General features: G+C 73.3%; 100 protein-coding genes and 2 pseudogenes (2 of these 102 running past the window's edge). 63 read left to right on the top strand and 39 right to left on the bottom strand.

The window, feature by feature from the left end; genetic code table 11:
- Positions 1-435: the final stretch of a GGDEF domain-containing protein gene (locus tag RLT57_RS19245; RefSeq protein WP_311298629.1), read on the top strand. The gene continues 738 nt to the left of window position 1, outside the view; 435 of the gene's 1,173 nt are visible here — the last part of the coding sequence; its start codon lies off the left edge, out of view; its stop codon occupies positions 433-435.
- 159 nt (positions 436-594) lie between these two features.
- A complete protein-coding gene (gene hutH, locus RLT57_RS19250) occupies positions 595-2,163 on the top strand; it encodes a histidine ammonia-lyase (RefSeq protein WP_311298630.1) in 1,569 nt (522 codons plus the stop codon).
- 61 nt (positions 2,164-2,224) lie between these two features.
- Here the strand turns inward: hutH and RLT57_RS19255 are convergent, their stop codons facing one another.
- Positions 2,225-2,512 (bottom strand): hypothetical protein, encoded by a 288-nt coding sequence (locus RLT57_RS19255; protein WP_311298631.1) that lies wholly within the window; start codon positions 2,510-2,512, stop codon positions 2,225-2,227.
- Between the two features lie 303 nt (positions 2,513-2,815).
- On the opposite strand from RLT57_RS19255, the gene RLT57_RS19260 reads away from it, so the two are divergent.
- The gene (locus RLT57_RS19260; protein WP_311298632.1) at positions 2,816-4,234 is read left to right on the top strand and encodes a L,D-transpeptidase; all 1,419 of its coding nucleotides are present in this window, start codon (positions 2,816-2,818) and stop codon (positions 4,232-4,234) included.
- A 67-nt stretch (positions 4,235-4,301) separates the two neighbouring features.
- Here the strand turns inward: RLT57_RS19260 and RLT57_RS19265 are convergent, their stop codons facing one another.
- A complete protein-coding gene (locus RLT57_RS19265) occupies positions 4,302-5,426 on the bottom strand; it encodes an ROK family transcriptional regulator (protein ID WP_311300777.1) in 1,125 nt (374 codons plus the stop codon).
- A gap of 252 nt (positions 5,427-5,678) precedes the next feature.
- Positions 5,679-7,103, bottom strand: a complete 1,425-nt coding sequence (gene xylB / locus RLT57_RS19270; protein WP_311300778.1) for a xylulokinase — start codon at positions 7,101-7,103, stop codon at positions 5,679-5,681.
- A gap of 162 nt (positions 7,104-7,265) precedes the next feature.
- Between xylB and xylA the strand changes: the two genes are divergently transcribed.
- From xylA to RLT57_RS19290, 4 genes are all read left to right on the top strand, one after another.
- Positions 7,266-8,471, top strand: coding sequence for a xylose isomerase (gene xylA, locus RLT57_RS19275; RefSeq protein WP_311298633.1), 1,206 nt, complete (start codon positions 7,266-7,268; stop codon positions 8,469-8,471).
- Between the two features lie 175 nt (positions 8,472-8,646).
- On the top strand, positions 8,647-9,072 hold the full coding sequence (locus RLT57_RS19280; protein WP_311298634.1) for a helix-turn-helix transcriptional regulator: 426 nt from the start codon (positions 8,647-8,649) through the stop codon (positions 9,070-9,072).
- Positions 9,073-9,077: 5 nt separating this feature from the next.
- Entirely contained in the window at positions 9,078-9,494 is a 417-nt protein-coding gene (locus RLT57_RS19285) for a VOC family protein (RefSeq protein WP_311298635.1), read from the top strand.
- Between the two features lie 415 nt (positions 9,495-9,909).
- Positions 9,910-11,979 (top strand): glycosyl hydrolase family 28-related protein, encoded by a 2,070-nt coding sequence (locus RLT57_RS19290; protein ID WP_311298636.1) that lies wholly within the window; start codon positions 9,910-9,912, stop codon positions 11,977-11,979.
- Here the strand turns inward: RLT57_RS19290 and RLT57_RS19295 are convergent.
- The gene (locus RLT57_RS19295) at positions 11,924-12,838 is read right to left on the bottom strand and encodes an MFS transporter (protein ID WP_311298637.1); all 915 of its coding nucleotides are present in this window, start codon (positions 12,836-12,838) and stop codon (positions 11,924-11,926) included. The genes RLT57_RS19290 and RLT57_RS19295 overlap by 56 nt on opposite strands.
- A 159-nt stretch (positions 12,839-12,997) precedes the next feature.
- Here RLT57_RS19295 and RLT57_RS19300 point away from each other — a divergent pair, with 159 nt between their 5' ends.
- Positions 12,998-14,164, top strand: coding sequence for a cystathionine gamma-synthase (locus RLT57_RS19300; RefSeq protein WP_311298638.1), 1,167 nt, complete (start codon positions 12,998-13,000; stop codon positions 14,162-14,164).
- Between the two features lie 20 nt (positions 14,165-14,184).
- On the opposite strand, the gene RLT57_RS19305 is transcribed toward RLT57_RS19300, so the two are convergent.
- From RLT57_RS19305 to RLT57_RS19315, 3 genes and pseudogenes are all read right to left on the bottom strand, one after another.
- The gene (locus RLT57_RS19305; protein WP_311298639.1) at positions 14,185-14,451 is read right to left on the bottom strand and encodes a hypothetical protein; all 267 of its coding nucleotides are present in this window, start codon (positions 14,449-14,451) and stop codon (positions 14,185-14,187) included.
- Positions 14,448-14,978, bottom strand: coding sequence for a sigma factor-like helix-turn-helix DNA-binding protein (locus RLT57_RS19310; protein ID WP_311298640.1), 531 nt, complete (start codon positions 14,976-14,978; stop codon positions 14,448-14,450). The genes RLT57_RS19305 and RLT57_RS19310 overlap by 4 nt, the downstream gene beginning before the upstream one ends.
- Positions 14,979-15,169: 191 nt before the next feature.
- Positions 15,170-15,634: pseudogene (locus tag RLT57_RS19315) on the bottom strand (MarR family winged helix-turn-helix transcriptional regulator); the annotation flags it as partial.
- A gap of 260 nt (positions 15,635-15,894) precedes the next feature.
- On the opposite strand from RLT57_RS19315, the gene ilvA reads away from it, so the two are divergent.
- The 3 genes from ilvA to RLT57_RS19330 all read left to right on the top strand — a co-directional run bounded on the left by ilvA (position 15,895) and on the right by RLT57_RS19330 (position 19,310).
- Positions 15,895-17,115, top strand: coding sequence for a threonine ammonia-lyase (gene ilvA / locus RLT57_RS19320; RefSeq protein ID WP_311298641.1), 1,221 nt, complete (start codon positions 15,895-15,897; stop codon positions 17,113-17,115).
- A gap of 348 nt (positions 17,116-17,463) precedes the next feature.
- On the top strand, positions 17,464-18,459 hold the full coding sequence (locus RLT57_RS19325; protein ID WP_311298642.1) for an ATP-binding cassette domain-containing protein: 996 nt from the start codon (positions 17,464-17,466) through the stop codon (positions 18,457-18,459).
- Positions 18,456-19,310 carry an ABC transporter permease gene (locus RLT57_RS19330; protein WP_399128995.1) on the top strand — a complete coding sequence of 285 codons (855 nt, stop codon included), beginning with the start codon at positions 18,456-18,458 and terminating at the stop codon, positions 19,308-19,310. Before RLT57_RS19325 ends, RLT57_RS19330 begins: the two co-directional genes overlap by 4 nt.
- 111 nt (positions 19,311-19,421) lie before the next feature.
- Here the strand turns inward: RLT57_RS19330 and greA are convergent, their stop codons facing one another.
- Both greA and RLT57_RS19340 read right to left on the bottom strand, forming a co-directional pair.
- Positions 19,422-19,919 carry a transcription elongation factor GreA gene (gene greA, locus RLT57_RS19335; protein ID WP_311298643.1) on the bottom strand — a complete coding sequence of 166 codons (498 nt, stop codon included), beginning with the start codon at positions 19,917-19,919 and terminating at the stop codon, positions 19,422-19,424.
- Between the two features lie 225 nt (positions 19,920-20,144).
- Positions 20,145-20,615 carry a DUF4307 domain-containing protein gene (locus tag RLT57_RS19340; RefSeq protein ID WP_311298644.1) on the bottom strand — a complete coding sequence of 157 codons (471 nt, stop codon included), beginning with the start codon at positions 20,613-20,615 and terminating at the stop codon, positions 20,145-20,147.
- Positions 20,616-20,736: 121 nt separating this feature from the next.
- Between RLT57_RS19340 and mca the strand changes: the two genes are divergently transcribed.
- From mca to RLT57_RS19355, 3 genes are all read left to right on the top strand, one after another.
- Entirely contained in the window at positions 20,737-21,609 is an 873-nt protein-coding gene (gene mca, locus RLT57_RS19345; protein ID WP_311298646.1) for a mycothiol conjugate amidase Mca, read from the top strand.
- Positions 21,610-21,623: 14 nt separating this feature from the next.
- Entirely contained in the window at positions 21,624-21,887 is a 264-nt protein-coding gene (locus RLT57_RS19350) for a hypothetical protein (protein ID WP_311298647.1), read from the top strand.
- Positions 21,888-22,223: 336 nt separating this feature from the next.
- Positions 22,224-24,278: a thioredoxin domain-containing protein gene (locus RLT57_RS19355; protein WP_311298648.1), complete on the top strand. Its 2,055-nt coding sequence runs from the start codon at positions 22,224-22,226 to the stop codon at positions 24,276-24,278.
- 277 nt (positions 24,279-24,555) lie between these two features.
- Here RLT57_RS19355 and RLT57_RS19360 read toward each other — a convergent pair whose 3' ends face one another.
- Positions 24,556-24,933: a hypothetical protein gene (locus tag RLT57_RS19360; protein ID WP_399128998.1), complete on the bottom strand. Its 378-nt coding sequence runs from the start codon at positions 24,931-24,933 to the stop codon at positions 24,556-24,558.
- Between the two features lie 80 nt (positions 24,934-25,013).
- A complete protein-coding gene (gene trhA, locus RLT57_RS19365) occupies positions 25,014-25,712 on the bottom strand; it encodes a PAQR family membrane homeostasis protein TrhA (RefSeq protein WP_311298650.1) in 699 nt (232 codons plus the stop codon).
- Between the two features lie 238 nt (positions 25,713-25,950).
- Between trhA and RLT57_RS19370 the strand changes: the two genes are divergently transcribed.
- Complete coding sequence (locus RLT57_RS19370) at positions 25,951-27,792, top strand: phosphoenolpyruvate carboxykinase (GTP) (protein WP_311298651.1); 1,842 nt, start codon at positions 25,951-25,953, stop codon at positions 27,790-27,792.
- A gap of 362 nt (positions 27,793-28,154) precedes the next feature.
- Here RLT57_RS19370 and RLT57_RS19375 read toward each other — a convergent pair whose 3' ends face one another.
- From RLT57_RS19375 to RLT57_RS19385, 3 genes are all read right to left on the bottom strand, one after another.
- On the bottom strand, positions 28,155-29,366 hold the full coding sequence (locus tag RLT57_RS19375; RefSeq protein WP_311298652.1) for a pyridoxal phosphate-dependent aminotransferase: 1,212 nt from the start codon (positions 29,364-29,366) through the stop codon (positions 28,155-28,157).
- A gap of 90 nt (positions 29,367-29,456) precedes the next feature.
- Positions 29,457-31,058, bottom strand: a complete 1,602-nt coding sequence (locus RLT57_RS19380) for an N-acyl-D-amino-acid deacylase family protein (protein ID WP_311298653.1) — start codon at positions 31,056-31,058, stop codon at positions 29,457-29,459.
- Positions 31,059-31,111: 53 nt separating this feature from the next.
- Positions 31,112-32,407, bottom strand: coding sequence for an alanine racemase (locus tag RLT57_RS19385; RefSeq protein WP_311298654.1), 1,296 nt, complete (start codon positions 32,405-32,407; stop codon positions 31,112-31,114).
- A 137-nt stretch (positions 32,408-32,544) separates the two neighbouring features.
- Between RLT57_RS19385 and RLT57_RS19390 the strand changes: the two genes are divergently transcribed.
- The 3 genes from RLT57_RS19390 to RLT57_RS19400 are packed head-to-tail and all read left to right on the top strand — an operon-like array spanning position 32,545 to position 34,891.
- Positions 32,545-33,579, top strand: coding sequence for a sugar kinase (locus tag RLT57_RS19390; protein ID WP_311298655.1), 1,035 nt, complete (start codon positions 32,545-32,547; stop codon positions 33,577-33,579).
- A complete protein-coding gene (locus RLT57_RS19395) occupies positions 33,576-34,484 on the top strand; it encodes an IclR family transcriptional regulator (RefSeq protein WP_311298656.1) in 909 nt (302 codons plus the stop codon). The genes RLT57_RS19390 and RLT57_RS19395 overlap by 4 nt, the downstream gene beginning before the upstream one ends.
- Positions 34,481-34,891 (top strand): RidA family protein, encoded by a 411-nt coding sequence (locus RLT57_RS19400; protein WP_311298657.1) that lies wholly within the window; start codon positions 34,481-34,483, stop codon positions 34,889-34,891. The genes RLT57_RS19395 and RLT57_RS19400 overlap by 4 nt, the downstream gene beginning before the upstream one ends.
- A 139-nt stretch (positions 34,892-35,030) precedes the next feature.
- Here the strand turns inward: RLT57_RS19400 and RLT57_RS19405 are convergent, their stop codons facing one another.
- Complete coding sequence (locus RLT57_RS19405) at positions 35,031-36,614, bottom strand: chitinase (protein WP_399129002.1); 1,584 nt, start codon at positions 36,612-36,614, stop codon at positions 35,031-35,033.
- Positions 36,615-36,843: 229 nt separating this feature from the next.
- Here RLT57_RS19405 and RLT57_RS19410 point away from each other — a divergent pair, with 229 nt between their 5' ends.
- The 12 genes from RLT57_RS19410 to RLT57_RS19465 all read left to right on the top strand — a co-directional run bounded on the left by RLT57_RS19410 (position 36,844) and on the right by RLT57_RS19465 (position 46,894).
- Positions 36,844-37,698 (top strand): hypothetical protein, encoded by an 855-nt coding sequence (locus RLT57_RS19410; RefSeq protein WP_311298658.1) that lies wholly within the window; start codon positions 36,844-36,846, stop codon positions 37,696-37,698.
- Between the two features lie 12 nt (positions 37,699-37,710).
- On the top strand, positions 37,711-38,433 hold the full coding sequence (gene cpaB / locus RLT57_RS19415) for a Flp pilus assembly protein CpaB (RefSeq protein WP_311298659.1): 723 nt from the start codon (positions 37,711-37,713) through the stop codon (positions 38,431-38,433).
- Complete coding sequence (locus RLT57_RS19420) at positions 38,430-39,992, top strand: AAA family ATPase (RefSeq protein ID WP_311298660.1); 1,563 nt, start codon at positions 38,430-38,432, stop codon at positions 39,990-39,992. The genes cpaB and RLT57_RS19420 overlap by 4 nt, the downstream gene beginning before the upstream one ends.
- Positions 39,993-40,147: 155 nt before the next feature.
- Positions 40,148-40,468, top strand: a complete 321-nt coding sequence (locus tag RLT57_RS19425; protein ID WP_399129005.1) for a TadE/TadG family type IV pilus assembly protein — start codon at positions 40,148-40,150, stop codon at positions 40,466-40,468.
- Positions 40,465-41,799, top strand: a complete 1,335-nt coding sequence (locus RLT57_RS19430; RefSeq protein WP_311298661.1) for a CpaF family protein — start codon at positions 40,465-40,467, stop codon at positions 41,797-41,799. Before RLT57_RS19425 ends, RLT57_RS19430 begins: the two co-directional genes overlap by 4 nt.
- Positions 41,796-42,875 (top strand): type II secretion system F family protein, encoded by a 1,080-nt coding sequence (locus RLT57_RS19435; protein ID WP_311298662.1) that lies wholly within the window; start codon positions 41,796-41,798, stop codon positions 42,873-42,875. The genes RLT57_RS19430 and RLT57_RS19435 overlap by 4 nt, the downstream gene beginning before the upstream one ends.
- A gap of 10 nt (positions 42,876-42,885) precedes the next feature.
- Positions 42,886-43,785 carry a DUF5936 domain-containing protein gene (locus RLT57_RS19440; RefSeq protein ID WP_311298663.1) on the top strand — a complete coding sequence of 300 codons (900 nt, stop codon included), beginning with the start codon at positions 42,886-42,888 and terminating at the stop codon, positions 43,783-43,785.
- 274 nt (positions 43,786-44,059) lie between these two features.
- Positions 44,060-44,272, top strand: a complete 213-nt coding sequence (locus RLT57_RS19445; RefSeq protein ID WP_311298664.1) for a hypothetical protein — start codon at positions 44,060-44,062, stop codon at positions 44,270-44,272.
- Complete coding sequence (locus RLT57_RS19450; protein WP_399129891.1) at positions 44,269-44,868, top strand: pilus assembly protein TadG-related protein; 600 nt, start codon at positions 44,269-44,271, stop codon at positions 44,866-44,868. The genes RLT57_RS19445 and RLT57_RS19450 overlap by 4 nt, the downstream gene beginning before the upstream one ends.
- A gap of 31 nt (positions 44,869-44,899) precedes the next feature.
- Entirely contained in the window at positions 44,900-45,493 is a 594-nt protein-coding gene (locus RLT57_RS19455) for a hypothetical protein (RefSeq protein ID WP_311298665.1), read from the top strand.
- A 1-nt stretch (position 45,494) separates the two neighbouring features.
- Positions 45,495-46,166, top strand: a complete 672-nt coding sequence (locus tag RLT57_RS19460) for an OmpA family protein (protein WP_311298666.1) — start codon at positions 45,495-45,497, stop codon at positions 46,164-46,166.
- A 212-nt stretch (positions 46,167-46,378) separates the two neighbouring features.
- Positions 46,379-46,894 (top strand): hypothetical protein, encoded by a 516-nt coding sequence (locus RLT57_RS19465; RefSeq protein ID WP_311298668.1) that lies wholly within the window; start codon positions 46,379-46,381, stop codon positions 46,892-46,894.
- Here the strand turns inward: RLT57_RS19465 and RLT57_RS19470 are convergent.
- A complete protein-coding gene (locus RLT57_RS19470) occupies positions 46,872-47,240 on the bottom strand; it encodes a DUF192 domain-containing protein (RefSeq protein ID WP_399129009.1) in 369 nt (122 codons plus the stop codon). The two genes, RLT57_RS19465 and RLT57_RS19470, sit on opposite strands and share 23 nt — an antisense overlap.
- Before the next feature lie 235 nt (positions 47,241-47,475).
- Here RLT57_RS19470 and RLT57_RS19475 point away from each other — a divergent pair, with 235 nt between their 5' ends.
- Positions 47,476-48,198, top strand: a complete 723-nt coding sequence (locus RLT57_RS19475; protein ID WP_311298670.1) for an A24 family peptidase — start codon at positions 47,476-47,478, stop codon at positions 48,196-48,198.
- 125 nt (positions 48,199-48,323) lie between these two features.
- On the opposite strand, the gene mgrA is transcribed toward RLT57_RS19475, so the two are convergent.
- Positions 48,324-49,355, bottom strand: a complete 1,032-nt coding sequence (mgrA, locus tag RLT57_RS19480; protein WP_311298671.1) for an L-glyceraldehyde 3-phosphate reductase — start codon at positions 49,353-49,355, stop codon at positions 48,324-48,326.
- Positions 49,356-49,551: 196 nt separating this feature from the next.
- Here mgrA and RLT57_RS19485 point away from each other — a divergent pair, with 196 nt between their 5' ends.
- The 4 genes from RLT57_RS19485 to RLT57_RS19500 all read left to right on the top strand — a co-directional run bounded on the left by RLT57_RS19485 (position 49,552) and on the right by RLT57_RS19500 (position 54,658).
- A complete protein-coding gene (locus RLT57_RS19485; protein WP_311298672.1) occupies positions 49,552-50,313 on the top strand; it encodes an isoprenyl transferase in 762 nt (253 codons plus the stop codon).
- A 244-nt stretch (positions 50,314-50,557) separates the two neighbouring features.
- Positions 50,558-51,877, top strand: a complete 1,320-nt coding sequence (locus RLT57_RS19490; RefSeq protein WP_311298673.1) for a PhoH family protein — start codon at positions 50,558-50,560, stop codon at positions 51,875-51,877.
- Positions 51,878-52,301: 424 nt separating this feature from the next.
- Positions 52,302-52,970: a transglycosylase SLT domain-containing protein gene (locus RLT57_RS19495; RefSeq protein ID WP_311298674.1), complete on the top strand. Its 669-nt coding sequence runs from the start codon at positions 52,302-52,304 to the stop codon at positions 52,968-52,970.
- A 197-nt stretch (positions 52,971-53,167) separates the two neighbouring features.
- Entirely contained in the window at positions 53,168-54,658 is a 1,491-nt protein-coding gene (locus tag RLT57_RS19500; RefSeq protein WP_311298675.1) for an AI-2E family transporter, read from the top strand.
- A 189-nt stretch (positions 54,659-54,847) separates the two neighbouring features.
- On the opposite strand, the gene RLT57_RS19505 is transcribed toward RLT57_RS19500, so the two are convergent.
- The 9 genes from RLT57_RS19505 to RLT57_RS19545 all read right to left on the bottom strand — a co-directional run bounded on the left by RLT57_RS19505 (position 54,848) and on the right by RLT57_RS19545 (position 67,434).
- Positions 54,848-57,211: an FtsX-like permease family protein gene (locus RLT57_RS19505; RefSeq protein WP_399129893.1), complete on the bottom strand. Its 2,364-nt coding sequence runs from the start codon at positions 57,209-57,211 to the stop codon at positions 54,848-54,850.
- 113 nt (positions 57,212-57,324) lie between these two features.
- Positions 57,325-58,017, bottom strand: a complete 693-nt coding sequence (locus tag RLT57_RS19510; RefSeq protein ID WP_311298677.1) for an ABC transporter ATP-binding protein — start codon at positions 58,015-58,017, stop codon at positions 57,325-57,327.
- Positions 58,014-58,538: a PadR family transcriptional regulator gene (locus RLT57_RS19515; protein WP_311298678.1), complete on the bottom strand. Its 525-nt coding sequence runs from the start codon at positions 58,536-58,538 to the stop codon at positions 58,014-58,016. The genes RLT57_RS19510 and RLT57_RS19515 overlap by 4 nt, the downstream gene beginning before the upstream one ends.
- 176 nt (positions 58,539-58,714) lie before the next feature.
- Positions 58,715-60,172, bottom strand: coding sequence for a catalase (locus RLT57_RS19520; protein WP_311298679.1), 1,458 nt, complete (start codon positions 60,170-60,172; stop codon positions 58,715-58,717).
- Between the two features lie 168 nt (positions 60,173-60,340).
- Entirely contained in the window at positions 60,341-62,494 is a 2,154-nt protein-coding gene (locus tag RLT57_RS19525; protein ID WP_311298680.1) for an ATP-binding SpoIIE family protein phosphatase, read from the bottom strand.
- Between the two features lie 67 nt (positions 62,495-62,561).
- Positions 62,562-63,257 (bottom strand): class I SAM-dependent DNA methyltransferase, encoded by a 696-nt coding sequence (locus RLT57_RS19530; protein ID WP_311298681.1) that lies wholly within the window; start codon positions 63,255-63,257, stop codon positions 62,562-62,564.
- Positions 63,258-63,589: 332 nt separating this feature from the next.
- Positions 63,590-64,267 carry a cytidylyl-2-hydroxypropylphosphonate hydrolase gene (gene fomD, locus RLT57_RS19535; RefSeq protein WP_311298682.1) on the bottom strand — a complete coding sequence of 226 codons (678 nt, stop codon included), beginning with the start codon at positions 64,265-64,267 and terminating at the stop codon, positions 63,590-63,592.
- A 23-nt stretch (positions 64,268-64,290) separates the two neighbouring features.
- Positions 64,291-65,676 carry a class II fumarate hydratase gene (locus RLT57_RS19540; protein WP_311298683.1) on the bottom strand — a complete coding sequence of 462 codons (1,386 nt, stop codon included), beginning with the start codon at positions 65,674-65,676 and terminating at the stop codon, positions 64,291-64,293.
- 102 nt (positions 65,677-65,778) lie between these two features.
- The gene (locus tag RLT57_RS19545) at positions 65,779-67,434 is read right to left on the bottom strand and encodes a fumarate hydratase (RefSeq protein ID WP_311298684.1); all 1,656 of its coding nucleotides are present in this window, start codon (positions 67,432-67,434) and stop codon (positions 65,779-65,781) included.
- Between the two features lie 304 nt (positions 67,435-67,738).
- On the opposite strand from RLT57_RS19545, the gene RLT57_RS19550 reads away from it, so the two are divergent.
- Positions 67,739-68,470: a DUF1707 SHOCT-like domain-containing protein gene (locus tag RLT57_RS19550; RefSeq protein WP_399129016.1), complete on the top strand. Its 732-nt coding sequence runs from the start codon at positions 67,739-67,741 to the stop codon at positions 68,468-68,470.
- A 343-nt stretch (positions 68,471-68,813) separates the two neighbouring features.
- Positions 68,814-69,170, top strand: coding sequence for a WhiB family transcriptional regulator (locus RLT57_RS19555; RefSeq protein WP_311298685.1), 357 nt, complete (start codon positions 68,814-68,816; stop codon positions 69,168-69,170).
- Positions 69,171-69,372: 202 nt separating this feature from the next.
- On the opposite strand, the gene glpX is transcribed toward RLT57_RS19555, so the two are convergent.
- A complete protein-coding gene (gene glpX, locus RLT57_RS19560; protein WP_311298686.1) occupies positions 69,373-70,404 on the bottom strand; it encodes a class II fructose-bisphosphatase in 1,032 nt (343 codons plus the stop codon).
- Positions 70,405-70,581: 177 nt separating this feature from the next.
- On the opposite strand from glpX, the gene RLT57_RS19565 reads away from it, so the two are divergent.
- Positions 70,582-71,136 carry a DUF4245 domain-containing protein gene (locus RLT57_RS19565; protein ID WP_311298687.1) on the top strand — a complete coding sequence of 185 codons (555 nt, stop codon included), beginning with the start codon at positions 70,582-70,584 and terminating at the stop codon, positions 71,134-71,136.
- Positions 71,137-71,230: 94 nt separating this feature from the next.
- Here the strand turns inward: RLT57_RS19565 and RLT57_RS19570 are convergent, their stop codons facing one another.
- Together RLT57_RS19570 and xseA are read right to left on the bottom strand one after the other, a co-directional pair.
- Entirely contained in the window at positions 71,231-71,521 is a 291-nt protein-coding gene (locus tag RLT57_RS19570) for an exodeoxyribonuclease VII small subunit (protein WP_311298688.1), read from the bottom strand.
- 79 nt (positions 71,522-71,600) lie between these two features.
- Positions 71,601-72,812: an exodeoxyribonuclease VII large subunit gene (xseA, locus tag RLT57_RS19575; RefSeq protein ID WP_311298689.1), complete on the bottom strand. Its 1,212-nt coding sequence runs from the start codon at positions 72,810-72,812 to the stop codon at positions 71,601-71,603.
- Positions 72,813-72,881: 69 nt separating this feature from the next.
- On the opposite strand from xseA, the gene RLT57_RS19580 reads away from it, so the two are divergent.
- Positions 72,882-73,868 carry a 4-hydroxy-3-methylbut-2-enyl diphosphate reductase gene (locus RLT57_RS19580; protein WP_311298690.1) on the top strand — a complete coding sequence of 329 codons (987 nt, stop codon included), beginning with the start codon at positions 72,882-72,884 and terminating at the stop codon, positions 73,866-73,868.
- Positions 73,869-73,915: 47 nt separating this feature from the next.
- On the top strand, positions 73,916-74,653 hold the full coding sequence (ppgK, locus tag RLT57_RS19585) for a polyphosphate--glucose phosphotransferase (RefSeq protein ID WP_311298691.1): 738 nt from the start codon (positions 73,916-73,918) through the stop codon (positions 74,651-74,653).
- On the opposite strand, the gene RLT57_RS19590 is transcribed toward ppgK, so the two are convergent.
- The gene (locus RLT57_RS19590) at positions 74,574-75,113 is read right to left on the bottom strand and encodes a DUF6542 domain-containing protein (RefSeq protein ID WP_311298692.1); all 540 of its coding nucleotides are present in this window, start codon (positions 75,111-75,113) and stop codon (positions 74,574-74,576) included. The two genes, ppgK and RLT57_RS19590, sit on opposite strands and share 80 nt — an antisense overlap.
- 360 nt (positions 75,114-75,473) lie before the next feature.
- Here RLT57_RS19590 and ychF point away from each other — a divergent pair, with 360 nt between their 5' ends.
- The 4 genes from ychF to RLT57_RS19610 all read left to right on the top strand — a co-directional run bounded on the left by ychF (position 75,474) and on the right by RLT57_RS19610 (position 80,503).
- On the top strand, positions 75,474-76,562 hold the full coding sequence (gene ychF, locus RLT57_RS19595; RefSeq protein ID WP_311298693.1) for a redox-regulated ATPase YchF: 1,089 nt from the start codon (positions 75,474-75,476) through the stop codon (positions 76,560-76,562).
- Positions 76,563-76,828: 266 nt separating this feature from the next.
- Positions 76,829-79,009, top strand: coding sequence for a DEAD/DEAH box helicase (locus RLT57_RS19600; RefSeq protein WP_311298694.1), 2,181 nt, complete (start codon positions 76,829-76,831; stop codon positions 79,007-79,009).
- Positions 79,010-79,384: 375 nt separating this feature from the next.
- Positions 79,385-79,507: a hypothetical protein gene (locus RLT57_RS19605; RefSeq protein WP_311298695.1), complete on the top strand. Its 123-nt coding sequence runs from the start codon at positions 79,385-79,387 to the stop codon at positions 79,505-79,507.
- A gap of 579 nt (positions 79,508-80,086) precedes the next feature.
- Positions 80,087-80,503, top strand: a complete 417-nt coding sequence (locus RLT57_RS19610) for a hypothetical protein (protein WP_311298696.1) — start codon at positions 80,087-80,089, stop codon at positions 80,501-80,503.
- 290 nt (positions 80,504-80,793) lie between these two features.
- Here RLT57_RS19610 and RLT57_RS19615 read toward each other — a convergent pair.
- Positions 80,794-80,956 (bottom strand): annotated as a pseudogene (locus RLT57_RS19615) (Uma2 family endonuclease); the annotation flags it as partial.
- 280 nt (positions 80,957-81,236) lie between these two features.
- On the opposite strand from RLT57_RS19615, the gene RLT57_RS19620 reads away from it, so the two are divergent.
- The 4 genes from RLT57_RS19620 (at position 81,237) to dhaK (ending at position 84,925) form a co-directional block, all read left to right on the top strand.
- Entirely contained in the window at positions 81,237-82,157 is a 921-nt protein-coding gene (locus RLT57_RS19620; RefSeq protein ID WP_311298697.1) for a class II fructose-bisphosphate aldolase, read from the top strand.
- A gap of 4 nt (positions 82,158-82,161) precedes the next feature.
- Entirely contained in the window at positions 82,162-83,067 is a 906-nt protein-coding gene (locus RLT57_RS19625) for an HAD-IA family hydrolase (RefSeq protein ID WP_311298698.1), read from the top strand.
- 23 nt (positions 83,068-83,090) lie between these two features.
- The gene (gene dhaL / locus RLT57_RS19630) at positions 83,091-83,747 is read left to right on the top strand and encodes a dihydroxyacetone kinase subunit DhaL (protein ID WP_311298699.1); all 657 of its coding nucleotides are present in this window, start codon (positions 83,091-83,093) and stop codon (positions 83,745-83,747) included.
- A 182-nt stretch (positions 83,748-83,929) separates the two neighbouring features.
- Positions 83,930-84,925 (top strand): dihydroxyacetone kinase subunit DhaK, encoded by a 996-nt coding sequence (dhaK, locus tag RLT57_RS19635; RefSeq protein ID WP_311298700.1) that lies wholly within the window; start codon positions 83,930-83,932, stop codon positions 84,923-84,925.
- A 41-nt stretch (positions 84,926-84,966) separates the two neighbouring features.
- On the opposite strand, the gene RLT57_RS19640 is transcribed toward dhaK, so the two are convergent.
- A complete protein-coding gene (locus RLT57_RS19640) occupies positions 84,967-86,385 on the bottom strand; it encodes an MFS transporter (RefSeq protein ID WP_311298701.1) in 1,419 nt (472 codons plus the stop codon).
- A gap of 341 nt (positions 86,386-86,726) precedes the next feature.
- Positions 86,727-88,136, bottom strand: a complete 1,410-nt coding sequence (locus tag RLT57_RS19645; RefSeq protein ID WP_311298702.1) for a glycoside hydrolase family 18 protein — start codon at positions 88,134-88,136, stop codon at positions 86,727-86,729.
- A 270-nt stretch (positions 88,137-88,406) separates the two neighbouring features.
- Between RLT57_RS19645 and RLT57_RS19650 the strand changes: the two genes are divergently transcribed.
- The 7 genes from RLT57_RS19650 to RLT57_RS19680 all read left to right on the top strand — a co-directional run bounded on the left by RLT57_RS19650 (position 88,407) and on the right by RLT57_RS19680 (position 97,106).
- Positions 88,407-89,273, top strand: coding sequence for a DUF4190 domain-containing protein (locus RLT57_RS19650; RefSeq protein ID WP_311298703.1), 867 nt, complete (start codon positions 88,407-88,409; stop codon positions 89,271-89,273).
- Between the two features lie 324 nt (positions 89,274-89,597).
- Entirely contained in the window at positions 89,598-90,350 is a 753-nt protein-coding gene (locus RLT57_RS19655) for a GntR family transcriptional regulator (protein ID WP_311298704.1), read from the top strand.
- A 121-nt stretch (positions 90,351-90,471) separates the two neighbouring features.
- Entirely contained in the window at positions 90,472-90,924 is a 453-nt protein-coding gene (locus RLT57_RS19660) for an RpiB/LacA/LacB family sugar-phosphate isomerase (RefSeq protein ID WP_311298705.1), read from the top strand.
- Entirely contained in the window at positions 90,924-91,103 is a 180-nt protein-coding gene (locus RLT57_RS19665) for an SPOR domain-containing protein (protein ID WP_311298706.1), read from the top strand. The genes RLT57_RS19660 and RLT57_RS19665 overlap by 1 nt, the downstream gene beginning before the upstream one ends.
- The gene (locus RLT57_RS19670) at positions 91,100-91,486 is read left to right on the top strand and encodes a (deoxy)nucleoside triphosphate pyrophosphohydrolase (protein ID WP_311298707.1); all 387 of its coding nucleotides are present in this window, start codon (positions 91,100-91,102) and stop codon (positions 91,484-91,486) included. Before RLT57_RS19665 ends, RLT57_RS19670 begins: the two co-directional genes overlap by 4 nt.
- A 392-nt stretch (positions 91,487-91,878) precedes the next feature.
- A complete protein-coding gene (locus RLT57_RS19675) occupies positions 91,879-94,311 on the top strand; it encodes a SpoIIE family protein phosphatase (protein WP_311298708.1) in 2,433 nt (810 codons plus the stop codon).
- A gap of 239 nt (positions 94,312-94,550) precedes the next feature.
- Positions 94,551-97,106, top strand: coding sequence for a SpoIIE family protein phosphatase (locus tag RLT57_RS19680; RefSeq protein WP_311300784.1), 2,556 nt, complete (start codon positions 94,551-94,553; stop codon positions 97,104-97,106).
- A 182-nt stretch (positions 97,107-97,288) separates the two neighbouring features.
- Here RLT57_RS19680 and RLT57_RS19685 read toward each other — a convergent pair whose 3' ends face one another.
- Complete coding sequence (locus RLT57_RS19685; RefSeq protein ID WP_311298709.1) at positions 97,289-98,038, bottom strand: PspA/IM30 family protein; 750 nt, start codon at positions 98,036-98,038, stop codon at positions 97,289-97,291.
- A gap of 181 nt (positions 98,039-98,219) precedes the next feature.
- A complete protein-coding gene (locus tag RLT57_RS19690) occupies positions 98,220-100,412 on the bottom strand; it encodes a TPM domain-containing protein (protein WP_311298710.1) in 2,193 nt (730 codons plus the stop codon).
- Positions 100,413-100,737: 325 nt separating this feature from the next.
- Between RLT57_RS19690 and RLT57_RS19695 the strand changes: the two genes are divergently transcribed.
- From RLT57_RS19695 to RLT57_RS19730, 8 genes are all read left to right on the top strand, one after another.
- Entirely contained in the window at positions 100,738-102,561 is a 1,824-nt protein-coding gene (locus tag RLT57_RS19695; protein ID WP_311298711.1) for an ABC transporter family substrate-binding protein, read from the top strand.
- A 134-nt stretch (positions 102,562-102,695) separates the two neighbouring features.
- Positions 102,696-104,570: a translational GTPase TypA gene (gene typA, locus RLT57_RS19700; RefSeq protein WP_311298712.1), complete on the top strand. Its 1,875-nt coding sequence runs from the start codon at positions 102,696-102,698 to the stop codon at positions 104,568-104,570.
- Positions 104,567-104,704, top strand: a complete 138-nt coding sequence (locus RLT57_RS19705) for a hypothetical protein (protein WP_311298713.1) — start codon at positions 104,567-104,569, stop codon at positions 104,702-104,704. Before typA ends, RLT57_RS19705 begins: the two co-directional genes overlap by 4 nt.
- A gap of 226 nt (positions 104,705-104,930) precedes the next feature.
- Complete coding sequence (locus tag RLT57_RS19710; protein ID WP_311298714.1) at positions 104,931-106,574, top strand: peptide ABC transporter substrate-binding protein; 1,644 nt, start codon at positions 104,931-104,933, stop codon at positions 106,572-106,574.
- Between the two features lie 66 nt (positions 106,575-106,640).
- Complete coding sequence (locus RLT57_RS19715; RefSeq protein ID WP_311298715.1) at positions 106,641-107,564, top strand: ABC transporter permease; 924 nt, start codon at positions 106,641-106,643, stop codon at positions 107,562-107,564.
- The gene (locus tag RLT57_RS19720) at positions 107,557-108,543 is read left to right on the top strand and encodes an ABC transporter permease (protein ID WP_311298716.1); all 987 of its coding nucleotides are present in this window, start codon (positions 107,557-107,559) and stop codon (positions 108,541-108,543) included. Before RLT57_RS19715 ends, RLT57_RS19720 begins: the two co-directional genes overlap by 8 nt.
- A gap of 10 nt (positions 108,544-108,553) precedes the next feature.
- Positions 108,554-109,603 carry an ABC transporter ATP-binding protein gene (locus RLT57_RS19725; RefSeq protein WP_311298717.1) on the top strand — a complete coding sequence of 350 codons (1,050 nt, stop codon included), beginning with the start codon at positions 108,554-108,556 and terminating at the stop codon, positions 109,601-109,603.
- Positions 109,581-110,654, top strand: a complete 1,074-nt coding sequence (locus RLT57_RS19730; RefSeq protein WP_311300785.1) for an ABC transporter ATP-binding protein — start codon at positions 109,581-109,583, stop codon at positions 110,652-110,654. Before RLT57_RS19725 ends, RLT57_RS19730 begins: the two co-directional genes overlap by 23 nt.
- 189 nt (positions 110,655-110,843) lie before the next feature.
- On the opposite strand, the gene RLT57_RS19735 is transcribed toward RLT57_RS19730, so the two are convergent.
- From RLT57_RS19735 to RLT57_RS19750, 4 genes are all read right to left on the bottom strand, one after another.
- Positions 110,844-111,956: an ABC transporter ATP-binding protein gene (locus tag RLT57_RS19735; protein WP_311298718.1), complete on the bottom strand. Its 1,113-nt coding sequence runs from the start codon at positions 111,954-111,956 to the stop codon at positions 110,844-110,846.
- 21 nt (positions 111,957-111,977) lie between these two features.
- Positions 111,978-113,039, bottom strand: coding sequence for an ABC transporter ATP-binding protein (locus RLT57_RS19740; protein WP_311298719.1), 1,062 nt, complete (start codon positions 113,037-113,039; stop codon positions 111,978-111,980).
- 55 nt (positions 113,040-113,094) lie between these two features.
- Positions 113,095-114,078, bottom strand: a complete 984-nt coding sequence (locus tag RLT57_RS19745) for an ABC transporter permease (protein ID WP_311298720.1) — start codon at positions 114,076-114,078, stop codon at positions 113,095-113,097.
- Positions 114,079-114,179: 101 nt separating this feature from the next.
- Positions 114,180-115,343, bottom strand: the 3' portion of a protein-coding gene (locus RLT57_RS19750; RefSeq protein ID WP_311298721.1) for an ABC transporter substrate-binding protein. It continues 630 nt past the right edge of the window; 1,164 of the gene's 1,794 nt are visible here — the last part of the coding sequence; its start codon lies off the right edge, out of view; its stop codon occupies positions 114,180-114,182.

The raw sequence follows: 115,343 nt of genomic DNA on the forward strand, positions 1-115,343 counted from the left end.
GCGGTGGGGGACCGGCTGCTGGAACGATTCGGCTCCCTGCTGTCGCTGTGCGGGGCGACCCTGCCGGGGAGCCTGGCGGCGCGGCTGGGCGGTGACGAGTTCTGCATCGTCGCCGTGGGCCAGAGCCCGGCGGAGGTGGAGCGGGTCGCCGACGAGCTCTGCGGGCGCGCCGCCGAGTTGGACGTCGGCGACGGTGTCGCGGTCGGCGTCGCCTCCACGGGCGACGCCGTCGGTCCCGTCTCCTCCGCCCGCCGCCTCTTCCGCCTCGCGGACGCGGCCCAGTACCGCGCGAAGGCCCTGCGGGCGCCCCACCCCGTCATCGCCGGGCACGACTCCCCCGACGACCCCGTCCTCCACCTCGCCGACTCCCCGCCCCCGCCCCCCACCGTCCCCCCCACCCCCGACCGCCGCCGCCTCCGGCGGGGCAGGGGATGAGGGGCGGGGGGTGGGTGCCGTACGGCGTCAGGTGAACCAACCGGCGGACCGTACGGTGCCACGGGCAATCCCGGGAACTCGGCCCCCTTGGGGCACCCCCGCGCGACCTACGCCCCCCGAGGGTGACACCTCGCGATTCAGTGCTTAGGGTGCGTGAATATGGATATGCAGAGCGTGGTGGTGGGCGCCGCAGGGGTCGCGGCGGAGGACGTGGTGGCTGTGGCGCGGGGGGACGCGCGGGTCGTGGTCGGGGAGGCGGCGATCGAGGGGGTGGCGCGGGCGCGGGGCGTGGTGGACGCGCTCGCGGCGAAGGCGGAGCCGGTGTACGGGGTGAGCACCGGGTTCGGGGCGCTCGCCGTCCGGCACATCAGCCCCGATCTGCGGGCGCAGCTCCAGCGCAGCCTGGTCCGTTCGCACGCCGCGGGGATGGGGCCGCACGTGGAGCGCGAGGTGGTGCGCGCGCTGATGTTCCTGCGGCTGAAGACGCTCGCCTCGGGCCGTACCGGGGTGCGCCCAATCGTCGTGGAGACGATGGCCGCGCTGCTGAACGCCGGCATCACCCCGGTCGTGCACGAATACGGCTCGCTCGGCTGCTCCGGCGACCTCGCCCCCCTCGCGCACTGCGCCCAGGTGCTGATGGGCGAGGGCGAGGCGGCCGGGCCCGACGGCACGGTCCGGCCCGCCGCCGAACTGCTGGCCGAGCACCGGATCACCCCTGTGGTGCTGCGCGAGAAGGAGGGCCTGGCCCTCATCAACGGCACCGACGGCATGCTCGGCATGCTCGTCCTGGCCTGCGCCGATCTCACCCGGCTGTTCACCGCCGCCGACATCGGCGCCGCGCTCACCCTGGAGGCGCTGCTCGGTACGGACAAGGTGCTCGCCCCCGAACTGCACGCGATCCGCCCGCACCCCGGGCAGGCGGCCAGCGCCGAGAACATGCGCCGGGTGCTCGCCGGGTCCGGGCTGACCGGCCACCACCAGGACGACGCCCCGCGGGTGCAGGACGCGTACTCGGTCCGCTGCGCGCCGCAGGTGGCCGGTGCGGGCCGGGACACCCTCGCGCACGCGCGGCTGGTCGCCGACCGGGAGCTGGCCGCCGCCATCGACAACCCGGTGGTCCTGGTCGGGGAGGGTTCCGAGGAGGGGCGGGTGGAGTCCAACGGCAACTTCCACGGCGCCCCGGTCGCGTATGTGCTGGACTTCCTCGCCATCGCCGCCGCCGACCTCGGCTCCATCGCCGAGCGGCGCACCGACCGGCTGCTGGACCGGAACCGCTCGCACGGCCTGCCGCCCTTCCTCGCCGGCGACCCCGGTCTGGACTCCGGCCTGATGATCGCCCAGTACACCCAGGCCGCCCTGGTCAGCGACATGAAGCGGCTGGCCGTACCGGCGTCGGTCGACTCCATCCCGTCATCGGCGATGCAGGAGGACCACGTCTCCATGGGCTGGTCGGCGGCGCGCAAGCTGCGTACCGCGGTCGACAACCTGGCCCGGATCATCGCGATCGAGGTGTACGCGGCCACCCGGGCGCTGGAGATCAGGGCCGCGGCGGGCGCGCTGCGGCCGGCGCCGGCGTCACAGGCGGTGCTGGCGGCCGTACGCGCGGCCGGGGTGCGCGGCGCGGGTCCCGACCGCTTCCTGTCGCCGGACCTGGAGGCGGCCTACGTCTTCGTCCGGGACGGCTCGCTGGCCCGCGCCGCCGAGTCGGTGACCGGGCCGCTGGCGTAGGCCCGCCGTGCCGGTCCCCGCAGGTGGCGGAGCGGGCTCCGCCGGCCCGGCGGGCCCGGTGTCAGACCAGGGAGTCGCGCGAGCGGCGGCGGGCGTTCAGCACCAACCCCGCTCCCGCCGCCAGGAACGCGGCGCCCCCGATGACGTACGGCTCGGTGTCCACCGCGCCGGTGTCCGCCAGGCCGCCCAGGTCCTGGTCGGAGCCGTCGGCGGTGGTGGTGGTCTGCCGGCTGGCGGCGGAGTGCGCGGGGGCGGAGTGCACGGGTTCCGCGGTCGCGGACGGTACGAAGTACAGCGCGGCCAGTACGGAGGCGGCAGCCGCGGCGATATAAGGGCGGGGCGAGGTCAACGTATCCCCCAGGAGTGAGTGACGACTCGACCGTGGGGGCCGATCGTAGTGACTTCGTGCCACCTGTGTGAAGCCGTACCGGGACGATCACGGTCTGTGCGGAGTGAATAACGCAGATCGTATGCTTGGCGGCGGACGAAGGAACCGCGTGCTACGTGGGAAAGCCCACAATTGCGCGCAGAAAGGACTTCATCTCCGCGGCGGCCTGTTTCCATGGACTGATCGGAGCACGACAGCAGAAGGAAGCCGCCGAAAGCACCGGAACCCCGCAGGAAGCCAGCCGTCCAGCCATTGGAGAGCCGTGTGACGCCGTCCGACGCCGGAAAATCCCCCGAACAGCGCCCCGCGCGCCGGTCCCCGTTCACCCGCCGTCGCACCCTCGCGGCGATCGCGGTGCTGGCGGGCGGCACCATCGGGCTGACCGCTTGCGGCGGCCACGGCGGCGGCGACCACGCGGCGCGGGCCGCCGCGTCCAGCACCTCGGCCGCCGCCCCCGCCCCGTCGACGACGGCCCCTGCGACGACGGCGCCCTCGGCGACCACTCCCTCGGCGAGCAGCTCGGCCACCAGTACGCCCAGCGCCGGCACCCAGGCCCGCGAGGACGCGGCCGCCGCCGAGAACGCCTCCGACGCGAAGATCACCATCACTCCGCACGCCGGCAGCACCGGGGCCAGCATCACCCACGGCACCGAGGTCACCGTGAAGCACGGCACCCTGACCTCCGTCACCATGACGGCGAAGGCCGGCGGCCAGCGGGTGTCCGGCACGATGTCCGCCGACCGCACCAGCTGGACCCCGGACGGACGGCTCGCCCGCGGCACCCAGTACGAGATATCCGCCGCCGCCACCGACGCCAAGGGCCGGGCCGCCGCCGCGGACGCCACCTTCGCGACCGTCTCCACCAGCGGCAGCTTCATCGGCTACTTCACCCCCGAGGACGGCTCCACCGTCGGCGTGGGCATGCCGGTCTCGATCAACTTCGACAAGCCGATCTACAAGGCCGACCGCGCCGCCGTGCAGAAGGCCGTCACCGTGCGGTCCAGCAGCGGCCAGCAGGTCGTCGGCCACTGGTTCAGCCCGACCCGGCTGGACCTGCGCCCCCAGCACTACTGGGCGGCCGGCGCGCACGTCTCGCTGACCCTGAGGCTCGACGGGGTGGAGGGCGCGCCCAACGTCTTCGGCGTCCAGGACAAGACGGTCGGCTTCGACGTCGGCCGGTCCCAGATCTCCACCGTCGACACCAAGACCGACGAGATGACCGTGGTCCGCGACGGCAGGGTCGTCAACACCGTCCCGGTCTCGGCCGGCGCGCCCGAGCACAGTACGTACAACGGCCAGATGGTCATCTCGGAGAAGGACCCGACCACCCGGATGAACGGGGCGACGGTCGGCTTCACCGACGACGACGGCAAGGGGGAGTACGACATCCCCGACGTGCCGCACGCCATGCGGCTGAGCAGCTCCGGCACGTTCATCCACGGCAACTACTGGGGTGACAAGTCCGTCTTCGGCGCGGTCAACACCAGCCACGGCTGCGTCGGGCTGAGCGACACCAAGGGCGGCAAGGACCCGAACACGCCCGCCGCCTGGTTCTACGACAACTCGCTGATCGGCGACGTGGTGATCGTCAAGAACTCCCCGGACAAGACGATCCAGCCGGACAACGGGCTCAACGGCTGGAACATGAGCTGGGCGAAGTGGGTGGCCGGGTCGGCGCTGTGACCCGCGCGGCGGGCGGCGCCCGCCGCTGACGGCCGGTACGGCCCGGCCCGGCCGTCAGCGGCGGGCCTCACCCGGCCGGCGCGTTGATCCAGCCGGCCGGGTCGTCCAGCACGGTGCGCACCGAGCTGTAGGCGGCGCCGCGCAGCACGCCGTCACGGCCCAGCGTCGAGACGACGAGGTCCTCCGGGCGCCACTGGCGGTCGGTGACGCGGGCCGCCAGCTCGCGGCGGACGCCCGGCAGCAGCCAGGGCGCCAGGTCGGCGAGCGGGCCGCCGACCACGACCGCCTGCGGGTCCAGCAGGTTGACCGCGCCGCTCAGCGCGATGCCGAGGGCGGCGCCGGCCTCCGCCAGGGCGCGCAGCGCCGCCGGGGCGCCCGCCGCGGCGGCCCGCCGCAGCTGCGCCGGGCCGCCGCGGGCCGCCGCGACCCCGGCCGCCCGCAGCAGGGCCTCCTCACCGGCGTACGTCTCCAGGCAGCCGTTGGCGCCGCAGGAGCACCGGGGGCCGTCCGGCCGTACCGGCACGTGGCCGAGCTCGCCCGCGAAGCCGCGGGCGCCGCGGAAGAGCCGGCCCTCCACCACCAGCGCGGCGCCGATGCCGATCTCGGCGGAGACGTGCACGAAGTCGGCGAGCCGCTCATGGCCGCCGAGCCACAACTCGGCGAGGGCGCCGAGGTTGGCCTCGTTCTCCACGACGGTGCGCTCGCCGAGGGCGGCGGCGACCTGGACGTCCTCCCAGCCGAGGTTGGGGGCGCGCAGGACGGTGCCGCGGTCGTGCCCGACCAGGCCGGGGACGGCCACGGTGGTGGCGACCGGGCGCAGGCCCGCGTTCCCGGCCTCCTTGGCGACGCGGGCGGTCAGCTCGGCCAGTTCCGCCAGGACGGCGGGGGCCGGCCGGTCCCGGTTGGCCGCCGGGGCCTCGGCGCGGCTTCGGACGGTGCCGCGCAGGTCGACCACGCAGGCGGCGAGGTGGTCCACGCCGATCTCGGCGCCGATCCCCGCGGGGCCCTTCGCGGACAGCGCGAGGGCGGTGCCGGGGCGGCCGACGGTGCCGGGGCGCTGCGCGCCCCGCTCCTCCAGCAGGCCGGCCGCGAGGAGCTCGTCCACCAGGGTCGACACGGTGGCCCGGGTCAGGCCGACCTCGGCGGCCACGGCGGCGCGGGTCACTTTCTCCCCCGCCGCCAGGGCCTTCATCACCAGCGACATGTTGCGGCGCCGCAGACCCGCCTGGGCGCCGTTCCGTGCGCCGGTGCTCGTCCCCACGTGGCTCTCCCTTCCCGTCCGCCCTCAGTATGCGCGGGGCGCCGCGCGGGGCTGTTCCGCCCGTCCGTCGCCCTGCCTGCCTGCCTGCCTGCCTGCCCGCCCGGCTGCCTGTCGCCCTGCGCGCCTGCCCGCCGCCGCGCGCGCCCGTCCGCGCCGCCCGCCCGCCGCCGTACGAAAGGGGGGTCACGCCGCGGGGCCCGCCAGGGGCAGTGCGGCGGCCAGCCGGGACAGCGCCTCTTCGTCGCGGGGCAGCGGGTCGTACCGGGGTCCCTCGGCGGTCGCCCAGCGCCGGGCGATGGCCGTGGGGGCCTCGCCGGTGAGGAGGGCCGCCGCCTGGACCGCCGCCCCGAGCGCCACCAGCTCCTCGGCGGCGGGCACCACCACCGGCCGCCCGGACAGCCGGCGTACCGTCTCCCGCCAGGCGGTCCCGCGCGCGCCGCCGCCGATGAGCAGTAGCGGCTCGTCGGGGCCGGCGCCCGCCTCGCCGTCCACCGCCAGCACCTCGTCCAGCGCCCGCAGCAGCGCCCAGACCGCGCCGTCGTAGGCCCCCTGGAGCAGCTGCCCGGCGGTCGTCTCGTGCCGCAGCCCGGTGAGCAGCCCGGAGGCGTACGGCAGGTTCGGTGTGCGTTCGCCGTCGAGGAAGGGCAGGAAGGCGACCGATCCGCCGGCCTCCACCTCCTCCCGTCCGCGGCCCAGCAGCGCCGCGACCTTGTCGACCGCCAGCGTGCAGTTGAGCGTGCAGGCCAGCGGCAGCCACCCGCCGTCGGCCGCCGCGAAGCCCGCGACCGTGCCGGTGGGGTCGGCCGGCCGCTGCCGGGAGACCGCGTACACCGTGCCGGAGGTGCCGAGGCTGAGCACCGCCCGGCCCGGGGTGAGTCCGAGGCCCAGCGCCGCCGCCGCGTTGTCGCCGGTGCCGGCCGCGACCAGCGCCCCGGCCCGCAGCGGCAGCCGCTCCCGTACCGTGCCGGCCTGCCCGCCGGGGCCCAGCACCGAGGGCAGCAGCTCGGGGTCCAGGCCGACCTCGTCCAGCAGCGCCTCGTCGTACGCGCCGGTCCGCCCCGACCACCACCCGGTGCCGGAGGCGTCCCCGCGGTCGGTGACGGCGGCCCCGCTCAGCCGCTCGGTCAAAAAGTCGTGCGGCAGCCGGACGCCCGCCGCCCGCGCCGCGGCCCGCGGGTCGTGCGCCCGCAGCCACTGCCACTTGGCCACCGTGAAGCTCGCCCCCGGCACCGACCCGAAGCGCCGCGCCCACCAGTCGGCCCCGTACCGCTCGACCAGCGCGGCGGCCTGCGGCGCGGACCGCACGTCGTTCCACAGCAGCGCCGGCCGCAGCGCCCGGCCGGCCGCGTCCAGCACCACCAGCCCGTGCTGCTGGCCGCCGACCGAGACCGCCGCTGCGCGCTCGGCGTACCCGCCGAGCTGCCCGAGCGCGTCGAGCAGCGCCCGCCACCACTCCTCCGGGTCGCTCTCCCGCCCGGCGCCGGTGGTGACGGTGTGCGGGGCCTGGCCGCGGGCCAGCACCTCGCCGCTGTCCGCATCGACCGCCAGCACCTTCGTGGACTGCGTGGAACTGTCCACGCCCAGGACGACCTGCCCCTGCGACGCCATGTGATCCCGGTCCCTTCCCTCGTCCGGCTCGTCCGGCTCGTACCGCTGGTACGGCCCGCCCGGCGCGGTGCCCTCCACGGGCCCGATCCGAATGCCCCACTTCCCATCATCGGCCTCGCATACTAATTTGTTCAACAGTCTGACGAATAGGAGCCGACCACCATGACTTCCGCCACGCCCGCGCCCACCGGTTCCGGGGACCCGTACACCCCGGCCCCCGAGCACAAGTTCACCTTCGGCCTGTGGACGGTCGGCTGGCTGGGCCGCGACCCGTTCGGCGACGCCACCCGCGCCCCGCTCGACCCGGTCGAGTCCGTCACCCGCCTCGCCGAACTCGGCGCCTACGGGGTGACCTTCCACGACGACGACCTGATCCCGTTCGGCGCGGGCGACGCCGAGCGCGACACCCACGTGAAGCGCTTCCGGCAGGCCCTGGACAGCACCGGCCTGACCGTCCCGATGGCCACCACCAACCTTTTCACCCACCCGGTCTTCAAGGACGGCGCCTTCACCGCCAACGACCGCGACGTCCGCCGCTTCGCGCTGCGCAAGACCATCCGCAACATCGACCTCGCCGTGGAGCTGGGCGCCAAGGTGTACGTCGCCTGGGGCGGCCGGGAGGGCGCTGAGTCCGGCGCGGCCAAGGACGTCAGGGCCGCCCTCGACCGGATGAAGGAGGCGTTCGACCTGCTCGGCGACTACGTCACGGAGCAGGGCTACGACCTGCGGTTCGCCATCGAGCCCAAGCCGAACGAGCCGCGCGGCGACATCCTGCTGCCGACCGTCGGCCACGCGCTGGCCTTCATCAACTCCCTGGAGCGGCCCGACATCGTCGGCGTCAACCCCGAGGTCGGCCACGAGCAGATGGCCGGGCTGAACTTCCCGCACGGCATCGCCCAGGCGCTGTGGCACGGCAAGCTCTTCCACCTCGACCTCAACGGCCAGACCGGCATCAAGTACGACCAGGACCTCCGCTTCGGCGCCGGCGACCTGCGGTCGGCGTTCTGGCTGGTGGACCTGCTGGAGTCGGCGGGCTACGAGGGCATGCGGCACTTCGACTTCAAGCCGCCGCGTACCGAGGACTACGAGGGCGTGTGGGCGTCGGCGGCCGGCTGCATGCGCAACTACCTCATCCTCAAGGAGCGGTCCGCCGCCTTCCGCGCCGACCCCGAGGTCCAGGACGCGCTGCGCGCCTCCCGCCTGCACGAACTGGCGCAGCCGACCCTGGACGACGGCGAGACCGTCACGGACCTGCTCGCCGACCGCGGCGCCTACGAGGACTTCGACCCGGAGGCCGCCGCGGCCCGCGGCATGGCGTTCGAGCGGCTCGACCAGCTGGCGATGGACCACCTGCTGGGCGCCCGCTGACCCTGCGACCCCACCGCTCCACCACCGCTCCGTCGCCGCTCCACCGGGCCCGTCCGGTACGGCCGCGTCCCGTACGGGCCCGGCCCGCGTCCGGCGGGGGCGGGCGCGGGCCGGCGGGGGCGGCCTTCCCGGCCATCCCGGCCGGACCGCGGGCACACTGTGCGAAGCTGGCGGGGTGACGCTGGAGGACCTCGTCCGGTTGCGCCGGGCCCGCGACCTGGTGGACCGCGAGTACGCGAAGCCGCTGGACGTGCCCGCGCTGGCGCGTGCCGCCTTCATGTCGCCCGGTCACTTCTCCCGCAGCTTCCGCGCCGCCTTCGGGGAGACCCCGTACAGCTATCTCATGACCCGCCGGATCGAGCGGGCCAAGGCGCTGCTGCGCCGCGGTGACCTGACCGTGACGGAGGTCTGCTGCGCGGTCGGCTGCACGTCGCTGGGGTCGTTCAGCTCGCGGTTCACCGAGCTGGTCGGCGAGAGCCCCGGCTCGTACCGGGCCCGCCGGCACGACGAGGGCGCCGCCATCCCCGCCTGCGTCGCCAAGATCCACACGCGACCGGTCAGGAACGGAGAAGCGAAACCCGCCCGGCCGCCCGTAGCGTGAAACGCATGGACATCGAACTCGCACAGTGCTTCATCGCCGTCGACGACCACGACAAGGCGCTCGCCTTCTACCGGGACGTCCTCGGTCTGGAGGTGCGCAACGACGTCGGCTTCGAGGGGATGCGCTGGGTGACCGTCGGCTCGCCCGCGCAGCCCGGCGTGGACATCGTGCTCGAACCGCCGCTGGCCAACCCGAACGCCTCGCCCGCCGACAAGGAGGCCATGGCGGAGCTGCTGGCGAAGGGCATGCTGCGCGGCGTCATCTTCAGGACCGACGACTGCGACGCCACCTTCGAGCGGATCCGCGCCGCGGGAGGCGAGGTGCTGCAGGAGCCGATCGACCAGCCGTACGGCGTCCGCGACTGCGCCTTCCGCGACCCCTCCGGCAACCTGCTGCGCTTCAACCAGCCCCGCCGGCCGTGAGCCCGGCGCCCGGGAACCGGGCGCCACCCTGCCGGTGGACCCGGGCGGCTCCGACGCGTCCCCGCTGCCTGCGGACGCCCGCCGAGGACTGACCCCGCCCATCGACCCACCCCCGCCTGGACGCGCGCCCCCGCCCGGACCCGGACGGCGGCTCGGCCTTCGCGCCCTTGGCGGTGTGTCCCCGGCCCCGGCGGTCCGCGTCCCGGCGGTTCCGGGCGGGCGGTCTGCGGCGGAGGGTGTTGACGGGGAGGGTGAGGCGCAATGAATCGTCGTAGAAACGCAAGAAGTCAACTTGTGGGCGTAGTTTGGGTCCAAAGTTGCGAAATCATTTCGCAGTGACCTTGTGGAGCGGGACTGACGGGTCCTAGTGTCACCTCACCTTGATGGCGTCAGACCCGAGAGAAACGAGCTTTCGATGTCACGGAGCATCACCGGTGCTGCGACGAGACAATCCGGTGGCCCACGGCGAAGAGCCGCTGTGGTGGTCGCCTCGCTGACCGCGGCCGCCGCGGGCTTCAGCATGCTGGCCGGCGGCACCGCCGTGGCCGGCACCGGTCACGGCGCCGCCGCCACCGCCCAGCCCGCCGTCACGCGCGCCGCCCTCGACCCCTCGCTGGTCGCCGGCCGGGGCGCGAACGTCGGATTCGCGGAGCAGGAGGCGGAGCACGCCGCCACCAACGGCACCGTCATCGGACCGGGCCGCGACGCGTACACCCTGCCCGCCGAGGCGTCCGGCCGCAGCGCCGTCACCCTCAAGCCGGGCCAGTACGTCGAGTTCACCCTGCCCGCCACCACCAACGCGATCAACGTCCGCTACAGCATCCCGGACGCGCCGAACGGCGGCGGCATCACCTCGCCGCTCAACGTCACGGTCAACGGCGGTGCCAAGCGGGCGATCACGCTCACCTCGCAGTACGCCTGGCTCTACAACCTGTACCCGTTCTCGAACGACCCCAACGGCGACATCCTGCACCCCGACTACTGGGTCACCGAGTGCGGCTGCGTGCCCCAGGACACCACTCCCGCCCCGGTGTTCGCCAAGCCCTTCCGCCCCAACCACTTCTACGACGAGCAGCGCCTGCTGCTCGGCCGCACCTACAGGGCGGGCGACAAGGTCCGGCTGACCGTGCCGGCCGGCGCCGCGACCACCACCATCGACCTGCTCGACTCCCAGCGGGTCGCCCCGCCGAAGATCGACCTGATCGCCGCCAACGTGCTCGCCTTCGGCGCCGACCCGACCGGCCGCCGCGACTCGGCCGACGCCATCGACCGGGCCATCGCCTTCGCCAGGCTGACCCACCTCAAGGTGTACATCCCGCCGGGCACGTACCAGGTCAACCGCCACATCATCGTCGACAACGTGACGATCGAGGGCGCCGGCAGCTGGTACACGGTCATCAAGGGCCACCAGGTCTCCCTCAGCACCCCGGCCGCCGACGGCTCGGTGCACACCGGCGTCGGCTTCTACGGCAAGGACGCGTCGGCGGGCGGCAGTTCCAACGTCCACCTGTCCGGCTTCACCATCCAGGGCGACGTGCGCGAGCGCATCGACACCGACCAGGTGAACGGCATCGGCGGCGCGCTCAGCAACTCCACCGTCGACGGCCTGTACATCCAGCACACCAAGGTCGGCATCTGGCTGGACGGCCCGCTGGACAACCTGAAGATCACCGGCAACGAGATCGTCGACCAGATCGCCGACGGCATCAACTTCCACACCGGTGTGACGAACTCGGCCATCTCCGGCAACTTCATCCGCAACACCGGTGACGACGGCCTCGCCCTGTGGTCGGAGAAGACCGAGGACGCGAACAACACCATCGACCACAACACCGTGCAGACCCCGGTCCTCGCCAACGGCATCGCGGTCTACGGCGGCACCGACAACACCGTCTCCAACAACCTGGTGGCGGACCCGATCCGCGAGGGCAGCGCCATCCAGGTCGGCTCCCGCTTCGGCTCCGAGGCGTTCACCGGCCACCTCTGGATCACCGGCAACACCACCGCCAGGGCCGGGACCTACGAGCTCAACTGGAACATCGGGCTCGGCGCGATCTGGTTCTACGCGCTGGAGAAGAACATCGACGCGGACATTCAGGTGACCGGGGACACCTTCCTCGACTCCACCTACAACGCGATCATGCTCGTCTCCGACTTCCCGGTGAAGGACCTCTACTCCATCACCAACGTCCACTTCACGGACATCAAGGTCGACGGCACCGGTACCTCGGTGCTCAGCGCCCGGGTGGCCGGCGGCGCCACCTTCCAGAACGTGGACGCCCGCAACGTCGGCGCGGTCGGCGTCAACAACTGCGGTTCGTTCGACTTCACCCCGGCCGGCTCCGAGTTCACCGTCACCGACCTCGGCGGCAACGACGGCGGCGGCACCACCGGCGACTGGCTCGCGCCGTGGGAACTGCCCAACACCATCACCTGCGACGACCGCCCGCCGGTCGTGGTCCCGCCGGCTCCCACCCAGTGGTGAACCGGTAGCGCCCACCACCCGCGCCACAGCGCGCGGGTGAAGCGGCAAGCAGCGGTGACCAGCGGTGACCAGCGGTGACCAGCGGTACGTGAAGGCGCGTCCCGTCGGCCGCCCGGGTGCCAGCACCCGGGCGGCCGACGGTGTTCGGCGCTCCCCGGCGGACCGCCGGCGCACCGCCCGCGTCAGAAGTGCCCGACGACCAGGTGCCCGTCGGTGTCGAAGTACGACCAGCGGGTCGCGCTGCGGACCGCGCCGGACATCCCGATGCCGCCGGACACCTGCGGGTTCCCGCTGCTCGCGTCGTTGGAGCAGGCCGGGTTGCAGCCCTCGGAGTAGGCCAGGTGGAACCCGCCGCCGCCACCGCGAGGAAGGAGGCCCCGTTGATGCCGAAGACGACGTCGGGCCCGGTGGCGGCGGCGATCAGGCCGGCCACCGCGGGGCCGACCGCCCGCGCCAGGTTCACGTTGAGGCTGCCGAGCGCGACGGCGGCCGGGATCTGCTCGCGCGGCACCAGCTCCGGCTGGACGGCCTGCCGCCCCGGGCCCGTCAGCGCCTGTCCGCGGCCGGCGAGGAAGGTCAGCGCGATCAGTACGGCCGGTGTCGTCAGTCCGGCGGCCGTCATCGCGCGCAGCGCCCCGCACAGCGCCGCCATGGCGCCCGCGAGGGTGATCAGCAGGATCCGCCGGTCGAGCACGTCGGCGAGCACGCCCGCGGGCAGCGGCAGGAACAGCACCGGCAAAAGGGAGGCAGCCTGCACCGCGGACGTCGGCGTGGTCGCGTGGGGCTGGTGGACCAGCGTCCACTGGGCGCCGACGGTCTGCATCCAGGTGCCCACGTTGGACTGAGCTGCGCGATCCACAGCATGCGAAAGCCCGTGGCCCGCAGCGGCGCTTACGCCGAGGGCCCGCTTCCGGCCGCTACGGTGCCCGCCATGGGCGCAGCGCAGGGCAGAGCGGTCGGGCGCGCACGTGCGGACGCGCAGCGGCACCGACCCCCCGGGTGCGGCTACCCTCCCCTTATGACCGATCAGCACAACGAGCATCACCCGAGCGAGCACTTCGAGACTCTCGCGATCCACGCCGGGCAGCCCGCCGACGCGGGTACCGGCGCGGTGGTGACGCCGATCTACCAGGTGTCGACGTACAAGCAGGACGGTGTCGGCGGCCTGCGCGGCGGCTACGAGTACAGCCGCTCCGCCAACCCGACCCGCTCCGCGCTGGAGCGGAACCTCGCCGCGCTGGAGGGCGGCCGGCGCGGGCTGGCCTTCGCCTCCGGCCTCGCCGCCGAGGACTGTCTGCTGCGTACGCTGCTGGTGCCCGGTGATCACGTGGTGATCCCCAACGACGCCTACGGCGGCACCTTCCGGCTGTTCGCCCGGGTGCTGGAGCGCTGGGGGGTCACCTGGACGGTCGCCGACACCTCCGACCCGGGGTCGGTACGGGACGCGGTGCAGCCGCGGACCAAGGCGATCTGGGTGGAGACCCCGTCCAACCCGCTGCTCGCCATCTCCGACATCACCGCGCTGGCCGAGGTCGCCCAGCAGGCCGGTGCCAAGCTGGTCGTCGACAACACCTTCGCCAGCCCCTACCTTCAGCAGCCGCTGGCGCTCGGCGCGGACGTCGTCGTGCACTCGACGACGAAGTACATGGGCGGCCACTCCGACGTGATCGGCGGCGCGCTGGTGGCCGCGGACACGGCGTTCGGTGAGGAACTCGCCTACCACCAGAACGCGATGGGCGCGGTGGCCGGGCCGTTCGACGCGTGGCTGGTCTCCCGCGGCATCAAGACGCTCGCGGTGCGGATGGACCGGCACTGCGCGAACGCCGAGCGGATCGCGGCGATGCTCGTCGCGCACCCGAAGGTGGCCGAGGTCTACTACCCGGGACTGCCGGAGCACGCCGGGCACGAGCTGGCCGCCAAGCAGATGAAGGCGTTCGGCGGCATGGTGTCGTTCCGGGTCAAGGGCGGCGAGGACGCGGCGCTCGCGGTGTGCGACCGGGCGCGGCTGTTCACCCTCGGCGAGTCGCTCGGCGGCGTCGAGTCGCTGATCGAGCACCCGAGCCGGATGACGCACGCCTCGGCGGCGGGCTCGCCTCTTGAGGTGCCGGCGGATCTGGTACGTCTTTCGGTCGGCATCGAGGCCGTCGACGACCTGCTGACCGACCTCAGGGAAGCGCTGGCCTGAGCGGGCGGCCGTCGCGGGCCCTAACCGCCCATCGGCGACCACCATGTGCCGTCGGCCGGCGTTCCGGCCGGCGGGCGGTCCGGCCAGAGCAGGACGGCCAGCACGATCCCGGCGGCCACCGCCGCGGCCAGCAGCAGCCACAGCACGGCGTGCACGGCCCGGCGGCGCCGTACGATCCGGCGCCCGCGCAGCACGGCGCGGGCGCCGAGGTCCGTGGGCACCATGGGGTGCGGCGTGTCCAACAGCCGCCGCACCTCGTCCTCCCGCCGGTTCGGCGGCCCGCTCACCGCGCCGCCCCTTGCCGGCGGGGGCCCCGGGCGGCCTCCTGCGCCGCCGGGCCGGCCGGATCCGCGGCGCGCGTGCGGCGGCCCCCCTGGAGGCCGCCCGGATCGACCCGGCGGCTGCGCAGCGTGGCGGTGGCCCGCGCGCCGATCATCCTCACCCGTTCGGCGGGCAGCCCCAGCTGCGCCGCCGTCTGCTCCTCGGCCACGCCCTCGAAGAACCGCATGGTCACCACGAGGCGCTCCTGAGCGGTCAGCCGGTCGAGCGTGCCGCCGCGCGGGCGCCGCCACCAGGGCCGGTAGGCGAACCGCCGCACCAGTTCGCTCCGCGCCTGCTCGTACGGGTCCTCCGCGCGCATCCGGAACCAGTCGGCGTAGACCCGGGCGAGTGTGCCGACGAGCAGCCGTTCGGCATCCCCGCGGTCGCCGGTGAGCAGGACGGCGGCGTGCAGCAGCCGTCCGCCCGCGCCCGCGGTGAACGCCGCGAACTCGGCGTCCCGTCGCAGTCCCGCTGCCGCCCGGCGCTTGCTCACGCGGCCATGGGACGGCAACCGGACGGGCCGGGTCAAGCCCCTTGCGCGTCCCCCCGCGACCCGGTGCCCACGCCCGTGCCGGGCGCCCCACCGGCCTCGGCGGCGGTTCCGGTGACGGTCCCGGCATCCGCTCCGGCCCCCGCTCCGGCCCCCGTGGCGGGCCCGGCGGCGGCCGGTTCGTCCCGCCGGCCGAGCCCCGCGTGCCACGCCGACAGGGAGATGTTGAACCGGGCGAGCAGATCCGTGAAGATCTCCCGCTCCTGGACCGTCCACGCCTCGGTGACCTCGGCCATCAGCCGGCGGCGCGACTCGCGCACCTCGTCCAGCCGGCCCCGGCCGCGCGGCGACAGGGCGAGGACGACCGCCCGCCCGTCCTCGGGGTGGGAGGTGCGCTTCACCAGACCGGTGTCGACCAGCGGCGCGACCTGGCGGGTCACCGTGGAGGAGTCGATGCCCATGGCCTCGGCGAGCGCTTTGACGCCCGTCGGACCCGCCTGGTCGAGCCGGTTGAGCAGCAGATAAGCAGCGCGGTCCATGGAATTGCGGGCCTTGCCGACGCCGCCGAGCCGGGTTTGTTCGGCGCGGCGGGCGAAGAGGGCAACCTGGTGCTGGAGCCGCTCAAGGAGTTCGGCCGAGATCTCCGGAGGGTTGGACATGACCTGGAAGCTCGCGTTCTGTCGGTCCTGTTAAGGGGGGCGGGCTGCGGGAAGTTGGCAGAAGAGTACGCGGAGCGGGTGGTCCCGGGGCCGTTCCCGCCAAACCGCAATCAGTCCGCTCACGGGCTGCCGGTCCGCGTGTCAGGAATGCCTCCGTCCGGCCCGTCCCGCCCGGACCGCCCTGCCGCCGCCCCCGGCGGGCGTACCCGCTGGTGAGGGGCTCGCGGTCGCCCGCGCGGGAGAACTGCGAGACTGGCTGCATGGAATCAGGCCCGTCCCGGACGATCACTCTCGACGATGTGCGCGGCGCGCACAAAATGCTCTCCGGGGTCGCCCGGGTGACCGGCATGGAGAGCTCCCGGTACCTGTCGTCGCTGGTCGGGGCACCTGTGCACCTCAAGTGCGAGAACCTCCAGCGCACCGGCTCCTTCAAGATCCGCGGCGCGTACGTACGCATCGCCGGGCTGGGCCCGCAGGAGCGGGCGGCGGGCGTGGTGGCGGCGAGTGCCGGCAACCACGCGCAGGGCGTGGCGCTGGCCGCCTCCCTGCTCGGGGTGCGCTCGACGGTGTTCATGCCGGTGGGCGCGCCCCTGCCCAAGGTCGCCGCGACCGGCGAGTACGGCGCCGAGGTGCGGCTGCACGGCGCGGTGGTGGACGAGACGCTGCGCGCGGCGATCGCGTACGCGCGGGAGACCGGCGCGGTCTTCATCCACCCGTTCGACCACCCCGACATCATCGCCGGACAGGGCACGTTGGGCCTGGAGATCCTCGAACAGTGCCCGCAGGTCCGCACGATCGTGGTCGGCGTCGGCGGCGGCGGGCTCGCGGCGGGTGTCGCGGTCGCGGTGAAGGCGCTGCGGCCGGACGTGCGGATCGTCGGGGTGCAGGCGGCGGGCGCGGCGGCGTACCCGCCCTCGCTGGCGGCCGGCCGGCCGGTGCCGCTGGAGTCGGTGGCGACGATGGCCGACGGGATCATGGTCGGGCGGCCCGGCGACGTGCCGTTCGCGATCGTCCGGGACCTGGTGGACGAGGTGGTGACGGTGACCGAGGACCAGCTGTCCTCGGCGCTGCTGCTGTGCCTGGAGCGGGCCAAGCTGGTGGTGGAGCCGGCCGGGGCGAGCCCGGTGGCGGCGCTGCTGGCCGCGCCGCGGGCGTACCGGGGGCCGGTGGTGGCGGTGCTGTCCGGGGGGAACGTGGACCCGTTGCTGTTGCAGCGGACGCTACGGCACGGGATGTCGGCGGCCGGACGCTATCTGTCGCTGCGGCTGCGGCTCACCGACCGCCCCGGGGCGCTGGCGACGCTGCTCGGGGTGCTGGGCGCGGTCGACGCCAACGTGCTGGACGTGAGCCATGTGCGGACGCATCCGCGGCTGGGGATCACGGAGGCGGAGGTGGAGCTGCATCTGGAGACCAAGGGGCCCGAGCACTGTGACGCCGTCGGCCGGGCGCTTGAGGACGCGGGGTATGTGGTCATGGGGTGAGGGCGGGCGTCCTCGTGCGGGCGCCCCGGCGGTGGGGGGCGCCTCGCCGTGGGTGCGCCGTGCCGTGGCCGCGTCCGCCGTGGCCGACCGGCCGACCGGCGCGGTGGCGCTCGCGCAGCTCCGCGCACCCCTTCCGAGAGCGTCCCGCCGCGGTTGTCGGTAGCTCTTTGGGATGAACGTGCGGGGCGGGCGGCGTGACGCGACGGTTCGCGGGGTACTCGCTTGACGCGATATATCGCGTCTGGCATGGTCGCGTCGTAGCGGGCCGCGGGGGCAGCCATGAGTTCTGGCCGTTCGGGCGGTCGTACTCAGCGGAGCGTGACAAGGCGACGGAACGGGAGACACGACATGGCGGGCGCCATCTACGCCGAGGGCCTGGTGAAGACCTTCGGCGATGTCAGGGCACTGGGGGGAGTGGATCTCGACGTACCGGAAGGCACGGTGCTCGGTCTGCTCGGCCCGAACGGCGCGGGGAAGACCACCGCCGTGCGCGTCCTGACCACCCTACTGCGCCCCGACAGCGGCACGGCCGTCGTCGCGGGCATCGACGTACTGAAACACCCCAACGAGGTACGCCGCCACATCGGGCTGTCCGGGCAGTTCGCCGCGGTGGACGAGTACCTGACCGGCCGGGAGAACCTCCAGATGGTCGCCCGGCTCTACCAGCTGAGCGGCAAGGCGGCCAAAGCGCGGGCCACCGAGCTGCTGGAGCGGTTCAACCTCGCCGACGCGGCCGACCGCACCGCCAGGACGTACTCGGGCGGCATGCGGCGCCGGCTGGACCTGGCCGCGGCGCTGGTGGTCCGGCCGCCGGTGATGTTCATGGACGAGCCCACCACCGGACTCGACCCGCGCAACCGGCAGCAGCTGTGGGAGGTCATCCAGGAACTCGTGGCCGGCGGCACCACGCTGCTGCTCACCACCCAGTACCTGGAGGAGGCCGACCACCTCGCCCACGACATCTGCGTCATCGACCGCGGCCTGGTGATCGCCCGCGGCACCTCCGACCAGCTCAAGGCGCAGATCGGCGGCGAGCGCGTCGAGGTCGTGGTGCACGAGCGCGACCGGATCGAGGAGGCGTCCCGGGTGCTCGCCCGGTACGGCAGGGGCGAGACCAGCGTCGAACAGCACACCCGCATGATCACCGTCCCGGTCACCGGCGGCGCCAAGCTGCTCGCCGAGGTGATCCGCGACCTGGACGCGGACGGCATCGAGATCGACGACATCGGTCTGCGCCGCCCCACCCTCGACGACGTGTTCATCTCACTGACCGGCCACGCCGCCGAAGAGGCCGCCGGCACCGACGACAGCGCCGACCCGGCCGGCAAGGAGACCGCGAAGTGAGCGCCGCCACCGACACCCCCGGCAACACCCTCGCGCCGACCGCGCGCGGCGGACTGCTCGGTTCCGCCCACGACTCCCTGGTGGTCGCCCGGCGGAACCTGATCCGCATGACCAGGATCCCCGAAGTGGTCCTCTTCGGACTGATCCAGCCGATCATGTTCGTCGTCCTGTTCAGCTACGTGTTCGGCGGCTCGCTGGACGTGGGCGGCACCACCAGCGCCAGCGTCTACCGCAACTTCCTGATGGCGGGCATCTTCGCCCAGACCGTCACCTTCGCCACCGCGGGCGCGGGCGCCGGGATCGCCGACGACATGCACAAGGGGCTCGTCGACCGGTTCCGCTCGCTGCCCATGGCGCGCGGGGCGGTCCTGACCGGCCGGACGCTCGCCGACCTCGTCCAGACCGCGCTGACCGTCGTCGTCCTCGCGATCGTCGCGGTGATCGTCGGCTGGCGCATCCACAACGGCGTTCCCAGGATGTTCGGCGCGTTCGGACTCCTCCTCCTGCTCGGCTACGCCTTCTCCTGGATCGGAGCGCTCATCGGGCTGTCGGTGCGCACCCCGGAGGCGGCCACCTCCGGCGGGCTGATCTGGCTCTTCCCGGTGACGTTCATCTCCAACGCCTTCGTGGACTCCTCCAACATGCCGGGCTGGCTCCAGCCGGTCGCGGACTGGAACCCGTTCAGCGCGACCGTCCAGGCGTGCCGGGTGCTGTTCGGCAATCCGGGCGTCTCGCACTCCGGCGCCTGGCCGATGGAGCACCCGGTGTGGGCCTCGCTGGCCTGGTCGGTGGTGATCATCGCGCTCTTCCGCACGCTGGCGGTCCGCAAGTACCGCTCGGCGACCGGGTGAGGCGGCGCGGGCCCGGGTAGGGCCGGGCCCGCGCGGGTCCGGGGAACCCGCGCGGAACGACGGAGCCCCGGTCGCCGGAGACAGTCCGGCGGCCGGGGCTCCCCGGTGCGCTCAGCCCTGGTACGGCCTGACGTCGAGGATTTTCACCGACGCGGTCTTGCCGTTCGGCAGTTCGTACGTGGCGTCGTCACCGGTCCGCTTGCCCGTCACCCCGGTACCGAGCGGAGACTGCGGCGAGTACGTCTCCAGGTCGTCGGCCACGCCCTCGCGCGAGCCCAGCAGGAAGGTCACCGTGTCGTCGGGGTCCCCGTCGAACGCGATGGTGACGACCATGCCGGGCGCGACCACTCCGTCGTCCGCCGGCGCCTCGCCGACCTTGGCGGACTCCAGGATCTGGTTCAGCTGGCGGATGCGCAGCTCCAGCTTCCCCTGGTCCTCACGCGCCGCGTGGTAACCGGCGTTCTCCTTGAGATCGCCTTCCTGGCGGGCTTCCTCGATCTTGGCGACGATCTCGGCGCGCGCCGGACCAGACAGATGCTCCAGCTCGGCCTTGAGCTGGTCGTACGCCGCCTGGGTCAGCCAGGTGACGTTGTCGCTGGTCTGGGTCACAGGTGCTCCTCGTCGGTACTGTTCTTGCCGTGTGCCTGTCCGGCGGACTCCCCGCGGACCATGTGCGCCGCCGCGTACCCGGTGAACAAGTGCATTGCCACCGGCTGCCGGGACGAAACCACGAGCCTAACAATTACCGGCGGTGGACGGGAGCGACCGACGCGGCCGGCGCCGTCGGCCGTCCGCGGTGACGCCCGTGCCGGGCGATCGTTCCGGTGCCCCGCGCTACGCCGCGGCCGACGCCTTGCCCGAGGCGGCCTGGCAGCTCACCAGCTCACCGGTCTCACCGCGCGCGGTGGTCCGTACCGTCACCACCGTGTCCACCTGCTTGCCGCGCTCGGCGATCCGCACGTCCTTGCGGCCCACCTCGTTGTGGTCGGCGTCCTGCGAGCGCAGCGTGCACACCGCGACGGAGTCCGCCCCCTTGTGCACCTCGAGATGGACCTCCACCGCCTGGTCCGAGACCACCTCGAAGGCGACCACCTGCGCGCTGACCTCGGTGCCCGTCACGTAGTGCCAGCCGTACAGCGCGAGGACGACGGCGCCCAGCGTGCCCAGTACGATGGCCGCGATCCGCAGTGTGCGGTCGGCACGGGCGTCCGCGGCGGGACCGTGGAGACGGCCGGCGGGACCGTAGCGGCCCTCCGGCGGGGTGCTCGACGGAGAGTCCGGCGGACCTGACCGCAAGGCCGTCATGAGCGCTCCTCCCGACGGGGGACCACGAAATGAACAGCCCCTTTCGTCGGTCACTATAGGAGGCGCCCGCGCGGCCGACGCGAGGGGGCCGGTGGAACGGAGACCTGATGAGGACCCAGCCTTGACTGAGCAGTTGCGACTGATGGCCGTGCACGCCCACCCCGACGACGAGTCGAGCAAGGGCGCGGCCACCATGGCCAAGTACGTGTCCGAGGGGGTGGACGTACTGGTGGCGACCTGCACCGGCGGCGAGCGCGGCTCGGTGCTCAACCCCCGGCTCCAGGGCGACCCCTACATCGAGGAGCACATCCACGAGGTCCGCGCCAAGGAGATGGAGGAGGCGCGGCAGATCCTCGGCGTCAAGCAGGCGTGGCTCGGCTTCGTCGACTCGGGCCTGCCCGAGGGCGACCCGCTGCCGCCGCTGCCCGAGGGCTGCTTCGGGCTCCAGGACCCCGAGGTGGCGGCCGGCGCCCTGGTGAAGCTGATCCGCGCGTTCAGGCCGCAGGTCATCACCACGTACGACGAGATCGGCGGCTACCCGCACCCCGACCACATCATGACCCACAAGATCTCGGTGGTGGCGTTCGACGCCGCGGGCGACCCGGAGCGCTTCCCCGGGGCGGGCGAGCCGTGGACACCGTCGAAGCTCTACTACAACCAGGGCTTCAACCGGGCCCGCACCCTCGCCATGCACGAGGCGCTGCTGGCCCGCGGCCTGGAGTCCCCGTACGAGGAGTGGCTCCAGCGGTGGGAGGAGATGGACCGGCCCGAGCGGAACATCTCCACCCGCGTGCCGTGCGGCGAGTTCTTCGAGGTCCGGGACAAGGCGCTGCTCGCGCACGCCACCCAGATCGACCCGGACGGCGGCTGGTTCCGGGTCCCGCTGGACGTCCAGCGGGAGATCTGGCCCACCGAGGACTACGAGCTCGCCAAGTCCCGGGTGGACGTCTCGCTCCCCGAGGACGACCTCTTTGCGGGCGTCCGACAGGTCTGAGCGACAATGGTGCCGTGAACCAGACCCACGCTCTTCATCAGCTGGTGCCGCTTGCCGCCGAGCTGGACGAGAAAAAGGTGACGCCGGGACTCCTCGGCTTCGTGGTCTTCGCCGTCATCGCCCTCGGGCTGTGGGCGCTCATGAAGAACATGGGCAAGCAGATGAAGAAGATCGACTTCGAGGAGCAGCCGGAGGAGGTGCCCGCCGCGCGCCGGGCCCCCGACGACGCGGCCGGGCCGACGGCGGCCGGTGCGGCCTCCAAGGCGCCGGGGGCGTGACGCGGGCGGCTGCCCTGTCCTGACCGGTTCCGGCGCGGGCCGGGCGGGGGCCGCGGATGTGGCCGCCGGCCCTTGGCCGGCCTACGGGTACTCCGCCCGGCCGGTCCGCCGACCGGGCGCGGCGGATCCGCGGTCCGAGGCAGCCGAGGACCACGCGGACCAGGGCGTGCTGCGGGACGCAGCCCCCGGCGCGGGAGTCGCCGCCGGCCACGGCGGTCCCGGCGCGGGGGACGTTCCTCGTCGGCCACGTGACGGCGCACGGAGCGGACCGGCCCGGCGGACGCGGGTGCGCGGGGTCCAGGCTCGGGGCCGCGGCGGTGTGAGAGGCTAGGCCGCGTGAACCGGTTGGCTGGTGTGACCTCGCCGTATCTGCTGCAGCATGCGGACAATCCGGTGGACTGGTGGCCCTGGGGGGAGGACGCCTTCGGGGAGGCCCGCAAGCGCGGGGTACCGGTGCTGCTGAGTGTGGGGTACAGCAGTTGCCACTGGTGCCATGTGATGGCACGCGAGTCGTTCGAGGACGAGGTGACCGCCGGGTACCTCAACGAGCACTTCGTCGCGGTGAAGGTGGACCGCGAGGAACGGCCGGACGTGGACGCGGTGTACATGGAGGCGGTGCAGGCGGCCACCGGGCAGGGCGGGTGGCCGATGACGGTGTTCCTGACGCCGGAGGCCGAGCCGTTCTACTTCGGCACCTACTTCCCGCCCCGCCAGCAGCACGGCCTGCCCGGGTTCATGGACGTCCTCCAGGGCGTGGCGGCCGCGTGGCGGGACCGGCGCGACGAGGTCGGCGAGGTGGCCGGCCGCATCACCCGCGAACTCGCCGAGCGGACCAGCGCGTACGGCGGCCCGGCCGGCCCGGTGGGGGAAAGGGAGCTGGCCGCCGCGCTGCTCGGTCTGACCCGCGGTTACGACGAGCGGCACGGCGGGTTCGGTGGGGCGCCGAAGTTCCCGCCGTCCATGGCGCTGGAGTTCCTGCTGCGGCACCACGCCCGCACCGGCGCCGAGGGCGCGTTGCAGATGGCCCGCGACACCTGCGAGGCGATGGCCCGCGGCGGCATCTACGACCAACTCGCCGGCGGCTTCGCCCGGTACAGCGTCGACCGCACCTGGACCGTGCCGCACTTCGAGAAGATGCTGTATGACAACGCGCTGCTCACCCGGGTCTACGCCCACCTGTGGCGGTCCACCGGCTCCGACCTGGCCCGCCGGGTGGCCCTGGAGACCGCGGACTTCATGATCACCGAACTCGGCACCCTGGAGGGCGGGTTCGCCTCCGCGCTGGACGCCGACAGCGACGACGGCGACGGCAACCACGCAGAAGGCGCGTACTACGTCTGGACCCCGGCCCAACTCGCCGCCGAACTCGGCGAGAGCGACGGGCAGTTCGCCGCCGGATACTTCGGGGTGACGCCGGAGGGCACCTTCGACAAGGGCGCCTCGGTCCTGCAACTCCCGCAGGGCAACGGCGTGGTGGACGCCGACCGGGTGGCCTCGGTACGCGACCGGCTGCTGACCGCCCGCGCCCGCCGCCCCCGCCCCGGCCGGGACGACAAGGTGGTGGCCGCCTGGAACGGCCTGGCGATCGCCGCGCTCGCCGAGACCGGCGCGTACTTCGACCGGCCCGACCTCGTACAGGCCGCGGTGGACGCCGCGGACCTGCTGGTCCGGGTGCACCTGGACGGGCGCGGCCGGCTCTTCCGCACCTCCCGGGACGGTGCCGCGGGCGTCAACGCGGGCGTCCTGGAGGACTACGCGGACGTCGCCGAGGGCTTCCTCGCGCTCGCCTCCGCCACCGGTGAGGGCGTCTGGCTGGACTTCGCCGGACTGCTGCTGGACTCCGTCCTGCGTCACTTCACCGCCGGCGACGGCACGCTCTACGACACCGCCGACGACGCGGAGGCGCTGATCCGCCGCCCGCAGGACCCGACCGACAACGCAACGCCGTCCGGCTGGACGGCGGCGGCCGGCGCGCTGCTGTCGTACGCCGCGCACACCGGCTCCGAGGCGCACCGCGACGCGGCGGAACGCGCGCTGGCCGTGGTGAGCGCGCTCTCGGCGAAGGCGCCGCGGTTCGTCGGCTGGGGGCTCGCGGTCGCCGAGGCCGCGCTCGACGGGCCGCGCGAGGTCGCGGTGGTCGGCGCGACCGGCGACCCGCTCACCGCCGAGCTGCACCGCACCGCGCTGCTCGGGGCGGCGCCGGGGATAGTGGTCGCCGTCGGCGAGGAGGGGTCCACCGAGTTCCCGCTGCTGGTGGACCGCCCCACCCGCGCGGGCCGCGCGGCGGCGTACGTCTGCCGCCGCTTCGTCTGCGACGCGCCGACCTCGGACCCCCGCATCCTGGGCTCCCAGCTCCGCACCGAACCCTGGCCGGGCCCGCACCTCTCCTGACCACCCCGCCGACCCTGCCCGCCCGGAGTTCCCCGTGCCCGGGGGCGGGCGGCTTCCCGCGCCCGGCGGTACCGGGGTCCCGTGCCAGGGGAGGTCCTTCGGCATTCCGACACTCACCGCGGTCAGCTCGGCCACTGCGTCACCTCTTCCCGGCGCGCGGACCCGACGGTGCGGCGGGGGCGGCCGGCAGACGCCGCCGTGCGCCGCGTATCAACCGTAGGGTCGCCGCCCGGCGGGGGCACAGCGGAGCGGGAGGAGGGGGGTTGCCGCCGCGGGGTCAGAGGGCCAGGCCGTGGTGGAGCATGGACAGCGTCTCGTCGAGGAGGAGCAGCAGGTCGTCGGCGTCGCGGCCGGATTCGGCCCAGTACTGGGTCGTCTCGTGGAGGACGCCGAAGACCGCGGCGGTGAAGATCCGGATGTGCAGGTCGTCGGGGGCGCGGCCGGTACGTTCGGCGATCACCGCGCCGAGAAGGCGGCCGGTGGCCGACATGCTCTCGTGGGCCCGCGCCCTGATCGCCGGAACGTCCCGGACCAGCTCCTCGCGCTGCACCATCTCCGCCCTGTCCGCCGGGTCGGCCAGCAGCCGGCCCAGCGTCTCGTGCATCATCTCCCGGACGGCCCGGTACGGAACCCGGACCCCGCCCCCGTCCGGCACGACAAAAGACCCGCACCCCCGGCAGGGGGTACGGGTTCGGGTGTCGCGGTGGGCTGGCGCGGACCGCCGGGCCGCCGGGCCTACGCGTGCTGGTAGGCGACCAGCGAGATCCCCACGTAGTGGACCGCGAAGGCGGCCAGGGTGAAGGAGTGGAACACCTCGTGGAAGCCGAACCAGCGCGGTGACGGGTTCGGCCGCTTGAAGCCGTAGATCGCGGCCCCGGCGCTGTACAGCAGGCCGCCCACGACCACGCACACCATCACCGCGACCCCGCCCGTGCGCAGGAAGTCCGGCAGGAAGAAGACCGCTACCCAGCCGAGCGCGACGTAGCACGGCGTGTAGAGCCAGCGCGGCGCGCCCACCCAGAAGACCCGGAAGGCGATGCCGGCCAGTGCGCCCGCCCACACCAGCCACAGCAGCAGCTCGGAGGTCGCGCCCGGCAGCAGCAGGATGGTCAGCGGCGTGTAGGTGCCCGCGATGATCAGAAAGATGTTCGCATGGTCAAGTCGTCGCAAAATTCCTGCGGCCCGGGTACCCCAGTTTCCGCGGTGGTACAGCGCGCTCACCCCGAACAGTGCGCACGCGGTCAGGGTGAAGACCGCACAGGCGAGCCGGCCCCGGGGGCTTTGCGCGAAGGCGGTGAGGATGACGCCCGAGACCAGTACGGCCGGGAACATCCCGGCGTGCAACCACCCTCTGAGCTTGGGTTTCACCGGCGTCAGCAGGTCGGCCTCGTCGATGGCGGGGGAGACGTCGCCAGTTTGTTCCACAGCGCTCATGGCGTCAATCTTACCTACGGTCACATAAGTTACCTGTTAGTAGGAATGTCGGATCAGTAGTGGTGGGGGTCACCGTGGACGCTCTGGACAGAATCATTTGACGAGGATCACACTCATATGAGTGCGGTCGGCACCGGATGAGCACCCTCGCAGCGTCCGGGTCGCAGCCCCCACGGGGCCGGAACCAACCCTCAACGTGTGACGCCGGTCTGTGCGGACCCGGCGGGACGGAGCGATCGTGGCATACGGCTTTACGGCTCCCACCAGGCACCAGGAACTGCTCGACTGGGTCGGCGGGATCGCCGAACTCACCCGGCCCGACAAGGTGGTGTGGTGCGACGGCTCGGAGGAGGAGTACCACCGCCTCGCCGAGGAACTCGTCGCCAAGGGCACCTTCACCAGGCTCGACCCGACCCTGCGGCCCAACTCGTACTACGCGGCCTCCGACCCGTCGGACGTGGCGCGGGTCGAGGACCGGACCTTCATCTGCTCGCAGCGGGAGGCGGACGCGGGCCCGACGAACCACTGGAAGGACCCCGCCGAGATGCGGGCCGTCTTCACCGGGGACGCGTCCGGCGCCCGCGGCCGGGAGGGTGACGGCGGCCTCTTCCGGGGCGCGATGCGCGGCCGGACCATGTACGTGGTCCCGTTCTGCATGGGCCCGCTCGGCTCGTCGCTGTCCGCGATGGGCGTGGAGATCACCGACTCCGCGTACGTCGCGGTCTCGATGCGCACCATGACCCGGATGGGCAGCGCGGTGCTCGACGAACTCGGCTCCGACGGCGCCTTCGTGAAGGCCGTGCACACCCTCGGGGCCCCGCTCGCCGAAGGCGAGGCCGACGTGCCCTGGCCGTGCAACAGCACCAAGTACATCTCGCACTTCCCGGAGACAAGGGAGATCTGGTCCTACGGCTCCGGCTACGGCGGCAACGCGCTGCTCGGCAAGAAGTGCTACGCCCTGCGGATCGCCTCGGTGATGGCCCGCGACGAGGGCTGGCTGGCCGAGCACATGCTGATCCTCAAGCTGACGCCGCCCCGCGGCGAGAGCCGGTACGTGGCCGCCGCGTTCCCCTCGGCGTGCGGCAAGACCAACCTCGCGATGCTGGAGCCCACCATTCCCGGCTGGTCGGTGCAGACCGTCGGCGACGACATCGCCTGGATGCGGTTCGGTGAGGACGGCCGGCTCTACGCGATCAACCCCGAGGCCGGCTTCTTCGGCGTCGCCCCCGGCACCGGCGAGGCCACCAACGCCAACGCGATGCGGACCCTGTACGCCAACTCCGTCTTCACCAACGTCGCCCTCACCGACGACGGCGACGTGTGGTGGGAGGGCATGACCGACCGGCCCCCGGCCCACCTGACCGACTGGAGGGGCCAGGACTGGACGCCGGACAGCGGCACCCCGGCCGCCCACCCCAACGCCCGCTTCACCGTGCCGGCCGACCAGTGCCCGATCATCGCCCCCGAATGGGAGGACCCGCGGGGGGTGCCGATCTCCGCGATCCTCTTCGGCGGCCGGCGCGCGTCGGCGGTCCCGCTGGTCACCGAGTCGTTCGACTGGCAGCACGGCGTCTTCCTCGGCGCGAACGTCGCCAGCGAGAAGACGGCCGCCGCCGAGGGCACGGTGGGCGAGCTGCGCCGCGACCCGTTCGCCATGCTGCCGTTCTGCGGCTACAACATGGGCGACTACTTCGGCCACTGGGTCGGCCTCGGCAAGGACCACGACCCGGAGAAGCTGCCGAGGATCTACTACGTCAACTGGTTCCGCAAGGACGCCGGCGGCCGGTTCGTGTGGCCGGGCTTCGGCGAGAACAGCCGGGTGCTGAAGTGGATCGTGGAGCGGTTGAACGGCGAGGCCGACGGCGTGAAGACCCCCATCGGCGTCCTGCCGGCCGAGGGCGCCCTCGACACCGACGGCCTCGGCCTGTCCCGGGCCGACCTCGACCTGCTGCTCACCGTCGACCCCGCCGTCTGGCGCGAGGAGGCCGCGCTGATCCCCGCCCATCTCCGCACCTTCGGCGACCACACGCCGCCCGAACTCTGGGCCGAATACCGCTCCCTCCTCACCCGCCTGGGCTAACGCGCCCCTGGGAGCGCGGGGACCTGCGTGCTCAGCGGACCACCGTTCGGTGGTGGGGAGCCGTCCTCAGGGGACCGCCTTCTGGGGCTTGCGGGAAGCTGTGTGCCCAGCGGACCACCGCCCGGTGGTGGGCGGCTGTCCGTGAGGGTCCGCCACTTGAGGGGCGCGGGGAACTGCGCGGTCAGCACGGCACCGCCCGGTGGTCCGGGGGATCGACCGCGGCGCGCCGGGCTTGCGGGCCCGGCGCGCCGCTGCGCCGGCCGGTCGCGCCGTTCCCCGCGCCCTACCGGCCCGCCCCGCCGCCGGGGCACCCCGCAGGGCACCCCGCGCGGCAGCGCACCCCGCCGACGCCAGCGCGAGCGCTACGGCTGGCTGTAGCCGTCCAGGAAGCGCCCGATGCGGGTGACCGCCTCCGTGAGGTCCTCCTTGGCGGGGAGGGTGACGAGGCGGAAGTGGTCCGGTTCGGGCCAGTTGAAGCCGGTGCCCTGGACCACCAGGATCCGCTCGGCCCGCAGCAGGTCGAGCACCATCTGCTGGTCGTCCTTGATCTTGTAGACCTTCGGGTCCAGCCGCGGGAACGCGTACAGCGCGCCGCGCGGTTTCACACAGGTGACACCCGGAATCGCGGTCAGCGCCGCGTAAGCGGCGTCGCGCTGCTCGGTGAGCCGCCCGCCGGGCAGCACCAGGTCCTTGATGGACTGCCGGCCGCCCAGCGCGGTGGCGATCGCGTGCTGGGCCGGGACGTTGGCGCAAAGCCGCATGTTCGACAGGATCGTCAGACCCTCGATGTAGCTGGTCGCGTGCTCCTTGGGTCCGCACACCGCGAGCCAGCCGCTGCGGTAGCCGGCCACCCGGTACGCCTTCGACAGACCGTTGAACGTCAAGGTCAGCAGGTCGGGCGCGATGGCGGCGAACGGCGTGTGCGTCGCGTCGTCGTACAGGATCTTGTCGTAGATCTCGTCGGCGCAGACGATCAGCTGGTGCCGGCGGGCGATGTCGGCGAAGCCGCGCAGCAGTTCGTCGTCGTATACGGCGCCGGTCGGGTTGTTCGGGTTGATCAGCACGATCGCCTTGGTGCGGTCGGTGATCCCGCGCTCGACGTCGGCCAGGTCCGGGAACCAGTCGGCCTGCTCGTCGCACCGGTAGTGCACCGCGGTGCCGCCCGACAGCGACACCGCCGCCGTCCACAGCGGGTAGTCCGGCGCGGGCACCAGCACCTCGTCGCCGTCGTCCAGCAGGGCCTGCATGGACATCTGGATCAGCTCGGACACGCCGTTGCCGAGGTAGACGTCCTCGACGTCGAGATCGATGCCCTTGGTCTGGTAGTGCTGTACGACCGCCCGGCGCGCCGGCACGATGCCCTTGGAGTTCACGTAGCCGTGGGCGGCGCCCAGCGACCTGAGCATGTCCTCAAGGATCTCCGGCGGGCACTCGAAGCCGAAGGGCGCGGGATTGCCGGTGTTCAGCTCCAGGATGCGGTGGCCCGCCGCCTGGAGCCGCATGGCCTCTTCGAGTACCGGGCCGCGGATGTCGTAGCAGACGTTGGCGAGCTTCGTGGACTGGATCACCTGCATGCCGGTCACCTTACGGCCACGTAACGCGGGCCGCGCGGTGTTTTCCGCCACCCGGCGGCGCCCGGGGCCCGCGCCGGACAAGCCGCCGGTTCATCGGGCGGGCCGGTCCGCGGCCGGTCCGCGGCGGGCGGGCCGCCGCCGGACCGCGCGCCCGGCCAGCACGGCGGTCCGCCGGCCGTCCTCGACGACGAACCGGCCGTCGATCAGCACGTGCGGGATGCCGGTCGGCAGGGCGCGCGGCCGGTCGTAGGTGGCGCCCGCGGCGACCGTCGCGGGGTCGAAGAGGACCAGGTCGGCGCGGTAGCCCTCGCGGACCAGGCCGCGGTCGGGCAGCCGCAGCCGGGCCGCGGGGCGGCCGGTGAGGTGGGCGACGCACTCCTCCAGCCCGAGCACGCCCGCCTCCCTGACGTAGTGGCCGAGATAGCGCGGGAAGGTGCCGTACGCCCGCGGGTGCGGCTTCGCGCCGTGCAGGATGCCGTCGGAGCCGCCGGTGTGGACGCGGTGCCGCATGATCGTGACGACGTTCGCCTCGTCGCCGACGTGCTGCAGGATCGTGGTGCCCAGCCGGTCGGCCAGCAGCAGGCGGCGGGCGGTGGGCCAGCCGTCCAGCCGGGTGCCGACGTGGCCGCGCAGGCCGGGGTCGCCCACCCCGGAGACCTCGACGGCGGACCAGTCCATGGGCACCCCGTGGCTGCCGTCGGACCCCTCGACCTCCAGCGCGTACCGGATCCGCTCGGCCGTCGCGTCGTCCCGCAGCCGCTCCAGCGTCGCCCCGGGGCCGCCGGCCGCCGCCCAGCTCGGCAGCAGCGCGGCCAGCGTCGTACAGCCCGGCGTGTACGGGTACGTGTCCAGGCTGACGTCCGCGCCGCCGTCCAGCGCCCGGTCCAGCAGCTCCAGCAGTTCGGGCGCGCGGCCCGCGTTGACCTCGAAGTTCATCGTGGCGTGCGCCAGGTGCAGCGCGCAGCCCGCCTCCCGGGCGAGCGCGAGCATCTCCCGGTAGGCCGTCAGCGCGCCCGCGCCGTAGGACCGGTGGTGCGGGCAGTAGTAGCCGTCGTACGCGGCCACCACCCGGCACAGTTCGGTCAGTTCCGCGTCCGAGGCGTACATCCCCGGTGTGTACGTCAGCCCCGAGGACATCCCGACCGCGCCCTCGGAGAGCCCGCGGGCCACCCACTCCTTCATGGCGCGCAGCTCCCCGACGGTCGCCGGCCGGTCCTCGAAGCCCATGACCAGCGCCCGTACGCTCCCCTGCGGCACCAGGTACGCGGCGTTGACGGCGATCCCGCGGTCCAGCCGGTCCAGGTACTCCCCGACGCTCCGCCAGTCGATGTCCACGTCCCGGCCGTCGCCGTTCCACCCGGCGATCTGCGTCCGCAGGTCCGCCAGTGTCCTGTCGTCGACCGGCGCGTACGACAGCCCGTCCTGCCCGAGCACCTCCAGCGTCACCCCCTGGGCGGCCTTCGCCTCGTGCGCGGGGTCGCGCAGCAGCGCCAGATCGCTGTGCGCGTGCATGTCGATGAACCCGGGCGCCAGCACCAGCCCGTCGGCGTCCACCGTCCGCCGCCCGCTCAGCCGCGGTCCGCCCGGCCGCCGGATCTCGGCGATCCGCCCGCCCTCGATCCCCACGTCGGCGGTGTACGCGCTGCCGCCGGTCCCGTCCACCACGCGGGCGCCCCGCATCACCAGGTCCATGAACAGCCCTTTTCCCCGATCCCGGGCGGGCCGTGGCGCGGCGGCCCGCCCGCTCAGAAGAACGTGTGGACGAAGGAGGTGACCGTGCCGTCCGCGGTGGTCACCGGGATGAGCGGCCACTTGTCGAAGGTGGTGCAGGGGTGGGACAGGCCGAGGGCCAGCCAGTCGCCGACGTCGAGCGGGTCGTCGGCCGGGACGGTGAGCCAGGTGTGCTGGTCGGACAGGCCGGTGACGGCCAGGCCGGCGGGGGCCGGGCGCCGGGCGCCGGTCCGCAGCGAGCGGACACTGACCGGGTGCGGGAGGCCGAGGTCGTACGGGGCGTCGCGCTTGCCCGCGTTGAGGAACGCCTCGGTGGGGGAGGGGCGGGAGATCACCTGGGCCCACAGCCGCAGGGCGGGCTCCGGACGGCCCTCCGCGGGGACCCGGTTGAAGGGGGTCAGCCGGCGGTAGTGGCCGTCGTCGTGGGTGACGTAGGCGCCGGAGCGCAGCAGCTTCAGCGCAGGGGCGGACAGCCCGGGGAGCTCGGCGAAGGCGTCGGCCACCGCGTCGAACCAGGCGGAGCCGCCCGCGCTGACCACGATCTCGTCGGCGCCGGCGAACCGGCCCGCGGCGTCCAGGTCCACCGCGAGCGCGACCAGCCGCCGCAGCCAGGCGGCCACCCGCGGCGGGTCGGCGTCGGGCACCTCGCCCTCGTAGCCCGCGACGCCCACCAGCCGCAGCGCCGTGGTGGCCGCCGCCGCCTCCGCGACCGCCATGGCCGCCGCCTCGGTGCGCACCCCGGTCCGCGCCCCCTCGCCCGCGCCGAGTTCGATCACGACGTCGAGCGGGCGGCGGGTGCCGGCCGCCTCCAGCGCCGCGGCCATCAGCTCGACGCCGCGCACCGAGTCCACGTAGCAGAGGAAGGTGACGTCCGGGTCGGCGTCCAACTCCGCGCCGATCCAGGCCAGCGCGGCCGGGTCGACCACCTCGTTGGCCAGGAAAATCCGCTGTATCCCGAACGCGCGGGCCACCCGGGCCTGGTGCGGGACGGCCAGGGTGATGCCCCAGGCGCCGCGGGCCAGTTGGCGGGCGAAGAGCTGCGGGGCCATGGTGGTCTTGCCGTGCGGGGCGAAGGCGAGGCCGTGCCCGGCGGTGTAGCGCTCCAGCAGGCCGAGGTTGTGCTCCAGGGCCTCCTCGGACAGCACCAGCGCCGGGGTGGTGAAGCCGCCGTCGAACAGGCCGCGGCGCTGGGCGGCGAGTTCGCCGAAGGTCAGGTCCCGGGCGTCCGGCGGCACCGCCTTGTAGCGGTGGCCGATCCGCTCCCGGTCCAGCGCGGCCACCCGTTCGTCGAGGCCGCCGGCGTCACCCATGTCCCGCACCTTCCCGTACCACCGGGGCGTTGCGTCATGCGCAACAGCCATTGCGTATCGTGTTGCGAGCTGTCTAACATCCACGCCTGCGCCGGGTCAACGCCTCCCGGTCCCGCCCGAGGGAAGCGAGAGCCCACGTGTCCGCCGCCGCCCGCGCGTCCGCCGGCCCTGAGCCCGGGTACGACGTGGTGTGCCTCGGCGAGTCCATGGTCACCTTCGTGCCCGCGCGCCCCGGCCGGCTCGCCGACGTACCCGACTTCCACCGGGCGATCGGCGGCGCCGAGTCCAACGTCGCCTGCACCCTCGCCCGCGCCGGGCACCGGGCGCGCTGGATCAGCCGGGTCGGCGCCGACGGCTTCGGCGACCACCTGGTCGGGGCGATCGCCGCCTGCGGCGTGGACGTGGGCGCCGTCCAGCGCGACCCGCGCCGCCCCACCGGGGTCTACTTCCGCACCGCGGCAGAGCGCGCCACCGCCGCCGCGCAGCCGGGCCGGGCCGAGGTCGTCTACTACCGCAAGGGCTCGGCCGCCGCCGCCCTGTCGCCCGCGCTGGTCCGCCGGCACGACGCCTGGTCGGGCCGGGTGCTGCACCTGACCGGCATCACCGCCGCACTCTCGGCGACCTGCCACGCGCTGATGCGGCGCCTCACCCACCGCGAACCCGGCCGCCCGCTGGTCTCCTACGACGTCAACCACCGGCCCGCGCTGTGGCACGACGCCGACCCCTGGCGGCTGGCGGAACTCGCCCGCGGCTGCGACCTGGTGTTCGTCGGCGAGGACGAGGCCGAGGCGGCGTGGGGCCTGCCGGACGCCGACGCGATCCGGGCCGCGCTGCCCGAACCGCCGGTGCTGGTCGTCAAGCAGGGCGCGGCCGGCGCCACCGTCTTCACCGCCGGACAGCGGCTGCGGGTGCCCGCGCCGGCCGTGGACGTGGTCGCGCACGTGGGCGCGGGCGACGCCTTCGCGGCCGGCTTCCTGTCCGCCTCGCTGCGGGAGCTGCCGCTGCGGGACCGGCTGCGGCACGGCCACCTGTTCGCCGCCGCCGCGCTGACCGTCCACGACGACCTGGCCGTACCGCCGTCCCGGGCGCTGACCGACGCGCTGGCCGCGCTGGACGACACGGCCTGGGGCCGGCTGCGGCTCGGCCCGGGGTGGACGCGGGAGGAGCGGTGAGCCAGAGCGTCGACCGGGCGCTGAGCATCCTCCCGCTGCTCGCCGAAGGCCCCGCGGGACTGGAACAGGTCGCCGACCGGCTGGAGGTGCACAAGTCGACCGCGCTGCGGCTGCTGCGCACCCTGCGCGAACACGGCCTGGTCTACCGGCAGTCCGACCAGCGCTACCGGCTGGGCACCCGGCTGTTCGCGCTCGCCCAGCAGGCGATGGAGGCGCTCGACATCCGCGGCATCGCCCACCCGCACCTGGCCGCGCTCAACGAAAGCACCGGCCACACCGTGCACCTGGCGGTGTACGAGCAGGGCGAGGTGGTCTACATCGACAAGGTGGAGAGCCGCTACCCGGTCCGGATGTACTCGCGGATCGGCCGCCCGGTCGCCATCACGGTCGCGGCCGTCGCCAAACTGCTGCTCGCCGACCTGCCCGAGCCGGAGCGGCGGGCGGTCGCCGAGCGCCTGGAGTACCCCCGCTACACCGCCCGGTCCACCCCGGACGCCGCGGCGTTCCTCGCCGAGCTGGCACGGGTGCGGGAGCAGGGCTGGGCGAGCGATCTGGGCGGCCACGAGGAGTCCATCAACTGCCTCGGCGCCCCGCTGCGCGGCCCGGACGGCCGGGTCTGCGCGGCCATGTCCGTCTCCGCGCCCAACGTCGTCGTGACGGCGGAGGAGCTGCTGCGGCTGCGGCCGCTGGTGCTGCGGACCGCCGAGGCGGTCAGCGCGCAGCTGTCCGGGACCGTGCCCGCCGTGCCCGCCGTGCCCGCCGCGGGCGTACCCGCCGGCCCGGTGTCCGGCCCGGTGGCCGGTCCGGCGCCTGGCGCGCGGTCCGGCGCGGCGTCCGGCGCGGCGTCCGATCGAGTGTCCGACCCACCTGTCACCGCCCCCGAGCACGAGGACCACCCCGCATGAGCGAGCCGGCCAAGACCGCGATCACCCCGTCCACCCATTCCGCGCCGCCCGCGCGGTTCTCGCACGGCGTCCGGAAGGGGAACATCCTCCAGGTGGCCGGCCAGGTCGGCTTCCTCCCGGCCGTCGAGGGCGAGCCCCCGACGCCGGCCGGGCCGACCCTGCGCGAGCAGACCCTGCAGACCCTCGCCAACGTCCAGGCCGTCCTGGAGGCGGGCGGCGCGAGCTGGGAGGACGTGGTCATGATCCGCGTCTACCTCACCGACACCGGCCACTTCGCCGAGTTCAACGAGCTCTACAACGCCTTCTTCGCCGGACTGGAGGAGGCCGCCGCGGCCCGTACCACCGTCTACGTCGGGCTCCCGGCCGGCCTGCTGGTCGAGATCGACGCCCTCGCCGTCCTGGGCTGAGCGGCCGGGACCGCGGCCCCCGGGGGTCCGCCGAACGGCGGACGGCCCCCCGCGGCCGGTCCGGGGACCGGCCGCGGGGGGCCCGTGTGCGCGGCGCCCCGGGTACGGGGAGCCGTCGTGCGTACGGCCGCGCCGACGGTTACGGCATCGCGTGGACGTGCGCGCCGACGCCGTTGGACCAGGCGTTGCCGGCGCTGGCGTCCCAGTTGGTGGACCAGGTCATCGCGCCGCGGATCGTCGGCCAGGTGGTGCTGGGCTTGAAGGTGCCGCAACCGGTGCCCTTGGCGAGGCAGTCGAGCGCGTTGTTGACGACGGTCGGGCTGACGTAGCCGGAGCCGGCCGCGCTGGTGGAGGCCGGCGTGCCGATGCCGATCTGCGCCGGGGACAGGCCCGCCTGGATCGCGGTGCAGGCCAGCGTGGTGATGAAGTCCACCGTGCCCTGGCTGTAGACCCCACCGTCGCAGCCGTTCATCGAACCGCTGTTGTAGTACTGGGTGTTGACGATGGTCAGGATGTCCTTGACCTTCAGCGCGGTGGCCAGGTAGTCGCTGCCCGCCGAGAGCATGTCGATGGTCTGCGGGGCCATCGTGATGATCAGCGAGGAGCCGGCCTTGGCGCTCAGCGCCCGCAGTGCCTGCGGCATGTACGTGGAGTCGATGCCGTTCTCCAGGTCGATGTCGACCCCGTTGAAGCCGTAGGTCTGCATCAGCGAGTAGACGCTGTTGGCGAAGTTGGTCGCCGAGGCGGAGTCCCGGATCGAGATGGTGCCGTTCTGGCCGCCGACGGAGACGATGACCTTCTTGCCGGCCGCCTGCTTGGCCGCGATGTCCGCCTTGAACTGCGCCACGCTGTAGTTGAGCGAGGGGTCCAAAGTGAAGGACACCGCGCCGGGTGTGGTGGTCGCGTCCGCGAACGCGACCGCGATGATGTCGTACTGGCTCTGCACCTGGGCGATGGTCTGGACGGTCGCGCCGTTGTTGAAGTTCTGCCAGTAGCCGGTCACCACGTGCTTGGGCAGGTCGCCGGTCGGCGGGGTCACCGGGGTGGTCGGCGGGGTCGTCGGCGGCGTGGTGGGAGGCGTCGTCGGCGGGGTGGTCGGCGGGGTCGTCGGCTGGGTGGTCGGCGGAGTGGTGGTCGGGCTGGTGGTCGGCGGGGTGGTCGCGGTGCCGCCCGGCCCGGTGAGCGAGATGTCGTCGGCGTAGTACGTGGGCTGGCCGTACCAGCCGTGCGTGTAGACCGTCACCGAGCTGGTGTTCGCACCCGTGGTGAAGTTGACGCTCAGCTGCTGGTACCCGGAGGTGCCCGGGGTCCAGGTGGACGGGTCGGTGCCGCCGGTGCCGGTCGCGCCGATGTAGACGTAGGAGCCCTGCACCCACGCGCTCAGCGTGTACTGCGAGTTGGGCTGGACGCTGACGGTCTGGGTGCACTGGGCGTTGTCGCTGTTGGAGGGGACGCCCTTGAGGGCGGCGGACCCGGCGTGCACCGGGCTGCCGACCGCCGAACCGCTGCCGGCCGTGCAGCTCCAGTTGGAAAGGCCGCTCTCGAAGCCGGGGTTGGCGATCAGGTTGGTGGCCGCGGCGCTGGCCGAGCCCATGTCGACCAGGGCGGCGCCGGTGCCGATCACCGCGGCGGCGCTCAGGCCGGCGATGGTCCGCTGCAGGACGGTCGATCTGGGCTTGGCGCGGCTCGCTCGGTTCCGGGCCGCGTGTGATGCACGTTCCACGACTGCCTCCTATGGGCAAGGAGTTGGGGGGTGGTGGGAGCGCGGGTGACAGAGAACACAGGGGACATGCAGTTAGGAGAAAACTGGTCCAGACCAATCTGGTTGTCAAGACCCGGTCGCCACCTGTCGTTCATCCATCCCGATCCGCGACTTTCCGCACCCGGGCCGCTACACGCCGATAAGCTGACGACCGCGAATCGCCAGGTGGGACGGAGAAGGGGAGGTGCGGATGCCGACGGTCATCACGGTCACCACGGACGACCTCGCACTCTCGCTCGAAGACCAGGTGATACGCACCGCGGCGGCCCTGGACGCGTACGGCCACGTGGTGGTGCTCGCCCCCGCGGACCCCGCCGACCCGGTGCGCCGCCGGCTGCACACCGTGCGGTCGGCCCTGGAGGCGGACCGGATGGCCATCGTGCCGCTCACCCTGCCGCCACTGGCCCGCACCCTGCTCGGCGAGCAGCTGCGGCAACTGGCCGGCACCGACCTCGGCCCCGGCGTGCTCGCCGGCGCCGCCCGGCTGCTCGCCTACTACCTGCACTCCGGCGCGCTGCTCGGCTCGGTCGCCAAGCTCGACCGGGTGCCGGTCGGCGTCGGCAGCCACGTCAGGTCCCTCGTCCCGGGGCGGCACTTCGCCGTCCTCGCGCACCCCGAGCCGTATCTCGCCGAGGCCGACGCCGACCATCTGCCGCCGGGCCCCGGCTACCAGACCCAGCTGGCGCTGGCCGGCACGGGCGTCGACGCCGGCTGGATCACCGGACCGCTCGCCGACGCCTGGCACTCCCAGCACCTGCGGGAGGTGCCGCTGCCACCGGACTCGGCCCGCTGGTGGGGCACTTCGCGGCTGGTCGAGTTCACCGCCTACATCGCGGACGTCGGCATGCTCTACCAACTGGTCACCTCGGTACGGCGCGACACCTGCACCTGGTGCGGGCTCGAAGTCATCGGCGACCAGTGCCTGTTCTGCGCCACCCGACTCGGCGAGCGGGCCACCCCGGCGAAGCACGCCGCCGTCCCCGCCGGCCGGGAGCGCGCGGTCGAGACCCCGCGCCGCCCCCAACTCGAACCCCACAAGCGATAGGTCCGCCCGCACATGAACTCACGTCAGCGCCGTGGCGTCGTCCTCCTGGTGGTCTCCGTGCTGTGCGCGGTCGCCGCTTTCGCCGGGGTGGTCGCGGTCGTCAGCAACGCGCGCTCGCAGGTCGGCTCCAAGGTCACCGCGTACGAACTGACCGCGGACGTACCGGCGTACTCCGCCCTCAGCGGCGCCAAGGTGCGCCGCATATCGGTGCCGAAACGCTGGCTGCCCGACACCGCGGTCCGTGATCTCGGCGAACTCCAGGGGAAGATCGCCGCGGTGCCGCTGAAGAAGGGCACCCTGCTGCAGTCCGACATGGTCGCCGACCGCCCCCGACTCCAGCCGGGCCAGATGGAGATCGCCATCATGATCGACGCGGAGACCGGCGTGGCCGGCAAGATCACCCCCGGCGCGCGGGTCAACATCTTCGCCACCTTCAAGGCCCGCCGCGAGACCGACCCGGACCTCTCCAAGCTCATGGTGGCCGACGCGCAGGTCATCGACGTCGGCCAGATCAAGGCGTTCGACAAGACCACCGACGCGCAGCGGCTGTCCGACCAGGGCGTGCCGATCACCTTCGCGCTCGACGTGAAGGACGCCCAACGGATCGCCTTCTCCGAGTCGTTCGCCGTCCACGTGCGCCTCGCGCTGGTTGCGCCGGGCGAGACCGGGACGCCGTCGCCGGGCGATCGCACGTACACGCTGAACGGCGACAAGGACACCGGGAGCGCGCGGTGAGCGTACGCATCCTCGCCGCCACCGGCGACCCCGACGCGGCACGGGCCCTGCTGAGCCTGCTCGGGCAGCTGCCCGACCTCGAACCCGCCTCCGTCGCGGGCGACTCCACCGCGCTGCTCGACACCCTCGCCCGCGCCGCCGAGGCCGGGCTCGACGAACTGCCCGAAGTCGTCGTCCTGCACGACGTGATCGCCCCGATGCCGGCACTCGACCTGGTCCGCGACGTCGCGCTGCGCTTCCCCTCGGTCGGCGTGGTACTGCTCACCGCCGACCCCGGCCCCGCCATGCTGGCCGCCGCGATGAACGTCGGCGCCCGCGGCGTCCTCGCGCTGCCGCTGTCCTACGACGAGCTGGGAGCCCGGGTGGAGGCCGCCGCCGCCTGGGCCACCGGGGTGCGGCGCCACCTCGGCCCCGGCCGCGCGGTGGTGCCCGCGGTGGCCGGCGGCCTCCTGGTCGCGGTGGCCGGCGCCAAGGGCGGCGTCGGCACGACCGTGACCGCCGTCCAACTCGCCCTGGCCGCCCAGGCGTCGGGCCGCTCCACCGCGCTGGTCGACCTCGACCTGCAGGGCGGCGACATCGCCTCGTACCTCGATGTGCAGTTCCGCCGCTCGGTGGCCGACCTCGCCGACATCGCCGACGTCTCCTCGCGGGTCCTCAACGACGCGATGTACGTCCACGAGTCCGGCCCCGCCCTGCTGCTCGCCCCCGCCGACGGCGAACGCGGTGAGGACGTCACCGACCGCGCCGCCCGGCTGGTGCTGGCCGCCCTGCGGCAGCGCTACGAGGTCGTGGTGGTGGACTGCGGCACCCAGGTCACCAGCGCCAACGCGGTGGCCGTGGAGACCGCCGACACCGCCCTGCTCGTCACCACCCCCGACGTCATCGCGGTACGGGCCGCCAAGCGGATGGTGCGGATGTGGGACCGCCTGCAGATCCGCAAGCCGCAGGACACCACGGCGGTCGTCAACCGGTACGCCCGCGGCAGCGAGATCCAGCCGTCGCTGATCGGGCGGATCACCGGGACGAAGGTCGCCGCGTCCGTGGTCCCGGCCGGCTTCAAGGAGCTGCAGGCGGTCATCGACGCCGGCCGGCTCCAGGACCTGGACAACCGCTCCACCGTCAAGGCCGGGATCTGGGCGCTGGCGGGGGAGGTGGGGCTGGTCGCGGGCGCGCCGGCGCCGCCGGCCCGCGGCAGGAAGCAGCGGCGCGGCGACCGGGGCCAGGTCACCCTGGAGACCCTCGGGATGCTCCCGGTCATCCTGGTCACGCTGGTCCTGGTCTGGCAGGCGGTCCTGGCCGGCTACACCTTCACCCTCGCCGGCGACGCGGCCGACCGGGGCGCCCGCGCCGAGGCGGTCGGCCGGGACGGCGTGGCGGCGGCCAGGAGCACGGTGCCGGGCGCCTGGGACATCACCGACGCCTCCGCCGCCCGGGACGGCGACGGCCAGGTCCACGCCACGATCGGCCTCCACGTCCCGGTCCTCTTCCCGGGGCTGATCGACTTCCCCGTCACCGTCCACGGCCACGCCCGCACCACGGACGAGGAGCCCGACCGATGAGGGGCGCCCCGCGGGCGGGCCGCCCCGTGCCCCGCGCCCTGCCGGCGGTGCGCCGCGCACCGGCCGGCACCGCGGCCGCGAGGCCGCGGGCGGGTGGGCCGGGTCCGCGGGCGGGGTGGCGGGATCGCGGGGTCGCCTCACTCGAATACCTGGGGATGCTGCCGTTCCTGCTGCTCGTCGCGCTCGCCGGGATCCAGCTCGGCATCGTCGCCTACTGCGCGGAGCAGGCCGCCACCGCGGCCAGGACCGCGGCGCGTACCGCCGCGCAGGAGGACGCCAGGACCGATCCGTACACCGCGGGCCGCGAGGCCGTCAGCGGCTGGGTGGACCCGGACATCAGCTTCCCCGGCGGCACCGGCGGCCCAGCCGTCCGCGCCAGGGCGACCGTGCGGATCCCCTCCGTGCTCCCCGGGCTCAGCCTGTTCGGGCCCGTCTCCCGTTCCGCGACGATGCCGAAGGAGGACGACACACCGTGAGCCTCCGTGCCCGCCTCACCGTCGAAGAGGCCACCCCGCAGACCCAGGAAAGCCACCTGGTGGCCGTCTACCGGGCCAAGCTGCTCCAGGAGATCGACCTCGCCGAGATGTCCGCGCTGGCCGCCGCCGAGCGCCGCGCGCGGCTCGAGCGCGTCCTCGGACACATCATCAGCCGCGAGGGCCCGGTGCTGTCGACCGCGGAACGGGCGGCGCTGATCCGCCGGGTGGTGGACGAGGCACTCGGCCTCGGCATCCTGGAACCGCTGCTGGAGGACCCGTCGATCACCGAGATCATGGTCAACGGCCCGGACCGGATCTACGTCGAACGCGGCGGCCGGGTCGAGCAGGTCGCCGCCCGCTTCTCCTCCGCCGACCAGCTGCTCCAGACCATCGAGCGCATCGTCTCCACCGTCAACCGCCGGGTGGACGAGTCCAATCCGATGGTCGACGCCCGGCTGCCCTCCGGCGAACGCGTCAACGTGATCATCCCGCCGCTGTCGCTGACCGGCCCCACCCTCACCATCCGCCGCTTCCCGCGCCCGTACACCCTGAGCGAACTCATCGGCCTGGGCACGCTGGACGAGCACATGCTGCTGCTGCTCTCCTCCTTCGTCCGGGCCAAGTGCAACATCATCGTCAGCGGCGGCACCGGCTCGGGCAAGACCACCCTGCTCAACGCGCTGTCCGGGCTGATCCCGGACGGCGAGCGGATCATCACCGTCGAGGACGCCGCCGAACTCCAGCTCCAGCAGGAGCACGTGATCCGGCTGGAGTCCCGGCCGCCCAACGTCGAGGGCGAGGGCCGGGTCACCATCCGCGACCTGGTGCGCAACTCGCTGCGCATGCGGCCGGACCGGATCATCGTCGGCGAGGTCCGCGGCGGCGAGACGCTCGACATGCTCCAGGCGATGTCCACCGGGCACGACGGCTCGCTGGCCACCGTGCACGCCAACTCCGCGGAGGACGCGGTGCTCAGACTCCAGACGCTGGCCTCGATGAGCGAGGTGAAGATCCCCTTCGAGGCGCTGCGGGACCAGATCAACTCCGCGGTGGACGTGATCGTGCAGCTGCACCGGCACATCGACGGCACCCGGCGGATCGCCGAGATCGCGGTGCTGTCCTCGCGCGGCCGGGACTCCTTCCAGCTCAGCTCCGCCAGCCGGTTCCGCGCCGAACCGCTCGGCGTGGACCGGATCGTCCGCGGCTGGTACGAACACCGGCCGGTGCCGCGGGAGATCGGCGAGCGGCTCTACCTGGCGGGCGAGCACGTGCCCGCCGCGTTCGGCATCGGCGCCAGCGAACTGGAACTCGACAGCCGGGAGGCGAAATGACGCGGCTTGCGGGGCCCGCCGCCCACGCCGTGCCGTGGGCCGGGACGGGCCACCTGCTCCCGGGCGGCTTCCCGGGCGGCGGCCTGCCGGCCGCGGCCCCGGTGCCGCGCGCCGGGACGGTGTCGGCCGCGCCCGCCTTCGCCGCCGGCCCGTACCCGCTGCTGGTGCTGGTCGTCACCACCGTGGCGCTGGTGCTCGGCGTATGGGGCCTGCACGCCTGGCGGGGCGGCCGGGCGGACCGCGCCGCGCTGGTCGACCGGCTCGCCGGGGACTTCGAACCGGCCGCGCACCGGGCCTCCTTCGCCGCGCTCGACCGCCGGGTGCGCGGCTACGCCTGGGGCCGCACGCTGGAGAGCCGGCTGGCGGCCACCGGCAGCGACCTGACGCCCGGTCAGTTCACCGCCGGCTTCGCGGGAGTGGTGCTCGCGGCCTGGCTGCTGGCCGCGATCGTCCTGGCGCCGTTCTTCGGGCCGATCGCGGCGGTGCTGGCCGGCTGGACCGCGTACTCCTTCCTGTCCTGGCGGCGCCGGGTGCGCACCGAGCGCTTCATCGCCCAACTCCCCGACCTCGCACGGGTGCTGGCCAACGCCACCCAGGCCGGGCTGGCGCTGCGCACCGCGGTCTCCATGGCCGCGGACGAGCTGGAGGCGCCGGCCGGCGAGGAGTTGAAGCAGGTCGCGGACGCGATGGCGCTCGGCCACTCGGTCGAGGACGCCCTGGCCGAACTGCAACAACGGCTGCCCAGCCGGGAGCTGGTGGTGCTGGTGTCGACCCTGGTGCTGTCCAGCCGGGCCGGCGGCTCGGTCGTGGAGTCGCTGCGGAACCTCACGGTGACCCTGGAGGAGCGCAAGGAGACCCGGCGGGAGGTCCGCACCCAGATGTCCCAGGTCACGTTGACCGCCTACTCGGTACCGGTGATCGGCATCGGCTCGCTGCTGCTGCTGGACCGCATCATGCCCGGCTCCCTGAGCGCCATGACCGGCTCCAACCTGGGCCGGATCTGCGTCCTGATCGCGCTGGGCCTGTACGTGGTCGGGTTCGCGCTGATCCGCCGGATGTCCCGGATCGACGTGTGAGGGGGCGGCGATGACACTGATCGGTCTCGGACTCGCCCTGGTGGCCGCCTGCTGCGCGGTGGGCGTCGTCCACGCGGTCGGCCTGCTGCGGGCCGACGCCAAGCTCCCCGACGACCTCGCGCTTGCCCTGGAGGTGGGCCGCACCCGCACCACCCGGGCGGGCAACGCCATCGACCGGCTCGGCATCCGCTGGGTCCCGATGGTGCTGCGGATGATGGGCCCGGCCCGGATCGCCAGGACCCGGGCCAGGATCGACCACGCCGGGCACCCGCACGGCCTCACCCTTGAGCGCTACGCGGCCCGCCGCGCGGTCTACGGCGGCCTCGGCGGCCTCGGCGGGCTGGTCCTGCTGACCCGGGGCAGCTGGCTGCTGGCGCTGCTGGTGCTGGCCTACGGCTGGTGGTGGGCCGATCTCGGCATCTGGCTGGCGGTCCGCCGCCGCCGCGACGACATCGAGCGCACCCTGCCGGACTTCCTGGACGTGCTGGCCGTGGTGGTCAGCGCGGGACTCGGCTTCCGCCAGGCGCTGGAGCGCGTCAACGCCGTCTACCAGGGCCCGTGGTCGGACGAGATCCGGGTGGCCCTGCGGCAGATGGACGTCGGCGTCAGCCGCCGGGACGCCTTCGACCAGCTGCGCAGGCGCAACCGCAGCGAGCAGGTGGCCCAGTTCGTCTCCGCCCTCCAGCAGGGCGAGGAACTCGGCGCGCCCATCGCCCGCACCCTCCTGCAGATCGCCCAGGACATGCGCCGCACCGAGGCCCAGAACGCCCGCCGCCGCGCGGCCCGCATGGTGCCGCGGGCGACCGGGGTGATCACCATGCTGCTGGTCCCGGCCACCATGATCCTGCTGATCTCCGGCACCATCATCGGCTCCCAGATCCACTTCGGCGATCTCTTCGGAAATGGGTGATTCCGGTGTCACGGAGGGGAGTTGGACGGCATGCTTGCGGGGTCCGCGGTTTCCGCGCGACCCGCGGGATTTCGGCCGCGTACGGCACTACCGGGTGCGGATGCCGAGGACTCGGGTGTACCTTTGCATTCGCAACCATATTTGCACCTGCAACCTGCACTGCGAACCCGCACCACGACCAGCGAGAGGCGGTGCACCGTGTCCACCTCACCCGACAGGCCGCACACGGCCGCCGAACTCGACAGCCAGGTGACAAAGGATGGGGCGAACAATCATGAACAGGTGGCTAGTCCGACGCTTCGTCAGAATCCGCGGTCGGCTGACCGGCCCCGGATCCGACGGGGGCCAGACGTCGTTCGAGTATCTGGGCATCGCGGTGGTGATCGCGGTGATCATCGGGGTGCTCGCCGGTACGACGGACATCGGCGACACGGTGATGGGCGCGATCATCGACAAGATCAACGCCATCGCGAACGCCGGCGGCTGAGCCGGGCGCGGTACGGGGACGAGGGCCAGACCGTCGGCATCTACATCGTCGCGATCGCCGCCCTCTTCTTCCTGTCGTTCGCCTATCTCGCGGTGGGACAGGCGTCCGTGGCCCGCAACGGCGCGCAGACCGCCGCCGACGCAGCGGCGTTGGCGGCGGCCCGCGAGGAGCGGGACCTGCTGGGGAACCAGTTCCTGGCCGCGCTGCTGGCCGGCGACCAGGCCGCGCTGCGCCAACTGCTCACCTACGCGGCGGGCGAGGCCGGCTGCGGCGGCGCGCCGGGAGCGGCGGCGGCCGACTACGCGGCCGACAACCAGGCCGAACTGACCGACTGCGCACCGGTCTTCGGCCCGCCCGGCTTCCGGGTGGCGGTCCGGACACTGGGCACGGTCGGCCCGTCCGTGGTTCCCGGCACTGAGGACATCAAGGCCGTCGCGCACGCCACCGCCGTGCTGGAACCGCGCTGCACGCTCGGCGGACTGTCCCTGCCCGTCGTGGACTTCGACTGCGACAACGGCCCCCTGGACATCGACCCGACGGATGCCGGGTTCATCCTGGACCTGTCGGACTTCTACACCGTCCATCTGAGCGACTGACGTCGGCCGAACAGTGAGGAGTTCCCAACCAATGGGCAAGTGGCACGGGCGCAGAACAGCCGGCGCGGCGGTGGCCGCCGGCCTCGTACTCCTGCTCGCGGGCTGCGGCGGCGGGGGCGGCGGCGGTGACAAGGCCGGCGGCGACCCGGCCGCCCCGGCCGCCACGACCCCGGCCGCCGGCTCCGCCGACGCGGGCGGCGGCCAGTCGGCGTCGGACACCCCGAGCCCGGTCCTCGCGCAGATCAAGGGCGGGGACGACGTGCTGGTCACCATCAACTCCGCGGTCCGCGACAAGGACGGCTACGTCACCGTCCAGGGCACCGTGACCAACAACGGCACCGCCCCCTTCAACGCGGTGGACTGGCGGGGCCAGGAGACGGCGCTGGTGAAGTCCGGGGCATCGGTGGCGGGCGCGGTCCTGGTGGACGAGGCCGGCAAGAAGCGCTACTACGTGCTGCGCGACACCGACGGCCGCTGCCTGTGCACGACGGGCCTGATCGACGTCAAGCCCCAGGCGACGGTGCCGATCTTCGCCCAGTTCCCGGCGCCCCCCGCGGCCACCACCGAGGTCGAGTTCGACCTGCCCACCATGCCGCCCGCCAAGATCACACTCTCCGAGGGGTGAGATGCCAGTGAAGCCCGCCGCTTCCACCACCGCCGCCTCGGCGGCGGCCGGCGCGCTGCTCGCCGTGCTGCTGGCGGCCGGCGCGGTCAACGGGACGGCCGCCGTGGCGGCCCCGAACCCGCCGCCGAACGCCGGGGAGGCCGCCGCGACCCCGCCGGTGCCGATCAACCCGGACTCGCCGGGCCTCCGACTGACCGCCGGGGCCACGCTGGCCCCCTCCAAGGTGCTGGACATCGTCTCGGTGACCGACGAGAGCTCGGTGGCCGCGAGCCAGCCGGAGCAGCGCCAGGAGACGTCCAACACGACGGTGACCTACGCGCTCCAGGCCGAGGTGCTGTTCGGCAAGGACAGCGCGCGCCTGGCCCCCGCCGCGACCGGGCGGATCCGGGCCATCGCGGGCGACATCAACGCGCGGCACGTCTCGTCACCCATCCGTGTCTTCGGGTTCACCGACGATCTGGGCAGCAGCGAGCACGGCGACGTGCTGTCCAAGGCGCGGGCCGACGCGGTCTACAACGTGCTGGCGACGGAGCTCGACGCACTGGGTGACGCATCCCACACTTTCCAGGTGCGCGGGTACGGCGAGGACTACCCGATCGCCGACAATTCCACCGAAAGCGGGCGGCAGCAAAACCGGAGGGTCGAGATCACTTTTACGCCTCCTGCCGCGTAACGGCCTAAGCGGGGGCTCAGACGCGGTACGGTGTAACTCCCCCCTCGGGCCGGTTCGCTCTCCCCCCCTGCGAACCGGCCCGTTTTTCTTTGCCCGCGCGGTTCCGCGTACGCCGCCGGCCCGCTGCGCCCCCGCGGGGCCGTGTACGCGGCCCGCCTCGCCCGCGTGCCGGCATCGGCCGGGCCGGCGCCGCGGCGCCGTAGATTGCCCCCATGGGGAAGAAGCGTGGCACAAGGGTGCGCACCGGGGCGTTGCTGATCCTCGGCCCGGTGGCCGCGGCCGGCTGCTCGGTCGGCCGGGGCGCGCCGGACGGGTGGCGCTATCTGCGGGCGGGCGAGGTGGCCGTCGCGCATCCCAAGAGCTGGCGGGAGACGGGCGGCGGCGGAGCCGTACTGCGCGGCGCGGGCGGCCGTACCGACGCCGCCCTCAGCGTCGTCCCCGCCGGACAGGGGGCTCCCGGCGCCGCCCCCGCCCCCGCCGCGCCGACCGCGCCGCCCGACGCCCGCAAGGACACCCTGGTCCTCGACGGGCGCCGCGCCAGGGTCTACAACTACGCCCGCCCCGCGCCCGACGGGCGCCCCGCCGCCTACGTCCAGGTCCACGTCCGGGGGCGCGACGGCCGCCCACTGGTGGTGCGCGCCTGGGCGGTCGACGGCGCCGCCCACGCCTCGGCGCTGCTCCCGGAGATCGTCAACAGCATCGAGTTCAGCCCGGCGCGGCTGCCGTGAGCACCGCCTCCAGCGCCACGCCCCGCCGGATCCCCCACACCGCCATCGCGCCCGCCTCCGCCTCCAGGACGTGCCGCGCCCGCAGCCGCGGCCGGCCGACCCGGCCCGGCGGCATCGTGACCACCGCGAGCACCCGCAGCCGCCGGTCGAGATAGGCGACGTCGATCGCGAACCGCATCCGTACGGTGTGCACACTCGACGCCGGGGTCAGCAGCAGCGCCCCCGCGATCCCGGCCGCCCCCAGCAGCCCCCGGGTCCTGGCCCGGTACGACGCCGCCACCCGCAACGGCACCTCCGCCCCGGGTGCCCGCAGCGTGCCTTCGCCGTCCCGCCACCGTCGCCCCACCAAAGCCTCCTCCGCCGTACCCGGATCCTGCCTGCCCGCCGGGGTCCCCGCCGGTCGTACCGGCCCCGGTCCCGCCTGTCGGCCCTGCTCCCGGCGCCCCGCCCCCGATGCCGGGCCGCGCGCCGCCCCTGCGCGGCGCGCTCCCGCCCCGGAGGCCGCCCCGCAGCCGGACGGCTGCCCGGCCCCCGACCGCCGTGGCCCGCCGGGCTTTTGGCGCCCCGTGTACGGTCGCCCGGTGCCTGTCTATCTGATCCTGGCCGCCGCCGTCTGGGGAACTGCCGCCGGGGCGCTGCTGCCGCGGGCGGCGTACCGGCTGGCGGTGCCGGCCGAGCGGCCCTGGGCGGACCTCTGCCCCTCGGGCCACCCGCTCGGCGGCTGGTTCGGCCCGGCCCGCTGCGCCGTACCCGGCTGCCCGACCCCCCGGTACGGACCCGGGTACGGCGCGGGCTCGGCGTGCGCGCTCGGGTGCGTGGCGGTGGCGCTGGCGGCCGGGGCGCACCCCGAGACCGCGGTGTGGCTGCTGCTGGTTCCGGCCGGGCTGCTGCTGGCCCGGGTCGACCTGCTGGTCTTCCGGCTGCCCGACATACTGACGCTGCCCGCGCTCGGCGGCACCGCCGCGCTCCTCGGGCTGGCCGCGCTGCTGCCGTCCCACCAGGGCTCCTGGCCGCGGGCGCTGACCGCGGCGGCGGCACTGGGCGCGCTGTACTTCGCGCTCTTCTTCGCCAACCCGGCCGGCATGGGCTTCGGCGACGTGAAGCTCGCGCCCACCCTCGGCCTGGCCCTCGGCTGGTACGGCTGGCCGGCCGTCGTCGCCGGCACGTTCGCCGGCTTCCTGCTGGCGGCGGTCACCGGTCTGGCCCTGGTCGCCGCCCGCCGCGCCACCCGCAGGACCCCGATCCCCTTCGGCCCCTTCATGCTCCTGGGCGCCCTGGCGGGCCTTCTCTTCGCCTCCGGCTAGAAGGTCAGAAGGTCAGAAGGTCAGAAGGCCGGAAGGCCGGAAGGCGGCCGGGCCGGGCGGGGGCCCCGGGCCGCCGGACCGGTAAGGCCCGGCGGCGACCGGCGTGACCGGCCGGCCCCGGCCGGTCACGCCGACCAGAGGTTCACGCCCTCCGGCTCCACCGCGTGGCGGTCGATCTCCGCCAGCTCCTCCGCCGAGAGCGGCGCCGCGCCGACCGCCGCGACGTTCGCCTCCAGCTGGGCCACCGAGGACGCGCCGATGAGCGCGGAGGTGACCCGGGGGTCGCGCAGCACCCAGCTCAGGGCGAGCTGGGCCAGCGACTGGCCGCGGCCGGCGGCGACCTCGTCGAGGGCGCGCAGCCGGGCGACCGTCTCGTCGTTGACCAGCGCGGGGTTCAGCGACTTGCCCTGCGCCGCCCGGGAGTCCTCAGGGATGCCGCCGAGGTAGCGGTCGGTCAGCAGGCCCTGGGCGAGCGGCACGAAGCCGATGCAGCCCATGCCCTCCTCCTCCAGCACGTCCAGCAGGCCCTCGTTCTCGATCCAGCGGTTGATCATCGAGTACGACGGCTGGTGGATCAGCGCCGGCACCCCCAGCCCGCGCAGGATCCGGGCGGCCTCCCGGGTGCTGTCCGGGCCGTAGGAGGAGATGCCGACGTACAGCGCCTTGCCCTGCCGGACCGCGGACGCCAGCGCGCCCATCGTCTCCTCCAGCGGGGTGTCCGGGTCGAAGCGGTGCGAGTAGAAGACGTCGACGTAGTCCAGGCCGGTCCGGGCCAGCGACTGGTCCAGCGACGCCAGCAGGTACTTGCGCGAGCCCCACTCGCCGTACGGGCCGGGCCACATGTCGTAGCCCGCCTTGGTGGAGATCACCAGCTCGTCGCGGTAGGGCCGGAAGTCCTGGGCGAACAGGGTGCCGAAGTTGGCCTCGGCGCCCCCGTACGGCGGGCCGTAGTTGTTCGCCAGGTCGAAGTGCGTGACGCCGAGGTCGAAGGCGCGGCGCAGGATGGCCCGCTGCGAGTCCAGCGTGCGGTCGTCGCCGAAGTTGTGCCAGAGGCCGAGCGAGACGGCCGGGAGCTTGAGGCCGCTGCGGCCGGTGCGGCGGTACTCCATCGAGTCGTAGCGCTCGTCGGAGGCGCGGTAGAGGTTGCGGATATTCACGGGCCCTGCTTATCACGCGTGGTTGAACCGCTTACTGCCCGGCGGCGCCCGGCCCGCGGGTCGCGCCGCCCGCCGTCGCCACCGCCACCCGCCCCGCCCCTCGCGCACCTCCCGCCACCGCTCGGTTCGTCCGGACGGCACTTCGCGCAGTACTGTGGCCGCCGGGCGTCCGGAGTGCAGGAGGGGCTGGTACGCGATGAAACTGCGCGACCTGGTGTACGGGCTGTACTCCCGCCGAGTGGAACGCCGGCTCGATGTGACGCAGGCTCCCAAGCACATCGGCGTGATCCTCGACGGCAACCGCCGCTGGGCCAAGGCGGCCGGCGGCACCACCGAGCAGGGCCACCGGGCCGGGGCGGACAAGATCGCCGAGATGCTGGGCTGGTGCGAGGAGACCGGTGTCGAGGTGGTCACCCTGTGGCTGCTGTCCACCGACAACCTGGACCGGCCCGCCGAGGAGCTCGTCCCGCTGCTCGGCATCATCGAGGACGCCGTCACCGAACTGGCCGCCGGCGACCGCTGGCGGGTGCACCACGTCGGCACCATGGACCTGCTGCCCGCGCACACCCAGTCGGTGCTCAAGGAGGCCGAGCAGGCCACCCACGGCCGTACCGGCATCCTGGTGAACGTCGCGGTGGGCTACGGCGGCCGGCAGGAGATCGCCGACGCCGTACGGTCGCTGCTGCACGAGCACGCCGGACGCGGCACCACGATCGAGAACCTCGCCGAGATCCTGGACGTCGAGCACATCGCCGAGCACCTGTACACCCGCGGCCAGCCTGATCCCGATCTGGTGATCCGCACCTCGGGCGAGCAGCGGCTGTCCGGATTCATGCTCTGGCAGAGCGCGCATTCCGAGTACTACTTCTGCGAGGTCTTCTGGCCCGCCTTCCGCAAGGTGGACTTCCTGCGGGCGCTGCGCGACTACGCCGCCCGGCACCGGCGTTACGGATCGTAACCAGTCGCGGCCTGTCAGCAAGCGGACAAAAAGGGCTGGTAGGCGGTCGGCCAGCGGAGTTACGGTGGCTGCGAAGCTCCCCGGAATACGGATGAGCGGTCGGTGACGGGTCGATGACCAATAGACGACTGTCATATGCGTCCGCATGGCGGCGAGCTTTCCAGGGCATATCACTGGCAGACCGGCATCCGGACCTTGGCTGTCGGACCGCAGACTCACCTCTCCCGAGGGGGTTCGTCCACACGTGGTGACCAGCAAGAATCGCCGTGAGCACGACCGGCGCACGTATGTACTCGACACCAGCGTGCTGCTTGCAGACCCCAACGCCCTGACCCGCTTCGACGAGCACGAGGTCGTGCTCCCCGTCGTCGTGGTCACGGAGCTGGAGGCCAAGCGCCACCACCCGGAACTCGGCTACTTCGCCCGGCAGGCCCTCAGGCTGCTGGACGAGTACCGCATCCGGTTCGGCCGGCTCGACGCACCGATCCCGATCGGTGACGTCGGCGGTACGCTCCGCGTCGAGCTCAACCACTCGGACCCCGGGGTGCTGCCCGCGGGATACCGGCTCGGTGACAACGACTCGCGCATCCTCGCCGTCGCCCGCAACCTCCAGGCCGAGGGGTACGACGTCACCGTCGTCTCCAAGGACCTGCCGCTGCGGGTGAAGGCGTCCTCGGTCGGCCTGCTGGCCGAGGAGTACCGCGCCGAGCTCGCGATCACCTCGGGCTGGACCGGAATGGAGGAGTTGCTGGTCTCGGCGGAGGACGTGGACGCGCTCTTCGCCCAGGAGGTCATCACGCTGCCCGAGGCGGCGGACCTCCCGGTGCACACCGGCCTGGTGCTGCAGTCCGAGCGGGGCAAGGCGCTGGGGCGGGTCACCGCCGACGGCCAGGTCCGGCTGGTGCGCGGCGACCGGGAGGCGTTCGGCATCCACGGCCGCAGCGCGGAGCAGCGCGTGGCGCTGGACCTGCTGCTGGACCCGGAGGTCGGCATCGTCTCGATGGGCGGCCGGGCCGGCACCGGCAAGTCGGCGCTGGCGCTGTGCGCGGGTCTGGAGGCGGTCCTGGAGCGCCGCCAGCACCGCAAGGTGATGGTCTTCCGGCCGCTCTACGCGGTCGGCGGCCAGGAGTTGGGGTATCTGCCCGGCAGCGAGGCCGAGAAGATGAGCCCGTGGGCGCAGGCGGTGTTCGACACGCTGTCCGCGGTCACCACCAAGGAGGTCATCGAGGAGGTCGTGGCCCGCGGCATGCTCGAAGTGCTGCCGCTGACCCACATCAGGGGGCGCTCGCTGCACGACGCCTTCGTGATCGTGGACGAGGCGCAGTCGCTGGAGCGCAACGTGCTGCTGACCGTGCTGTCCCGGATCGGGGCCGGCTCGCGGGTGGTGCTCACCCACGACGTGGCCCAGCGCGACAACCTCCGGGTCGGCCGGTACGACGGTGTCGTGGCGGTGGTGGAGAAGCTCAAGGGGCACCCGCTGTTCGCCCATGTGACGCTGAACCGTTCCGAGCGGTCCGCCATCGCGGCACTCGTCACCGAGATGCTGGAGGACGGCGGGGCGTAGTCCGTTCGGGGTGCCCGACGGGACCGCCAAGAGCGTGATGGAAGGCTGCTGCGTCCTCTCCGGAGGGCGCAGCAGCTTAGCGTGCGGGGGCGGCGGGCGCTCGGAATTACCCTCGTTCGCGGCGTGTGAAGTTTGCCACTCAACGGGAAATTGCCGCGCGGCGTCCGTATACGGCAGGGTGTGTCGCTGTCAGGCCCCGCTTATGGCACGCCTACACCCTCCGGGGGAAGGCACGGCAGCACACAAATCCACAACGAACGCCATGAGCCGCCCGAGCACCACGCGGACCCCGCAGGGGACTTCGCACCGGGCCAGTACCCCCGTGACCGGCCGGCCCGTACGGCGGACCGGAACCAGGGGACAGCGCCAGGGGCACGATCGCGTCCGTGCGGTCACCGCGCGGACGATTCCGGAAGGAAACCGTGTGAGCCGGATCTCGGTCCGGGGGCTCGCGGTGGCGTCCGCCACCGCCGTCACCACTGTGGGCGCCGTCGTCGGCGTCGCGTCGGGCGCCGACCAGGGCAGCAGCACCGAGCCCGTCGAGGCGGCCGGTACGACGACCCTCCTCGCCGACCTCCCCGCTGGACAGCAGGTGCAGCAGGCTTCGTTGACCGAGCAGGTCCAGGCCCAGTCCGACGCCGCTGACGCGACAGCGAGGCAGTACGCCGAGCAGGCGGCCCGCGTGCAGGCGGCCAAGGACGCCGCGGCCAAGAAGAAGGCCGCGGACAAGGCGGCGGCGGAGAAGCTGGCGAAGGAAAGCGCCGGCGACGCGGACGCCTCCTTCCCGATCAAGGCCTCGTACACGGTCGCCCAGGTCCAGGAGATGGCCCGGCAGATCGTGGGCAGCGGGCAGTACGCCTGCTTCTCCAACATCGTCTCCCACGAGAGCGGTTGGAACTACACGGCGACCAACCCCTCCTCCGGCGCCTACGGCCTGGTGCAGTCCAACCCGGGCTCGAAGATGGCGTCCGTCGCCTCGGACTGGCGGACCAATCCGGCCACCCAGATAAAATGGGGCCTGAACTACATGAACAGCCGCTACGGCAGCCCGTGCGGCGCCTGGGAGTACTGGCAGGCGCACAGCTCCTACTAGTCGGGCCCGGCCCGGTACCGGTACCGCCCGGTACCGGCCCGCTCCCGCCGCCGGGAAGCCTCCCGGCGGGCCCCGCCGTCCACCACCTCCCCCCTGCCCTGAGCAACCCCGAGCCCGGGTAACGTCGTCCTTCACAGCGGGGTCACAGTCGGTCGGCCGCGTCCAGCGACCGCCGAGGGTTCAGGGGGAGTCGCAGCATGCCGGAGAAGCACCACTGGGGCTCCGCGCTCGCCGCCGGGCTGGCCGGACTCGCCAGTCGGATCGAGGCCCGGTACGACACCGTCACCGCGCGTGACGCGGCGCCCGGCACCCTCCCCGACGACGACAGCGCCCCGGCCGGCCCCGAAGAGGATCCCGCCGGGGCGGGCGGCGTTCCGGAGCAGGCCGGCGCCGGCGCGAAACCGGCCAGGGCGCCCGGGATTCCGCAGCGGCCCGGTTACGCCCGGCCGGCCGCCACCGGCCCGGTCCGGCGCTCCGCCGGCCGGCCGCCCCTGGACCCGGTGTCCGTGGTGCCGTGGAGCATGCGGGTCGCCGCCGAGGTCGGCTGGCGGCTGCTGGTGCTGGCCGGCACCGTCTGGGTGCTGATGCGGGTGATCGGCGCGGTCCGGCTGGTCGTCCTCGCCTTCGTCGCCGCGCTGCTGATCACCGCGCTGCTCCAGCCGTTCGTGGCCCGGCTCAAGCGGACCGGGATGCCGGCGGGACTGGCCACCGCGATCGTGTTCATCGGCGGCTTCGTCGTGATGGGCCTGGTCGGCTGGTTCGTGGTCTGGCAGGTCATGGACAACATCGACAACCTGTCCGGCAGCCTTCAGGACGGTATCGCCGAGGGCAAGAAGCGGCTGCTCAACAGCCCCTTCCATGTCACCGACGACCAGATCAACCAGGTCGCCAAGAACCTCAGCGACGCCATCGGCCACAACACCCAGGCGCTCACCGACGCCGGCCTGCAGGGCGTCACCGTCATCGTCGAGCTGCTGACCGGCATGCTGCTGGCGATGTTCAGCACGCTGTTCCTGCTCTACGACGGCCCCAACATCTGGAAGTGGGTGCTGCGGCTCTTCCCCGAGCCCGCCCGCGACGGACTGGCCGGCGCGGGCCCGCGGGCCTGGCACACCCTCACCCTGTACGTGCGGGGCACGGTGATGGTCGCCGGGATAGACGCGATCTTCATCGGCATCGGCATCTTCTTCCTCGGTGTGCCGATGGCGGTGCCGCTGGCCGTGGTGATCTTCCTGGCGTCCTTCGTGCCGCTGGTCGGCGCGGTGGCCTCCGGCGCCGTCGCGGTGGTGGTCGCGCTCGTCACCGAGGGGCCGTTCACCGCGCTGATGGTGCTGGTGGTGGTGCTGGCGGTGCAGCAGATCGAGGGGCACGTCCTGCAGCCGTTCATCCTCGGCCGCGCGGTACGGGTCCACCCGCTCGCGGTGGTGCTGTCGGTGGCGGCGGGCTCGCTGGTGGCGGGCATCGGCGGCGCGGTCTCCGCGGTGCCGCTGGTCGCGGTGGGCAACACGGTCGTCACCTACCTGCGCGCCCACTCCCGGGAGATCGCCGCCGAGCGGCTCGCCGCGGAAGAGGCCGAGGCCGCGGAGGCCGCCGAAGCCGCGGCGGCGACCCGTGCCGCCGCCCCCGAAGGCCCCGCGCCCGCGGCGCCGTCCGCGCCGACACCAGAACCGGCCGAGATCCAGACCTGAGGCCGGGCCCGGAACCGGATCCGCACGCGTCCGGGGCGGCGGGCGTCAGCCGCGACCCGTACCGCACGGTCGCCTCCCTGCGCGTGCGGGCGGCGGGCGCGGGGGTGCCGTACCCCCGCGCCCGCCGCCGCGACCCGCCGCCGCGCCCGCCGCCGCGACCCGCCGCCGCGACCCGCCGCCGCGCCGCGGCTACTCCGTGCGGAGGCCGTCCGGCCGCATCAGCCGCCACAGCGGCGGCATGCTCAGCAGGGTCACCGCCAGGACGACCGCGGCGCCGATCGCCGACATCGAGCCGACGCCCGCCCAGTCGGCTCGGAAGGGGCGGCCGACCATCGCCAGCAGCGCCGCGCCCAGGCCGATGCCGCCGAGGCAGGCCAGCAGCAGGCCGAGCACCATCGGGATGGCGGTCTGCCACAAGACCGACCAGGCCAGCGCGGTCCGCCGGGTGCCGAAGGCCACCAGGACCGCCAGCAGCTTCCTGCGTTCCCGCAGCTGCTCCAGCATGGTCACCAGCAGACTCGCGCCGATCAGCGCCATCGTGAGGGCGGCACCGGCGAACAGCCCGCGCCGCAGCTGGGCGAAGCTCGACGTCTCCGTGGTGCTGGTGATGTCCGAGACGTAGGTGTTCAGGCCGATCCCCGCCACGGTGTTGCGCAGGTACTCGATCGCGTCCGGCTGCCCGTGGTCCAGGCTGACCGTGATCTGCGAGCTGGGCGACAGCAGCTTGCCGACGTCCACCGTCTGCGGGGTGACGAGCAGCCCCCAGTCGAGGTCGCCCGCCGGGTCGGTCCGCGCGGCGACCTTCCGCGCGTCGGCGGGAACCGTCCACAGCTCCGGCTTGCCGGTGTGCTGGTCGCTGTCGGGCACGCTGAGGTCGAGGCGGCTGCCCGGCCGGGCGTATCGGTCCATCGCGCCGCCGAGGTCCGAGTCCTTGCCGGGCGCGACGATGAAGGCGCTGCCGGGCCGGCAGGAGGAGCCGACGTCCGCCATCTGCGCCAGCGTCGGGCAGTCGCCGACCAGCAGCGGCAGGTACACGGCGTTGTCCGGCGTCGCGTCGGGCTGGGTGGCCTGCGAGTCCACGTATCCGTAGACCTGCCGGACGCCCTTGGTGGCGGCGATGCGCTCGATGTACCGCTCGGTCTGGCTGCCGTCGGTGACCGGCGCGGAGACCCGTGCCTGGGCCCGGGTCGGGTCCGCGCCGGTGGCGGTGACGAAGTCGCCGTCGACGCCGGTGAACAGCATCTGCAGGGCGATCGCGCCGGCCACCGCGACGGTGACGCCGCTGACCATACGGGCCGACGCGCTGCTGTCCAGCTGGAGCCTGCGGGTGGCGAGCTGCCAGGCGACCGGCCCGCCGGTCAGCCGCCCGACGACCGCCTCCACCACCCACGGCAGCACCGCGGTGACGCCGATGAGCAGCAGGACGGTGCCCAGCGCCACCTGGTACTCGTTGATGTGCGCGTCGTTCTTGACCGCGCCGAACAGCGGGGCCAGCAGCAGCAGGCCGATCGCCGGGACGACCAGCCGCCACCACAGCCTGCGCCGCCTGCCGAGGCTTTGCCGGAACACGCCCAGCGGCTCGATCACGGTGCGGCGCAGGCTGAGCATGGTGACCGCGACCGCCGCCACCGGGACGGCCAGCGCGATCAGCGCGGTCAGCGCGGTGCTCGGCGCGATGTCCTCGGGGAACGCGGAGATTCCGTGGACGGTCACCCCGGAGGCGAGCTGCCGGCCCAGCAGGAAGAACACCGCGCCGGCCAGCAGCCCGAACACCCCCCCGGACAGCGCCTCCCCGGCGGCGATCCGGTGGGTCATCCGGATGTCGGCGCCCACCAGCCGCAGCGCCGCCAGCCGCCGGTCCCGGCGTTCGCCGCCGAGCCGCACCGCGGTGCCGACGAAGACCGCGACCGGCAGCAGCAGCACCACCAGCACGATGACCAGCAGCAGGTCCAGTACCGAGTCGGCTCCCTCCGGGACGCCGACGCGCCCGAAACCCGCCGTCCGGTCGGCGTTGCCGTGCTCGTAGTGGGCGTCCCGCGCGATGAGCTTGTCGCTGCCGGCGTAGTAGAGGAGTTCGTCCGGGCCCGTCAGCCCGGCGTGCCCGATCGTGCCGTCGACGGTGTACGGGATGCGTTCGCGCAGCAGCGGGGACGCGGCCAGCAGTCTTCCGAGCGGGGCGGAGACCACCATGTGCCCGGGAGGCGGCAGTGCGCGGACCCCCGGCGGACGCTGCGCCTTCGGGCCCTCCGGGTGCAGCAGGATCCCGAAGACGTCCTTGCCGTGGTACGTCGTGTCGGCGCCGTCGATCAGCAGCGTGCTCGCGGACGGCTCGGCGATGTAGGTGGCCGACAGGGGGTCGCGCGCCTCCCGCTTGTGGTCGCGGGTGGCCAGCATCGCCGGGACGGCCGCGGCCAGCAGCAGCAGTGCCACGCCGAGTCCGACGCCGACGCCGGTCAGCACCGTGCGGGTCCAGCCCTCGCGCCCGCCGTCCACGGCGAAGCGGACGCCCAGGGCCAGGTCGCGTATCCAGACCCGGGCGGAGGCGGGCGGCACCGGCTGCCCGTCGCCCGGCCCCTGCGGGCCGAGCGGGTGGGAGCCGGCCGGCGGGCCGAGCGGGTAGGGGCCGGCCGGCGGGCCCTGCGCCCCGGTGGGCCGGGGGGCGCCGCTCACGAGGCCCGCTCCATGTCGCGCGACTTCCCGTCCCGCACGACGACCTCCCGGCCGGAGTACGCGGCGACGCGCGCCTCGTGGGTGACGAGCACGACCGCGGCGCCGGTGTCCTGCGCGGCCTCGGTCAGCAGCCGCATCACCCGTTCGCCGTTCAGGGAGTCCAGCGCGCCGGTCGGCTCGTCGGCGAACACCACCCGCGGCGTTCCGACCAGCGCGCGGGCCACCGCGACCCGCTGCCCCTGGCCGCCGGAGACCTCGCCCGGGCGCTTGCCGGCGGTGTCGGCGACCTCCAGCCGCTCCAGCCAGCCGGTGGCCCTGGCCTCGGCCGCGCGCCGCCTGACGCCGTTGAGCCGCAGCGGCATGGCCACGTTCTCCAGGCAGGTCAGTTCGGGCACCAGCTGGCCGAACTGGAAGACGAAGCCGAAGTCGGAGCGGCGCAGCGCGCTGCGTTCGCCGTCGGACATCGCGGTCAGCTCCCGCCCGAGGTAGCGGACGCTGCCGGAGTCGGCCCGTACGATGCCGGCCAGGCAGTGCAGCAGCGTCGACTTGCCGGACCCGGACGGGCCCATCACCGCTACCACCTCGCCGGAGCGGATGGTGAAGTCCGCGCCGTCCAGTGCCGGGGTGGGTCCGTACGCCTTGCGCAGGGCGGTGGCGACGAGCAGCGGCCCGTTGTCGGTGGTCGTCATGCGGCCACCGCCGTGGCGAGCTGGTCGAGTCGGGCCGCGGTCAGCTCCAGCCACCGCAGGTCGGCCTCCAGGTGGAACAGCGCGTGGTCGCAGATCAGCTGGTCGGCCAGGTCCCCGGCCGACTTGCGCCGGGTCAGTTCGCGCATCAGCCGCAGGTGTTCGGCGCGCTGGGTGTCCAGCAGGTCCGCCGCCGGGCGCCCGGTCATCAGGGCGAGCACGACCTTGGTGTAGAGGGTCGTCTGCAGGTAGGGCTCGGGCTTCTCCGGCTGCGCCAGCCAGACCGACACGTCGGTTATGCCGGCGTCGGTGATGGCGTAGCGCTTGCGTTCCGGGCCGCCGCCGGGCTCGATCCCGTCGACCTCGACCAGGCCGTGCTTCAGCAGCCTGGCCATCGTCGAGTAGACCTGCCCGTACGCGAGGGGGCGGTCGTGTCCGAAGCGTTCGTCGAAGGCGCGCTTGAGGTCGTAACCGTGGCGCGGCCCGGACTCCAGGAGTCCGAGCAGGGTGTGGCCGATTGACATGCCGAGCAGACTACACCATGGGTATACATGCGGTGTATACCCATGGTGAACACCGCACGGGCCGCAGGGGCCGGGCGGTTCCGGCGGGTCCGCGAGGTGGGGCGGACGCGATGCAGCCCCGGAGCACGGCGGGTGACCACGTGCTCCGGGGCTGCGCTCCTGAGGCGCCGCGCCGGTCAGGCGGGCTTGACGGACTGCGCGATCCGGTCGCCGACGTGCTGGTCGATACTGCGCCAGTACGCCAGCGCGCGCTCCAGTACCGGCGCGCTCACACCGTCGCCGAGGTGCCAGGCGACATTGGACACCAACCGGTCGCGGGCCGCGTCGTCCAGCACCTCGCGCACCATCGTGCCGGCCTGCCCGAAGTCGTCGTCCTGCGCGTGCGGGCTGTACGCCTCGCGGACCATGTCGCCGGCCGCCTGCCAGCCGGCGATGTCCCCGTACACCTGCGGGGACGCGTGCGGGCCGCCGTAGGAGTTGGGCGCGTAGGGCGCCCCCACCCGGTTCGGCTCGAAGCGCATCGCGCCGTCCTTGGCGTAGGAGTGCACCGGCACGTGCGGGCGGTTCGGCGGCAGCTGGGCGTAGTTCGGGCCGATCCGGTACCGGTGGGTGTCCGGGTAGGAGAAGAGCCGGCCGAGCAGCATCTTGTCCGGCGAGGGAGCGATGCCCGGCACCATGCTGGACGGCTCGAACGCGGCCTGCTCGATGTGGACGAAGTAGTCCTCCGGGTTGGCGTCCAGCGTCATCCGGCCGACCTCGATCAGCGGGTAGTCGCCGTGCGGCCACACCTTGGTCAGGTCGAACGGGTTGAACCGGTAGCCGGCGGCGTCCTCGAACGGCATGACCTGGACCTTCAGCGTCCACGAGGGGTGGTCGCCGCGGTCGATCGCCTCCCACAGGTCCTGCCGGTGGAAGTCCGCGTTCTGCCCGGCCAGCTCGTCGGCCCGCTCCTGGGTGAGGAAGTCGACGCCCTGGTCGGTCTTGAAGTGGTACTTGATCCAGAACTTCTCGCCCGAGCCGTTGATCCACATGTAGGTGTGCGAGCCGTAGCCGTTCATGTGGCGGTACGAGCGCGGGATGCCGCGGTCGCCCATCAGCCAGGTGACCTGGTGCGCGGACTCCGGGGAGAGCGTCCAGAAGTCCCACTGCATGTCGTTGTCCCGCAGCCCGTTGTCCGGGCGGCGCTTCTGGCTGCGGATGAAGTCCTGGAACTTGATGGTGTCGCGGACGAAGAACACCGGGGTGTTGTTGCCGACCAGGTCGTAGTTGCCGTGGTCGGTGTAGAACTTCAGCGCGAAGCCGCGCGGGTCGCGCCAGGTGTCCGGGCTGCCCTGCTCACCGGCGACGGTGGAGAAGCGGGCCAGCATCTTCGTGGTGCGGCCCGGCTGGAACAGGTCGGCCTTGGTGAACCGGCTGACGTCGTTGGTCACCTCGAAGCGGCCGTACGCCCCGCTGCCCTTGGCGTGCACCACCCGTTCGGGGACCCGCTCCCGGTTGAACTGGGCCATCTTCTCGATCAGGTAGTGGTCCTGGAGCAGGATCGGCCCGTCGCGGCCGACGGTCAGGGAGTGCTCGTCGCTCTCCACCGGGATACCGGCGTTGTTGGTCGTGTACTGGAAGTTCGATGTGGTCATCGGGGAGTTCCTCCCGCCCGGTGCCGGTCTGCGGACACCGCGGATCGCGTCGCGTCAGGTGGCTGCTACCCACCCTCGCACCGAACGTGCCCGTTGGCACGCTGGGTGGTGATTCGACCACTGCGCGTGTCGGAATCCGCGGCGCCGAGGAGGTCCCGACGACAGGCCCTAGCCGAGCGGCAGCTCGAACCACACCACCTTCCCCGCGCCCAGCCGGGTGGCGCCCCAGCGCTGGGCCATCCGGTTCACCAGGTACAGGCCGCGCCCGCCCTCCTCCTCGGGGGCCGCGTGCCGCATCCGGGGCAGCAGCGGCGCGTCGTCGCCGACCTCGCAGCGCAGCACGTCGGTGCGCAGCAGCCGCAGCGTGATCGGGCGCTCGGCGTACCGCACGGCGTTGGTGACGATCTCGCTGACCAGCAGTTCGGCGGCGTCCAGCTGCTCGTCCAGGCTCCAGCGGCGCAGCGCCTGCCGGACCAGCCGGCGGGCCCGGCCGGCGGTCTGGGCCTGCGGCTCCAGGAACCAGTACGCGACGTCGCTGGGTGCGATCCCGTCGAAGCGGGCGGCCAGCAGCGCGATGTCGTCGTCCCGGTCGCCGGGGCCGAGGATCTCCAGCACCTCGTCGCACAACGGCTCCAGCGGCGGCGGCGACACCACGCTGGCGGCATCCCGCAGCCGCTCCCTGAGCAGTTCGATACCGCCCCACACGTCCCGGCTGCGGGACTCGACCAGGCCGTCGGTGTAGAGCAGCAGCGTCGCCCCGGCGGGCGCCGGCAGCTCGACCGCCTCGAACGGCACCCCGCCGACGCCGATCGGCGCGCCCGGCGGCACCCGCAGCACCTCCGCGTGGCCGTCGGCGTGCAGCAGCACCGGCGGCGGATGGCCCGCGTTGGCCACCACCAGCCGGTGCGCGATCGGGTCGTAGACCGCGTACACGCAGGTCGCCATCCGGTCCTGGCCGAGCCGCTGGGCCTGCTCGTCCAGGTGGTAGAGCACCTCCTGCGGCGCCAGGTCGAGTCCGGCCAGTGTCTGGACGGTGGTCCGCAGCTGGCCCATGATCGCCGCCGACGTCATCGAGTGGCCCATCACGTCGCCGACCACCAGCGCCACCCGGCTGCCGGGCAGCGGGATCGCGTCGTACCAGTCGCCGCCGACCCGGGCGGACTCCGCCGCCGGAAGGTACCTGCTGGCCAGCTGGACACCGGTGGGCTGCGGCAGCGAGTCGGGCAGCATCTCGCGCTGGAGGGCGTCGGCGATGTACGCCTCGCGCCCGTACAGCACCGCCTTGTCCACCCCGAGCGCCGTGTGGGTGGCGAGCTGCGCGGCCACCAGCAGGTCGTCGGCCTCGAACGGCGGCCGGTCGACCCGGCGCAGCAGCACCGCGGCGCCGATCACCCGGCGGCGCCCCCGCAGCGGCGCCACCAGCGCGCGGCGGCCGGTCGGCAGTGGGCTGTCCGGGTTGCCGAGCAGTTCCGCGAGCGCGTCCGCGGCCCGCAGTGACTCGGTGAACACCGGGCGCACCCCGCGCAGCACCTCCGCCAGCGGCCCGTCCAGCAGCACCCCGACCGGCTCCGAGCCGTACGACGGCTCCAGCGCGGGCAGCACCGGCACCGCGCCCACCGGCGCGTCCTCCTCGGACGGCCCGTCCAGCCCGCCGTCGGCCCGGCGCAGCCGCAGCCGCAGCGGCCCCGACGGCTGCTCGTCGCCGACCGGCAGCGGATCGCGCAGATAGACCAGGATCGCGTCGGCGAAGGCCGGCACCGCCGAGCGGCACAGGCCGAGCAGGATCTCGTCCAGATCCAGCCCGCGGGCGATCCGCCGGGTCGCGGCCCCGACGTAGCGCAGCCGGTCCGCCTCGGGGCCGGTCTGCACGGGCATCGGGATGCGCATGCCCACCGAGTCCTCGTCCCCGGGGTGGCCGGCCGCCTCCAGCGGACCACCGCGCGGCGGTCTGCTCAGGTACGCGCCCAACGTCTCACTCCCGTCCGTCGTCCCCGGTACCCATCCACTGCCGTGCGCCGGGATCGGCGGCAGCGGCGGCAGGTCGGCGTGCGGCCCCTCGTACGGTACGGGGTCGCCCTCGTCCTTCTTACCCTCGGGGTCGCCGTCCTCCGCGGGGCCGGCGTCCTCGTGCGCGGCGGGCCGGTACGGGTCGCCGCCCTGGCCGAGGGCGTGCGTGTACCACCCGTCCGCGGAGTCCAGGGAGTGCGGCGGGTGGGCCGGCGCCGGGGGAAGCGGTGCAGCCCCCAGCGGGGGGCCATAGGGGTGTGCGGGGGCTCCCGGGAGGGGGTCCGCGGTGGGCGGGTGGGGCGGGTCCGTGGTCACGCGAGTCGTTCCATCCGTCGGTGCGCCGCCGCGGGCCGGCGTGCGGCGGGGCTCGGGCCTGTGCAGGTCAGGCGCGTCGGCAGTAGAGGAAGATCTGCTCCTCCGGCGGCACGTCGATGGTCGCCGGTGCGTAGGCGTACGAATCCTCCTTGATCACGTCGAAGCCTGCCTCTGTCACGATCTGGCGCAGTTCATCCCGTAGGTAACCCGATACCCGGATCGTGTTACCGATGAACGGAATGGCCACATCGTCCACGTCCGCCTCGACCATGGACAGCGCCAGCAGCCCGTCGGGCTCCAGCAGTTCGTGGATGGCCCGCAGCGTGGGCGGGATCTCCGCCTTGGGCAGCATCAGCAGCGCGAAGAACGCGGCCACCCCGGCGAAGGCCCCGGTCGCCAGCGGACCGCCGTCCCGTTCGCCGATGTCCGCCATGTCCGCCAGGATGTAGTTGGCCTCCGGTACGTTCCGCTGCGCTATGGCCAGCATTCCGGCCGACAGGTCCAGACCGGTCACCCGCAGCTCCGCGTCGGCGAGCTGCCGTGCGGTCGGCAGCCCCGTACCGCAGGCGAGGTCCAGTACCCGGGCGCCGGGCGGCAGCGTGGCGGCCAGCCAGGCGCCGGCCGAGATCTGACCCTCCTTGTGCGGGAACGCCTCGTCGTACCGGTCGCCGATCGCGTCGAACGCCTCGGCCTGTCCGGCGCGGTCCCGGCCCAGCGCCACGGCCTCGGCGTCGGGCAGCTGCTCATGATTGCCGGTTCCCACTGCTCAGGGCCTCCCTGACTGTCCGCGCGAGCTGGCTGGTGTGGTGGTGGGGCGTGGGGCGTACTGCCGGGTGCGATGTGGCTGAGGCATATGCCACGGGGGAGCGCGAACCGCACTCCCGTGACGTGGCGTCAAACTCTAGGCCGAGGATGGCAATTGTGCAGTCTTCCGGAGGACGATCCTACGGTCGCGGGTCCGGTGTGCAACAAGGGGCTCGGGCGGATCGGCCGCCCGGCGGCCCGCTCGCCCGGCGGGCCCGGCGCGCGGACCCGTTCGGCCGATGGTCCGGCGCGCCGTCCGGCGGAGCCGTTCCGGCGCGCCGCCCGGCCGGCTCATTCCGCGGGCCGGTCCCAGTCGGCCGGCAGCCCCGGCACCGGCCAGGACGGATCGGGCCGCCAGTCCTGCCAGCCCTCGCCGAACGGCGGCCCCCAGGCCCGGATCGCCGCCACCGCCCGCTGCCCGGCCTGCCGGACCCGGGCCGCCAGCTCGCCGGACATCAAACCGTCGACCTGCGCCTGCGCGAACTCGTCCTCGTCCCGCCAGCGCCAGCTGCGGTCGGGGTGCACCGAGATGTCCAGGAAGTGGTCCTCCGAGTCCACCCCGCCCGACCAGCGGCGCAGCGGTTCCTCCAGGTTCACGTACCAGCTGCGGAACCGCCAGCCCTCGTCCCAGAACAGCCACACCGACCAGGGCTCGCCCGGCCGGGCCAGCTTGAGTACCCCCGTACCCCACCACTGCTCCCGGGACGCCACCCGCGGCTTGCGGTACCGGGTCGCCAGCGGCTCCCGGAACACCGGCGTCCCGTCGGCCAGCACCGGCTTCACACACGGCGTGCCGGGCGCCAGCCACACCGCCAGCAGCTCCGCGTCGTCGCGCACCACGGTCACCGGCCGGCAGATGTGCACGTCGTCGGTCCCGTTGCCGCGATAGCGCCACAGCACCTGATCGCCGGGGGCCCAGAAATGCCGCTGCGGTCCGTTCCTGAATGCGGTGTCGACGTCGGCTGTCATGAACAGAGCTTACGGAGCGGGTGTTACGGGCGCGTCATACGCAGCACGTCGAGTGCCTCGTCGAGTTGCCTTTCGGTCAGCTGCCCGCGCTCCACATAACCGCCCTCGATGACCACCTCGCGGATCGTCCTGCGCTCGGCCAGCGACCTTTTGACGACCTTCGCCGCCTCCTCGTAGCCGATGTAGCGGTTGAGCGGGGTCACCACGGACGGCGAGGACTCCGCGTACTCCCGGGCCCGCTCGACGTGGGCGGTGATGCCGCCGACCGTGCGCTCGGCGAGCAGCCGGGTGACGTTCGCCAGCAGCCGCACCGACTCCAGCACGTTGCGGGCGATCACCGGCAACATCACGTTCAACTCGAAATTGCCTGCCGCACCTGCCGTCGCAATGGCCGCGTCGTTGCCGGTCACCTGGGCGGCCACCATCAGCACCGCCTCCGGAATCACCGGGTTCACCTTCCCCGGCATGATGCTCGACCCCGGCTGCAGATCGGGCAGGCTGATCTCGCCCAGACCGGTCCGCGGGCCCGACGCCATCCAGCGCAGGTCGTTGGCGATCTTCGTCAGGCCGACCGCGATGGTCCGCAGCTGGCCGGAGGTCTCCACGATGCCGTCCCGGGCGCCCTGGGCCTCGAAATGGTTGCGCGCCTCCGTCAGCGGCAGCCCGGTCGCCGCCGCCACCTCGGCGATCACCGCGGCCGAGAACCCGGCGGGCGTGTTGATCCCGGTCCCCACCGCCGTCCCGCCCAGCGGCAGCTCGGCCAGCCGCGGCAGCGACGCCCCCAGCCGCTCGATCCCGTACCGCACCTGCGCCGCGTACCCGCCGAACTCCTGGCCCAGCGTCACGGGCGTGGCGTCCATCAGATGCGTCCGGCCGGCCTTGACCACGGTCGCGAACTCGGCGGCCTTCGCCTCCAGCGCCTCGGCGAGCCCGCGCAGCGCGGGGATCAGGTCCCGGGTCACCGCCGCCGTCGCGGCGATGTGGATCGAGGAGGGGAACACGTCGTTCGACGACTGCGAGGCGTTCACGTGGTCGTTCGGGTGCACGGGCCGGCCCAGCCGCTCGGTGGCGAGCGTCGCGATCACCTCGTTCGCGTTCATGTTCGACGAGGTGCCCGAGCCGGTCTGGAACACGTCGACCGGGAACTGCGCGTCCCACCTGCCCTCGGCCACCTCCCCGGCCGCCTGCTCGATGGCCTCCGCGACCTCCTTGTCCACCACCCCCAGCCGTGCGTTGACCCTCGCCGCGGCGGCCTTGATCCGGGCCAGCGCCTCGATGTGCGCCCGCTCGATCCGCTGCCCGGAGATCGGGAAGTTCTCCACCGCCCGCTGCGTCTGCGCCCGCCACTTCGCCTCGCGGGGCACCCGCACCTCGCCCATCGAGTCGTGCTCGATCCGGTAGTCGTCCATGCCTTGTACAGTGCCCCGCCGCGAGCCGTTTGTTCCCGACGCCGCCAGGACCCGCCCGGCCGCGTCGGGACCGGGCCGGGGGGCGCGCGGCCGGGCGGCCGGTCAGGCGCCGGGGCGGACCGGGATGCTGGTGAAGGTGGGTGAGGGCGTCGGGTCCTGGAAGAAGTCGTTGCCCTTGTCGTCCACGACGACGAAGGCGGGGAAGTCCTCGACCTCGATTTTCCAGACCGCTTCCATGCCGAGCTCGGCGTACTCCAGGACGTCGACCTTCTTGATGCAGTCCTGGGCGAGGCGGGCCGCCGGGCCGCCGATGGAGCCGAGGTAGAAGCCGCCGTGGCTCGCGCACGCGTCGGTGACCTGCTGGGAGCGGTTGCCCTTGGCGAGCATGACCAAGGAGCCGCCCGCGGCCTGGAACTGCTCGACATAGGCGTCCATGCGGCCGGCCGTGGTCGGGCCGAAGGAGCCGGACGCGTAGCCCTCGGGGGTCTTGGCCGGGCCGGCGTAGTAGACCGCGTGGTCGCGCAGGTACTGCGGCATGCCCTCGCCGGCGTCGAGGCGCTCCTTGATCTTGGCGTGGGCGATGTCGCGGGCGACGACGAGCGGGCCGGACAGCGACAGCCGGGTCCTGACCGGGTACCTGGTCAGCTCGGCGCGGATCTCGGCCATCGGCCGGTTCAGGTCGATCCGGACCACGTCCTCGTCGAGGTGCTCCTCGGTGGTCTCCGGCAGGAAGCGCGCCGGGTCGGTCTCCAGCTGCTCCAGGAAGACGCCCTCGGCGGTGATCTTGGCCAGTGCCTGGCGGTCGGCCGAGCAGGAGACGGCGATCGCCACCGGGCAGGAGGCGCCGTGCCGGGGCAGCCGCACCACCCGGACGTCGTGGCAGAAGTACTTGCCGCCGAACTGTGCGCCGATCCCGATCCGCTGGGTCAGCTCGAAGACCTGCTGCTCCAGCTCCTTGTCGCGGAAGCCGTGCCCGGCCGGGGAGCCCTCGGCGGGCAGCTCGTCCAGGTAGTGCGCGGACGCGTACTTCGCGGTCTTGAGGGCGAACTCCGCGCTGGTGCCGCCGACCACGATCGCCAGGTGGTAGGGCGGGCACGCGGCCGTGCCCAGCGAGCGGATCCTCTCCTCCAGGAAGCGCATCATGGACGCCTCGTTGAGGACCGCCTTGGTCTCCTGGTACAGGAACGACTTGTTGGCGCTGCCGCCGCCCTTGGCCATGAACAGGAACTTGTAGGCGCCGCCGTCGGTCGCGTACAGCTCGATCTGCGCGGGGAGGTTGGAGCCGGTGTTCCGCTCCTCCCACATGGTCAGCGGGGCCATCTGCGAGTAGCGCAGGTTGAGCCTGGTGTACGCGTCGAAGATGCCGTGTGAGAGGGCCTCCTCGTCGCCGCCCGCGGTGAGCACCTGCTGGCCGCGCTTGCCCATCACGATGGCGGTACCGGTGTCCTGGCACATCGGCAGGACACCGGCCGCGGCGATGTTGGCGTTCTTCAGCAGGTCCAGCGCGACGAAGCGGTCGTTGGGGCTGGCCTGCGGGTCGTCGAGGATCCGGCGCAGCTGGGCGAGGTGGGTGGGCCGCAGGTAGTGCGAGATGTCGTGCATGGCCTCGGCGGCGAGCAGCCGCAGGGCCGCCGGCTCGACCTGCAGGAAGGTGCGGCCGCCCGCCTCGAACGTGCTGACGCCTTCGGTGGTGAGCAGGCGGTACGGGGTCGGGTCTTCGCCGAGGGGGAGCAGGTCCGTATAGGTGAACTCAGGCATGGGGGACAATCCTCACTCGGCTGCGACGACGCTGAAGCGGAGTCAATCGTAGGACCCCCGGGGCCGGCTCCGCCGGTGAGGTCCCCCTCACCGGCGCCCCCGCCGCCCTCTGCGGCCGCCGTGCCGGGGGGCTGCCCCGGGCGGGGGCGCCGGGGAACCGCGCGGTGGGCCGCGACGGGACGGGCGCCGGGAACGCCGCACGGGGGCGGGCGGGCGTCCGGTAGGCCGTCAAGGGTTCCCTGGGGGGCGATTCCGGGGCCGTTCGGGGTAGTCGCGATCTATCGCGTTTGTGTACGGTGGAGCCGTGGATGAATCGCAGCTCGACAAGGGCCCGCAGCAGCCGCAGCCGACTCCGCCGGGCACCGGTGAAGAGGCAGCCGCCCCGACCCGCACCGGTGAAATCGCCACCGCACCGGTCGCCGAAACCGAACTGCGCGCCTCGGACGCCGACCGGGACCGTATCGCCGACATCCTGCGCGACGCGCTCGCCGAGGGCCGGCTGGACGCAACCGAGCACTCCGAGCGGCTCGACCGGGTCTACGCGGCCAAGACGGTCGGCCAACTGGAGCCGCTGGTACGGGACCTGCCGGCCGGACAGCAGGCGGGAAGCGCCCCGGCGCCCGCCGCCCGCGGCCACGACGCGGGCCCGGGCGGTGAGAACCCCAAGCTGGTCGGCATCCTCGGCGGCGCCGAGCGCAGGGGCCGCTGGCGCGTCGGCAGCCGGATCACCGCGGTCGCGGTCCTCGGCGGCGTCGAGATCGACCTGACCGAGGCGACCTTCACCGCGCCGGAGTTGGTCATCCGCTGCACCGCGGTGATGGGCGGCGTCAGCATCCGGCTGCCGGAGAACGTGACACTGCGCGGCGGCGGCGTGGTCGGCATCATGGGCGGCTCCGACATCCACGCCTTCGAGGCGCCCGACCCCGGCGCCCCCGTCGTCCGGGTCAGCGGGTTCGCCTTCTGGGGCGGCGTGGAGGCCAAGGCCAAGCGCGGCAAGAAGGTCAAGGACTGGACGAAGAAGACCCTCGAAGGCTGAAGCTCCGGGGCTCGGCGCTCCCGGGCCCGGCGCTCTGGGGCCGAGGCCCGCAGGGCGGCCCGGTCCGGCCGCCCGGCCGTCCAGGGGCCGGGCGCGCGGATGCCCGGTACGCGCCCGCTCCGCCGTATTGCGGGTGTGCGCCCCTATTGCCGCGGGGCCGCGCGGCGCGCAGGTCGCGGAGGGTGGTGAGAAATCCTCCGGCGATGAACACGGTGCGCATGAAGTCGCGCACAGCGGGTAGGGGATGGAGCACGCCGTCGCCCGGCTGCTCAAGCATCCCCTGCCCGCGGACCGGTCGGCGACGCCAGCGTGGCAAACGCCGAGCCGTCGTCAGGAGTTACCCGTGCTTCAACCGATCGAGCCCGTCACGGACCCCGCTCAGCCACCAGGCCATCCGCGGGACGACGCCGGCGGCCCCTGGCACTCCGACGCGGCCTGCCGCAGCGACGAGGCGGGGCTGTTCTTCGCACCCTCCAAGGAGCCGACCGCGGCGCGCCTTTCCCGGGAGGAAGCGGCCAAGAGAGTCTGCGCCCGCTGCCCGGTCATGCTGGAATGCCGCGAACACGCCCTGCTGCAGCCCGAACCGTACGGCGTGTGGGGCGGTATGACCGCCGCCGAGCGCCGCGTGGTGCTGGCCCGCAGGCGCCGCCGCGAGGTCGAACTCCAGCGCCCCGCGGCGTCCATCGCGGCGGCCGGCTGACCGCACCGCGTCTTCCGACCGCCCACCGTGCCCGGGGAATACGGGGCCCCGGCGCGGCGGGCGGTCGGGAGACGCGGGCCGCGGACGGCCCGGACCACACCCCGGGCCGCAGCCGGACCGCTCCGGACGGCAGACCCGGAGACCGCACCGGAGGGCCGCACCGCCTCCGGAACGCCCCGCGCGCGCTGCCGCCCGCCGCCTGTCAGCGGGCCCGGTCGAAGTCGATCGCGCTGTACGCCCGCAGCTTCGACAGCCGGTGTACCGAGTCGATCTGCCGGATGGTGCCCGACTTGGAGCGCATGACCAGCGACGACGTGGTCGCGGTCTCGGCGCGGTAGCGCACCCCGCGCAGCAACTCCCCGTCGGTGACGCCGGTCGCGACGAAGAAGACGTTCTCCCCGCTGACCAGGTCCCCGGTGTGCAGCACCCGGTCCAGGTCGTGCCCAGCGTCCAGCGCCCGCCGCCGCTCCTCCTCGTCCTTGGGCCACAGCCGGCCCTGGATGGTGCCGCCCAGGCAGGTGATCGCGCAGGCCGCGATGATGCCCTCCGGCGTACCGCCGATGCCGAGCAGCAGGTCGACGCCGGTACCCTCGCGTACCGCCATGATCGCGCCGGCCACGTCGCCGTCCTGGATGAACTTGATCCGCGCGCCGCACTCGCGCAGCTCCCTGACGACGCCGTCGTGCCGGGGCCGGTCCAGCACCACCACCGTGACGTCCTCCGGCGCGCCGCCCTTGGCCTTGGCCACCCGGCGGACGTTCACCGACGGCGGCGCGGTGATGTCCACGAACTCGGCCGCCTCCGGGCCCGCCACCAGCTTGTCCATGTAGAAGACCGCCGACGGGTCGAACATCGTGCCGCGGTCGGCGACCGCCAGCACCGCCACGGCGTTCGGCATGCCCTTGGCGGTCAGCGTGGTGCCGTCCACCGGGTCCACGGCCACGTCGCACTCCGGGCCGGTGCCGTCGCCGATCCGCTCCCCGTTGAAGAGCATCGGCGCCTCGTCCTTCTCGCCTTCGCCGATCACGACGACGCCGTTCATCGAGACGGTGTGCACGAGCGTGCGCATCGCCTTCACCGCGGCGCCGTCGGCCCCGTTCTTGTCGCCGCGGCCGACCCACCGCCCGGCGGCCATGGCGGCGGCCTCGGTGACCCTGACCAGCTCCAGGGCGAGATTGCGGTCGGGGGCCTCCGGGCTCACTTCGAGTTGCGGGGGCAGGTGTTGTTCGGTCATCACAACGCACCTTTCTGTACGAGGACGGCCGGAATGAGGGTGCTGCGAGCCTATCCGGTGGGTGTGAATATGAGCAGGGCGGATGTCACATGAGCGCGGATGTCGTACCGGGCCGGTCGGCGCAGTCGGGCCGACCCGGCGGTCGGGGCGCGCGGGGGCATGGGGGACCATAGGGCCGTGGCAGCAGACAAACGTGGCAACAAGACGATCGTGGACCTGGTGCTGTCCATGCTCGTGCTCGGGTTCGTCGTCTTCTTGATCTACCTGTTCATCCCGCACGACTCCAGCGCGGACCCGGTGCAGGTGGTCCCCTTCCAGGTCGAACTGGGCCAGGCCAGGCGCGACGCCCCCTACCCGGTGGCCGGACCCGAGGGCCTGGGCGCCCAGTGGCGGTCCACCTCCGTCACGTACAGCGCGGCCGACCGCGGTGACGTCACCTGGCACGTCGGGTTCGTGGACCCCGAGCAGCAGTACGTGGCGGTCGAACAGAGCAACGGCCCCGCCGACGCGTTCATCTCCGCCGTGACGCTGAACGCCCGCCCCGACGGCGCCCGCACCGTCGAGGCGGGCGGCCGGAGCTGGCAGTACTACACCGGCGGCCGCTACACCGCCCTCGTCCGCAAGGCCCCCGGTGTCACCACGGTCGTCCTCGGCACCGCGCCGGACGCCCAGCTCACCGAGATGGCCGCCGCGCTCAAGGAGGAGGGCGGCCGGCAGAGCGCGGGTTCGTAGCCCGCCGAGCCGCCGCCCGCCCGGCAGGACGGCCGCGGCCCCCGGGCCGGCCCGCAAGGGGGCCGCCGCCCGCCGGTTTCGGCCTCGCCCCCGGTCAGCCCCGCAGATCCGCCTCCTCGGCGTCCACCGCCGCCTGTTCCGCCGCACCCGCGGCCCGTTCCCCCTGCTCCTCGGCGGCCAGCGCGGCGTCCAGCCGGGCGCGGGCGCCCTCCAGCCAGTGGCGGCACAGCTCGGCCAGCTCCTCGCCCCGCTCCCACAGGGCGAGGGACTCCTCCAGGGTGGCGCCGCCCGCTTCCAGGCGGCGGACGACCTCGACGAGTTCGTCGCGCGCCTGCTCGTAGCCGAGCGGGGGCCGCGGCGCCTTGGGGTTCTGATCTGCTGCCATGGAGGCCAGCCTAGGGCGTGGGTACGACCCCCCGCCCCGCCGCCGCCCGCCCGGCCGCCGGTCAGCCGCCCGTGATCGGTCAGACGCCCGTGACCCGTACGCCGAACCCGCCCTCAGCAACCCGCGCCCGCAGCTCCTCCTCCGGTGCCACGTCCCCCGGCGCCCGCACCACCGAGCCGTCCGCCCGCTGGAGCACCGCGTACCCCCGGCGCAGCGTCGCCGCCGGGGACAGGGCGACCACCCGGGCCAGGGTGTGGGCGAGGTCGGCGTCCGCGCGGTCCAGCGCGTGCCGCAGACCTCGGCGGGCCCGGTCCAGCCGGTCCGCCACCTCCGCCGCCCGCTCGTCCACCATCCGGTACGGCGCCGCCATCGAGGGGCGGCTGAGCGCGGCCATCAGTCCGCGTTCCTCCCGGTCCAGCAGCCCGCGGATCACCCGCAGCGCCCGGTCCCGTACCAGCTGGACCCGGGCCAGCTCCTCCCGGACGTCCGGGACCACCCGCTTCGCCGCGTCGGTCGGCGTGGACGCCCGCAGGTCGGCGACCAGGTCGAGCAGCGGGGTGTCCGGTTCGTGGCCGATCGCCGAGACCAGCGGCGTACGGCAGTCGGCGACGGTGCGGATCAGCCGCTCGTCGGAGAACGGCAGCAGGTCCTCGACGCTGCCGCCGCCGCGCGCCACGACGATCACATCGACCTCGGGGTGGGCGTCCAGCTCCCGTACCGCCTCGATCACCCCGGGCACCGCGGTCGCGCCCTGCACCGCCACGTTGCGCACCTCGAAGCGGACGGCGGGCCAGCGCAGCCGCGCGTTCTCCCGGACGTCCCGCTCGGCGGCCGACGCGCGGCCGGTGACCAGGCCGATCAGCCGCGGCAGAAACGGCAGCGGACGCTTGCGGTCCGCCGCGAACAGCCCCTCGGCGGCCAGCGCCTTCTTCAACTGCTCAAGCCGGGCCAGCAGTTCGCCCATCCCCACCGGGCGGATCTCCACCGCCCGCAGCGACAACTGCCCCCGCGGCCCGTACCAGTCGGGCTTGGCGTGCACGACGACCCGGGCACCCTCCCCGACGACCTCCGCGACCTGCTCGAAGACCGCGCGGAAGCAGGTGACGCCGATCGACACGTCCTGCGAGGGGTCCCGCAGCGTCAGGAACACCACCCCGGCGCCCGGCCGGCGCGACAGCTGGGTGATCTGCCCCTCGACCCACACCGCGCCGAGCCGGTCGATCCACCCCCCGATCAGCCGCGACACCTCACCGACCGGAATCGGCGCTTCCGCCGAGGTGCTCAGAGCCATACCCGCACCCTAGTGCTCACCACCGACACGGCTGCCCTCCCCCCGCGGCCGTCCCCGTACGATGGTGCCATGACCACCGAAGCCAGCCGCCGCGTCCTGCTCGCCGCCCCCCGCGGGTACTGCGCGGGCGTGGACCGTGCCGTGATCACCGTCGAGAAGGCGCTGGAGCAGTACGGCGCCCCGGTCTACGTGCGCAAGCAGATCGTGCACAACAAGTACGTCGTGCAGACCCTGGAGAAGAAGGGCGCCGTCTTCGTCGACGAGACGGAAGAGGTGCCGGAGAACGCCATCGTCATCTTCTCCGCCCACGGCGTCGCCCCGGTCGTCCACGAGGAGGCCGCCCAGCGCAGCCTCGCCTCCATCGATGCGACCTGCCCGCTGGTCACCAAGGTCCACAAGGAGGCCGTCCGGTACTCCAACGAGGACTACGACATCCTGCTGATCGGCCACGAGGGCCACGAAGAGGTCGTCGGCACCATGGGCGAGGCCCCGCAGCGGATGCACCTGGTGGACGGCCCCGAGGACGCCGCCAAGGTCACGGTCCGCGACGAGTCCAAGGTGGTCTGGCTGTCCCAGACCACGCTGTCGGTGGACGAGACGATGGAGACCGTCGACGCGCTGAAGAACCGCTTCCCCGACCTGCTCTCCCCGCCCAGCGACGACATCTGCTACGCCACCCAGAACCGCCAGGTCGCGGTCAAGCAGATCGCCGCCGACGCGGACCTGGTGATCGTGGTCGGCTCCCGCAACTCCTCCAACTCCATCCGGCTGGTCGAGGTCGCCCTCCAGTCCGGCGCCGGCGCCTCCTACTTGGTGGACTTCGCCGAGGAGTGCGAGGATGCCTGGCTGGAGGGCGTCCGCACGGTGGGGGTCACTTCCGGCGCGTCCGTACCCGAGATCCTGGTCGACGGCGTGCTGGAGTGGCTGGCGGCGCGCGGCTTCGCAGACGTCGAGGTGTTCCGGTCGGCCAAGGAGTCCATCCAGTTCTCCTTGCCCAAGGAACTGCGCCGCGACCTGCGTGCGGAGCTCGCCGAGCGGGAATCTGCCAAGAGGTGAGTTGTGCCGCGGGGTGACCCTTGGGGCCGCCCCCTAACGTGGAGGCCATGAACGTGTTCGGTGTGGACATCGGTGGTACGGGCATCAAAGGCGCCCCGGTCGACCTCGACAAGGGTGAGCTGACCGCGGAGCGCCTCAAGCTCCCGACCCCCCACCCGGCCACTCCCGAGTCGGTCATCGAGGGTGTGCGCGAGGTCGTCACGCACTTCGGCTATTCGGGACCGCTCGGCGTGACCTTCCCCGGGGTCGTCACGGACGGCGTCACCCGGACGGCGGCCAACGTCGACGCCGGCTGGGTCGGATTCGACGCCCGGTCCGCGATCGGCGCCAGGCTCGGCCTGCCCGTGGTAGTGCTCAACGACGCGGACGCCGCCGGGGTCGCCGAGATCACCTTCGGCGCCGGACGCGGCCGGGGCGGCACCATCATCATGCTCACCCTCGGCACCGGCATCGGCAGCGCGCTGTTCATCGACGGCCGCCTGGTCCCCAACACCGAACTGGGCCACCTGGAGCTGCACGGCCACGACGCGGAGAAGAAGGCGTCGGTCAAGGCGCGCGAGGACGAGGACCTGAGCTGGGAGCACTGGGCGCACCGGCTGAAGAAGTACCTGGTCCACGTGGAGATGCTCTTCTCGCCCGACCTGTTCGTGCTCGGCGGCGGGATCAGCCGCAAGTCGGAGAAGTTCCTGCCGTTCATCGACGGGATCAGGGCCGAGATCGTCCCCGCCGAGCTGCAGAACAACGCGGGGATCGTCGGCGCCGCGATGGCCGCCGCAAAGCTCTGACCGCGACGATCAGCGCGGCCAGCACGGTGCCGGCGTAGAGCCACCCGGTCAGCAGCGCCAGCCCGGCGAACACCCCGAGCAGGTGCCCGGCCAGGCCGCCGCTGCCGCTGTCGGAGGTCAGCACGATCCCGGCGGCGAAGGCGATCGGCGCGGCCACCGGCGCGGCCACCAGGTCGTACGGGCGTACGTAGACCGCGCCGGCCACGCTGACCAGGACGAACACCAGGCCGAAGAACACTCCGGGGCCGTCGAAGAGCAGCGCGTCGACGGCCCCGCCCGCAACGGTGACGGCGGTGGTGAGCAGCCCGGTGCCCAGGCCCGTCAGCCGGGCCCGGGGCCGTGGGACGCCGTGCGGCCGGTGCCGTCGGGCGGGCGGGCGGCCGCGGCGCGGTGGCCGGTAGACCGCGGCGGCGGCCTCACCGCTGGGGCTGGGGGGCGTACGCGTAGTGTGTTGATCCACATACTCACAGTAAGTGCGGCGGACGGGTGACCGCATCGCGGGACACGCTGGCTCGCCCGGCCGGGCCGCAGCCCTGGCGGGGCCCTGGCGGGGCCCTGGCGGGGCCCTGGCGGGGCCCTGGCGGGGCCCTGGCGGGTGGTGGGTACGGGGTTCGGGCCGCGCGCGGCGGAAAGGGCCGTACGGGTGGGGGAGGGTGCCGCGGGGAGGGCCGCACGGGGTGCGGGCGGGCCCGGGGCGGGCGGCGGGTCGGGTCGTACGGGGTGGCGGCCGGGCCCCGGGTGCGCGGCGGGTCGGGCGCGGTCGGCCGGACCGTAAACTGAGGTCCGTCTGTCACCTTCGCTCGCTACGGGAAGTCGCCACGTGTCGCTCAGCATCGGAATCGTCGGCCTGCCGAACGTCGGCAAGTCGACCCTCTTCAACGCCCTGACCAAGAACGACGTTCTGGCGGCCAACTACCCGTTCGCCACCATCGAGCCCAACGTCGGCGTGGTCGGAGTCCCCGACCCCCGGCTGGACAGGCTCGCCGAGATCTTCGGTTCGGCGCGGGTGCTGCCCGCCACCGTGGACTTCGTGGACATCGCCGGCATCGTCCGCGGCGCCTCGGAGGGCGAGGGGCTGGGCAACAAGTTCCTGGCGAACATCCGCGAGTCCGACGCGATCTGCCAGGTCATCCGGGCCTTCAAGGACGAGAACGTGGTCCACGTCGACGGCAGGGTCTCGCCCAAGGACGACATCGAGACCATCAACACCGAGCTGATCCTGGCCGACCTCCAGTCCGTCGAGAAGGCGATCCCGCGCCTCACCAAGGAAGCCCGGCTGCAGAAGGAGAAAGCCGCGGTGCTGGCCGCCGCCGAAGCCGCCCAGACCATCCTGGCGGCCGGCGACACCCTTTTCTCCCACGGCATCACCAAGGCCACCGAACAGGGCGCCCTCCTGCGCGAGCTGCACCTGCTCACCACCAAGCCGTTCCTCTACGTCTTCAACGTCGACGAGGACGAGCTCACCGACGAGGCGTTCAAGGACGAGCAGCGCGCCCTGGTCGCCCCCGCCGAGGCGATCTTCCTCAACGCCAAGCTCGAATCCGACCTCGCCGAACTCGACGCCGCCGAAGCGCTGGAACTCCTCCAGTCCGTCGGCCAGCAGGAACCAGGCCTCGCCACCCTCGCCCGCGTCGGCTTCGAAACCCTCGGTCTCCAGACCTATCTCACCGCCGGCCCCAAGGAAACCCGCGCCTGGACCATCAAGCGCGGCGCCACCGCCCCCGAAGCGGCCGGCGTCATCCACACCGACTTCCAAAAGGGCTTCATCAAGGCCGAGGTCATCTCCTACGCCGACCTCCTCGCCACCGGCTCCGTCCCCGAGGCCCGCGCCAAGGGCAAGGCCCGCATGGAGGGCAAGGACTACGTCATGCAGGACGGCGACGTGGTGGAGTTCCGCTTCAACACCTGACGTTGTGTCGAGGTTCGCCCCGCCCCGCTTGTCGGGGAGAGGACCCACTCGGCGCGGGCCGGGCGGACGCCGTCGTGGTCGGCCTCAAGGACGGTCACGGCACCGGTGGCCGCGCGGACGCCCCCTTCCGACGCAACCCGGACACGGGCCGTGACCGTCTTCGCGTCCGAACAGGGCCCGATCGATCCGCAGGTCACCGCGAACGTCCGTCGGGGCCGACGCGGGCGGTGGGAGGATACGGCGAGGGCGACAGAGGGGCGGGGAGCGTGGGGCACGGCGAGCGGGACACGGTGGCGCGGGGGGCGCGGCTGTACGAGGCGGCCCGGGCGGCGCTCGGTGACCACGGCAGGGCGGTGGAGGCGGTGCGTGCGGCGCTGAAGCCGATCCACGACGCGGCGGTGAAGCGGGAACTCGACGCCATCCCTGTCGCCCGGCTCCAGGACGTCACCGAAGGGCGGCTGCGGCTGGGGAACGTCGAGAAGAGCGGGCTGCGCACGGTGGGCGGTGTTCTGGCGGCCGGCCCCTACCGGTTGCGGCAGATCCCCGGTGTCGGGCAGCGCACCGTCGACCAGATGCTCGCCGCCGCCCGCCGGCTCTCCGAGGCCGCGTACGAGACCGTGGCCGTCCACATCGACGTGGACCGGCCGGGACCGAGCACCACCGCGCTCGTCACGGCCCTGCACGTCTTGGTGGAGGCCGGCCCGGACGCTCGGCGCGCGGTCGACAGAGCGGCCGCCCTGTCGCGACGGCTCGGTCCGCTGCTCGCCGACGCGGGACCGGCCGCCGGACGCTTCCGGATGCTTCTGGCCGGCCAGGACAAGAGGGCCCGCGCGCTGGCGGCGGTCGCCGCGGTCCGGTCACTGCTGGACGACGCGGACCGGGCGGGTCTGCCTGAGCTGATCGCTCAGGCGTCGGTGGACCTGCTCCGGGGGCCTTCGTCGGACATCGCGGCCTGGGCGGACTTCGAAGTCCGCTCCGCCGAGTACTACAGCCTGCTCGCCGAGATCTCGGGGCGGCTGCCGGACGTGGCCGCCGCCGAGGGCTTCCTGCCGGACGAGATCGCCGAGAGGGTACGGGCCCAACGCCTCGACGACACGCACCGGCGGGTCTCCCTGCGCGGCTATCAGGCGTTCGGCGCACGGTTCGCGCTGGCGCAGCGCAAGGTGATACTGGGCGACGAAATGGGTCTGGGGAAGACCATCCAGGCGATCGCGGTGCTGGCACACCTGGCGGCCGAGGGACAGAGCCACTTCATGGTCGTCTGCCCGGCGAGCGTCCTCGTGAACTGGACACGGGAGATCGAAGCCCGTAGCGCTCTGCGTGTCATGGTGCTCCACGGCCCCGATCGGCACGACGCGTTCGCCGACTGGAAGGCCCGGGGCGGGGTCGGGGTGACCACCTTCGACGCGCTGCGCGGCTTTCCCGAACCGGACGGCGGGGACGTCGGACTGCTCGTGGTCGACGAAGCGCACGCCGTGAAGAACCCGAAGGCCAAGCGGTCCCAGACGGTCGCGCGGTGGGCGGAGCGTTGCGGGCGGACCCTCTTCATGACCGGCACCCCGATGGAGAACAGGGTCGTGGAGTTCCGCCACCTGGTCCGGATGCTCAACGGCGACGTCGCGGACCTGCTCGGCGACGGGGACGCGTTGGCCGGGTCGGTCGCCTTCCGCAGGTCCGTGGCCCCGGTGTACCTGCGGCGCAACCAGGAGGACGTGCTGACCGAACTCCCGAGTCTCCAGCAGACCGACGAGTGGGAGGAGCTGAGCGCGTCGGACGAGGAGGCCTACCGTGAAGCCGTGTACGCGGGCAACTTCATGGCGATGCGCAGGGCCGCGTACCTGCGCCCCGAGAGGTCGGCGAAGCTGGACCGGCTCCGGGAGATCGTCCAGGAGGCCGGCGAGAACGGGCAGAAGACGGTGGTCTTCTCCAACTTCAAGGATGTACTGGCCGTGGTGAAGGAGGCACTCGCGGCCGGAACCACCGACGGCCTTCCGGTGTTCGGGCCGCTCACCGGAAGCGTCCCGGCCGGGCGGCGGCAGCAGGTCGTCGACGACTTCGCCGGTGTTCCGGGCCCCGCGGTGCTCTTGGCGCAGATCCAGGCGGCGGGCATCGGCCTCAACATGCAGGCCGCCTCCGTCGTCGTCATCTGCGAACCGCAGATCAAGCCGACCATCGAACATCAGGCGGTGGCCCGGGCCCACCGTATGGGCCAGGTCAGACCGGTACGCGCCTACCGTCTCCTCGCCACCGGGGGTGTGGACGAACGCATGGTGAAGATGCTGGAGGCCAAGACCCGCCTGTTCGACGCCTACGCCCGCCGCAGCGCCGTCGCCGAGTCCACCCCGGACGCGGTCGACGTGTCCGACACCGAACTGGCACGGCGGATCGTCGAGGAGGAACAGGCTCGCCTGCGCATGGCGGACGAGAGGCTCACGGCCGCCGAGTGACGGACACAGGGGCGCGCGGCGCACCGGACTCCGGCACAGGATCGGCGGCCGCGCCTGACCGGATGCGGTTGTCCGGGCAGGCCCGACGAGCGATCACTCGGTTACTCGTCGTCGTCTTCGTCGGACGCATGATCATCTGCGTTCAGTGAAGGTTTCCCCGTCGCTCCTGCCGCTGTCGCGTTCGCCATTGCAGGGTGAGCTGTTGGCGCTGGTGGTGCTCCGTCCGGAGCGGGAGTTCACGCTGACCGAACCCGCCGCACCGGGCGCTTCGCATACGGGCGTCCTGCGTGAGGTGGACCGGCTTGTCGGCGGTGGCATCCTCCGTGGTCGGCGGGTCGGGCGGAGTCGGCTGGTGGCCAGTGCACCGATACGGCCTTGGCGGGTCCGTTGGCCGATCTGCTCGCGGTGACGTACGGACCGCTTCCCGTGCTGTCCGAGGCGCTGGCGGGGTTCGCCGGTATCAGTGAGGCGTACATCTGCGGCTTCGGCCATGGATGATCCCTTTCCGCGGGCGTTCGCGATCGTCCGCTGGTCCGGTCGCATCTTGGTCCGGAGGCTGATGGCGGCTTGGGACAAGGGGTGGGCGACGATCGACGCGCCCACCGCCGGCGGTGAGATCGAACGGGTACCCGCGTCCCGGTCCGGTCGGGCCGGCGGCGCGGACGACCGCGGTACCGGCACTCCCGCGAGAGAAAGGAGACGCTCTTGCCGGGGCCGGGGCCGGGGCCGGGGCCGGGGCCGGGGCGGGTGCTGGTTGGGAGGTGGGGTACCGCTCGCCTGCCGGTATGGGGGCGGCACTCGTACGGGGAGGCGGGGGTGGGCCGACGGGCGGGCGGCCGAATGGCGGGGCCGTGGCCGTGGTGGGGCGGCCGGCCAGGCGTTTCACCGCGGGTGGGTGAGCGGCTGCGGGGCGGCCCGGGGGGTGGGCGCCGCCGGTTGCCGAGGGGACAGCAGCGGTTGCGGGTGATCTTCTGCGGGTGAGAGCCGTTCCGGTTCCTGCCGTGGCAGGGCGGGGCGATCCGGTCGAACGTGCCGGATCCTGCGGGCTCGCCCTTCTACCGAACAGGGGTTTCCTTCATGAAGCTACGCCATCTCGCTGCCGCCGCCCTCGCCACCGCCGCGCTCGTGGCCGGTGGTACGACCGCGGCGCAGGCCGGTGCCGCCGCTCCCGCCAAGGGGGCCGCACCGGCGGCCCGCGCCCTGCCCGACCCCGTGGCCTGCGCGGCCTCGACGACCGCCGCCGCCACCGCGGTGGCCAACGCGGCGGCCGCCGCCGACGTGGCCAAGTCCGACGCGGCGACCTCGGCGGCAGCGGCCAAGGCGGTCGCGGCGGCCCTCGCCGCCGGCAACGCTCCCGCCGCCCTCGCCGAGGCGGCCGCCACCGCCACGGCGGCCGCCGCGGCGGCCGTCACCTCGGCCGACGCGTCCGTGGCCGCCACCGCCACGGCAGCCGCGGCCACCAAGGCCGCCGTCACCGCCTGCGCCACGTCCTGAGATGCGACGCGCCCGTACGGTCCCGGCCCTGGCCGGGTCGCTGGTACTCACCGGGGTGGCAGCCGCGCTGGGGCCGGACGGGGGCCGGACGGGGGCCGGGCATGCCGGCGCCGAGCCGGTTCGGTGCCAGGTGCCAGGTGCCAGGTGCCAGGGGCCAGGGGCCAGGGGCCGTGGACGGTGGACCGGTGCCCGACGTGCACGACCGACACCACCGGCTCCGCGTCACCGGGTTCCGGGTCCTTCCGGCGCGATCGCTCGCCAGGGGCCGGACCGCGGCTTCCCGCCTCGTGCGTGACGAGGTGGCCGTGCCCCCACCTCTGCGGCCGACATCGTGAAGACGAGTGCTCCGTCGGTCAGCTCGGTGCGGCCGGGCGCCTCGGGAAGGCGGTCCGGATCCTCCGCGAACCAGCCCTGCGCACGCGGCGGACGCATCCCGTCGGGCAGAGCGGCCATCGGATAACCCTGGCGCTTCGAGCCCGCGGGGCGAGGGCGGTGGGGTCCGCCGGGTGAGCGCCGACCGGTCCGCGCACGGCCCGCGGGACGCCTGAGGCCCGCCGCCGGGGAACCGGCGTTCATCGGCCCGAAGGCGCCCGGTCACCGCCGTGATCGGCCTCACCCGCCCGCCCCCGCCGGTGGGCACCTCGGCACCCGCCCGCGGCGGCGCCCGGTGGCGGGGTGGGGTGGTCGGGCGTCGAATGGGAGGGGTGGGGGCGGGTCGAGGGTTGGAGGCGTTGTGGCAGTCGTACCGCTGAGGGAGATCCTGGCGGACGCCTTTGGGAAGCGCTATGGCGTGCCGGCGATCAATGTGTTCGACGATCTGACGCTGGAGGCGGTGCTCGCGGCGGCGGTGGACAAGGGGTCGCCGCTGATCGTGCAGACGTCGGTGAAGACGGTGAAGTCGGTCGGCAGTGACGTGCTGTACGCCATGTGGACGGCGATGACGGCCGGCATCGAGGTGCCGGTCACGCTGCACCTGGACCACTGTCCGGAGCGGGCGGTGATCACGGAGTGCCTGCGGCAGGGGTGGAACTCCGTACTGTTCGACGCGTCGCGGCTGCCGGTGGCGGAGAACATGCGGCAGACCGTCGAGGTGGTGGCCGAGGCCCGGCGGTACGGGGCCGACGTGGAGGGCGAGATCGAGTCCATCACGGGGGTGGAGGACGGGATCGGGAGCGACACCGCGGCGCGGCAGCAGGGTCTTGACGTCGCGCTGGAGTTCCTGCGGACCACCGGCGTAAACGTGTTCGCGCCAGCCATCGGCAACGCGCACGGCTCGTACAGGCAGGCCCCCGTACTCGACGCGCAGCGGGTCTCCGACATCGTGGCGGCCCATCCGCTGCCCATCGCGCTGCACGGCGGCAGCGGCCTTTCCGACGAGCAGTTCCGGGACCTGATCTCCCGGGGGTGCGCCAAGGTGAACATCTCGACGGCGCTGAAAGAGACGTTCATGAAGTCGGGCCTGGCCTTTCTGCAAGCGGCCGCCGAGAAGGACACCTGGGACCCGCCGTCGCTCTTCCGGTCGGTCCGGCAGGACGTCGTCGAGCTGGCCGGCTCGCTGATGACGCTCTTCGGCAGCGCCGGACGGGCGGGCGGCGGCCGGACCGCCGGCGCCGGTACCGCCGACCGGGCGGGCGCCGCCGAAAGGGCGGGCTGAGACCGTGCCCGCCCTCGTCTTCGACTGCGACGGAGTGCTCGCCGACACCGAGCGCTACGGACACCTGCCCGCCTTCAACCGGACCTTCGAGGAGTTCGGCCTGCCGGTGCGCTGGAGCGATTGCGAATACGCGCAGAAGGTGCGGGTGGGCGGCGGCAAGGAACGGATGAGGACGCTGCTGACGCCCGAGTTCGTCGCCGAGGCGGGCCTGCCCGCCGATCCGGCCGCGCTCGACGGGCAGGTCGCCCGCTGGCACCGGCGCAAGACCGAGATCTACACCGGGATCATCGCCGGCGGCGCCGTCCCGCCCCGCCCCGGGGTGCGGCGGATCGCCGCCGAGGCGCTCGCGGCCGGCTGGTCGCTCGCGGTCGCCTCCACCTCCGCCGAGCCGGCCGTCCGCAGCGTGCTCGAACTCGCCGCGGGCCCCGAACTCACCCCGCACTTCTCGGTGTTCGCCGGGGACGTGGTGCCGCACAAGAAGCCGGCACCGGACGTCTACGCGTACGCCGTGGCGCGGCTCGGCGTCGCCGCCGCCGACGTCGCCGTGATCGAGGACAGCCGCAACGGCCTGCTGGCGGCCCGCGGCGCCGGGCTGACGTGCGCGGTCACCACCAGCTCCTACACCGGGCAGGAGGACTTCACCGGGGCGGCGCTGGTCGTGACCTCGCTCGGCGATCCGCCGCCGGATCCGACCGCTGCGCAGGTGCTCGGCGACCCGTACGGCTGCGACCCGCGCCCGTACGTACGGCTGGCGGACCTCGCGTTCCTGCTGGCCGCCGCGACCGCCGGACCGGGGGCGGACGCCGTCCGCGGTCCCGGGCGGGACACCACCGCCGAGCCGGGGCCGGCCCCGGGCCGACGCCGGTCGTCGTCGGCGCCGGACTCCGACCGGCGTCACCGGCGTCACTGACGTCACGGCAGTCAGGAGAGAACATGTCATCACCATCGACAACCGCCGGTGATCTCGAGTTCGTCGTCCGGACGATCGCCAGGACCGCCGTCGACAACGAGAAGGAATTCGGCGAGCTGGACGCCGTAGCCGGCGACGGGGACTTCGGGTACTCCCTCGCCCGCGGCTTCGAGATCGTCCTCGCCGACTGGGACACCCTCGACCGCAGCTCGCCGTCGGAGTTCCTGAAGAAGGTCGCGCTGGTGATCTCCAAGCGGGTGGGCGGGACCTCGGGACCGCTGTGGGGGACCGCGTTCCTGCGGGCCGCGACGGCCGTCAGGGACCGGACCGAGCTGACCGGCCAGGACACGGTCGCGATGCTGCGCGCGGCGGCCGAGGGGATCAGGGTCCGGGGCAACTCCGACGTCGGCGACAAGACGCTGCTGGACGCGCTGGTCCCGATGACCGACGCGCTGGAGCGGCGGCTGCGGGCCGGTGACGAGGCTGCCGATCCGGCGGGTCTCGCGGCGCTCGCCGCCACCGCGGCCAGGTCCGCGGCCGACGCGACCACCCCCATGCAGGCCATGCGCGGCCGCCAGAGCTACACCGGCGAACGCAGTATCGGCTCGCCGGACCCGGGCGCGGTGGCGGTGGCGGTGATGGCCGAACGCGTCGCCGACGAGTGGCCGGACCGCGGCTGACGCCTCCGTCCGCCGGCGCCGGCCCCGGACAACCTTGAAGGCGCCCCGGACCGCACCCACGAAGGGCCCCGGGCCCCGGCGCCCCCGGCCGCCCCTGGGCCGCGCATCCCCCGCGGCCCCCGGGCCGCACACCCCCCCCGCAGACCCCGGACCCCTCAACGACGAGACCCTGGAGCGACCGCATGAAGAAGTTCGTCAACGACCCCAAGAACTACGTCCCGGAGATGCTCCAGGGACTGGTGCTGGCCAACCCCGGCACTCTCCGCTACGTCCCCGAGTACAACCTGATCATGCGCGCGGACGCCCCGCAGGCGAACAAGGTCTCCATCGTCCAGGGCAGCGGCTCCGGCCACGAGCCCGCGCACGTCATGAGCGTGGGCAAGGGCATGCTCGACGCCGCCTGCCCCGGTGACGTCTTCTCCGCCCCGCCGGCCGACTACGTCTACGAGACGGTGAAGCTGGTCGCCTCACCCAAGGGCGTGCTGCTGCTGGTGAACAACTACACCGGTGACCGGATGGCCTTCGAGATGGCCGAGGAGCTCTCGCAGGCCGAGGGGGTGTCGGTCCGTACGCTGTTCATCGACGACGACGTGTCCGTGCAGGACTCGACCTACACGGTCGGGCGCCGCGGGGTGGCCGGCAACTTCTTCGTGATGAAGGCGACCGGCGCGGCGGCCGAACGCGGCGCCGACCTCGACGAGGTGCACCGGATCGGCGAGAAGGTCAACTCCGTGACCCGGACCATGGGCATGGCCCTCACCGCGTGCACGCCGCCCGCGAAGGGCTCCCCGCTGTTCGACCTGCCTGGCGACGAGGTCGAGATGGGTGTCGGCATCCACGGCGAGCCGGGCCGCCGCCGCGAGAAGCTCCAGCCGGCGGACGCGCTGGTACGGGAACTGGTCACCGCGGTCGTGGAGGACCTGCCGTACGCCCAGGGCGACGACGTCGCCCTGATGGTCAACGGCCTGGGCGGTACCCCGATCGGCGAGCTGTACCTGGTGTACGGGCTGGCCCACCGGCAGCTGGCCGACCGCGGCATCGAGGTCCGGCGCAGTTACGTGGGCGAGTACTGCACCTCGCTCGACATGGCCGGCGCGTCCATCACGCTGGTCCGGCTGGACGACGAGATCTCCCAGCTGCTCGCCGACCCGGCGGAGATCCCCGTCCGGGTGTTCTGACCGGGGCCGGCGGCCGGGACCCGGGCCGTCCGGGCCCCGGCTCAGGTGGCCTTGCGGAACCTGGCCCCCAGCGCCGGCGAGTGGTAGCCGGTGGACGTGCCGGCCAGCCAGGGCTCCAGGTCGGGCGGTGCCAGGCGCGCGCCGCCCGCCAGGAAGAGCCCGACCAGCAGCACCCCGACGACCACCGTGACCACCAGCATGATCACCACGCACAGATGGAAGCCGTGCTCCAGCGTGGACCGGGTCATCGCCAGGTGCAGCAGCACCGGCCCCACCAGGAACGCCGCCTCCGAGCGCAGCAGCTCGACCAGGGCGAAGGTCGGGCCGAGCTGGGTCGAGGGCACCGAGAAACCGGCCAGGAACAGCCCCGGCGCCACCCCCGCGCCCGCCCCGTACCCCAGGAAGAGCGCGGCGACGGCGACGACGGGGGAGGCGTTGGACGGGCTGACGGCCAGCAGCACCGCCGCGCCCACCGCCACACCGGCCAGCCCCGACAGCGCCAGCACCGGCGTCCAACGGGTCGTCACCACCCGGCGGAACAGCGCGGCCGAGACGACCACCCCCAGGATCTGCGGGGCGATGAGCAGCCCGGTCCGTACCGGGGAGTAGTGCGCCACCTGGAGCAGGTAGATTTCGGCCAGCTCCAGCAGCGTGGTGAAGGAGGCGCCGACCATCATCGCGTTGGCGGTCCCACTGACCGGCAGCGTGTTGCTGATCGGCCGCATCGGCATCAGCGGCGCGGCCTTGCGGAACTGGCCCACCACCAGGGCGACGCCGATCCCTACGCCGACGACGACCGGCACGATGAACTCGGGGTCGCTGAACGAGCCGCGCGACAGCCAGGAGACGCCGAAGAACGGCAGCATGGTGGCCCCGAAGGCGAGCGGGATGGCCAGCCAGTCGAAGCCCGCGCGGCGGGCCGGGGGCTCGTTGCCCTCGAAGGTCAGGGTGCCGACGGCGAAACCGGCCACCGCGAGCACGCCGAGCGAGGTGAACAGTAGCCGCCAGCCGCCGAAGCTGCCGACCAGGCCGCCCACCACCGGCCCGGCGGTCACCATGCCGAACAGGCCGAGGCTGATGACGGCGGCGGTGGTCGGGACCCGTTCGACGCCGTGCGTGACGACCAGCGGCGGCAGCGCGGCGACCAGCAGCATGCCGGTGAACAGGCCCTGGAGCAGCACGCCGGCCATGAACGGCCCGAGGCTCCGGGCGGTCAGCGCCAGCACGGCGCTGAGCACGAAGCCCGCCTCGCAGACGAGGTAGACGTGCCGCCGCGCCAGCCGCAGCGTCAGGTCGGCCACCACGACCGCCCCGAAGGCGTACGAGGCGTTGGACAGCCCGGCGGTCAGCTGCAGCTCGAACCGGGTGGCGCCCAGGTCCCGCATCAGGGTCGGCTGGAAGAGCGAGACGGCCGTGGTGAGGACCAGGAAGGGGCTCAGCGCCAGCAGCGCCAGTGCCACGGCGGCGGGGTAGTTGCCCGCCCACGGGAGCCGGGTGAGGAGGGAGGGCGTCGGAAAGCGGGAACGGATGGTCGCCTCCAAGGTCGTGCTGGGGGAAGGCGTACCTCCCGGCCTCGCGCGGCAGAGTGGCTGGTCGGCGCGGCGCCGCCGGGTCGCGTCCGCCGCCGGGTCGCAGGCTCACCCTAGGAGCGGGCCGGCCCGCCCGGACGGCTGACACACCGCAGGGTGACCCCATTGGCCCTGCCGCGGTCCGGCGTACCCGCCGCCGGGGACGACCGTGCCCGGCCTCTCCCCCGGGCAGGGTGGGGAGGGACCGGGCACGTCGCGCGCGGGGGGCGGGGTCAGCGGTGGCGGTGGTGCGGGGGCGGCGGGTTGAGGCCGGCGTGGATCGCGCCGATCAGCTCACCGTCGGCGGTGTCGCCGTCCAGCGACCAGGCCATGGCGCCGCCCAGGTGCTGCTGCCGGATGTACGCCGTCTTCTGGGCGATGACCTGCGGGTCGTCGTAGGTCCAGAAGTCGGTGCCGTCGTAGAGCCAGGCGAAGCCGTCCTTGGTGTCGCGGTGGACGGTGTACGCGCCCGACCCGGCGAGCGCCTTGAGCGCGTGGTAGTCCTCGTTGCCGGCCTGCCAGGTGGCCGGGGCCGGCCCGGTGGAGGGCTGGAAGAGGCCGGCCGTGCCGCCGTCGGGGACGCCGGTCCAGCCCTGCCCGTAGAACGGCACGCCGAGGACCAGCTGCCGGGACGGGGCGCCGCGGCTGATCCAGTCGCCGACCGCCTGGGTGTCGCTGAAGTCGTCCGGCACCGGGGTGTTCCTCGGTGCCTTCAGCGCGGACTGCTGGTTGGTGGTGGTCTCGTACGGGCCGTGGAAGTCGTAGCCCTGCACGGTGCCGAAGTCGAGGTACGTGAAGATCTTCCGGACCTCGAAGCCCGCGTCGATCTTGGCCGGGGCGGCGGGCAGGAAGGCGGTCAGGTCGTAGTGCTTGTGCGTGGTGCGGCCGTACGCGTCGAGCTGCTTGCGGAACTCCGCGGCCAGCGCGGTGAAGTCCTTCTTGTCCTGGGGCCGGTAGACGGTGTCCACGTCGCCGGAGGAGCCGGGCCACTCCCAGTCGATGTCGACGCCGTCGAAGAGGCCGGCCGCCGAGCCGGGGCCACCCTTGCCGTCGAGCAGCGGCAGATTGCCCTTGATGAAGATGTCCAGGCAGGAGGCGACAAGTGCCTTGCGGGAGGCGGGAGTCAGTGCGGCGTCGGAGAAGTTGGTGGACCAGCCCCAGCCGCCGATCGAGATCAGCACCTTCAACTTGGGATTCTTCGCCTTGAGTTCGCGCAGCTGGTTGAAGTTGCCGGCCAGCGGCTGCTCGGCGGTGTCGGCGGTGCCGTCGACCGAGCCGGCGGCGTCCAGCGGGCGCTGGTAGTCGGCCCATGCGTCGCCCTCGCCCGCGACGTTGGCCTCGAAGCACTTGCCGTCGGCGCCGATGTTGGCGAACGCGTAGTTGAGGTGGGTGAGTTTGGCGGCGGTGCCGGAGGTCTGGACGTTCTTCACCTGGTAGTTGCGGCCGTAGACGCCCCACTGGGTGAAGTAACCGACGCTCTTGTAGGCCGGGCCGGCGGGCGTGGGGGCGGAGTGCCCGGATCCGCCGGACCGGTGGCCGTCGTGTGCGAGCGCGGGGCTGCCGCCGGTGAGGGCGGGGAGGACGGCGACCACCGAGAGGGTGGCGGCCGTCGCGGCCATCCGGCCGAGAATTCGTCGACGCATGGCGGGAAAGTATTGGCCTAGACCAATACCGGTCAAGGGAAATCGGGAAACGGGCTCCGGGTGCGTACCGGAATTCATACCGGACGGGCGTGCCGCGGGCACGGGTTCGCGCCGGCGGCCACCGGCCCCGGCGGGCGGAGGTCCCGCGCGGCGCCGCGCGCGGCCGTGTGCCGGGAGCCTCGACGAGGGTTGCGCCGGGCGCCGTTCGGGCGGCGCGGCCCTACCCCCGCCCCGGGGCGGGGGAGTTCGGGCAGACCGTAAACTTCCCTGGTGGACATACCTCCGCCGCCTCCGCCGCCGCCCTCCCCGGACGGCGGTCCGCCGCCCGGCCCGCCGCCCGCGCCGCCGTACGGCGGCCCGCCCGGGTATCCGCGGCAGGGCCCCTACGGTTCGCAGCCGCCGTTCTACGGCCAGGGGCCCGGCACGCCGCCCGGGTACCCGGGCGGCCCCTACGGCGCCCCGGGCCCGTACGGATACCCGGCGCCGCAGCAGGGCTGGTACGTCGAGCGGACGACCAACGGGCTCGCCATCGCCTCGCTGATCACCGCGCTGACCTGCATCCCGCTGCTCGGCCTGGTCCTCGGCGTCATCGGGCTGCGGCAGATCAAGCGCCGCGGCGAGCGCGGTACGGGGCTGGCCGTCGCGGGCATCGTGATCTCCGGGCTGGTGGCACTGTCGATGGCCGCCGGTGTCGCCCTCGCGGCGGCGGGCGGTTTCAAGGAGGGCAACACCCCCGTTTCCGACCTCGTCGCCGGGCAGTGCTTCAACACCGTGCACAGCAGGCTGTCCGACTACGGCGGCGAGGGCCACCTGTCGACCGCCGTGGACGTGGTGCCCTGCGGCCGGGCGCACGACGCGGAGGCGTACAAGGTCTTCCCGCTCGACAGCGGCCCGGACGGCGGCTACCCGGGCGCGGACCGGATCGCGGACACCGCGAGCGAGCGGTGCGCCGGCTTCGCCGCCGACTACCTGCGCGACGCCCCGCTCGGCGACGGCATCGAGATCTACTACTTCATGCCGCCCGAGGCCGGCTGGGACCGCGGTGACCACGACGTGACCTGCTTCTTCGGCAGCGAGTCGGGCAGGGTCACCGGCTCGGTGGCGGACCAGGGCGACGGAACCGGCTTCGGGGTCTGACGGGGGTCGCCGGGCGGGCACGCCGAACGTCCGGCCGGCGGCACGGTCCGCGGCGTGATCCGGCCACGATCCGGCGCGGATTCCGACTGGATCCGGCCAGGCACCGGCCGGGTTTCGGCCCGGTTCCGGCGCGGATTCCGGCCGGGGCGGCGGCCCCCGGCCCTGGCGCGCCCCGGGGTCGGCCGGTCCGCCGGGTCGGTGGGGGCCGCAGGGGCCGGAGGGGCCGGAATAGCCACTGCGCGGCGTGATGTTCAGGGGATGACTTGCGGACGAGTACCGACGGTTGCCAAGCTGTCGCGGACAGTCAACCCCTGGGAGAGGCACGTGGCCTTCGGTGAGCAGCCCGCCTACCTTCGTGTGGCGGGGGACCTGCGGCGGAAGATCCTCGACGGAACCCTGCCGCCGCACGCCCGGCTGCCCTCGCAGGCCCGCATCCGGACCGAGTACGGCGTCTCGGACACGGTGGCCCTCGAGGCCCGCAAGGTCCTGATGGCCGAGGGCTTCGTGGAGGGCCGCTCGGGCTCCGGTACGTACGTGCGCGAGCGCCCCCGGCAGCGGCGGATCATCCGCAGCGGCTACCGGCCGGCCGGCACGCCCACCGTCTACCGGCAGGAGCAGGCCGACGAGGCCAGCGAGGGCAGTTGGGAGTCCCGGACCGTGCAGGAGGCCGCGTCGCCGGAGATCGCCGAGCGGCTCGGCATCGCCCCCGGCGACCGGGTGATGCGCACCCAGTACCTGCTGCGGACCGGCGGTGAGCCGGCGATGATCTCCACCTCCTGGGAGCCGCTGGCGCTCACCGCCCGCACCCCGGTGCTGCTGCCGGAGGAGGGACCGGTCGGTGGGCAGGGCGTGGTCCCCCGGATGGCGGCGATCGACATCGTGGTGGACCACATGGCCGAGGAGGTCGCCGCGCGTCCCGGACTCGCCGAGGAGACGGCGGCGCTCGGCGGCGTGCCGGGGCACACCGTGATCGAGATCCGGCGCACGTACTACGCCTCCGGGCGGCCGGTGGAGACCGCGGACGTGGTGATCCCGGCCGAGCGCTACCGTGCGGTCTACCATCTGCCGGTCCGGTAACTGCCCTTCGGTGCGAGGAAGTTGACGGCTCGTCAGCTTCAGGTCGAACGGCTGGCCGGATCGGTGCCTCTTGGTGTCGTTCCATGCCCGTGCCGGGGACCCCGGGCGTAGGCTCGGGCATATGCGCATCGCCGTTTCCTCGGACCTGGACGAGCCCGTGGCCCGACAAGCCGTCGACGAACTCAGGCGGCGCGGGCACACCGTGCTGGCCTACGGGGCGCTGCGCCCCGGAGACCGCAGGGACTGGGCCTGGAGCGCGGAGGCCGCCGCCCGCGCGGTCGCCGAGGGCGCAGCCGACCAGGCCGTGGTCTGCTGCTGGACCGGGACCGGGGCGTCCATCGCGGCCAACAAGGTCCCGGGCGTGCGCGCCGCGCTGTGCGCCGACGCGTACACCGCGAACGGGGCGCGCACCTGGAACGACGCGAACGCGCTGGCGCTGAGCCTGCGCACGCTGTCCGGGCCGCTGCTCGGCGAGATCCTCGACGCCTGGTTCGCCGGCTCGCCCAGCCAGGCGGCGGACGACCGGGAGAACGTGGCCCATCTGGGCGCGCTGGAAGAAGAGGGCTCGTCCTGATGGCCGAGCTGATGTGGGTGCTGATCCGGCAGGACGCCGGCGCCAACCGCTACCGGGTGGGCCGCTACGCCACCCGGGCGGAGGCCGAACGGGTGGCGGACGCGCTCGGCGGGCGGCTCGGCGGCGCCCGGGTGTACCTGATCGAGCGGGTCCCGGCGCCGCGGGCGGCCTCCGCATGACCGCCGGGGTCGTCGTCGGCGGGGCGCTGCTGCACGGCGGGCGGCTGCTCGCCGCGCGCCGCACCGCCCCCGCGGAGCTGGCCGGCCGCTGGGAACTGCCCGGCGGCAAGGTGGAGCGGGGCGAGACCCCGGCCCAGGCGCTGGTGCGCGAGCTCCGGGAGGAGCTGGGGGTGGCGGTGCTGCCGCTGGAGCGGGTGCCGGGGGAGTGGGCGCTGCCCTCGGGCCACATCCTGCACGTGTGGACCGCCTCCCTCGTCCAGGGCGCCCCGCGGGCTCTCCAGGACCACGACCTGCTCCGCTGGGTCACCGCCGACGAGGCCCGCGGGCTCGACTGGCTCGAACCGGACCGCCCCGCCGTCGCCTGGGCCGCCCGGCGCCTCTGAGCGCCAGCGGGCGGTCCCGTGCCCCGCCGGGCCGCCCGTGCCCCGCCGGGCGGGCCGCCCCTGCGGCGCCGGGCCGCCATCACCCCCGGGCCGGCTTCCGCGCTGCCGCCCCGGCTCCCGCCGCCCCGCTCGCCCCGGCCTGTGCCGCTCGCCTGCCCGCCCGCCCCGAGCCGCGTCGCCTCGGCCGCTGCCGGCCGGATCCCGTCGCGCCGGCCCCTGCTACTGCGGACTCCGCCGCCCCGGCCCCGTACCGGTGCCCGATCGGGCACCCGCCGCCCGTGCGGCGTTCCCGCCATCGGCCGCCGCCCGGTCGCCCGAACGGTGGCCGTCGGGGCAGTATCGGTCGAAGAGGGACGATTCCCTCTCATGGACCCGGTGCGGGGGTGGACGGGATGGGCGGCGAACCCGAGTGGCAGGTGGGGGAGCCGCGCCGCGGGACGCTGCTGGACACCCTCCGGGTCGCGGTGGTGATGCTCGACACCGGCGGGCGCGTCCTGCTGTGGAGTCCGCTGGCCGAGGAGGTCCTAGGCTGGTCCGGGGAGCACATCGTGGGGCGCCGGGTCGGCGGCCTCCTGGGGCCGGACGGCCGGGCGCCGCAGCGGATACTGGCCGAGCTGCTGCGCGGCGGCCGGTGGAACGGCATCCTGTCGCCGCGGCACCGCGACGGGCACGACGTCCAGGTGGAGACCTGGGCCAGCCTGCTGGTGGACGGCGACGGCCGCCTGTTCGTACTGGCGTCGATGGTCGAGACCAGCAGCCTCCGTACGCTGGAGCACGACCTCGCCGCGCTGGACTCGCTCTTCGACTCCTCCCCGCTGGGCGTGGCCGTCTTCGACCGCGAGCTGCGCTACGTCCGGGTCAACGAGGCCCTCGCCGACATGAACGGCCTGACCGTCGAGGAGCACCTCGGCCACACCGCCGCCGAGGTGCTGGACCCCACGGCCGCGGTACGGCTCACCGAGCTCCAGCGCGACGTACTGGCCACCGGGCGCCCGGTGATCGACATGGTGGCCCCGGCGCCGCGCGGCCGGGGCCATCGCTCGGTGTCGTACCACCGGCTGGTGGACCGGGCGGGCCGGGTGCTGGGCATCAGCGCCACCGTGATCGACGTGACCGAACGGGTGGAGGCCGCCGCCAAGGCCGAGCACGCCCGGCGCCGGCTGGCGCTGCTGGACGAGGTGGGCTCGCGGATCGCCGACGTGCTGGACGTGCGCCGGGCCGCCGAAGCCCTCGCCGAGGCGGTCGTCCCCGCGTTCGGCGACTACTCGGGGGTGATCCTGCACGCCGGGGTCGCCGACGGCGGCGACCTGCCCGACGTGCCGTACAGCGAGAACACCCCGATGCGGCAGATGGGTGTGGGCGCGGTGCGGTGGAGCGCGGCGGCCCACCGGATGCTGCGGCCCGGCAGCCTGGTCGGCTTCAACGCCGACTCGGTGTTCGGCACCGTGCTGACCACCGGCCGCCCGGCGGTGGTCACCTCGGAGGACGACGTGCAGGCCACCACGTACCCCGGGGATCCCAAGGTGCGGGCCGCCCTGGAGCTGGGCCTGTCCGCGATGCTGGTGCTGCCGCTGCGGGCCCGCGGGGTGGTGCTGGGACTGCTGGTGGTGGCCCGCGGCGGGCGGCGGGGGCCCTTCGACCAGGACGACATGGCACTGGGCATGGAGCTGGCCGACCGGGCCGGCACCGCGCTGGACAACGCCCGGCTGTACGTCCGCGAGCGGGAGGGCGCCCTGATGCTGCAGCGCAGCCTGCTGCCGCAGCTGCTGCCGGAACCGCCGGGTGTGGCCATCGCCTTCCGCTACGTGCCGGCCGGCAGCGGCGCCGAGATCGGCGGCGACTGGTTCGACGTGATCCCGCTGGCCGGCGGCCGGATCGCCTTCGTCGTCGGCGACGTGATGGGCCACGGCCTCGGCGCCGCCGCCACCATGGGCCGACTCCGGACGGCGGTACGCACCCTCGCCGGTCTCGACATGCCGCCCGACGAGCTGCTGCGCCGGATCAACGACCTCGGCGACGACCTCGCGCAGAGCCAGTCCGACGGCTGGATGGCCACCGCGGTCTACGCCGTGTACGACCCCACCGCCCACCGCTGCGTGGTCGCCCAGGCCGGGCACCTGCCGCCGGTGCTGGTACGGCCGCAGAGCGCCACCGAGGACTGCCAGGCCCAGCTGCTCGACCTGCCCACCGGGGTGCCGCTGGGCGTCGGCGGACACCGCTTCCGGACCACCGAGCTGGACGTACCCGACGGCTCCGTCCTGGTGCTCTACACCGACGGGCTGATCGAGGCCCGCGGACAGGACATCGGTACCGGCCTGGAACGGCTCCGCCGGACGCTGTGCCGCCCGGTGGACTCCCTGGAGGACGCCTGCGACGAACTGCTCGCCGCCATGGACCCGGGCCGCGAGCCGGACGACGTGGCGCTGCTGATGGCCAGACTCGGCGGGCTGCCGGCCGGCTCCACCGCGGCCTGGACCTTCCCCGCCGAGGCGGGCGCGGTACGACTGGCGCGCCGCCGGGTCCGTGACACCCTGGTGGAGTGGGGTCTGGCCCCGCTGTCGGATGTCACGGTACTGCTGGTCAGCGAGCTGGTCACCAACTCGCTGCGGTACGCGCGCGGCCCGATCGGGGTCCGGATCGTACGGGGTTCCTCGCTGCTGGTGGAGGTCTCCGACCCGATGCCGGACCCGCCGCGCGAGCGGGTGGCAGCCGATGACGACGAGGGCGGCCGGGGCCTGCAACTGGTGGCCGGTGCGTCGCGGCGGTGGGGGACGCGGCACGGGACACCCGGCAAGACGGTCTGGTTCGAACTGGCGCTCCCGTGAGCGCCCGCGGCGACGCCGCCGGGAGGCCGGCCGCCATGGTTCGGGATGACTGTGCCGGGTATGCCGAAGAGGCAGGAGAGAGAGGGGTGGCCGTGGTGTTCCGGGGACGTCTCCCGTACCCCGGGAGCCGAGATGATGCTGTGATCGACAAGACCGTGTGCTGGACGGTCGACATGCTGAATACTCAGCTCCAACCGGTCCATGTGTGCTGAGCTGGAGGGGTCGGGCGAGTGAGCGACATGCCAGCAGGGGCGATTCCCCCCGGTGACGACGCCAATGACACGGACGACACGGTCGACAGCGGTGTCTGGCGGTCGAGCCCGCCCGGTTCCATCTACGACTACATACGGCTGGCCGCCTTCGCCCTGGACCGCCACGGCCGGATCGAGCAGTGGAGCCACCGGGCCGAGGAGTTCTTCGGCGTCAGCGCGGCGGAGGCGCTCGGCCAGGACCCCGTCGCCGCCTTCGCCCCGCCCGAGGCGCAGCTACGCGGCCACGAGCGGCTCTCGCAGATCCTGGACGGCCGCGAGTGGAACGGCCTGGTGCCCTACAAGGACGCCAACGGCGGCGAGGGGCTCGCCGAGGTCTATGTGATGCCCGCGGACAACGGCGCGCTGTGCATCGCGGTGGACGTGGCCACCCTGCGGCAGATCGAGACCGACCTGGCCGCCTCGCAGGCCGTCTTCGGCCAGTCCCCGATGGGCTTCGTGCTCTTCGACACCGAGCTGCGGCTGATCCGGGTCAACGACCAGTTCACCGCGGTCTTCGGCCGGTCCGCGGAGGAGCACCGCGGCCACGGCCCGCAGGACTTCCTGTCCCGGGTGGAGGCCGACCGGCTGTCCGCCGCGCTGCGCCAGGTGCTGGAGACCGGCGAACCCGTACTGGACATGCCGCTGGTCGGCACGGTGCCCGGCGACCCCGTCCGGCGCCGCTGGTCGATGTCCCTCTACCGGCTGCACAGCGCCTCCGGACGGCCCATCGGCGCCGCCGGACTCGCCATGGACGTCACCGGGCGGCAGCGCGCCGAACGCGAGGCCGCGCACGCCCGGCGCAACCTGGCGCTGCTCAACGAGGCCGGCTCGCGGATCGGCACCTCGCTGGACCTGGAGACCACCGCCCGCGAACTGCTCGACGTGGCCGTCCCGCACTTCTGCGACATCGCCTCGGTCGACCTCTACCAGGCGCTGCTGTCCGGCGTGGAGGACCTGGCCGGCACCACCGACGGCAGCGGCGACGTCCGCCGGGTGGCCTTCGCCAGCGCGGTCTCCGACGCGCCGGTGGCCATGGCCGGCGACGACGACGTGACCCCGGCCGGCCCGGTCCCGGTGGGCGCGGTGCACCGCTTCCGGTTCGGCTCGCCCAGCGCCAGGGCGCTGCGCACCGCCCAGCCGCAGGTGCTCGACGGCGAGCACGGCCAGGGCAGCCCGCTGGTGCAGTCCACCCTGGTGGTGCCGATCGTGGCCCGCGACGTCGTACTCGGCCTGGTGCAGTTCTCCCGGGCCAAGGGCAGCGAGCCGTTCACCGACCGGGACCGGATGCTGGCCGAGGAGCTCGCCGCCCGCGCCGCCATCTTCATCGACAACGCCCGCCTCTACCGCCGCGAGCACGAGCGGGCGCTGATCCTCCAGCGCAGCCTGCTGCCGCCGGACGACCCGGAGGCGGCCGGCCTGGACATCGCCTGCCGCTACCTGCCCGGCAGTATGGAGACCGAGGTCGGCGGCGACTGGTTCGACGTGATCGAACTGCCCGGCCACCGGACGGCCCTGGTGGTCGGCGACGTCATGGGCCGCGGGCTGCGGGCTGCCGTCGCGATGGGAGAACTGCGCACCGCGGTACGTACGCTGGCCATGCTCGACCTCGAACCCGCCGAGGTGCTGGGCGCGTTGGACGAGGTGGCCAGCGGGCTCGGCGCCCCCGCCCGGGGCGGCACCCGCCGGGCCAAGGAACGCGGCGACGCCGACCTCGCCGAGGTCTACCTGGCCACCTGCATCTACGTGGTCTACGACGCGGTGACCCGCCGCTGCACCATCGCCAACGCCGGGCACCTGCCGCCGGTCGTGGTCGAACCCGGCGAGACACCGCTGCTGCTGGAAGTGCCCCGGGGCGTGCCGCTCGGCGTCGGCGGCGAGCCGTTCGAGGAGATCGAGGTCGAGCTGACCGACGGGGCGCTGCTGGCGCTGTACACCGACGGCCTGGTCGAGTCCCGGAGCCACCCGCTGGACGAGGGCCTGGACGCCTTCCGCGCCTCGCTGGCCGGCCCGGCCCGGCCGCTGGAGGACGTCTGCGACCACGTCCTGGCCACCTTGGACACCGCGCACGGCGAGGACGACATCGCGCTGCTGATGGCCCGGATCGACGGGCTGTCGGCGGACAAGGTCGGCGACTGGACGCTGGAACCGCAGCCCACCTCGGTGGCCCGTGCCCGCGAACTCGCCCGGGACCAGCTGCTCACCTGGGGCCTGGACCAGCTGGTCGACACCACCGAGCTGCTGGTCAGCGAGCTGGTCACCAACGCGCTGCGGCACGGCTACGGCGACATAAGGCTGCGGCTGCTGCTGGACCGGACGCTGGTCTGCGAGGTGTGGGACAACGCGCTGATGCAGCCGCGCCGCCGCCGCGCCCGGGACACCGACGAGGGCGGCCGGGGCCTGCAACTGGTGGCGATGCTCAGCCAGAGCTGGGGGAGCCGGCGGACCCACCGCGGCAAGACCGTCTGGTTCGAGCTGGCTCTGCGGGGGCCGTCGGGACAGGGCGTCTCGGGCCCCTCGGTGGACGATTTGCTCAGCATGTTCTGAACGTTCTGAACGCCCCCGGCGCTCCGTGCGGTGCGGGCGCTTTGAGCGGGCGCGGGCCGCCGTCGCGCGGGCCCGGTCCGTACCGTGTCACGCCCGGCCGGATCCCGCTGCCGCCTCCCCCGCCCGGCCGGATCCCGCTGCCGCCTCCCCCGCCCGGCCGCCGATTTTTTCCGGCCGGCCCCTCACGGCTGCACCCGGCTCGCCCCCGTACGGGGCCGCGCCGCGCCGGATTTGAGGCGGGCGAGGCGCGCGTCGACCTCCGCGGCGTCGAAGGGCTCGTCGGGCGACTCGAACTGGGCGTCCAGGCAGGAGGCGGCCGGCTCCCGCCCACCCGCCGCGCGGGCCTCCTCGCGCCGCAGCTTGTCCTCGAACCGGCTCAGCTCGCCGGCCGGGTCGAGCAGGTCGACGTCGCGCACCGCGTCCGGCAGCCGGTCCCGGGCGGGCGCGGACCGGGACCGGTCCACCAACGCCTCCCGCCTGGAGCGCAGTCCGTCGAGGGTGCGCCTCATCCGGTCCAGACCGGGCCGGAGCCGGTCCAGCACCTGGGTCTGCGCCGTGATGGCGGACCCGGCGGCCGCGGCCTCCTGCTCCGACCGGAGCTGGCGGCCGAGGGCGATCCTGGCGAGGCGGTCGAACCGGTCGGCCGCCGCCGGGATGCCGGCGGTCCGCAGCTCGTCGGCCCGGCGGCTGGCGGTGGCCGCCTTGCCGCCCCACTCCGCGGCGGCGGCCACGTCCTCGGCGCGGTCCCGCGTCATCAGCCGCAGACCGCCGGCGGTGGCGGCGACCGTGTCCGCGGCCTCGGCGATGGCGGCGGTGTACTCGCGGATCAGCCGGTCGACCATCTGCTGCGGGTCCTCGGCCCGGTCCAGGAGCGCGTCGACGTTCGCCCCGGCGAGCTGCGCCACCCGGCCGAGGACGGTCTGCTTGGACATGGTGTACTCCCTGTGCCTCGATGGTCCGTTCCGGGTGCGGGTGCGGGTGCGGGTGCGGGTGTGCGGGGTGCGGGTGCGGGTGTCGGGTGTCGGGCGTTGGGCCTTGGCCCCCCGCCGGGTGTCGGGGCCCCGGCCTCCCGGCGGCCGGGGGCGCGGGAGGAGCCGGGCGCCGGTCGGGCCGTCAGAACCCTCCGCCGCCGCCCATCCGGCCGCGGGTCCGCCCGCCGCCGAAGCTGCCGGGCCCCGGGCCGCCGTAGTCCCGGCCGCCGTCGGCGCCGTCGAGGACGCCGCCGAGCAGGATCCCGCCGAGCACCGCGCCGCCCATGCCGCCGCCCCCGTCGCCCGCGGGCCCGGTGCCGAAACCGCCGGAGTCCCCGTAGCCGCCGAGATCCTGGCCGGCCAGCTCCTGCGCGTCGCGGGCCAGCCGGTCCGCCTCCCCGGCGTGCTCCAGCGCGTCCCCGGCGTCCTCGGCGGCGGCCGACTCGGCCAGCCGGAGCCGGCGTTCGGCCTCGGCGAGCCGGGTACGGGCTTGGCTGCCGATCGCGCCCCGGTGGGTGGTCACGACATCCCGGGCCGCCGCCACCTGACCGCGGGCCGCCGGCAGCGACTGCTCCAGCGACTCCCGGACCAGTCGCCCGCCGCCGTCCTGCACTCCGCCGCTGTCCGGCGCCCCGCCGCCGTCCTGCACTCTGCCGCTGTCCGGCGCCCCGCCGCCGTCCTGCACTCTGCCGCCGTCCGGCGCCCCGCCGCCGTCCTGCACTCCGCCGTCGGCCCGTGCCCCGTCGTCGTCCGGCGCCGGGTCCAGGGCGAAGCGCGCCGCCACCACCCGACGCAGCGCCGCGACCGGGTCGTACCGGCCCGCCGCCAGCTCCTCCCGAACCCCGGCCAGTACGCTCTCGGCCCGGCGGATCCGGCCCTGGAGCCCGGCGTCCCCGGACCCCGGACCCGCGGCCGGGTCCCCGGCCGGGGTGCTGCCGGACGACAGTTCCCGCACCCGCGCCAGATCGGCGTCCGCCGCCGGCAGCGCGTCCCGCAACCGGGCGTCCGCCGCGCGCAGTTCGCGTTCGCGGCGGGCGACGGCGTCGGCGAGGACGGCGGCCTGGCCGAGAGCGCCTTCGGCGGCGCGGACGAAGACGGCGGCGCGGCTGTGGTCGGTGCCGAGCGCGGCGCGCGCCCGGTCCAGGCTGCCGCGGGCGAACTCCAGGCGGTCGCGGGCCTCCGCGGGGTAGCCGGCCACCGGCTCCAGCGCGGCGGCCGTGTAGCGGGCGGTGAGCGGGCCGAGCACGGCCTCGGCGGCGGCGATCCGGCCCGGCAGCGCGGCCAGCGTGACCTCGGCCCGCGCCAGCACCCGGGGCGCGTTCGCCTCCAGCGCCCGCAGCCGGTCGAACGCCTCCGACTCCGCGTCCAGCCGCCGGTTGGCCTGGGTGCAGCGGGACAGGATCTCGTCCAGCATCTGGCGTCGGGTCTCGTCGTCGCCGGGGAAGGCGTCGTCCAGCCGCTGGCGCAGCCGGAAGGCGGCGGCCAGCTCGCCGCCGGCGTACTCGACGGCCTCTCCGAAGGGCTTCGCGGCCTCGTCGCCGACCTGGGCCGCGGCGAAGCCCACGTCCTCCCGGCTGGTCCGCACCGCGTCGTCGGTGGCGACCAGCAGCTCCCGGGCCTGGCGGTCCAGCTCCGGCAGTGCGGTGAGCGGGGTGGGCTGCTTCGGCTTGGGCCGGGCGCCGCTCCAGCCGGCCGCGCCGGGATCCGCCCGGACCGTCGGCTGCCTGCCGTGGCGCTTGCGGACGGCGTAGCCGCCCAGCGCCAGCGCGGCGGCGACCGCGACCACGGGGATCCACAGGTCGGCGGCGCCGTTGTCGGTGGCGGTGTCCGCCCGCCGGGGGCCGGCGGGGCCCGGGGCGCGGACCGGCGGGGCCACCCGGCGGCCGGCCGGCGCCGCGCCGTAGCCGTCGGCGGCGGCGATCGCCGCGCCCGCCCAGCCGCCCGAGCGCAGCGCGGGCTCGATCGCCACGGCGCCGACCTCGGTGAGCCGGCCCTGGGTGAGGCCGGAGTCCTGGTCGGCGGAGACCGCGTACCGCCGGTCGCGGGTGGCCACCGCCAGCAGCAGGTCCCCGCGGCCCAGACCGCTGCGTACGGCGGCGGCGTTCGCCCGGTCCTGCGGGCTGCGGCCGGAGAAGCCGCCGGCGTACACGACGGACAGCCGCACTCCGTGGGCGCCGTGCAGCCGGCCCGGCGCCGACCGGAGCGCCCGCCCGCGGCCGCCCGGCGCCGCCACCGTGTCGGTGACCTGCCCGGTACGGCCGAGCCGGGCCGGGCCGTCGGCGAGCGCCGGCCGCGCCGGCAGGACCAGGACCACCGCGCCGAGTGCCGTGAGCATCGCTGAGACCGCCCGACGTCTGCCGCCCACCGCGCCGCCTCCCGCTGCCGCGCCACGCCCCGCCGCGTGACTCCTTTTCGGAGGCTATGCGCCCTTACCCTCCCCCGCGACCGCGGGCGGCCCCTCCCGCGGCGGCCGGTGGGCCGGACGGGTGGTGTGCGCGGTACGGGTCGGCGGGTCGGCGCCGGCGCCCGGCCGAGGTGGGGTGGCATGCATCCGGGAATCATCAGAAAAGCGACAGACAAGAGCAGCTGAGTCATGTCCCCGGCGCATGGCGTACGAACGCCGTACGGGCCGCCGCCGGGGCCGCGGAGGTGTCACACCCATGAACCGCAGCCCCATGAGCAGCCCCCGGACCGGTGGCGCGCGACCGGCCTGCCCCGTATCCGCACCCGCGCCCGGGCGCCGGGCGGTACGGATCGCCGCGGCGCTCACCGCGGGAGCCGCGCTGACCCTGACCGCCGCCTGCTCCTCGGGCGGCACCAAAGCCGCCGGTACGGCCGGCACCGACGTGGCGAGCGTGGCCAGGAGCGGGATCCGCGACGGCGGCGCCCTGCGCTGGGCGGTGGACGGGATGCCGCGCACCCTCAACGCCTTCCAGGCCGACGCCGACGCCGGCACCGCGACGGTGGCCGGCGCCACCCTGCCGCTGATGTTCCGGCTCGACGGGCACGGCAGACCGCAGGCCGACCCCGACTTCCTCACCAAGGCCGAGGTCAGCAGCCAGGAGCCGCGGCAGGTGGTCACCTACCAGCTCAACCCCAAGGCGAGGTGGAGCGACGGCAAGGCGGTCGGCGCGGCCGACTTCACCGCCCAGTGGAAGGCGCTCGGCGGACGGAACAGCGCCTACTGGGCCGCCCGCAACGCCGGCTACGACCGTATCTCCGGCATCCGGCAGGGCTCGGACGCCCGGCACGTCGAGGTGACCTTCGCCACGCCGTACGCGGACTGGCGGTCGCTGTTCAGCCCGCTCTACCCGACCGGTGTCACCGGTAACGCCGATGCCTTCAACGACGGCGCCCGCACCACGCTGCCGGCGGCCGCCGGGCCGTTCGCGCTCAAGGCGGTCGACACCAAGGCGAAGACGGTCACCCTGGTCCGCAACCACGCCTGGTGGGGCCGCCCGGCCAAGCTCGACCGGATCGTGCTGACCGCGGTGCCGCGGGCCGACCGCCCCGCCCGGCTCGCCGCGGGCACGCTGGACCTGGCCGAGATCGATCCGACCGCGCTGACCGCGGTCCGCAGGATCCGCGGCGTCGCGGTCCGCAAGGCACCCGACGCCGCCTACACCCAACTGGCCATCAACGGCAGCGCCGGACCGCTGGCCGACGAGCGGGTCCGGCACGCGGTGGCCCGCGCGATCGACCGCAAGAAGATCGCGACCGCCGTGCTCAAGCCGCTCGGACTGCCCGTCATCGCGCTCGGCAACCACCTGGTGCTGCCCTCCCAGAACGGGTACGCCGACCACAGCTCGGCACTCGGCACCGCCGGCCTCCAGCAGGCGCAGGGGCTGCTGGCCGACGCGGGCTGGCAGCGGTCGGCCGCCAGGACCGGCGAGAAGGCGGCCGGCCCCGGCCGGGCCGCCGCCTCCGGCTCGCTCACCGTGGTCGAGCCCAGCCGCGCCGTCGCCAAGGCGGGCAAGCCGCTCACCCTGCGGTTCGTCCTGCCCGCCGCCTCACCGACGCTGGACGACGTGGGCGGCCGGATCGCCCGGATGCTGTCCGGGATCGGCATCCGCACCGAGATCGACAAGGTGGACGGCGCCAGCTACTTCCAGGACCACATCGCCTCCGGCGACTTCGACCTGGCGCTGTGGTCCTGGCCCGGCAGCGCCTACCCGGCCACCGACGACACCCCGATCTTCGCCAAGCCGGTGCCGGCCGCCGACGGCTCGCTGAACGTCGCGCAGAACTACTCCCGGGTCGGCACCGACCGGATCGACCAACTGCTCACCCGGGCCGGCGGCGAACTCGACGCCTCCGCCGCCCGCAGCCTCACCGCCGAGGCCGACGCCCGTATCTGGGCCGCCGCCGGCTCCATCCCGCTCTACCAGCGCCCCCAGGTGGTGGCCCTGCGGACCGGCGTCGCCAACGCGGGCGCCTTCGGCTTCCGGACGCCGGACTACCAGAACCTGGGGTTCCGCAAGTAGCCGCCCGGCCCGGCGGTGGTAGGGGGCGGGGCCCCGTACCATGGGGGGAGGCCGTGGCTTGACCTTGCCCGGCAGACGAGCGCGTCGAATGAGGGGCGCGACGTCATCCACGATTCCGGGAGAAGCGCCCCAGCATGTCCACGCGCCACGACATTCGTAACGTCGCCATCGTCGCCCACGTCGACCACGGCAAGACGACCCTGGTCGACGCCATGCTGAAGCAGGCCGGCGCGTTCGCCGCGCACCAGCATCTGGACGACCGGATGATGGACTCCAACGACCTGGAACGCGAGAAGGGCATCACCATTCTCGCGAAGAACACCGCCGTCAAGTACCACCCCAAGGACGGCGGCGACCCCGTCACCATCAACATCATCGACACCCCCGGCCACGCCGACTTCGGCGGCGAGGTCGAGCGCGGCCTGTCCATGGTGGACGCGGTGGTGCTGCTGGTGGACGCCTCCGAGGGCCCGCTGCCGCAGACCCGCTTCGTGCTGCGCAAGGCGCTGGACGCCCGGCTGCCGGTGATCTTGTGCATCAACAAGACCGACCGCCCCGACTCCCGGATCGACGAGGTCGTCAACGAGACCTACGACCTGTTCCTGGACCTGGACGCGGACGAGGACCAGATCGAGTTCCCGATCGTCTACGCCTGTGCCCGCGACGGCGTGGCCTCGCTGACCAAGCCGGAGAACGGCACGGTGCCGGCCGACAGCGACAGCCTGGAGCCGTTCTTCTCCACCATCCTGTCCACCGTCCCGGCCCCGGTGTACGACGAGGCCGCGCCGCTCCAGGCGCACGTCACCAACCTGGACGCGGACAACTTCCTCGGCCGGATCGCGCTGGTCCGGGTCGAGCAGGGCCACCTGAGGAAGGGGCAGACCGTCGCCTGGATCAAGCGCGACGGCACCATCACCAGCGTCCGCATCAGCGAGCTGATGATGACCGAGGCGCTGACCCGCAAGCCCGCCGAGTCCGCCGGCCCCGGCGACATCTGCGCGGTGGCCGGCATCCCGGACATCATGATCGGCGAGACGCTGGCCGACCCGGAGAACCCGATCGCGCTGCCGCTGATCACGGTGGACGAGCCGGCCATCTCGATGACCATCGGCACCAACACCTCGCCGCTGGTCGGCAAGGGCGGCAAGGGCCACAAGGTGACCGCCCGGCTGGTCAAGGACCGGCTGGAGCGCGAACTGGTCGGCAACGTCTCGCTGCGGGTGCTGCCGACCGAGCGCCCGGACACCTGGGAGGTGCAGGGCCGCGGCGAACTGGCGCTGGCCATCCTGGTGGAGACCATGCGCCGGGAGGGCTTCGAGCTGACCGTCGGCAAGCCCGAGGTGGTCACCAAGGAGATCAACGGCAAGGTGCACGAGCCGATCGAGCGGCTCACCATCGACTCGCCCGAGGAGCACCTGGGCGCCATCACCCAGCTGATGGCGGCCCGCAAGGGCCGGATGGAGACCATGACCAACCACGGGTCCGGCTGGATCCGGATGGAGTGGATCGTGCCGTCCCGCGGCCTCATCGGCTTCCGGACCGAGTTCCTGACCCAGACCCGCGGCACCGGCATCGCGCACTCCCTCTTCGAGGGTCACGAGCCGTGGTTCGGCGAGCTGCGGACCCGCAACAACGGCTCGCTGGTCGCCGACCGGTCCGGGGTGGTCACGCCGTTCGCGATGACCAACCTCCAGGAGCGCGGGGTGCTGTTCGTCGAGCCGACCACCGAGGTGTACGAGGGCATGATCGTCGGCGAGAACTCGCGCGCCGACGACATGGACGTCAACATCACCAAGGAGAAGAAGCTCACCAACATGCGGTCGTCCAACGCGGACGTGGCGGAGTCGATCGTGCCGCCGCGCAAGCTGTCGCTGGAGCAGTCGCTGGAGTTCTGCCGGGACGACGAGTGCATCGAGGTCACCCCGGAGACGGTCCGCATCCGCAAGGTGGTGCTGGACCAGAAGGAGCGCGGGCGGGCCGCGTCGCGCGCCAAGCACGGCACGGCGTGACCGTACCGACCGTCCCCCACCCGTCCCGCCGTCCGACCGTCCCGCCCGTCCGACCGTTGCGCCGTCCGACCGTCCTGTCCGTGCCGCTGTTCGGCACGGTGATCCTGCCGGCCCCCGCCGACGCGGCGGCGTGACGACCCACTGAGCACGCCAGAGGGGTCCGGGGAAGCTCCCCGGACCCCTCTGGCGTGTGTACGTCCAGGACGTGCCCCGGCCGCCACGAGCGGCCCCGGGCGTCCCTTTCGTATGCGCCCGCACGGGTGGACTCCGCACCCCGCGTCCGCCGCTGAGCGCGGCTTCACCCCGCGTTGCTGTGTCATGGGGGACGAAGTGTCCGTTATGACCACGAGGAGGCACGCGATGCGCGGAGCCACGCGCGTGAAGTGGGCCGTCGGTGTGACGGCCGTCGCCCTGACGGCCGCTGCCTGCGGCGGCGGCAGTGACAACGGCGGCGGTGGCAGCGGCAGCAGTGGCGGCGGCATCGTCCGTGCCTCCTGGGGCGACCCGCAGAATGCGCTGGAGCCCGCGAACACCACCGAGGTGCAGGGCGGCAAGGTCCTCGACATGGTCTTCCGCGGTCTGAAGAAGTACAACCCGAAGACCGCCAAGGCCGACAACATGATCGCCGACTCGATCACCAGCACCGACTCGCAGAACTTCGACATCAAGCTCAAGTCCGGCTGGACCTTCAGCAACGGCGAGCCGGTCACCGCGGACTCCTTCGTCAACGCCTGGAACTACGACGCGCTGCTGAAGAACGCCCAGCTCAACGCCTCCTTCTTCAGCTACATCGACGGCTACGCAAAAGTGCACCCGGACACCGGCGCCAAGTCGACCGCGACCACTCTCTCCGGCCTGCACAAGGTCTCCGACCTGGAGTTCAAGGTCAAGCTCAACCAGAAGTTCTCGCTGTGGCCCGACACCCTCGGCTACTCCGCGTTCTACCCGCTGCCCAAGGCGTTCTTCGACAACCACGCCGCCTGGCTGCGCAAGCCGATCGGCAACGGCCCGTACGCCATCTCCTCGTACACCAAGGGCTCGCTGATGAGCCTGCGCAAGTGGAACGGCTACAAGGGCCCCGACCCGGCCCAGAACAACGGCGTGGACCTGCGGGTCTACACCGACAACAACACCGCGTACACCGATCTGCAGGCCGGCAACCTCGATCTGGTGGACGACATCCCGGCCGCGCAGCTGAAGAACGTCAAGAGCGACCTCGGCAGCCGCTACATCAACGAGCCGGCCGGCATCATCCAGACCATCGCCTTCCCGCTGTACAACGCGCGCTGGTCCTCGGCGAACTCCGCGAAGGTCCGGCAGGGCCTGTCGATGGCGATCAACCGCAAGCAGATCACCGACCGGATCTTCCAGCAGACCCGCACCCCGGCCAGCGACTGGACCTCCCCGGTCCTGGGCTCGGCCGGCGGCTTCAAGGCCGGGCTGTGCGGCACCGAGTGCACCTACGACCCGGCCAAGGCCAAGCAGCTGATCCAGCAGGGCGGCGGCCTGCCCGGCGGGCGCATCACCATCGGCTACAACGCCGACACCGGCTCCCACAAGGAATGGGTGGACGCGGTCTGCAACAGCATCAACAACGTGCTGGGCGACAACAAGGCGTGCGTCGGCTCACCCACCGGCACCTTCGCCGACTTCCGGAACAAGATCACCGACAAGAAGCTGAACAACCCGTTCCGGTCCGGCTGGCAGATGGACTACCCGCTGATCCAGGACTTCCTGCAGCCGCTGTACTTCACCGACGCCTCCTCCAACGACACCCACTACAGCAACCCCGACTTCGACCGGCTGGTGAACCAGGCCAACGCCGAGCCCGACACCTCCGCCGCCATCGGCACGTTCCAGGACGCCGAGCGGCAGCTGGTCAAGGACATGCCGGCCATCCCGCTGTGGTACCAGAACGGCAGCGCCGGCTACTCGTCGAACCTCAGCAACGTGGTGCTGAACCCGTTCAGCGTCCCGGTCTACAACGAGATCAAGGTCAAGTGAGACCGGCCGGGGGCCGCACCGGGCGCACCCGGCGCGGCCCCCGGCGGCTTGCCGCGAGGAGGCTCGATGGGACGCTACGTGATCCGGCGGCTGCTCCAGATGATCCCGGTGTTCATCGGCAGCACCTTCCTGATCTTCTTCATGGTCTACGCGCTCGGCGACCCGGTCGCCGCGCTCTTCGGCGACCACGCGCCCGACCCGGCCACCGCCGCCCAGATCCGGCACGACCTCTACCTGGACCACTCGCTGCCGGCCCAGTACGTGCACTACATGAAGAACATCTTCACCGGTGACTTCGGCACGGCGTTCAGCGGACAGTCGGTCACCGCGCTGATGGGCAGCGCCTTCCCGGTCACCATCCGGCTCACCGTCGTCGCCGTCCTCTTCGAGATCGTCATCGGCATCATCCTCGGCGTGGTCACCGGGATGAAGCGCGGCAAGCCGATCGACACCGGCGTGCTGCTGCTGACCCTGGTGGTGATCTCGGTACCGACCTTCGTCACCGGCTACGTCCTGCAGTACCTCTTCGGCGTGCAGCTGAAATGGGTCGCCTCGTCGGTGTCGCCGAGCGCGCCCTTCAACGAACTGCTGCTGCCCGGCCTGGTGCTCGCCCTGGTCTCGCTCGCCTACGTCACCCGGCTGACCCGTACCTCCATCGCCGAGAACACCCGGGCCGACTACGTGCGCACCGCCGTCGCCAAGGGCCTGCCCCGGCACCGGGTGATCATCCGGCACCTGCTGCGCAACTCGCTGATCCCGGTGGTGACCTTCATCGGCACCGACATCGGCGCCCTGATGGGCGGCGCCATCGTCACCGAGCGGATCTTCAACATCCACGGTGTCGGCTTCGAGCTCTACCAGGGCATCCTGCGCAACAACGCGCCGACCGTGGTCGGCTTCGTCACGATCCTGGTGCTGGTCTTCCTGCTGGCCAACCTGCTCGTCGACCTGCTCTACGCGGTCCTGGACCCGAGGATCCGGTATGCCTGAACCCGGCGACCCGATGGACGAACCCGACGAGGCCGTCTCGCCCGGCGGCTTCGGCAGCGGCATGGACCTGGCCGCCGAGGAGGCCGGGACGCTGGAGCACCCGCCGGGACCCGGCCCCGGCGAGCCCGCCGAGAAGCCCCGCAGCCTGTGGTCCGACGCCTGGCGCGACCTGCGGCGCAACCCGATCTTCATCATCTCCGCGCTGATCATCCTCTTCCTGGTGGTCATCTCGATCCGGCCCGGCCTGATCGCGAGCGGCGACCCGCTCCAGGCCGACCTCGCCAGGTCCCAGGACGGCTCGGGACCCGGCCACCCGTTCGGCTTCGACCTGCAGGGCCGCGACGTGTACACCCGGGTGGTCTACGGCGCCCGCGCCTCGGTCACCGTCGGCGTCTGCGCCACCGCCGGGGTGGTGATCCTCGGCAGCGTGCTCGGCGGCCTGGCCGGCTTCTTCGGCGGCTGGTGGGACGCGGTCCTCTCCCGGATCAGCGACGTCTTCTTCGGCATCCCGGTGATCCTCGGCGGGCTGGTCTTCCTGTCCGTGGTCACCAACAGCACCGTCTGGCCGGTGGTCGGCTTCATGATCCTGCTGGGCTGGCCGCAGATCGCCCGCATCGCCCGCGGCGCGGTGATCACCGCCCGGCAGAACGACTACGTGCAGGCCGCCAGGGCACTGGGCGCCGGGAACTCCCGGCTGCTGCTGCGGCACATCACACCCAACGCCGTCGCCCCGGTCATCGTCGTCGGCACCATCGCGCTCGGCACGTACATCTCCCTGGAGGCGACCTTGTCCTACCTCGGGGTGGGCCTGCGGCCGCCCACCGTGTCCTGGGGCATCGACATCTCCGACGCCTCCAGCCAGATCCGCAACGCCCCGCACATGCTGCTGTGGCCCGCGGGCGCGCTGAGCGTCACCGTCCTGGCGTTCATCATGCTCGGCGACGCGGTCCGCGACGCCCTCGACCCCAAGCTGCGCTGAGGAGCCCGCGATGGCCACGAGCCTGGAGACGACCCCCGAGCCCGCCGCGGCCCGGGGCGGCCCGCTGCTCGACGTACGGGACCTGCACGTGGAGTTCCGCACCAGGGAAGGAGTCGCCAAGGCGGTCAACGGCGTCGCCTACTCGGTGGACGCCGGGCAGACCCTGGCGGTGCTCGGCGAGTCCGGGTCCGGCAAGTCGGTCACCGCCCAGGCGGTCATGGGCATCCTGGACTCCCCGCCGGGCTTCGTCACCGGCGGCCAGGTGCTCTTCCAGGGCCAGGACCTGCTCACCCTCGGCACCGAGCAGCGCCGCCGGATCCGCGGCGCCCGGATGGCGATGGTCTTCCAGGACGCGCTGTCCGCGCTCAACCCGGTGCTGTCGGTCGGCGAGCAGCTCGGCGAGATGTTCCGGGTGCACCGCGGCATGTCCCGCAGGGACTCCCGGGCGAAGGCGATCGAGCTGATGGACCGGGTGCGCATCCCGGCCGCCCGGGAGCGGGTCAGGCAGTACCCGCACCAGTTCTCCGGCGGGATGCGGCAGCGCGTCATGATCGCCATGGCGATGGCGCTGGAACCCGAGCTGATCATCGCCGACGAACCGACCACGGCGCTGGACGTGACCGTGCAGGCGCAGGTGATGGACCTGCTGGCGGAGTTGCAGCGCGAGTTCACCATGGGCCTGATCCTGATCACCCACGACCTCGGGGTGGTCGCCGACGTGGCCGACAAGATCGCGGTGATGTACGCCGGACGGATCGTGGAGACCTCCCCCGTGCACGACGTCTACCGGGCGCCGGCCCACCCGTACACCAAGGGCCTGCTGCGGTCGATCCCGCGGCTGGACCGCAAGGGCCGGGAGCTGTACGCGATCAAGGGCCTGCCGCCGAACCTGCTGCACATCCCGCCCGGCTGCGCCTTCCACCCGCGCTGCCCGCTCGCCCGGGAGGTGTGCCGAACCGACGTCCCGCCGCTGTACCGGGTGAACGAGCGGCGGGCGAGCGCCTGCCACTTCTGGAAGGAGACCCTCGGTGACGACAGTGCCGCAGCCGACCGGCCCTGAGCCGGCCGGCACCGGCTCCGCCCCCGGCCGGGAGCCGATCCTCAGGATCCGCGGCCTGGTCAAGCACTTCCCGCTGACCCGGGGCATCGTCTTCAAGAAGCAGGTCGGGGCGGTCAAGGCGGTCGACGGGGTGACCTTCGACCTGTTCGCCGGCGAGACGCTCGGCATCGTCGGCGAGTCCGGCTGCGGCAAGTCCACCGTGGCCAGGCTGCTGATGAACCTGGAACAGCCGACCGCCGGTGAGGTGCTGTACAAGGGCGAGGACATCACCAAGCTGGGCGGCCGGGCGCTGAAGGCGGTCCGCCGCAACATCCAGATGGTCTTCCAGGACCCGTACACCTCGCTCAACCCGCGGATGACGGTCGGCGACATCATCGGCGAGCCCTTCGACATCCACCCGGAGGTCGCACCCCGGGGGGACCGCCGGCGGCGGGTACGGGAGCTGCTGGACGTGGTGGGCCTCAACCCGGAGTACATCAACCGCTATCCGCACCAGTTCTCCGGCGGTCAGCGCCAGCGCATCGGCATCGCCCGCGGCCTCGCGCTGCGGCCCGAGGTGATCGTCGCCGACGAGCCGGTCTCCGCGCTGGACGTCTCGGTGCAGGCCCAGGTGATCAACCTGATGGAGCGGCTCCAGGACGAGTTCGGCCTGTCGTACATGTTCATCGCGCACGACCTGTCGATCGTCCGGCACATCTCGGACCGGGTCGCGGTGATGTACCTCGGCAAGATCGTGGAGATCGGCGGCGACGAGGCAATCTACGAGCACGCCACCCACCCGTACACCCAGGCCCTGCTGTCGGCCGTCCCGGTGCCGGACCCGCGGGCCCGCGAGGACCGGCAGCGGATCATCCTGACCGGTGACGTGCCCTCGCCGGCCGACCCGCCGTCCGGCTGCCACTTCCGCACCCGCTGCTGGAAGGCGCAGGAGCGGTGCGCGACGGAGGAGCCGATGCTGGCCGTCCCTGAGGTCTTCCGGGGCACCGGGGGCCCCGCGGAGCACCCGTCCGCGTGCCATTTCGCCGAGGAGAAGCCCGTCGTCCCGCAGTGACCCGGTCCGGAGGGCCGGCCGGGCGGGCTGATCCGGGGGGCCGGGGGCCGGGGGGCCGGGGGGCCGGACGCGGTGCGGGGTCCGGGCCGCCGGGCGGGCCTGTGGCCGGACGCGGGACGGCCCGTGCCCGGGGGTGGTGCCAGGGTGTCCCGGGGACGGGCCGTTTCCGGTCGGAGCCGGACCGAGGGGTCAAGGGGTCCCGTCAGCCGCGTCCTCGGCCGCGGTGAGCGCCGGGTCGAGGACGATGTCCTCTTCCCGCGCCGTGACCGTCGGCTCCTCCGGGAAGTGGCAGGCCGTCAGGTGGCCCTCCGCGTTCCCGCCGATCCGCACCAGCGGCGGCTCCTCCGTCGCGCACTTGTCCTGCGCCTTCCAGCACCGGGTGCGGAAGCGGCAGCCGGACGGCGGGTTGATCGGCGACGGCACGTCGCCGGCCAGCCGGATCCGCTCGCGCCCGTCGTCGTCCGGGTCGGCCTCGGGGGCCGCGGACAGCAGGGCGTGGGTGTACGGGTGCCGGGGCCGGCTGTAGATCGAGTCCCGGTCGCCGACCTCCACGATCTTGCCCAGGTACATGACCGCGATGCGCTGCGAGAAGTGCCGCACGATCGCCAGGTCGTGCGCGATGAACAGGAACGCGATGCCGAGCTCCCGCTGCACGTTCTGCAGCAGGTTGACGACCTGCGCCTGGATGGAGACGTCGAGCGCGGAGACCGGCTCGTCGGCCACGATCAGCTTCGGGCTGAGCGCCAGCGCCCGCGCCACCCCGATGCGCTGCCGCTGGCCGCCGGAGAACTCGTGCGGGAAGCGGTTGTAGTGCTCCGGGTTGAGGCCCACGATCTCCAGCAGCTCGCGGACCCGCTTCTCCCGGCCGCCGGCCGGGTTGACGTTGTTGATCTCCATCGGCGAGGTGATGATCGACCCGACGGTCTGCCGCGGGTTCAGCGACGCGTACGGGTCCTGGAAGATCATCTGGATCTCGGACCTGATCGGCGCCAGCCCCTTGCGGCTGAGGTGGGTGATGTCCTGCCCGGCGTAGCTGATCCGGCCGGCCGTCGGTTCCAGCAGCCGGGTCACCAGCCGGCCGGTGGTGGACTTGCCGCAGCCGGACTCGCCGACCATGCCCAGTGCCTCGCCGGCGTTGATCTCGAAGTCCACGCCGTCGACCGCCCGCACCGCGCCGACCCGCCGTTTGACCAGGAATCCGCCGTTGATCGGGAAGTGCTTCTGCAGGCCGCTGACCTTCAGCAGCGGCTCGGCCGCGTCGGGACGCGGCGCGGGGACCGTGTCCAGGGTCTGTTCACTCATCGTTGTTCCCTCGACTCCTGGTCAGCGCAGCCGCGGCTGGATCTGCTCATTGAAGATGTCGTGCTTCTGCTCGGCCGTGAGGTGGCACGCCGCCCCCCGGCCGGCCGGCAGCACCGGCCGCTCGGTGGTGCAGCGGTCGCCGGGCACCTGGTCGGTGAAGCCGCACCGGGTGTGGAACGGGCAGCCGGACGGCGGGTTGAGCAGGCTGGGCGGCGACCCGGGGATCGGCATCAGCGGCACGTCCACCGACGCCGACAGCCGCGGGATCGAACCGAGCAGGCCCCAGGCGTAAGGGTGCTCGGGGTTCTTGAGGATGTCCCGTACGGTGCCGCGCTCCACCGCCCGGCCCGCGTACATCACCACCACGTCGTCCGCGGTGTTGGCGATCACGCCCAGGTCGTGGGTGATCAGGATGATCGCGGTGCCGGTCTCCTGCTGGAGGTCCTTGAGCAAATCCAGGATCTGGGCCTGCACCGTCACGTCCAGCGCGGTGGTCGGCTCGTCGGCGATCACCAGGTCGGGGTCGCAGACCAGCGCCATGGCGATCATCGCGCGCTGCCGCATACCGCCGGAGAACTGGTGCGGGTAGTCGTCCACCCGGGTCTGCGGCTGCGGGATGCCGACCCGGGCCAGCATCTCCACCGCCCGTGCCCGCGCCTCCTTCTTGGACGCGCCCATGTGCTTGATGTAGGGCTCGGCGATCTGCCGGCCCACCGTGTAGTACGGCGACAGGGCGGTCAGCGAGTCCTGGAAGACCATGGACATCTTCTTGCCGCGCAGCTTCTCCAGCGTGCGCGGCGAGGCCCCGGTCAGCTCCTGGCCGTCCAGGATGATGTCGCCGCTGATCGTGGTGTTGCGCGGGTTGTGCAGGCCGAGGATGGCCAGGTTGGTCACCGACTTGCCGGAACCGGACTCGCCCACGATGCCGAGGGTTCTGCCCCGGTCGAGGTCGAAGGAGAGCCCGTCTACGGCCTTCACGGTGCCGTCCTCGGTGGCGAACCGGACGTACAGGTCGCGCACGGAGAGGAAGTGCTCGGTGCCCTGAGGTGCGGGCTCGGCCTCGGGCTTCGTCAGGATGGTCACGGCGGGTTCTCCTACCGGGTGGTGCGCTGGTCGCGGCGAGGGGTGGCTGCCGCGGTCACGCGAGCCGGATCCGCGGGTCGATGAGGGCGTAGGCGGCGTCGACGACGATGTTGAAGATCACGATCGCGGTGGCGCTGAACAGCATGACGGCCATCTCCATCGGCAGGTCCTCCTTGTTCACCGACTCGACCGCGAGGGTACCGAGGCCGTGCAGGTTGAAGGTGGCCTCGGTGATGATCGCACCGCCGAACACACCGCCGAGGTCGATGCCGAAGATGGTGATGATGGAGGCGGCGGCGCCGCGCAGCGCATAGCGGTAGAAGACGTACTTCGACCCCATTCCCTTGGCGCGGGCGGTCCTGATGTGGTCCTCGGACAGCTGCTCCACCATGAGCGACCTGGTCTGCCGGCTGTAGTTGGACCAGAAGATGACCGACATCACCAGGCAGGGCAGCACCAGGCCGTTGAAGGACGCCCCTGGATCGGAGGTCCAGCTCGGATCGGCCCCGCCCGACAGCCAGCCCAGGTTGTTCACGAACAGCGCGATCGCCAGTGGGCCGATGAAGTAGATCTGCACCGAGTTGCCGACCAGCGAGATCGAGCTGGCCACCCGGTCGAAGGTCTTGCCCTGCTGCCAGGCCGACAGCATGCCGAGGCCCACCCCGATGACGAGGAACGCGGCGGAGCCGCCGATGGCCAGCGACAGCGTGGTCGGGTAGCGGTCGGCGAGCTCGGGCCAGATCATCTGGCTGTCGGCGAAGGAGTAGCCGAAGCAGGGGGCCGGGCAGTTCTGTCCGTCCGGCATGGTGCGCCCGGTGAAGATGCCCGCCATGTAGTGCCAGTACTGCGCGTAGACCGGCTGGTCCAGGCCCATCCGGATCCGGATGGCGTGCACCACGTCGGGGTTGGCGCAGTTCTTGCCGCAGGCCAGCTGGGCGGGGTCGGCGGGCAGCACGAAGAAGAGGAAGTAAGTGACGGCGCTGATGGCCACCAGGATCACGATCGCGCCCAGAACGCGGCGTGTGAGGAAACGGAGCATCGGTGAGGCTCTTCCGTGGGGGCGCGGGCGGCGGCCGCGCGGTCAGGTCCGGGCGGCCGGCCCCGGCGGGTTGCACCGGGGCCGGCCGCTGTGAGGTCGGACTACTGCTTGACGTAGATGGTGCTGGCGTTGATGGTGCCGACCACCGAGTTGTAGGTGACGCCACCCAGACCCGAACCGTAGATGTTGAAGAACTTGTCGAAGAGGAACGGCACCTGGGCGGTGTCGGTCTTCAGCGAGTACTCCGACAGGGCCTCCCAGTCGGCGGTCTGCTTGGTGATGTCCGTCTCGGCCTTGATCCGGTCGATCTCGGAGTTGATGTGCGGGTCGTTCAGGAACGAGTAGTTGTTCGTTCCGTCGATCAGGTTGCGGCCGTCCATGGTCGGCGGGACCACGGTGGAGGCGTTCGGCCAGTCGGCGCCCCAGCCGGTGCGGTAGATGTCGTACTGGTTGTTCACCTTGCCGACCACCGTGTAGTACGAGGTCGGGTCGATCGCCTTGCGGACGACCTCGAAGCCCGCCTTCTGCAGCGCGTTGGCGATGGTCAGCGAGATGGTCTGCCACTTGGCCGTGTTGGCGTAGGCGAAGACCAGCTTCGGGTGCGGCTGACCGGCCTCGGCGAGCAGCTGCTTGGCCTTGTCCGGGTCACCGGTGGGCTTGGCGAGCTTGCCGAACGGGTCGAACTGCTTCCAGCCGCCGATGGTCGGGCTGAGCAGCGTGGTGCCGAGGTCGCCCTGGGCCGCGCCGCCGGCCGCCTGCTGCACCTGCGACATCGGGAACGCGTAGGCGATCGCCTGGCGGACCTTCGGGTCGGTGACGCGCTTGGTGTTGATGTCGAGGGTCTCGACGTAGGGCTGGTACTCGTTGACCGTCCGGGACTTGAAGGACGGGTCGGTGACCAGCTTCTGCATCACCGACGGGTCGGCGACACCGGACAGGTCGATCCCGTTCTTGTCGTCACCGGCGCCGGCGATCAGCCGCTGGGACAGGCTGGGCTGGGCTATGCCGAGCTCGAAGTTCCACTTGTCCGGGTACGCGTTGCGGATCGGGTCGGTGGCCGGGTCCCAGTTGGGGTTGCGCTCGAAGACCAGCGACTTGCCCGGCTTGTACGAGCTGATCTGGTACGGGCCGGTGGAGACCGGGTGGTTGTTGTACGCACCCTTGTCGTCCTTGGACTTCTCCACCGGGGACGTCACCGGCATCGCCATCGCGTACGGGGCGTCCGCGTGGGGGTCCTTGAAGTGGAAGACGATGGTCTTGGGGTC

The sequence above is a fragment of the Streptomyces sp. ITFR-21 genome, from assembly GCF_031844685.1.
Taxonomy (GTDB): domain Bacteria; phylum Actinomycetota; class Actinomycetes; order Streptomycetales; family Streptomycetaceae; genus Actinacidiphila.

Coding starts and splice junctions, on each gene's coding strand:
- hutH (WP_311298630.1), top strand. CDS start 595: ATGGATATGCAGAGCGTGGTGGTGGGCGCCGCAGGGGTCGCGGCGGAG.
- RLT57_RS19265 (WP_311300777.1), bottom strand. CDS start 5,426: ATGAAGGCCCTGGCGGCGGGGGAGAAAGTGACCCGCGCCGCCGTGGCC.
- xylB (WP_311300778.1), bottom strand. CDS start 7,103: ATGGCGTCGCAGGGGCAGGTCGTCCTGGGCGTGGACAGTTCCACGCAG.
- xylA (WP_311298633.1), top strand. CDS start 7,266: ATGACTTCCGCCACGCCCGCGCCCACCGGTTCCGGGGACCCGTACACC.
- RLT57_RS19285 (WP_311298635.1), top strand. CDS start 9,078: ATGGACATCGAACTCGCACAGTGCTTCATCGCCGTCGACGACCACGAC.
- RLT57_RS19290 (WP_311298636.1), top strand. CDS start 9,910: ATGTCACGGAGCATCACCGGTGCTGCGACGAGACAATCCGGTGGCCCA.
- RLT57_RS19300 (WP_311298638.1), top strand. CDS start 12,998: ATGACCGATCAGCACAACGAGCATCACCCGAGCGAGCACTTCGAGACT.
- ilvA (WP_311298641.1), top strand. CDS start 15,895: ATGGAATCAGGCCCGTCCCGGACGATCACTCTCGACGATGTGCGCGGC.
- RLT57_RS19325 (WP_311298642.1), top strand. CDS start 17,464: ATGGCGGGCGCCATCTACGCCGAGGGCCTGGTGAAGACCTTCGGCGAT.
- RLT57_RS19340 (WP_311298644.1), bottom strand. CDS start 20,615: ATGACGGCCTTGCGGTCAGGTCCGCCGGACTCTCCGTCGAGCACCCCG.
- trhA (WP_311298650.1), bottom strand. CDS start 25,712: ATGAGCGCTGTGGAACAAACTGGCGACGTCTCCCCCGCCATCGACGAG.
- RLT57_RS19375 (WP_311298652.1), bottom strand. CDS start 29,366: ATGCAGGTGATCCAGTCCACGAAGCTCGCCAACGTCTGCTACGACATC.
- RLT57_RS19380 (WP_311298653.1), bottom strand. CDS start 31,058: ATGGACCTGGTGATGCGGGGCGCCCGCGTGGTGGACGGGACCGGCGGC.
- RLT57_RS19385 (WP_311298654.1), bottom strand. CDS start 32,407: ATGGGTGACGCCGGCGGCCTCGACGAACGGGTGGCCGCGCTGGACCGG.
- RLT57_RS19400 (WP_311298657.1), top strand. CDS start 34,481: ATGAGCGAGCCGGCCAAGACCGCGATCACCCCGTCCACCCATTCCGCG.
- RLT57_RS19410 (WP_311298658.1), top strand. CDS start 36,844: ATGCCGACGGTCATCACGGTCACCACGGACGACCTCGCACTCTCGCTC.
- cpaB (WP_311298659.1), top strand. CDS start 37,711: ATGAACTCACGTCAGCGCCGTGGCGTCGTCCTCCTGGTGGTCTCCGTG.
- RLT57_RS19425 (WP_399129005.1), top strand. CDS start 40,148: ATGCTGCCGTTCCTGCTGCTCGTCGCGCTCGCCGGGATCCAGCTCGGC.
- RLT57_RS19435 (WP_311298662.1), top strand. CDS start 41,796: ATGACGCGGCTTGCGGGGCCCGCCGCCCACGCCGTGCCGTGGGCCGGG.
- RLT57_RS19440 (WP_311298663.1), top strand. CDS start 42,886: ATGACACTGATCGGTCTCGGACTCGCCCTGGTGGCCGCCTGCTGCGCG.
- RLT57_RS19445 (WP_311298664.1), top strand. CDS start 44,060: ATGAACAGGTGGCTAGTCCGACGCTTCGTCAGAATCCGCGGTCGGCTG.
- RLT57_RS19455 (WP_311298665.1), top strand. CDS start 44,900: ATGGGCAAGTGGCACGGGCGCAGAACAGCCGGCGCGGCGGTGGCCGCC.
- RLT57_RS19460 (WP_311298666.1), top strand. CDS start 45,495: ATGCCAGTGAAGCCCGCCGCTTCCACCACCGCCGCCTCGGCGGCGGCC.
- RLT57_RS19465 (WP_311298668.1), top strand. CDS start 46,379: ATGGGGAAGAAGCGTGGCACAAGGGTGCGCACCGGGGCGTTGCTGATC.
- RLT57_RS19485 (WP_311298672.1), top strand. CDS start 49,552: ATGAAACTGCGCGACCTGGTGTACGGGCTGTACTCCCGCCGAGTGGAA.
- RLT57_RS19500 (WP_311298675.1), top strand. CDS start 53,168: ATGCCGGAGAAGCACCACTGGGGCTCCGCGCTCGCCGCCGGGCTGGCC.
- RLT57_RS19510 (WP_311298677.1), bottom strand. CDS start 58,017: ATGACGACCACCGACAACGGGCCGCTGCTCGTCGCCACCGCCCTGCGC.
- RLT57_RS19515 (WP_311298678.1), bottom strand. CDS start 58,538: ATGTCAATCGGCCACACCCTGCTCGGACTCCTGGAGTCCGGGCCGCGC.
- RLT57_RS19520 (WP_311298679.1), bottom strand. CDS start 60,172: ATGACCACATCGAACTTCCAGTACACGACCAACAACGCCGGTATCCCG.
- fomD (WP_311298682.1), bottom strand. CDS start 64,267: ATGACAGCCGACGTCGACACCGCATTCAGGAACGGACCGCAGCGGCAT.
- RLT57_RS19540 (WP_311298683.1), bottom strand. CDS start 65,676: ATGGACGACTACCGGATCGAGCACGACTCGATGGGCGAGGTGCGGGTG.
- RLT57_RS19545 (WP_311298684.1), bottom strand. CDS start 67,434: ATGCCTGAGTTCACCTATACGGACCTGCTCCCCCTCGGCGAAGACCCG.
- glpX (WP_311298686.1), bottom strand. CDS start 70,404: ATGACCGAACAACACCTGCCCCCGCAACTCGAAGTGAGCCCGGAGGCC.
- RLT57_RS19570 (WP_311298688.1), bottom strand. CDS start 71,521: ATGGCAGCAGATCAGAACCCCAAGGCGCCGCGGCCCCCGCTCGGCTAC.
- xseA (WP_311298689.1), bottom strand. CDS start 72,812: ATGGCTCTGAGCACCTCGGCGGAAGCGCCGATTCCGGTCGGTGAGGTG.
- RLT57_RS19580 (WP_311298690.1), top strand. CDS start 72,882: ATGACCACCGAAGCCAGCCGCCGCGTCCTGCTCGCCGCCCCCCGCGGG.
- ppgK (WP_311298691.1), top strand. CDS start 73,916: ATGAACGTGTTCGGTGTGGACATCGGTGGTACGGGCATCAAAGGCGCC.
- RLT57_RS19610 (WP_311298696.1), top strand. CDS start 80,087: ATGAAGCTACGCCATCTCGCTGCCGCCGCCCTCGCCACCGCCGCGCTC.
- dhaL (WP_311298699.1), top strand. CDS start 83,091: ATGTCATCACCATCGACAACCGCCGGTGATCTCGAGTTCGTCGTCCGG.
- dhaK (WP_311298700.1), top strand. CDS start 83,930: ATGAAGAAGTTCGTCAACGACCCCAAGAACTACGTCCCGGAGATGCTC.
- RLT57_RS19645 (WP_311298702.1), bottom strand. CDS start 88,136: ATGCGTCGACGAATTCTCGGCCGGATGGCCGCGACGGCCGCCACCCTC.
- RLT57_RS19660 (WP_311298705.1), top strand. CDS start 90,472: ATGCGCATCGCCGTTTCCTCGGACCTGGACGAGCCCGTGGCCCGACAA.
- RLT57_RS19665 (WP_311298706.1), top strand. CDS start 90,924: ATGGCCGAGCTGATGTGGGTGCTGATCCGGCAGGACGCCGGCGCCAAC.
- RLT57_RS19670 (WP_311298707.1), top strand. CDS start 91,100: ATGACCGCCGGGGTCGTCGTCGGCGGGGCGCTGCTGCACGGCGGGCGG.
- RLT57_RS19675 (WP_311298708.1), top strand. CDS start 91,879: ATGGGCGGCGAACCCGAGTGGCAGGTGGGGGAGCCGCGCCGCGGGACG.
- RLT57_RS19680 (WP_311300784.1), top strand. CDS start 94,551: ATGCCAGCAGGGGCGATTCCCCCCGGTGACGACGCCAATGACACGGAC.
- RLT57_RS19685 (WP_311298709.1), bottom strand. CDS start 98,038: ATGTCCAAGCAGACCGTCCTCGGCCGGGTGGCGCAGCTCGCCGGGGCG.
- RLT57_RS19690 (WP_311298710.1), bottom strand. CDS start 100,412: ATGCTCACGGCACTCGGCGCGGTGGTCCTGGTCCTGCCGGCGCGGCCG.
- RLT57_RS19695 (WP_311298711.1), top strand. CDS start 100,738: ATGAACCGCAGCCCCATGAGCAGCCCCCGGACCGGTGGCGCGCGACCG.
- typA (WP_311298712.1), top strand. CDS start 102,696: ATGTCCACGCGCCACGACATTCGTAACGTCGCCATCGTCGCCCACGTC.
- RLT57_RS19710 (WP_311298714.1), top strand. CDS start 104,931: ATGCGCGGAGCCACGCGCGTGAAGTGGGCCGTCGGTGTGACGGCCGTC.
- RLT57_RS19715 (WP_311298715.1), top strand. CDS start 106,641: ATGGGACGCTACGTGATCCGGCGGCTGCTCCAGATGATCCCGGTGTTC.
- RLT57_RS19720 (WP_311298716.1), top strand. CDS start 107,557: ATGCCTGAACCCGGCGACCCGATGGACGAACCCGACGAGGCCGTCTCG.
- RLT57_RS19725 (WP_311298717.1), top strand. CDS start 108,554: ATGGCCACGAGCCTGGAGACGACCCCCGAGCCCGCCGCGGCCCGGGGC.
- RLT57_RS19735 (WP_311298718.1), bottom strand. CDS start 111,956: ATGAGTGAACAGACCCTGGACACGGTCCCCGCGCCGCGTCCCGACGCG.
- RLT57_RS19745 (WP_311298720.1), bottom strand. CDS start 114,078: ATGCTCCGTTTCCTCACACGCCGCGTTCTGGGCGCGATCGTGATCCTG.